Raw genomic sequence first — 80,759 nt, 5'->3', positions numbered from 1 at the left:
CACCGACCCCACACCGCCTGCGGGAACAAGCCACCCATCACCCGCTTGACCAACCTGTCGGGTCAGTACAGCTAGGCGCGGGCCGCCCACCTGAGCGGGATTTCAAGTCTTTGCCAGGCTCCAGGCGCCATCGGCCTGAACCACGAGAACGGCTGGACCGTCGCTCATAGGAACCACACCGTCATACTTGCCGATCTCGTTGACGAGCAGCCCATCCCCATTGCCGACAGCCGAGACCACGAAGTTGCTGGATCCCTTGTGGGTGATGCGCCAGTCGGCGGCCGGCATCTCGTAGAGGAGGACGGCGTCACCAGCGCCTTGGCGCTTTCCAGCCGTCAGTTTGGGCGCCTGGGCGACTGGCCGGATGTTCACAGACCATCGGCCGTCGGCCTCGATCTTCAGTTTGGCCAGCGACTCTGCGTCCCCCTTCTGCACGAAGGTGGTTCCTGAATACCGACCGATGTCGTTCACGAGGAGGTCGACATCTTGATTGGCGTTGTCGAGGCTAGTGATAACGAAGTTGCTCGAGCCTCGGTGTGTTGCGGTGAGGATGGCGCCTTTGACGCCGGGGGGAAGTTTGACGATCGCGTCGCCTCGGCCGGACTTTTTGACCGCCGGGAAGGACCCGAATGAAGCGTCGTAGTCGCCGGCGTAGGAGGGTGCCTCGGACGCCGGCTCAGAGGCGCTCGGACTCGGCGAAGCGGTTTCGCTGGATGCTGGGGCGCTTTTCTGCGGCTCGGCGGCCCCGGAGGACGTGCTCGTCTGAGAGGGCGCCGTGGCCGTCTGCTGGGTCGGTGAGTTGTTGAGCGACCCTATGACGGCGATCGCGGCCAAGGCACCAGCGGGAAGGAGAACGCGCTTGCGCTTCCACCAGGGGCGCGGGCTGCTGCTTGCAGGAGCTGGTTCAGGGGGTTCCGGGGAAGGAAGCGGGTACGCGGGGCCCGAAGGCGGGGGTGGGTTTGAGCTCATGGCAATTCCCTGTGAGTGGAGCTGAGGGGTCTGACCTTGGCTAGTGTCACGCCGGGTTCCCGCCGATACACGCCTTTCGGAGCAATCTGAAGGTGCGCGTGGGAACCTCAACCGTGGCAGAAACCTCGGATGGCGTGTTCAAGAGAATCTGGCGGGCGTGCCGAGAAGTCCTGACTGGCGCCGCGCTGTTCCTGGTCCCGGTATCTACATGGCTCGCCCTGCAGTCGATCGATACGCCCGGCAAGCCGTGGTTCTGGGTCGCCCACGTGGGGTGGGCTGCCGGATTCCTCGGCATCTGGGTCGCATGCGCCTCAGTAGCCAAGCCCGCGCGCGAGTTAGCTGCTGACGTGCTGCCCGGCGTCGCCGTCGTCGGCGTCACCCTGCTCGGCGTCTTCGCCAGCGAGGGGGAGATCGCGGGCCCGCTGCTCTCCGGGCTAGCGGTCGTCGGCGCGGGCGTTTGGCTGCTGCGGCGGGCCGTCAACCAAGCCCGCGACGCCGAGGCGAGGTCCCTGCACGCCGAACTGGCGAGTCAACAAGCCGAGCTCCTCGCGCTTGTGCGCGCCCTTGAGGCGCGGTCGCGCCCAGAGGCGTCAACGTGCGAGGGCGAGCCGTCGAGCGCCCGCGCTTTGGAGCCCACAGGCCAGACTGAGCAGTAGACGCCCCCCGTGCGTCGTGGTGCCGCACGAGCATCTCGGCCGCCTTATCGTTCGAGATCGTCGGCGGCCGCCAATAGGAGTCGCGCCAGCCGTCGCATCGCGTCGGGCGTGAGGTCCTCGCACGACCCGTCCGTCAGCAGGGCCGTTCGGCTGCCATCCGGCCAAGAGTAGAAGTCGACGGCCAGGTCGCCGTCCTCCAGAGTCTCGCCGTGATGGGCCGTAAGGACGGGCTCACGCCCTGGAGCGACGTCCCATGAGTGGCTGACGCACCAGCTGGGGCAATCCACAGTCCTTTGATAGTCGGGCTCTCTGTCCTGGCACATGCTGACCAAACGCTTCATCGCCGCGTAATAAGCGTGCGAGGATGCTGGATCGGTCCGATCCAGAAGTCGAATCCGCCGCTGCTCGACAAGCTCGGCGAAGAGAGTGCTCCCCATCGTGACCTTCCGCTACAACCTGCTTCCGGCCAGTCTGCGCCGGGCCCCGCCGCAACCGCAGCGATATCGGCGAGGTAGACCGCTATCGGCTCCCACACAAGCTGGCAGGGGCCGCTCGGCCCGTCCGCCTCCGAAAGCGCCTGATCCCACGCGCGAGACTACGTCTAAACGTTGGGCCGCCGCCCGGGGGGGGTGGAGCGACGGCCCAACTTCCGGTTGCTGCCTCAGGGGGGCGAGGCACAGCGCGCGAGCCGTCGGGGGAGGTCGCGCGCTGGTGAACGGATCGTGACACATCGGCTGATTCGCGGTGGCGGATTCGTCGCAACCGGGCAGGAACTGCCCTCCCGCCGGCGTGGCGGGGTGTAACGCTGCGCACAACCCGGTCGATTTACAGGCAGTAGGAGGCGACGACCGCTAACCCCCAAGAGCAGCCCGTCGCCTCCTACCCGCCGACTTGGATGTCAACATTGCCGTCATGCCCGAAGACCTCGAACATGACAGCCAGGTGCCCGCTCCTGGCGTAGAGCCTCGGCTTTACAACATGCCAGAGGTCGCAGCCCTGCTGTCCACGTCGGTCGCCCAGGTGCGGGCCCTCGTGCGTTCCGGCGAGCTGCCGGCGATGCGACTCGGCGGCCGCGGCCAATGGCGCGTCGAGCGCGACCGTCTCGAGGCGTGGATCGACGCGCAGCACGAGGCCACGGCGCGGTGGGTAAAGGAGAATCCGTTCTCGGGATGAGACGGCGACCTGCCCTTGTGGGACCGCCCGACCAGGGTGACGATGGTGGCGCCGCCGCTCGGGACCCGCGCTTCTGGAGTATCCGAGCGGCGGCGCCTGCCACCCATCTACCCGCCGTGTATCCACTCGATTCACACAGGCCGGGCCGGCACGGCCACGGGCCCTTGGTTGGACTTAGAGGCCCACTGGGCATCCCCGCACGCAAGCGCTGCGCCACGGACATTCAAAGGGCAGCGAGATCGCGTAGCGCTAGGGGGTCGCCGGCCTCGGTCCTGAGGTACAACAGAATCACGGGGAGTCATGCCGGGGTTGCTGTCAGGGGGCAGAAGGATGAACAACATCAGGACGTACGCAGGCATCTTAATGCTGTCGGGCTCGCTCATCGCGGCGTGCGGGCAGGGGAATCAACCCTCCTACTCGCAAGGGTCCCAGGTCGCGTCGACGACCACCTCTACCGCACCGACAGCCATGGAAACGCCGATGGACTCGGAGACGGTGCCAAGCGACGGGCCAACCGGGGACGCTACCCCGACCGACATCACGGCCTCCTTCGGCGACACGGCGACGTGGGACGACGGGCTCGCCGTGACGGTGAGCAAACCGGTGACCTTCCACCCCTCCGACACCGCGGCCGGCGGGACGAAGAACAATGTCGTCTTCACGGTCACCCTCAAGAACGGCACAGGCAAGCGCTTCGACCCAACCAGCTTCACGATGCAGATGGCCGATGAGAAGGGGGACGTCAGCGAGATCTCGGACATTAACAAGGGCGTCGGCTTCGCCCCGCAGACGTCCATGCGCGCCGGGAAGACCGTGTCGTGGAAAGTGGCCTTCGGCCTGAACACCCCGTCCCGAACCGGGCTCACGCTGGAGGTCACCCCAGTTATGGACTTCCAACACGCCAAAGCCATCTTCGAGAACTGATCTTGTGACCGCTGACCGGCCGGTCGAGCGGCCGGTCTGGCGCTCGGCTTGCCCTCACGACCCGAACAGGAGGTTGCAAGGCAATGCGGAAGGCACTGGCCCTCGCGGCCCTCGTAGGGGCCCTGACGGGCGCGTGTAGCAGCAACCCACCGTCGTGGTCGAGCGCGCCGTCACCGTCAACTACGGCGACGGCGATCACCCCGGCCGCGGCCGCGCAGCAGCTCGGATGCACCGGGTATCAGGACACGAAGGCGACCGAGCTCTATGTCAAGGCCGCCGGCACCTGCGAGCTCGACGATACCAGGATGCAGATCGACACTTTCGCCGACAAGACCGCGCAGGAGCAGTGGACGAAGGTTGCGACGTCGATGGGCGTCACCCCGGAGAAGTCCGGCACGCTCTGGGTTGCCTACCCGATCCCATAGCCCTACCGCATGGGCTGGAAAGCGTCAGTAGGCGTAGACGTCGCTGATGCCGCGAAGGTCGAGCGCGACGCGTGTCGGCAGGTAGTCGAAGGATCGCTCGACCGCATCCTCGAGTCCCCGCTCGTAGGCCTCCGTGAGCAGGTGATCCAGCAGAGCGACCAGATACCGCACGTCATTGGCGGCGTAGGCGACCTGTTCCGAGGTGAGCTCGGAGGCACGCCAGTCCGACAGTCGTTGGTCCTTGCTGATCGTCACGCCCAAGGTGCGATGGAGGACGGCCATCAAACTGTGCTGGGGTGAGTCCAGCTCTGGGTGGAGGATCTTGGACGCGATCTTGGTGCAGGCCACGTTCGCAGGCGTCACGCCCCACTTCTTGGACATGAAGCGCAGATCGAAGGGCGCGTGGTGAAAGACCTTGCGCAACTCGCGAGTCTCCAACAGGCGCATGAGACGACGCGGCTTGTAGCCGTGGTGGATCTGGATGATCGCAAGCTCACCGGCCGCCGCGATCTGGCACGTTCCAATCGCGTCTAGCGACCAGTCAAGGCCGCTCGTCTCGATGTCCCAAGCAATCGTGTGTGCCTCCAGACACAGACGCAGGAAGTTGTCATCGATGTCGCCGTCAAACATCTGGAGACCGGTCCTAGCCTCAACGTGGGTCCTCATCGATGCTCCTTACTCGACTCGATCACCTTGCCCGGGATGACTGCTCCGGAGGGCTTGGCAGCTTGATCTTCCGCCTGCTTCAAGATTGCGTCGATGTCTCGCTTCACGAAGCTGAACAGTGTCCCGCCCTGCACCACAAACATTGGCACAGAGGTCTGACGCTCCCGTGAGTGCGAGTAGAGGGTGACGACGGCGCTCGAGTCGAAGCGGTAGGCGCTGTAGACCAGGTCGCCCGGGCGGAGGTAGACCGTGAAGGACGCACCATCCTTGACGGCCATGCTCTCGAAGTCTGTTTTCGCCTCCCTCACCTTGGTCCTGAGCGAGTCAGTGTCGGTGTTGAAGCGGTGCGCGAGCGTCTGCATCGTCAGTTCGTCGTCCGGGTCCGGCAGAAACACACGGATGCGCGCGCCCTTGCTCTTGGCCGCTGTGATCAGTCGCTGTCGGTGCGTGTTGCGCCACGTGCTCGCGTAGGCCACCACGATGTCAAGCCGCTTGACGTCGCGGAAGAGTTCGGACCACATCTCGACGTCATCGAGGTACTGATCGCTGATGCGGACGATGCCGGAGTTCTTGAGGTCAGTGCTGAGGTTCGCGAGCGACAGCACCTCTCGAGTGAACTGGCGCCGGCCCCAGGTCTCCCATGCGATGGTGACGAGGCCTGTCGCGGCGAGAAGACCCCCCAGCTGCCCCAGGAACGCGCTCAGCTGGAGGTTGTCCTTGATCCCGAACCAAGATGTGCCGGACACCCACAGAGCTAACAACCCGAGAAGGACCATCGCGCCCGAAACGATCAGGACGCGGTTGTTCGTCCCCTCCCGAGCTTCCCCTGAACCACGCGCCATGCGTGCACGGTAGCCGTCGCTTGTGGCAGCTTTGGGATGACACACGATCTGACGTAGCGAGCTGCGACCTTAAGCCGCAATCTTCAGCTCGAAGACCTCCTCGCACGTGATGACGCGCTCGCGAGGCGGGATCGCTGCGGCCAGGCAGTTCAGCAGGGTGGTCTTGCCCGCCTGCGTTCCTCCGGCGACGAGGACGTTGAGCCCGCTCGCGACGGCGGCGTCGAGGAAGACGGCCGACTGCCTGGTCAGGGTGCCGAGACGGACGAGGTCGTCGAGGTGGTCGGCCTTGACGACGAACTTGCGGACGTTGACCTGCCAGTGCGTGCGGGTGATGTCGGGGATGACGACGTGCAGGCGCGAGCCGTCGGGCAGCGTCGCGTCGACGAAGGGGCTCGAGAGGTCGACGCGGCGGCCGGTGGTCTTGAGCATCCGCTCGACGAGGTCGCGGACGTCCTCGGCCGTGAGGATGGTCGGGGTCAGCTCGGCGACGCCGCCGCGCGCGACGAAGACCTTGCTCGGCTCGTTGATCCAGATCTCCTCGACGGTGGGGTCGTCGAAGTACTGCTGGAGCGGGCCGTAGCCGGCGACGACGGCGAGGATCGAGTGGACGGCGAGGCGCTGGTCGCCGAGGGCCGGCAGGCCGCCGTGGAGCGACCGCTGGTCGTAGTCCTGCACGGCGTCCTCGACGAGCCGTCGCACCGCCGCCGTGTCGCTGGCGGGGTCGAGACCGGTACGGCGGATGAGCTCGCGCACCTCGCCCTCGACATGGCGCACCGCCTCGTGTGTCGACATCGTTTCCCCTGACTCGTCGCGGACCCTGCCATCCTGCCGGGCCACCGCCGCTCCGGCTCGTCCAACCTAGGCCGAACGCAGCCGAACCGTCGCAAACGATCCACAGGGTCGCAAACGAGCGCCTGCCACCGCAACGGCACCGCGCCCCCGCCCCTCGCCGCGGGCGCACCCTACGGGCTCGTCCGAGGGCCCCGCCGCCGTCGTCCACAGCTGTGGGCGCCCACCGTTGCCGGGTGCACGGAACGGGTCGGATGTCCGGAGCAGACCCACCGCCACGAGGAGGATCCGTTGCAGCTGCGCCTCACCGTCGTCGACCGCGACCGGCCGTCGCTCGGCCCGGTCGACGTCGTCGTCGAGGCGCCGGCCGGTGCGACGCTCGCCGACCTGCGCGTGCCGCTGGCCACCGCGGGCGGCGTGCCGACCGCGTCGGTCGAGGTGGGCGGCCGGCGGGTCGCCGACTCAGCCGTCGTGGGCGAGCCGCCGCTGCTGCACGGTGCGGTCCTCGTCGTCTCGACCCGGGGTACGCAGGACGGGGCCGCGACCACGCGGACCGACGTCGCGTCGTCGTCCTCGCCGGCCGCCGTCCGGCTCACGGTCGTCGGTGGCATCGACGCGGGCCGCACCCTCGCCGTCGGCCGCGGCGATCACGTCATCGGCCGCGCCGCGTCCTCGGGCGTTCGGCTCGACGACCGCGGCATCTCCCGCGCGCACGCCGTGCTCACGGTGCGCACCGACGGCATCACCGTTCGCGACCTCGCCCCGACGAACGGGTCGACGGTCAACGGCCGACCCGTCGCTCCCGAGGGCACGCCGCTGACCCCCGGCGACCGGCTCCGCATCGGCTCGACCGTGCTCGCCCTCGCCGATCCGCCGACCCGCGCCGGGCACCACACGGTCGACGCGGGCCGGGTCCGCTTCCACCGCTCGCCCCGACTCGCGCCGCGCCGCCCGGCCCGGACGGTGTCCTTCCCGGAGCCCCCGCGACGTCCCGACCACGCTCGCGCCCCGCTCGTCGCGGCAGGGGTGCCGCTCGTGGCCTCGGTCGTGCTTGCGTGGGCGCTGTCGTCGCCGACCCTCCTGCTCTTCGCGCTCCTGTCCCCCGTGCTCCTCCTCGCCCAGTGGTGGGGCGACCGACGCTCCGGGCGGGCGTCGTACCGACGGCAGGTGCGTGACCACCGCACCGCGACGCTCGTGGCCGAACAGGTGCTGCTCGACCACGCCGCAGGCGACGAGGCCGAGCGCCGCGCCGGTCACCCCGGGCCCGCCGGCCTGGTCGACGTCGTCACCGCGCGCGCCGCAGACCTCTGGTGCAGGCGCCCCGGCGACCCGGACCACCTGAGCCTGCGCCTCGGCCTCGCCGACCAGCCCGCCGCCGTCGCGTGCACCGGCGACCACCGGGAGCCTCCGGTGCTCGACCAGGTGCCCGCCGTCGTCGACCTCGATGCCACCCGGGTCGTCGGCCTCTCCGGAACCCCGCTCGACACCCGCTCGGTGGCGGGGGCCGTCCTCGCCCAGGCGGCCACGTGGCACTCACCCCACGAGCTGGCCCTCGCCGTCGTGCCGACCCCCGACGCGACCGGGGAGTGGTCGTGGTTCCGGCTGCTCCCCCACGCCGCCGGGTACACCGGCGACGCCGCCGCGGAGACCGCAGTGAACCCCGCCACGACCGTAGCGGCGCTGCTGCGCGAGGTGGAGCGGCGTCAGGAGGGGGGCGAGGGGCCTTCCCGAGTCCCGGAGACCGCGAACGCCGGGGACCGACGCCCCCGCGTCGACACCGTCGTCGTCCTCGACGGCGCGAGCTCCCTCCGAGAGGTGCCCGGCATCGCCGAGCTCCTCCGGGACGGGCCGCAGGTCGGCATGGCCTTCCTCGCGCTCGACCGCACCACCGAGGCGCTGCCCGCCGAGGCCGACGCCGTCGTGGCGCTCGACCGCAGCGGCGGGGGCGCGACGCTCCGGCAGCGCGGCGCCATGCTCGACCACGTCATCCCGGACCGGCCCTCGGCGGGGTGGCTCGACACCTTCGCCCGCGCCCTCGCGCCCCTCACCGACGCGACGCCGCGCACCGGCGTCGCGGCCCTCCCCTCGCGCGTCTCCTTCCGCGAGCTGCACCGTGCGGGCGGCCTCGACCCCACCTCGGCGACCGACGTGGCCGCGGCGTGGCGCTCCTCCGACGGCCGGCCCGTCGCCCGTGTCGGGGCGACGGCGGAGGGTCCGTGGCTGCTCGACCTCGCCGCCGCCGGGCCGCACGCCCTCGTCGGCGGCACCACCGGCTCCGGCAAGTCCGAGCTGCTCCAGTCGCTCGTGGCCGGCCTCGCGGTGGCCTCCCGACCCGACGACGTGTCCGTCCTGCTCGTCGACTACAAGGGCGGAGCGGCCTTCGGCGAGTGCGCGCGGCTGCCGCACGTCCTCGGGGTGGTCACCGACCTCGACGAGAGCCTGACCCGGCGTGCCCTCAGGTCGCTGCGGGCCGAGCTGCGTCGCCGCGAACGGGTCCTCGCCGCGGTCGGGGCGAAGGACTGGGACGACCACCGTGCCCGGACCGTCGGCACCGGACGCACCTCCCGGGGCCACGACCGGCTCGCGCGCCTCGTCATCGTCGTCGACGAGTTCAAGGCGCTGGCCGACGACCTGCCCGAGTTCGTCGACGGCCTGGTCCGGATCGCAGCGGTCGGGCGCTCCCTCGGGGTCCATGTCGTCCTCGCGACGCAACGGCCGGGCGGCATCGTCAGCGCGGACATGCGCGCCAACGTCTCCCTGCGCCTGTGCCTGCGGGTGCGTGAGCGCTCCGACAGCGCCGACGTCATCGACGCGCCGGACGCCGCTGCGGTCCCCGACTCCCTGCCCGGGCGCGGGTTCGTGCGTGGCGCGGACCAGCAGCTCCTCGCCCTCCAGACGGCGTGGGCCGGCGGCCCGATGGCCCCCGACGAGGAGCCCGGAGGCATCGTCGTGCGCCGACTGCGCCGCGACGCGCCTGCCGCATCCGCCTCGACCGCGCACGAACCGTGGCCGGGTGCGGCCGGGTCGGTCCCGTCCGAGCTGGCAGCGGTCGTCGCCGCGGTCCGTGCCGCGGCGGAGGCGGAGGGCATCACCCCGCCGCCCTCGCCCTGGCTGCCCGAGCTGCCGACGACCCTGCCGTCGGCACGGATCGCCGCCGAGGGCCCCGACGTGGGCTCCACCGACGAGGGCCCGGGCGTGGTGCTCGGCCTTGCGGACGTCCCGGACGAGCAGGCACGACGGGCCTGGGCCTGGGACCCCGACGTCGACGGGTCGCTCGGGGTCGCGGGCGGGCCACGCTCGGGGCGCACCACGACGCTGCTGCGGCTCGTCGAGGGGCTGACGTCCTCGCGGGAGCCCCGGTCGCTGCACCTGCACGTCGTCGAGGGCGTCGCCGGCCCCCTGTCCTCGCTCGCCGCCCTGCCGCACATGGGCTCGGTCACCTGCGCCGCCGACCCCCACCTCGTCCGACGGGTGCTCGCCCGGCTGGCTGGCGAGCTCGACGCGCCGGTCTCGGGGCGCACGACGCTCCTGCTCGTCGACGGCCTCGAGGCCGTCGAGGACGCCCTCGCCGACATCGACCACGGCACCGGCCTCGACGACCTGCACCGGATCGTCCGTGACGGCTCGGCCCGGGGCATCGCGGTCGCCGTCGCCGGGGGTCGCGGTGTGCTGTCGGGCCGGGTCGCCGGGCTGCTCGCCCGCCGTCTCGTGCTCCACGTGCCCGATCCCCTCGACCTGACCCTCGCCGGTGTCGACCCCGCGCAGGCCGGGCGTCGCCGCCCGCCGGGCCGCGCCATCGACCCTTCCAGCGGGCTCGAGGTGCAGGTGGCGCTGCCCGGCGACTGCATGCCGGCCCACGCGGACACCACGACCGGCGAGTCGAGCGACACGACCGCCCTGCCCTGGACCGTGCGACCTCTTCCTGCCGTCGTGGGCCCCGCCGACCTCGGCCACGACCCCGGCGACCCGGCGCTGCTGGCCCTGGGCGTCGGCGGCGACGCCGCTCGCCCCGTACGCCTCGACCTGCGGACGATGCCCCGGCGCTTCATCGTCGCCGGTCCGGCCCGGACCGGCCGCTCCTCCGCGCTCGCCGTGGTCACCCGCGGGCTGGTGGCGGCCGGCCGAGCCGTCGTCGTGCTCGCCACCCCCCGTTCCCCGTTGCGCGGCCTGCTGGCCGACACCGGGTGCACGGTGCTCGGTCCGGCCGACCGCGACTCGTTCGTGTCGGTCCGTCGCGCCGACCCGGACCTGTGCGTCGTCCTCGACGACGTCGATCGGTTCGACAACACCCCGCTCGGGGAGGCGGTGCTCGAGGCCTGCGGGCTCCTCGACGCGACCGACGGCCTCGTCGTCGGGTCGGCCGACCTCGCCCGGGCCACCGCGGCCTTCCGTGGACTCGTCCCCGAGCTCGCCCGCGACGGCCACGGCCTCCTGCTCGGGGCCGGCTCGACGGCCGACGGCGACCTCCTCGGCGCCCGGCTCGAGGGCCCGTTCGAGCGACGGGCCGGGCGCGGGCACCTCGTCCGCGACGGACAGGCGGTCCCGGTCCAGGTGTTGCGAGCCGAGCCCGTCACCGTCGTCGGAGCGTGACGCCGCACGCTGGGCAGACACCTCACGCGCCGCCGCCCTCGTTCTGCCACGCTCGGACCCGACGCCCGCCACCCGCCGCCCGCCACCCGACGCGTCCGAACGCCGGAACCGAACACGAGGAGACGCCATGCCACGGGGTGCCCGAGAGATCACGCTGCGCTTCCTCGCCGCCCCGACCGACGCCGGCTACTCCGGCACCGTCGGGGGTGGCCGGGTCCTCGAGTGGATCGACAAGGCCGGGTACGCCGCGGCGGCCGGCTGGAGCGGGACGTACAGCGTCACCGCCTACGTCGGCAACGTCCGGTTCACCCGCCCCGTCGAGGTCGGCGACCTCGTCGAGGCCACGGCGCGCATCGTGCACACCGGCACCTCGAGCATGCACATCCACGTCACCGTCTCGGCCGGCAACCCGCGCGAGGGTGACCTGCACCCGACGACCGAGTGCCTCATGGTCTTCGTGGCCGTCGACACCGACGGGAAGCCGACGCCCGTGCCGGTGTACGAGCCGGAGACCGACGAGGAGCGCGGATGGCAGGAGGCGGCCGTCGCGCGGATCGGGCTGCGCGCCGACATCGCCGAGTCGATGAGGGCACAGACCTACAGCGACGCCGGCACCGCACCCCGCGCGGTGCTGCGCTTCCTCGCCGCGCCGACCGACGTCAACTGGGGCGGCAAGGTGCACGGCGGCATCGTCATGCGCTGGATCGACGAGGCCGCGCACGTCCTCGCGACGCAGTGGACGGGCAGCGCGGCCAACGTCGCCGTCTACGCGGGCGGCGTGCGGTTCTACCGGCCGCTGCGCATCGGCCACCTCGTCGAGGTCGAGGCGCGGCTGCTGCTCACCGGCACCTCGAGCATGCACATCAGCGTGCACGTGCGCTCCGGCGACCCGGCCACGGGCGAGCTCGCCCTGACGACGCACTCACTCATCGTGTTCGTGCCCCTCGACACCGAGGGCCGGGCTCTGCCGGCCAGGCCGTGGCACCCGGTCAGCGACGAGGACGCCGCCCTGCGCGACCACGCCCTCGAGCTCGTCGAGCTGCGCAACCGGGTAGCGGAGGAGCGCCACATCCATTGAGCCGCAAGGCCGCCCATCCCGGTCAGGCCTTACCGGCGGCGATCTGCTCGATCGAGTCGACGACGACCGACACATCCGGCAGGGCAGCGACCTCGGCGGCCAGACCGAGCGCCACCTCGCGGTAGCCGTCGTCGGCGAGCACCTGCTCGACGGCGTCCCCCAGCCCGCCGAGGTCTGCCGCGCCGCCGAACAGCCCGACACCTGCACCGACGTCGTGGACGCGTCCGGCGTTGAGCCGCTGGTCACTCGCGAAGAGCGGGACGACCACCTGCGGCACCCCTGCGGTGACCGCCGCCATCGTCGTGCCGAACCCACCGTGGCCGACGCACACCGCCGAGAGCGGCATGACCGCGTCCTGCGACCACCACTGCGCCACGTGCGAGTTCGTCGGCCAGGGCCGCAGCGACTCGGGGTCCATGCCTCGCCCGGTCGTGAGCAGCACCCGCACGGGCGCCTCGGCGAGCGCCGCGAGCGCCGCCCCGTACACGTGGCCGAGGTGCCCGAGGCTGCCGGCGACCGACCCGAACGTCACGTACACGAGCGGCAGATCGGCGTCACCCCACTCCGCGGGCAGGGTGCCGGTCGGCGCAGCCCCCGGGACGCGGTAGCGCACGACGCGCTGCCCCGCCGAGTCGTCGCCGTCGAGGGCGGGCGGCACCGACGAATATGTGGTCACGCCCACGCTCGCGGCCGCGAGCGTCCCCGCGGCGAGGCCCGCGACGGCGTCGAGCTCGAGGAGCGGCTCGGTGAGCAGGGGCTCGGCCCAGCGCAGCATGCGTGTGACACCGATCGACACCTGGGCGTGCGGCACGCCCGACGCCACGGCCGCCGCGAGAGAGCCGAGCTCGACGGGATCGCGCACGACGACATCGGGCCGCCACGAGGCGATGACGCGCCGCACCCCCGGCAGCGCGTGCTGGGCGTCGAGCCGACCGAAGACATCACGCAGGACGCGCCGGTTGGCCTCGTCCTCGGGCAGGCCGGGCAGCTCGCGGAAGACCGCTTCCATGAACGGACCCGGCACGTCGTCGAACGGCTCGTGCGCGAGGCCCGCCCGGGTCACGTCGGCGGCGAACGACGCGGGTGCCGCGACCCGCACGTCGTGCCCGGCCGCCGCGCACGCCTGCGCCACGGGAACGAGCGGGCCGAAGTGCCCGGCGCCCGCGGTCGTCGAGAAGAGGACGCGCACCCGACCAGCGTGGCACGCGAGCCGGGCGGAGACCCCGTGTTCACCCGATGGCCGCCCCGAGAGCATCCGACCCCGCCCCCGGCCGGCTTGGCGTCGCTGACGGCCCGACCCGCGCGAGGTCGAAGCGACGCCGACGCGACGCCCGCGGGCGAGGACGACTCACGCCACCCATTCGCCGAAGGAGCACCTCGAGTGACGCCTCGGCTTCTCCCCCTCGTCTCGACGCCGCGGCACGGCTTCCCGCGTCCGGCGGTCGTCGTCTCCTACCGGAAGTGAGCGCCCGCTCCCGGCGTCGCACCTCCGGGTAGCGCACGGGCCCGGCACCCGAGGGTGCCGGGCCCGTCGTCCTGCGCCGCCGCCGTGAGCCTCACGTCCGTCAGCGTCACGTCCGTCAGCGTCACGTCGTCAGCGTCACGTCGTCAGCGCCGGGTCGGCAGGTGCGTCCGCGGCGCCATCCGGGGGCCGCGACGCGGGCGGTGGTGCCCGGCGAGGCCGAGCAGGTGCTGCACCCGGTACCGATGACCGCGGTAGGGCTCGAGCAGCTCCTCCAGGCCCGCGTCGTCGACCGGGGTGCCGGTCAGTGCCCAGCCGATGTCCTTGGCCACGTGGTAGTCGCCGAACGACACGGCGTCGGCGTCACCGAGGGCGCGCTGCGCCGTCTCGGCGTACGTCCAGACGCCGACCCCGGGCAGCGCCCGCAGGCGCCGTCGGGCGTCGTCGACGCGCAGGCGCGTCGCCTCCTCGAGACGCCCCGCGTAGCCGGCAGCCCGCACCACGGTGCGCGAGCGCGCACCGTCGACCGACGCCTGGAGCCAGGCCCACGACGGGACGGCCGCCCAGCCCGCCGCCGTCGGCGGCGCCTGCAGCCGCGGGAAGGGCCCCGGAGCCGGCGATCCGAAGCGCCGCACGAGGGTCCGGTAGCCGCTGAAAGCCTCCTGGCCGGTGACCTTCTGCTCGATGACCGCCGGGGCGAGCGCGTCGAGCACGAGCCCGGAGCGGGGCACGCGCCAGTGCCCGAACCGGCGCCACGCCTCGGCCACCGGCGGGTGGACCGGCTCGAAGCCCTCCGGGTCGTCGTCGTCGCCGAGCAGCGCGGGCACCGACCCGAGCAGCCAGTCGGCGCCGGGGCCCCAGGCGCTGGCGTGCACCTCGCCGGTGCCCGGGAGGCAGGCCAGGTACAGCGTGCCGACGCCGTCGGGCGTCTGCGCGGCGCGGGCCGTCGAGCCGTCGGGACCCCACCACGACGTCGGGTCTCCTGCGCCCCGCCGGAAGACGCCGAGCTGCGCACGGAGGGCGATCTGCCGGTCCGTGCGCCACAGCCGGGTCAGCGGTTCGGGCACGCACACCATCCTCGCTTACACTCGGCACGGTCGTTGAAGGCGCCACGACCGGCGCCGGTGACCAGCAGCTCACACTGCCCTGCCGAAGCCCCCGGCGGCCGCCCGATCGGCCCCCGGCCCACAGGAAGAGGACCGATGGCCCGCGAGACGAGCCGAGACCGCCGCGAACGCGTCGCCGCCATGCAGGCGGCCCAGAAGCGGGCCGAACGCCGCCGACTCCTCGTCCTCGTCGGCGCGTGCGTCGCCGTCATCGCCATCATCGGCGCGGCCGTGACGTGGGCCGTGGTCGGTGAGCAGAGCAAGAAGAACGCCGCGCTCGACGCCATCTCCGGCGACGTCGCCTCCGCGCAGTGCGACCCCGTCACCAACGACCCGGCGACGGGCTCGAGCGAGCACATCGGCCCGGGCACCAACCAGCCGAGCGTCACCCACGTCGACTACTCGACGATCCCGCCCTCGAGCGGCAAGCACCTCGCCGCGCCGGTCGTCGACAAGCGCCGCGTGTACACGACCGCCGACGTGCCCGTCGTCGAGACGCTCGTGCACAACCTCGAGCACGGCTACACGATCCTCTGGTACGACCCCTCGGTCGAGAAGACGCAGGCGGCCGGCTTCGAGGCGCTCGCGACGAAGATCAACGCCATGAAGGAGTCGGCGAACAAGTTCCTCGTCGTGCCGTGGGACACCAAGCGCGGTGCCTTCCCGGCCGGCAAGAAGTACGCGCTGTCGCACTGGTCGGCCGATGTCGACCAGTCCAGCGGGCAGGTCAAGAGCCAGATGGGCCACCGCCAGCTGTGCGGCGGGCTCAGCACGAGCGTCGTCGAGACGTTCGTCAAGCAGCACCCCTGGAGCTCGGCCCCCGAGCCCGGCGCCGCCTGACGCGTCCGCCCCAACGTCTCACCGACCCGGCCCGACGCGTTCCGACGCGTCGGGCCGGGTTAGTGTGCGAGACATGGCGATGAGCGGCGAGTACGTCCCGAGCCCCAGCGACTGGGTGCGCAAGCAGGTCGAGGAGATCGAGCGGACCGGCACCACCGACTCCGTACACATCATGAACCTGCCCGTCGTGATGCTGACGATGCGCGGCGCGAAGAGCGGCAAGGTGCGCAAGGTCCCCCTCATGCGCGTCGAGCACGACGGCGTCTTCGCCGCGGTGGCGAGCAAGGGCGGTGCGCCGGAGCACCCCAAGTGGTACCGCAACCTGCAGAAGCACCCGGACATCGACCTGCAGGCCGGCACCGAGACGTGGCCGGTTCGGGCCCGGGAGCTGTCCGGCGACGAGCGCGAGCAGTGGTGGGCGCGCTGCGTGGCCGCCTACCCGCCGTACGCGGAGTACCAGACGAAGACCGACCGGCTCATCCCCGTCTTCGTGCTCGAGCCGCGCGCCGCCTGAGGCCTCACGCCGTGGCGGCGAGCCTGGCCGCGCGCCGGGCCGCCGCCGGCGTGCCGGGCGTCGGCCAGAACCGCGCCACGAGGCCCTGCTGGGCGAACGTCCACGCGTTCGTCAGCACCCAGTAGAGCAGCACGCCGGCCGGCACGAACGCCGCCGCTGCGAGCACCCCGACGGCACCGAGCCACGGCATGAGCCGTTGGACGCCCGCCACGGTGTCGGGCACGTCGGTGAGGTCGGCGTTCGGCAGGGTGAACCAGCGCTGCGTCGCGAGGCTGAGCGCGGCCGCGACGACCGCGAGCCCGACGAGCACGAGCCCGGGCGCGCCCGCCCCGAGCGCCGGCACGAGACGCGTCGTCAGGTGCAGCCCGTAGACGGACGCCGCCGACGCGGACGCGACGAGCCCGGCGTCGAGCGCCCCGACGGCGTGGCCGTTCGCGAGGTCGGCGACGACGCGGTAGAGGGCGTAGACGAGGGGCAGCTGCAGCAGGGCCGGGGCCAGCGACCACGACGAGACGCCGTGCTCGGCGTGGATGCTCCGCTGCTCCTCCCGCATGGCCCGGAGCCGGTCGAGGTCGCGGGTGCCCGCGTAGCGGCGGCGCAGCTCGCGCAGCGCCGGAGTGGCCCGGGCCCGCGCGTGCGCGGCGCGCACCCCGTGGACCGAGAGCGGCAGCAGGGCGGCGCGCACGGCGACGACGAGCAGGCCGACGGCCACGAGCCAGGCGCCGGCTGATCCCGGGGCCAGGACGAGCGCGGACGCGGCGGAATGGGCCGACGTGAGGACGGCGGCGACGGCGGAGACGACGGGTGAGAGCAGGTCGGGCACGGCAGGGCTCCTTCCCGGTCCGGGGCGGACCGGTGGACGGGTCGGGTCGGCTGGACCGGCGCGCGCAGGGTGCGACGCGTCGGGTCAGCGACCTCCCGGGGCCCGCGGCCGGCTCGGCCGGCGCGAGACCTCGACGGAGCACCAGAACGGTGTCGGCGCCTCGACCCGCTCGGCCGGCGTGCCCGGACGGGCCCGACGCACGGGTGACGCCCCGGAGGCCGGTCGGGTGACGGCCACGGTGAGGGCGAGCAGCGTCGCGGCCGTCGCCGTGGCGGCCACGCCGAGGGCGACCGCCTGGGCGGGGTGCAGCCCGGGACCGGCGAGGGCGACGAGCCAGGCTGCCAGTGCGACCGACAGCGCCAGCGTGGCGAGGAACGCACCGCCGGAAGACGCGCGGGAGGCGCGGGCGGGCCGGTCGTGGCCGGGCATGTCCCCTCCTCCCGTCGGGTCGTGTCCTTCCCGGAAGACGCCTGGGCCGCCCGGAGAGTTCCCGAGCAGCCTCAGCGCTCTCAGCGGTCTCGGACGGTGAGGTCCTCCTCGTCCGCCACGGCGTCGCGCCGTTCGCTGACGAGGTGGTGGGACCTGGCGTAGAGCCAGCCACCGAGGGCTACGAGCACGTCGACGATGGTGACGATGAAGCGCGACATGATGGCGACGGCGGCGGCCGCCGGCGTCGGCATGGCCGTGGCGAGGATGAGGGTCAGCAGGCCCTCACGGGCACCGAGCCCGGCCGGCAGCACGATGGTCAGCATGCCGAGCGACACCGACAGGGCATAGCCGGTGACGGCGGCCACCGTGAGGTTGTCGTGCCCGGCGCCGTCGGCGACCGCACGGGCCAGCAGGAGCGTGTGGACACCGAAGAAGAGCCAGACGCCGATGAAGGTCGCCACGGCGCGCAGCACCGCGCCTGTCGACAAATCGTGCTCGAGCGGCGGGCGGCGCAGCAGCCTCAGCCCGAACGCGATGAGGGCGTTGAGCAGCCGAGGCACGCAGAGGACGACGAGCAGGGGCAAGGCGAGCAGCAGCCACCAGTCGAAGCCCTCGGACGACCCGTTGAGCAGGAACGACGCCGCCGGCAGCCCGACGAGGAACCCGGTGAGCAGGGCGAAGCCGAGCGCGAGCAGGCCGGTGACGGCGGTGCGTCGACGCGGGACCTTGAGGTTCGCGGCGATGTCGGCCTGCACGAGCACCGACCACAGCGACCCGGGCAGGTACTTTCCGAGCTGGCCGACGAAGTAGACGCCCGAGGCCGGCGCCAGGTGCAGGTCGGAGCCGAGGTCGCGCAGGAGGGTGCGCCAGCCGAGCATGGTCAGCCAGGTGCCGATCGCGGCAGCCAGCGTGGACCACGCGAAGGTCGCGAGGGAGATCTTGTCGAGGTGCACCGAGACGTCGGCCCAGTTGCGGGCGACGGCGTAGACGACGGCGGCGAGGGTGACCACCGCGATGGTCACGCGCAGGACGGTGAGGAGCTTCTTGCGGGTCATGTCCGGGACATCATCGCAGCGGAACCTGCATGCCCGTGCACAGCGTGCTCAGGGCAGGCGTCCACCGACCTCCCACCGACGTCCCACCGGCAAGCCGACCGACCTCTCACCGGCGGCGCAGCGTGAGCCGGACGAGACCGTAGGCCGCGTCGGCGGACCGGGCCCGCGCCGCGGCCTCCCGCATCCGCGCGGTGACGTCGCCGTCCAGGTCGCCGACGAGGACGAAGCCGAGGTCGTGGGCCCGGGCGATGACGCCCCGGACGTCGGCCGGCCCGACGGTTCCCTCGACACCGGCGGGGCCGAGCGGCACCGTGATGACGAGCAGCCCGCCCGAGCGCAGCGCCCACGAGGCCTGCTCGAGGACGTGGTCGACGTCGTCGGCGTCGCACCCGCGCGGGTGGATCCGCACGATGACGTCGAGCGAGCCGGTGTCGACGTCGAGCGCGGCGACGCTGGGCTGGCTGCCGGTGAAGTCGATCTCGACGGGCGCGAAACCCACCGCCCGGGCCCACCGCGACAGCAGCGAGCGGCTGCCGGTCTCGTCGACGACGACCGCGCTGCGCCGCCCGTCGTCGCGGACCCGCAGGATGGCGGCGAGCGTGCCGAGCGCGGCCCAGGCCGACACCGCGTCGCGCGACCAGGGCAGGCCGAGGTCGCGGGCCAGCCCGCGGGCGTCGTCGGCCTCGCCGGGGTCGCCCAGGACGTCGGTCGACAGCACCCAGTCGGGCAGGTCGGTCGCCGCGAGGCGCACCGGGTCGCGGCGTCCGCCGAGCACCCGGCCGACCGAGCGACGGGCCGCGTCGGCGAGGTCCGTGGCGTGGCGCACGCCGGAGGCGCCGAGGACCGCTGCCGCCCGCGCGGCGCGCTCCCCCGGCCCGGCCGCGCTCGGCGGGGAGTCGCCCGCCGGTGTCGAGGCGTCGTCGCCAGTCGAGGCGTCGTCGCCAGTCGCGTCGTCGTCGCCCGGCTCGTCGACGCTCGCCCACGCGTCGTCGAACCTGCCTGCCGCAGAGACGGACTCGTCGACGGACAGCGCCTCGACGGTACCGAGGTAGTGCGCCCACGGCGCCGACAGGTCGGGAGTCTTGACGCCGTCGGCGAGGCGGCGGCGCACCTCCGGGTCGCCGAGCCGCCGCAGCGCTCCGGCGAGCGCCCGCTCGTCCTCGGGCGGCACGAGGAGCCCGTTGACCCCGTCGTCGACCTGCTGGGAGAAGGGCGCGATGTCCGAGGCGAGCACCGGCAGCCCGTGCGCGTGGCCGAGGACGACGTTCTGCGACGCCGTCGCCGAGCGGTACGGCAGCGCGAGCACGTCGTGGTCGGCGAGCAGGGAGGCCAGGGCGTCGGCGGGCACGTAGCCGTCGCGGATCTCGACGCGCCCGGCGAGCGCCGGGTCGGAGGCGAGCCGCCCGATCACGCCGCGGTTGGCTCCCCAGACCTCGCCGGCGATGGTCAGGGTGACGTCGGGCACCGAGCGCATCGCGCGCAGGAGGACGTCGATGCCCTTGTACTCGCGGACCAGCCCGAGGGCGAGCAACCGGGTGGGGCCGCTGCGGGCGTCGCGGCTGATCGGGTCGCCGCCCGGCAGGTGCGGGGGCAGGTCGGCCACCGAGACGCGTCGGGCCCCGAGCTCGTGGGCGACGCGCGCCTGCTCGGTGCTGTGGACGAGTGTCGAGTCGACGCGGGAGAAGAGCAGCGACATGAGGGCGGCGTCGCCGGGGTGCGACTCGTGCGGCAGGACGTTGTGGCACACGACGACCGACTGCGGGCGCGGGCGCGGCAGCCCCGGCACGGCGCCGGCCGCGCGGAGCAGGGCCAGGTGCGCCGGCACGACGGGCGGCATGACGTGGACGACGAGGACGGCATCCATGTCGCGCAGCCGGCGGCCGACGCGCACCCACGTGTCGGGCCGCGCCCAGCTGAGCGCGCGCACCGTGCGCGGGAACGGCGGCACCTCGGGGACCCCGGCCGGCACCGTGCCCTCGGCCCGCCGCAGCCGCGAGGGGTAGAGGTGCGACCACGACACGAGCGTCACGTCGTGGCCGGCGTCGGTCAGGTGGTGCGCGAGCATCGTCGTGTGCGCGGCGACGCCGCCCTTGTGCGGGTGCGTCGGCCCGACGACAGCGATCCGCAACGCGGCCGATCCCGCGCCGGGCCCGGTGGCCTCGACGCTCATGCTGGCTGAGAGGGCGTCCGTCATGGTGGTCAGACTCTCTCCCTCGGGGTGCGTGCGGCAACGCGCCGCGCGGGGGCCACCCTTGCGCGTGCGCTGGACCGCGTGGCTCGTCGCTAGGCTGGGGTCCATGCAGAACGAGGACGTGTGGCTCGTGGTGCCGCTTTACAACGAGGCCAGCGTCATCGCAGGAGTGGTCGACGAGGCCCTCTCGGTGTTCCCCAAGATCGTGTGCGTCGACGACGGCTCACGCGACGAGTCGGCCGGAGTCGCGGAGGACGCCGGGGCATGGGTCGTGCGCCACCCGGTCAACCTCGGGCAGGGGGCGGCTCTGCAGACCGGTTTCGACTTCGCCCTGAGTGATCCGGCCATGCGCTACGTCGTCACCTACGACGCTGACGGCCAGCACCAGGTGCACGACGTGGAGACCATGGTGGAGCGGGCTCGGGCGGACGGCCTCAACGTCGTCTTCGGCTCGCGGTTCCTCGACGAACGCACCAAGCCCTCCATGGTCAAGAGACTCGTCCTGCGTGCCGCCGTCGCCTACACGAACTGGACCACGGGCACCCGCCTGACCGATGCGCACAACGGCCTGCGGGTCCTGCGCCGGGACGTCGTCGAGCGGCTCGACATCACGCAGAACCGGATGGCGCACGCCTCCGAGATCGTCGCGCAGATCGGCTCCATGCGCTTCCAGGGCCGGCCCGTCACCTACGCGGAGGAACCCGTGCACATCCTCTACACCGACTACTCCCGCGCGAAGGGGCAGTCCGTCTGGAACGCCGTCAACATCTTGGCGGAGCTGATCTGGCGATGAGGCAGCTGTTGATCCAGGTCCTCCTCGTCGTCGGGGTGCTCGCCATCTCGTGGCGGCTGCTCGTCAGCTACGGGCAGAAGGCCCAGGCGGTTCGCCGACTCGGGCTCCTGCTCTTCGCGACGTTCGCGGTGTGGACCATCCTGTTCCCGGACTTCTGGACGCGGATTGCGAAGTCCCTCGGCATCGGACGTGGCGCCGACCTGATCCTGTACGGCCTCGTCATCGCGTTCCTCGGCTTCGTCGTGACGACCTTCAAGCGCTTCCGCTCGATGGAGGTGCGCTACACCCGTCTTGCACGGCGCATCGCACTCGACGAGGCGCCCTCCCCGCTGGGACCGCATCCGGTGTCGGCCGTGGGAGATCCTGTCGCGCCGGCAGGTACGGCGACGGCGAGTGAGGGCGTGGAAGATGGCGGCATGACGGCCCACGACCGCGCCCACACCACCTCCAGGGTTGCCGATGTCGACTGATCGCGGCCGTCGGCGTCCGCACGACGACGACGCCTACGTCGTCGACACGCGACGACGCGTCAAGCGACCCGACGGCGGTGCGCTCCCGAGCGCGTCAGCCGGTGCCCAGGGTGCGCCCGACCGGTACGACGACGACTACGTCGTCGACACCCGCGGGCGTCGTCCGTCCCCGTCCGCCCCCACGGCGCCGCGCGAGCGCACCCCCCGGGAGCCCGGGCGTCGGGTGCGCAAGGGCCGTGTGGTGCTGCTCGTCGTCGGCCTGCTCGTGCTGGCGTGGGTCGCCTTCCTCGTCTGGGTGCCGGTGCAGGCGTGGAACAACGTCGCCCGCGTCGACAACATCCCGTCCGGCGAGCGCCCCGTCGACACCTCGGGGTACAACTACCTCCTCGTCGGCTCCGACAGCCGCGCCGGGCTGACCAGGGCGCAGAAGAAGAAGTACGCCACCGGCAACGCCGAGGGCCAGCGCACCGACACGATCATGCTCGTGCACGTCTCCGACAGCGGCGGCAAGCCGGTCATGGTGTCGCTGCCGCGCGACTCCTACGTGCCGATCCCCGGCCACGGCTCGAACAAGATCAACGCCGCGTTCTCCATCGGCGGCCCCAAGCTGCTCACCCAGACGGTCGAGGACGTCACCGGCGTGCACGTCGACGGCTACCTCGAGATCGGCTTCGGCGGCTTCGCCAACCTCGTCGACGCCGTCGACGGCGTCACGCTGTGCGTCCCCCGCGACATGAAGGACAAGAAGGCCGGCATCGACCTCAAGAAGGGTTGCCAGAACCTCGACGGCGGCAACGCCCTCGGCTACGTCCGGTCCCGCTACGAGGACCCGATGGGCGACATCGGCCGCGCCGCCCGCCAGCGCCAGTTCCTCGGCGCCCTCATGAAGAAGGCCGCCACCCCGGCCACCGTGCTCATCCCCTGGCGGTACAAGCAGACGGCCGACGCGTCGGCCGCCGGCCTGGCCGTCGGCGAGCAGACCGGCCTCATGGACGCCTACCGCGTGCTCCAGGCGATGCGTGCCGTGAGCGCCGACCAGGGCCTCTCGCTCAGCGTCCCGACCTCCGACCTCGCCTACCGCACGCCGGGTGGGTCGCTCGCGGTCAAGTGGGACACCGAGAAGGCCAAGGCGCTCTTCAAGGCGCTCAGGGACGACGATCCCCTGACCGAGCCCCCGCCGGGCACCACGGTCCAGGGCGCCAAGAACAGCTGAGGCCGCTGCGCATGACGACCCACACCGCTGCCCCGCTGCTGCCCGCAGAGGTGCTCGCCCGGCTCTTCTCGGCGGACGCGACGCGCCCGCGCCTCACCTGGTACGACGACGAGCCCGGGCCGACCGCGGGCGAGCGCATCGAGCTGTCCGCGCGGGTGCTGACCAACTGGGTCGCCAAGGCCGCCAACCTCCTGCAGGACGACCTCTCCGCCGAACCGGGCACCACGGTGGGCCTCGACCTGCCGGCGCACTGGCGGGCCGTCTACTGGGCGCTCGCGGCGTGGTCGGTCGGGGCCGAGGTCGTCGTCGGCGGGGCCGCGACGGGGGCAGACGTGCTCGTGACGGCGGACGTGGAGGCCGCGGTCGCCCACGGCGCCGACGCCGTGCTCGTCTCGCTGCCGGCCCTGGCCCGCAGCCACCCGCAGGCCGCCGACGCACCGGCCGCCGTCGACGAGGCGCGCGAGCTGTCCACGCACGGAGACGTCTTCGTGCCGCTCGCCGACCCGGAGCCCTCCGACGTCGCGCTCGCGACGGCGTCGACCTCGCTCACCTACGGCGAGGTCGTCGTGGCCGACGAGGCGTGGGGCACGCAGCCACGGGTCGCCCTGCGCGGGTCGCTCGATGCCGTCCTGCGATGCTGCCTTTCCGCGTGGGCCGCCGACGGCTCGGTCGTGCTCGAGCGTGGGCCCGTGGGGGCCACCGCAGCGGCGCGCCACGCGTCCGAGGGCGTCACCGTCGACGCCGGTGCCGGCGCCTGAGCGTCACGCCCGCGGTCAGGCCGAGAGCCGGTCGAAGAGTGTCCACGTGCGGGAGGCGACGACGCCCGTGCTGGCCAGCCCGGCCCGCGCCTGGACGGTTTTGACCGCCTCACGAGTGGCGAGGTCGAAGACGCCGGTGGCGGGGACGCCGAGAAGCCGCTGGACGGCGGTCACCTGAGGCCCCCGGTCGCCGACGCGCAGCACCGTCGAACGGCTCCCGACGAAGGGGAAGTCGCGAGCCTCGAGGACGTCCCACAGCTCCGGGGTCACGACGCCGGTCTGCTCGAGGGCGTGGGAGCGCTGGAGCGCCGTGACGCGGTCGCGGGTCACGGCCCCGAAGACGCCGTCGACGGGCACGCCGCCGAGGGCCCGCTGGAGTACGCGGACGACGGCGCCTCGCATGCCGAGTCCGAGCGTCAGGTCCTTGTACGCCGTGTACGCGGTGTCGACCTCGACGCGGGCGACGCCCGCATGGGCGCGGGGCGCGGTGGCGTGCGTCGTCATGGTGGTCCTCCTCGGTCTCTTCAGCACCATTCATTCACTCGGGTCACACCCATCACAACCGGCTCGGGCGAATTACAGACCTGGAATTCGTCGCGCGCCGAACGCGGACGGCCGGCCGACGCACGTGCGCCGGCCCCACCTCATGGGCCCGCCGTGTGGGTCGACCCCACGGCCGCACCGGCCCGGGACGCGGATAGAGTCCGGCCATGGACAAAGTCGTCTCCACCCCCCAGGAGGCCATCGCCGGGATCAGTGACGGCATGTCGCTGTCCGTCGGCGGTTTCGGCCTCTGCGGCATCCCCTCCGTGCTCATCGCGGCCATCCACGACGCCGGCGTCACCGATCTCGAGGCCGTCTCGAACAACTGCGGCGTCGACGACTGGGGCCTGGGCATCCTGCTGCGCGACAAGCGCATCCGTCGCATGGTCAGCTCGTACGTCGGCGAGAACAAGGAGTTCGAGCGGCAGTACCTGTCCGGCGAGCTCGAGGTCGAGCTGACGCCGCAGGGAACCCTGGCCGAGCGCCTGCGCGCCGGCGGCTCCGGCATCGCCGCCTTCTTCACGATGACCGGCGTCGGCACGCAGATCGCGGAGGGTGGCCTGCCGTGGCGCTACGACGACGCCGGAGCCGTGGCCGTCGCCTCGCCGCCGAAGCAGACCCAGGAGTTCGAGTGGATGGGCGAGCGCAAGACCTTCGTGCTCGAGCAGGCCATCACGACCGACTTCGGGCTCGTCCGCGCCGCGAAGGGTGACCGGCACGGCAACCTCGTCTTCAACGAGTCGGCGCGCAACTTCAACCCGCTGTGCGCCATGGCCGGCCGCGTCACCGTGGCCGAGGTCGAGGAGCTCGTCGAGCCCGGTGAGCTCGACCCTGACCAGATCCACCTGCCCGGGATCTTCGTCCAGCGGGTCCTGCCGCTCACGGGCGAGCAGGCCGCCACCAAGCGCATCGAGCGCCGCACCGTACGTCCCCGCCCCGACCAGCAGGAGGCCTGAGATGGCACTGACGCGTGAGCAGATGGCGGCCCGCGCCGCGGCGGAGCTGTCCGACGGCGCCTACGTCAACCTCGGCATCGGCCTGCCGACGCTCGTGCCCAACTACGTGCCCGACGACGTCGAGATCGTCCTGCAGTCCGAGAACGGCATCCTCGGCGTCGGCGCCTACCCGTTCGACGGCGAGGAGGACGCCGACCTCATCAACGCCGGCAAGGAGACCGTGACCCTGCGCAAGGGTGCGGCGTTCTTCGACTCGGCGACGAGCTTCGGGATGATCCGCGGCGGCAAGGTCGACGCCGCGATCCTCGGCGCCATGCAGGTGTCCGAGGGCGGCGACATCGCCAACTGGATGATCCCCGGCAAGATGGTCAAGGGCATGGGCGGCGCGATGGACCTCGTCCACGGCGCCAAGAAGGTCATCGTCCTCATGGAGCACAACGCCAAGGACGGCTCGTACAAGATCGTCAAGGAGTGCTCACTGCCGTACACGGGTCGCGGCGTCGTGCAGCGGATCATCACCGACCTCGCCGTTCTCGACGTCACCGAGTCCGGGCTCGTGCTGCGCGAGCTCGCCCCCGGCGTCACCGAGGACGAGGTCCGCGAGAAGACCGAGCCCGAGCTCACCGTCGACCTCCAGCCGGCCCCGACGCACGGCTGAGTCCACCGACACCGCCGACGGCGCGACACCTCCACGAGGTGTCGCGCCGTCGGCGTCCCACGGCTCGCGCCGGCCGAACGGGCCTTTACCAAAACGGGACGATCCGGCGGTCACGGGACGATAACGATCACCTTCGCAGACTGTGGTGGATGGGACATCTGGGACTCAATGGGTCTGCCGCCCATCCCCAGGAGTCCAGCGATGCGCCTTGTCCCCACCACCGTCGCCGTGACCGTGCTGACCGCCACCTTCGTCGTCGCCCCGACGATGACCTCCGGGGCCAAACCCCGGCCGGTCGCGCCCACGGTCCGCGAGGTCGGCATCCCCGCCGTGGCCGGATCGGGCGCTCCCGCCCGGGCCAGGGCCGCCGCCCCCCAGGCGAGCCCGCCCAACAGCTCGGCGCCCGACAGCGTTGCGCCACAAGGCTCCACGGACAGCACCGGCGACCCCGTCGTCGCTGCCACCCGCGTCGACGGGATCGACTTCGACGTCGCCGGCGTCACCTTCGACCGCACGCCCCCCGCCGGCACCCGCGTCGAGGTGCGCACCCACGGCGTCGCGGGCTGGAGCGGCTGGGTCGGCCTCGACATGGAGGAGGACGACGCTCCGGACCCCGGCTCGGCCGACGCGCGACGCGCACGGCCCGGCACGGCGCCGCTCGCGGCCGCCGACTCCGACGCTGCGGACATCCGCGTCACCACGCCCGACGGCACGGTGCCGAGCGGGCTGCGCGCCAGCCTCGTCGACGGCGGCGACTCCCCCGCCGACGCCTCGATCGACCCGCCCGCGGGCTCGGCCGTCGCGGCGGTCTCCCGGCCGACGTTCATCACCCGCGCCCAGTGGGGCGCCGACGAGAGCATCCGCACGTGCGACGGCGAGCGCCTCGGTGGTTTCAAGGCCGTCGTCGTGCACCACACCGTCAACTCGAACACGTACTCGGCCGACCAGGTGCCGGCGCTCATCCGCTCGATGTACGCCTTCCACGTCAAGAGCCGCGGCTGGTGCGACCTCGGCTACCAGGTGCTCGTCGACCGCTTCGGCCGCGCCTACGAGGGACGCAAGGGCAGCCTGAGCGCCTTCGTCATGGGGGCGCAGGTGGGCGGCTTCAACGCAGAGACGACCGGCATCTCGGTCATCGGCGACTTCACGTCGGTGCCACTGAGCTCGGCGGCCACCTCGACCGTGACCCGCGTGGCCGCCTGGGAGGCCGACCGGTCCCACTTCGACCCGTCCGCCTCCGTCACGCTCACCTCGGCCGGCTCCTCCCGCTACAAGGCCGGCGTCAGGGTGACCGAGCCGAGACTCATGGGTCATCGTGACCTCAGCCTCACCGAGTGCCCCGGGAACCGGGCCTACGCGCAGGTGCCCGGCATCCGCAGCAACGCCGGCGCGATCTGGCGGGCCGGCCAGTGGCGCACGCTCGCCGCGCAGTCGGCCCGGCAGGTGTTCGCGGTCCCGGGCACGGGTTCTGTTGCGCTGTCCGGGCGCGGCTACGGCCACGGCGTCGGGCTCTCGCAGTGGGGCGCCTACGGAGCGGCGACCCGCGGCCTGAGCTGGCAGCAGATCGCGGCCTTCTACTACCCGGGCACGACGCCCGCAGCTCAGGGCAACCCGAGCGTGCGCGTCTGGCTCTCGGCCCTCGGGACGAGCTCGGTCCGGCTCGCACCGCAGAACGGGCTCGTCGTCAGCGACGGCGTGCGATCGGCCAGGCTCGCGAGCGCGCACTGGCGTGTTGTCGTCTCCGGCAGCACCCAGACCCTGCAGTTCCTCTCCGGCACGACGTGGGTGTCGAGCTCGACGTGGCGCAGCTCCACCCGGGTCTTCACCTTCAGCCGCGGCGCGACGCCGATCCGCACGGTCCTGCCCTCGGGCACCTTGCGTGACTACCCAGGCACCATCCGGACCCTCCCGTCCGCGGGTCGTCCGCTCGCCGTCAACGTCGTGCCCACGGAGACCTACCTGCGCAGCGTCGTCCCCGCGGAGATGCCGGCAAGCTGGCCCGCGGCCGCACTGCGCTCGCAGGCCGTCGCGGCCCGCAGCTTCGCGGCCTACCAGCGCGCCGGCGCCACGACCCGGGCCTACGACACGTGCGACGTGACCTGCCAGGTGTACAACGGCGCCGCCGACTACACCGCCGCCGGCGCCCTGAAACGCACCTGGAGCGACGCCAGGTCCACCGCGGCCGTCAGCGCGACGGCCGGCACGATCCTGACCTACGTCAAGAAGCCGGCGCTCACGCACTTCAGCGCCTCCAACGGCGGCCGGACCGTCGCCGGGTCCCAGCCCTACCTCGTCGCCAAGAACGACCCCTACGACGGCGCCGTGGCCTCGAGCTCCAACCCGAACCAGTGGACGACATCGGTCGACACCGCCAGGCTGAGGAGCGCCTACCCGAGCATCGGCACGCCCACCTACCTGACCATCGTCTCCCGCACCGGGGGTGGCGGCACCGGCACCTGGGGTGGCCGGGTCGCGTCGGTCGTCGTGTCGGGCACCCGCGGCAGTGTCACGGTCTCGGGCGACGCCTTCCGCACCGCGACCGGTCTGCGCAGCACGTGGTGGACCGTCACGACCGCGCCCGAGCGGTCTGCGTCCTTCTCCCCGCGCGACGTCACGGGTGACCGTCTCCCCGATGCCGTGATCCCCTCCAACGGTGGTCTGCTCGCGCTGCGCTACAGCGGGAAGCTGTCCTTCAGCCCCACGACGATCTCGACCACCGCGACGAAGGGGATGAAGACGGTCGCCGCGGTCGGGGCGCTCGACCAGGACTCGCTCGGCGACGTCGTGGCCGTCGGGACCGACGGGACCGCTTGGCTCTACCCCGGACTCGGATCGCGCGGCCTCGACGCCGGACGCCGTGCCATTGCCCACGGCTGGACGGCGGTCAACCTCGTCATCGGCGTCGGTGACTGGAACGGCGACGGGTACACGGACGTGCTGACGCGCCAGACGAGCGGCGAGCTGCTGCTCTGGGCCGGCAACGGGACGGGCGCCCTGCGCTCGGCCGGACGGGTCGGGACCGGTTGGCAGACCCTGGCGCAGATCACGACGGGCGACTTCGACGGCGACGGTCGCGTCGACCTGCTGGGCGTACGCGCCTCGGACGGCGCCCTCGTCCTCTGGTCCGGCACCGGGACCGGCGCGTACCGGACGGGTCGGGTCATCGACGGCTCGAACTGGTCGACGATGACGGCGGTCCGCGGCATCGGGGACGTCACCGGCGACGGCCGCGACGACATCGTCGCCCGGCGCGCGTCCGACGGGAGGATGCTCGTCTACCGCGTCGTCGAGTCGGCGAAGCTGGCTTCGCCGCTGACCGCGGGCACGCTGACCTTCGGCGGTCGCTGGGGTCAGTGAGGCAGGCTTAGCCGAGCGCCGCGATGTGCTCGATCAGGCCGGTGGTCGACACCGACGGCGTGCGCGGGAGGTAGACGACCTCGCACACGTCGCTGACCCAGTCGAACTTGCCCTGCCAGTCGTCGCCCATGACGAGGACGTCGGCCCCGTGCTCGAGGATGTAGTCCTTCTTCTGCTCGAGCGACTCCTCCACGAAGACCGCGTCGACGACCTTGAGAGCGGCGACGATCTCGAGCCGCTCCTCCTGGGTGAAGACGGGTGCCCGACCCTTCTTGGCGATGTTGAGCGCGTCGGCCGACACCCCCACGACGAGTCGGTCGCCGAGCTCCGCCGCGCGCTGCAGGACCCGGACGTGCCCGACGTGGAAGACGTCGAAAGTTCCGAACGTGATGACGGTGCGCTGGTTCACGGTGCTCCTCGGTGGCCTGGGTGGCCGGCTGGGCTCTGGCGTCGGACGGTCACGAGCGAGGGTACCGGCCGGCCACGCCGGCTCACGAACACACCGTCGCGGCCCCAGCCGGTGGTCTGCTCAGCGCGCCAGGCTGCGGCGAGCGGCCTCCGCGAGCGTGGTGCTCGCGAGACTGGCCCCATCGCTGACTGCGCCGCCCTCGACGACGGCGCGGGCGAGGTCGGACGCGGTGAGGGGCGTCAGCACGACGCCGGCCGGGCGCGGTGCGGTGTCGCTCGCGACGACCCTGGCGCCCGCCGCGAGGGCCTCTCGGACGATGACGGAGTCGCCGTCCCAGCTCGTCGGGCGCAGGAAGGTGCCGACGCGCGACAGCACCGCGCTGACGTCCGGTGGTGGGCTGTCGAAGGCGACCGTGAGCCACGGCTCCCCCGTCGCCCGGTCACGCAGCGCCTGCACCGCCTCGGTGTCGTGGCCGTAGGCGAGGACGGTGAGCGTCGCGTCGGGCCACGACCGGCGGACCAGCTCGACGGCGTCGACGCCGAGGTCGGCGTTGTAGTGCGCGAGCCCGGCGTTGGTGGCGAGCGCGAGGGCGTGCGGGTCGCGCGGGAACGGGCTCGGCACCGGCGCCGCCGATGCGTCGAACGGCGTGACGACCGTGACCCGCGAGCGCAGCCGTTCGGGCAGGATGGCGCCGATCTCGTCGTTGACGGCCCAGATCTCGTCGTAGGCGTGCAGCGCGAGGGCGAGCGCGCGGCGCCGCCACCACGGCATCCGGGCCACCTGGCTGCTCGTCGACCCCGAGTGCAGGACGAGGACGGTGCGCCCGCGCAGCAGCGCGAAGGCCGGCGCGAGGACCATGGCCCGCCAGAGGCGCGTCAGGTGCAGCAGGTGCAGAGCGCGCCGGCGCAGCCCGGGTAGGGCTCGCAGGGCGCGCTTCGCCGACCCGGTGTCGACGTACACGACCTCGATGCCCTCGCTGCGCAGCGTCGCGGTCAGCTGGTGGTGGCTCGTGCGGACGCCGCCGACCTCACCGTGCTCCTGCGCCCACTGGAAGACGGGTCGGTCGGTCGCCGGGTGCCGCGTCATGCCCGCCCTCAGTCGAGCCGCGAGCTGGACAGGACGCCGAGCAGGTGGCCGCCGGCGGTGACCACGACGAGCGGCACCATGACGACGACGAGCACCTGGGTGCCGAGCAGGTCCCCGTGCACCGCGTCGACGACGGCGGCCACGAGCGCGAGGATCGAGGCCTCGACGGCGACGAACGCCCGGAAGATCGGCAGGTAGTCGAAGGCGCGACGCAGCGCGGCCATGCCCGACGCCTTGGGCCGGGCCGTCGTCGCGACGTCCTCGAGCCACGGGCGTCCGGTCTTGGCGCGGGCCACGTGGACGAGGTCGGTGAAGGCCTTGTTGAGCATGACGCCCAGAGCGACGAGCAGTCCGAGCACGGTCCAGCCGCCGACGTCGCCGGGCGCCGAGAGGCTCCAGCCGTCGGCCCGCAGGCCGATGGCCACCGGGATCGAGGCCTCGGTGACGTAGTGGCCGATGCGGTCGAGGTAGATGCCGGCCGGCGAGAAGCGCTGGCGCCAGCGGGCGACCTCGCCGTCGGAGCAGTCGAGCAGGATCTGCAGCTGCATGGCGAGGACGGCCACGACCGGGCCCCAGACCCCGCCGAACGGGATGGCGAAGGCGCCCGCCACGCCGACGACGATCATGAGCCAGGTGACGCCGTTCGGCGTGATGTGCGTCGGCAGCAGCCACCGCGTCACGTAGATCGACAGGTGGCGGATGTAGAGCGCCCCGGCCCAGTGCTCGGCGTTGTACCGCGCGATGTGCTCGGGCGGCTGCGCGACGGCCTTGAGCTGCTCGATGCTCGGCCGGTCGTCGGCCGGGTCGTGGGCGAAGGTCATGAGGGACCATCCTGCCGTGTGCCGCCGAGCTGCCGGCGCCAGGCCCGGGCGGACTCGCCGCCGAAGAGCACCGCGAGCACGATGGCGCCGGCGACCAGGAAGGGCGCGGGGTGGTCGCTCAGGCCGCCGACGACGCCGAGGAGCACGACGCGTCCCTCGACTCCGAGCGTGGCCCGCACCAGGGCACTCGGGCTGCCCGAGCCGGTCTCGCGCAGCCGGTAGACGTTGTCGTAGAGGTGCCAGCACACGACGGCGAGCCACGCGTACGCGGCGGCCCGGGGGGCGGGGTCGCCGCCGGCCGCGAGCAGGAGCGCTGCTGTCTCGACCGCGACGAGCAGGGCGGGCACCTGCCAGGCGAGCCGGCCGCGCCCGGTGGGCCGTGGCGCCACAGCGAGGTCGGCCAGGTGGGCAAGCATGGGGTCCGGCCGGTCGGGGCGGAAGCCGTCGCGACGCGTGAGCGCCCGCAGCAGGCGCCCGGCCTGGGTCCACCCGAGCGCGATCACCGAGGCGACGCCGAGGGCCCAGAGCAGCCCCGCCGGGCTGAAGAGGAGCAGGCCGACCGACATGACGAGGTAGCGCTCGGCGATGGGCAGGTGCAGCACCTGCTTGACGTCGCGGACGACGCGGGCCCGCCCTGTCGGCGGCCCCGCGACCGTCGTGCGGGCGGTGTCCGGGCCGCCGTCGCGGCGATCCTCGAGCGGGTGCGGCTGTCGGGGCTCGGCAGCGGACGCACGCTGGCGCGTCGAGTAGGCGAAGTCCTCGACGTGGCGGACCGCCAGCACGGCGAGGACGAGCACCGCCAGCCACCAGAGGTCCTCGCCCCGGCGGACCGCGACCCAGGCGACCGCCGCGACCATGGTGAACTCCTTGACGCGGTCGCTCACGGCGTCGAGCCAGCCGCCGAGCGCGCTGTAGCGCCGGGTGAACCGGGCGATCTCGCCGTCGACGCAGTCGACGACGAGCGAGGCCTGCAGCAGCACCGCCGCGAGCAGCCACGTCCACCGGGAGTCGACCGAGGTCAGGGCACAGGCCGCGAGCCCGAGCGCGAGGCTGACGGCCGTGACGACGTTCGGGGACCAGCCGTGGCGCAGCCCCACCGCGGTGAGACGGCGCGAGAGCGGCCGGATCGCGTGCGTCGAGAAGACGCCGTCGTTGCCGCGCGAGGCCGCGCGGAGCCGCTGCTGCCAACTCGAGCCCGGCGCCCCGCGACGCAGCTCGTGGCCGCGCTCGACGGTGACGTGCGCGAGGGGCACGGCCACGACGGGCACGACGGCGGCCCGAACGACGGCGACGACGGCGAGGTCGAATGCCGATGCCCCGGGCTCCCGGGCCGCCGGGCTCGTCGCCGCGGCCACCAGGGCGTCGGCGAGGGCGGCGCGGTCGGCGGCAGCGACCCGCAGGACGCCGGCGGCGTAGGCGGTGGGTGCCGAGACGAGGTGCGCGGCCGACCCGGCCGAGACGACGAGCCGCGTGTGCCGGTCGACGCGGACCGGACGGAACCCGCCGTCGCCGGGTCCGCGCGCCTCCCCCGCCCCGCACAGGTCGGAAAGGGGCGCGTCGACGGTGGGCAGGAGGGTCGCGTCGCGAGGCGCATCGAGCACGTCGAGGAGCGCGACCGGGCTCACGCGCACGTCCGGGGCCGCCAGCACGAGCGGGCGGCTGTCCGAGGCCGCCGCCACCGCCGCGACGGCGGCGATGACGTCCTGCACGGCGTGCGTCGGGGTGTCGGGGCGGGCCGGGGACAGGCCCAGCTCACCGAGGGTCTCGAGCAGGTCGGCGGCGGGGTCGACCCCGAGGACCAGGGTGTCGGCGCCGGCCGAGCGACCCGCGACCGAGCGCGCACGAGCATCGCCGACGAGCAGAGGCTCGTCGAGCCTCACGCGCCCGCGTCCGCGTCCGCGTTGTACTGCTCCAGGACCTCCTCGACGGGACCGTCGCCGACGAGCTCGCCCTGGCGCAGGTAGAGGCCGCGCTCCGCGAACCGGTTGAGGTCGTGCTCGCTGTGGGAGACGAGGAACAGGGTCTTGCCGCCGGACAGCATGGTCTCCATCCGCTCGTAGCACTTCTCGCGGAAGGCCCGGTCGCCGACGGCGAGCACCTCGTCGACGAGGACGATCGGCTGGTCGAGCGTGGTGATGAGCGCGAACGCGAGACGCACCTGCATGCCCGAGGAGAAGTGGCGGAAGGGCATGTTCATGCCCTTGGCCACCTGGGGGCCGGCGAAGTCGACGATCTCGTCGTACCGCTCGTCGATCTGGCGCTTCGACAGGCCGTGCAGGCCGGCCGCGAGGTAGATGTTGTCGCGTGCGGTCAGCTCGCCGAGGAACCCGCCCGTCAGCTCGATGAGGGGGGCGACCCCTCCGCGGACCCGTACCGACCCTGTGTCGGGGATGAGGACGCCGGCGATCATCTTCAGCAGCGTGCTCTTGCCGCCACCGTTGCCGCCGATGACGCCGACGGCCTCTCCCGCGTGGACGCTGAAGGTGACGTCCTTGAGCGCCCAGAAGGTGTCGGCCGGAGCACCGGAGTGCCCCTTGAAGACGATCTCGCGCACCGACCTCTTGCGCCGGCGGCTGCGGTAGAACTCGATGCCCAGATCGCGGGCCTCGATAACGGTCTTCATCTCAGATCTCCTTGAGGACCGCGGGTTCGAGCCGCGTGAAGATGTAGGACCCGACGACGAGCAGCACGACGGACACGACGGCCGAGAGCAGGATCGCCTGGTGGTTCAGCTCGGCCGGGAAGAAGCCGGCCCGGTAGGCCTCGAGCACGCCGCTCATCGGGTTCCAGATGAGGATCGACTGCATCGCCTTGGGGGCGGCGTGGACGCCGTAGATGATCGGGGTGGCGTAGAAGCCCATGCGCAGCAGGATCCGCACGATGCGCGAGGTGTCGGTGAACAGCACGGTGATCGGCGCGAGGATGAGACCGAGACCCACCTGGAGCAGGAACTGCAGCACCAGGCCCACGGGGAACCAGATCAGCTTGTGGTTGATGTGCGCCTGCCCCGTCGCGGCGAAGAACAGCGCGAACCCGGCGAGCACCGGCAGGGACAGCACGAACTCGATGCCCTTGGCGAGCACGACCCGCACCACCCACAGCTCACGGGGCATGTTCGTCGAGCGGACGAGCCGGGACTCGGCGATGAGCGCGCGGGCGGTCTCGGTGACGCTGAGCTGGAACCACTGCCAGGCGAGGACACCGATGAGGATGAAGAGCACGTAGGGCTGGTAGCCCACGCTCCGCGACTTGAAGATGACCGTGAAGACGACGAAGTAGATGGCCGCCATCGCGAGCGGGTCGATGATCGTCCAGAGGTACCCGATGGGGCTGCTGGCGTAGCGGACGTGGAGGTCGCGTCGCACCAGGGTCCAGAGCAGCTGCCGGCGCCTCATGAGGCCCCGTGCCTGCCTCGTGATGTCGAGTGTCACGTACCGTCCTGACTCATCGAGCGGCCGCGTTGACCGCGGCGTGGAAGGGTGGTTGTCCGACACCGGGGACCGGCGTCGAACCGGTGTCGAGCGAGGCCAACGGTATCCTGCGCAGCCGGTGACACTCACGTCCTGCCGAGTGAGCCGGACCCGCGGGCCGACGGGGCGCGTTCACGGCGCGCCGATGGCCCGTTCGAACTCCGCGATGACCGCGGCGTTGTACTGGACGGGGTCGAAGGGCGCCACCCCGACGGCCCCCTCGAGAGCAGCCGTCATGCCGGCGGCCAGGGCGTCGACCGACCGGTCCACGACCAGCCCCGCGCCGGGCTCCAGCGCAGAGGCCACCGAGTCGAAGGCCGTCGACACGATGCTGAGACCGAGCGTCCGCGCCTCGAGCACCACCATGGGCTGTCCCTCGTAGTCGCTCGAGAGGACGAAGCACGAACAACGCGCCATGATCCCCCACGGGTTGCGCTGGAGCCCGGTGAAGACGACCGCACCGTCGAGGCCCAGCCGTCGCGCCGCTGACTCCAGCCCGACGCGCAGAGGTCCGTCTCCGATGACGACGAGCCGGGCCCGCGGGTGCTTGTCGTGCGCCAGTGCGAACGCCTCCAGCAGGCGGTACTGGTTCTTCTCCGGCGACAGCCGGCCGACGGTCACGAAGACGTAGGGCTCCTCGCCCTCCTGCACCGGGGCGAGCGCGTCGAGAGTACCGTCGGCCGCCTGCTCTGCCGCGCCCGTGACGATGCGCTGGACGTCGATGGTGTTGCGCGCCGACACGAAGCGCTCGGCGGGGGCGAACCGAGACAGGTTGCGGGCGTTGATGCTGCGCAGTGAATCGGAGACCGACACGAGGTGGTCGAAGCGCCGGTAGCTGCTGAAGACGCCGGCGAGGTTCGCCTCGTGCGGACGCTTGCCGTGCACCTCACGCATCTGGTCGGCGAGCAGGTCGTTGTGCTGCCACACCGACCGCTGGCCCGCGGGGGCGTTGGCGAGCAGGAACGTCCACGCCGGCGAGTACCCGCTGAAGTCCACGACGTGGTCGAAGGTCGCGTCGCCCACAGCCCGACGCCACTCCTGGCGCAGCTGGGCGTCGATCGCATCGACGACGGAGGGCCGCAGCTCCGCGATGCGCCCACGCATCATCTTGCGCCTGTTCGCGAGCCCTCTCTTGCTGAGGTCCGGGCTCCCCTTGCGGAAGAACTGGCGCACGCGGGGGTCGATCGCCGCGAAGTTGTGAACCCGGTCGGGGTGCTTGCTCTCCTGGACGATGACCGAGACGTCCCAGGCGTCGTGGTCGATCGTGCGCAGCAGGTTGAGGGCCGAGCTGGTGATGCCGTTCGACATCATTCCGCCGAGGTACACCATCAGCGTCCGGCGCCCGTCGGACCGGGTGCTGCGCACTCGGTGGCCCTCCCGTCGGCCGCGGACGACGACGTCGAGCACTCGTTGGGTGGCGTTGCCGTCGTCCAGCGGCGCGAACCGCGACCTGGCCGCCTCCCGAGCCTCGCCGTGGGTCCGGTGCGGGTCGTGCTCACCACCGGTGCCGACGGCCCGCACGACGTCGGCGAGACCCGCGGCGGTGTCGGTCAACGGACCCGGCAGCTCGGCGAGGTCGAGGTAGGCGCCCCGGTAACCCTCGTACTCGTCGCGGTCCGGGGCATGGAACACGATGGGCCGGCCGGTGGTGAGGAAGTCGAAGAAGATGCTGGAGTAGTCCGTCACGAGCACGTCGGTCGTCGCGAGGACCTCGTTCGTGGGCACGTGGTTCGGCACCAGCCGGCCCGTCAGGCCCGGCTCCTCGAGGGCGTGCCGGTACACCTGCTGATGCACCTTGAGCAGGACCCGATGGCTCTCCGGCAGCAGTGCGTCGAGCTCGGTGACCAGCTCGAGCAGCTGCGCGGTGTCGTCGTAGGGCGTGTGGAAGGAGCTGCCCTTCCAGGTGGGAGCCACGAGCACCACCGTGTCGTCGGGACCCACGCGGACCCCTTCCGCCGTGAGGCGACTGCGCGCCGCGGCGGCCGCCTCCGCGCCGGCGAACTGGACGTCCGTGCGCGGATAGCCCACCTCGACGAGCTCGCCGGGAGCCACGTTGGCGAGGCGGTAGGCGTCCTCGTACATGCGCTCGGACATGAACGGGCTCGTGGCGAGCAGGTAGTCGGCCATCATGAAGTTGCGCAGCACGTTCCGTGCCCCGAAGCCGCCCTGCGCCTCGTCATAGCCCATGGTCTTCAGGGGCGTGCCGTGCCAGGTGTTGAGGTACACCTGTTCCGGGCGCTTGCCCCATGACGGCGGAAAGGTCGCGTTGTTGACGAGCAGGCCGGCCGTGGCGAGGGCACGGCGGTAGGCCAGCGAGCCGCGTCGCACGAAGCGCACGCGGGGGTCATCGGCGAACTCCGCCACCGTCGAGGCGTAGGCGGACAGGTCGGCGAGCGCCCAGACGTGCGTCAGGTGCTGCTGCTGCGGGTCGGCGAGCAGCGCGCGGAAGATGGCCTCGGGGTTGCACAGCATCCCGTTGCCGCCGAACGACTCGTAGACGACGACGTCGGGGTCGACCGGAAGCTGGACGAACCAGGCCCGCAGCTCGTGAGGCACCGTCTTGGCGGTCTTGCGCGCCAGCTTGCGGATCTTCTGGACGTGCCTCAGTGGCGAAGCCATGGGGTGAGTGCGCTCCTCGCAGGTGGTGGACGGGTCCTGGCCCCCACCGGGGCGCGGCCGGGGCCGGTCAATGGTACGAGGGACGACGGGGCCTCGGCGACGGGCACGTCATTCGGCCGCCGCGGGATAGCAGACTACGGTGAAAGGCACTAGTTCCCGACCCCCGAGGAGACGCCCCGGTGACGCAACTCACGTCGACGCCGGATGTGAGCGTGGTCGTCATCGTCTACAACGACGCCAAGCGACTGCCGACCGCCGTCCGTTCCGTGCTCCGACAGACCCTGCGCCATGTCGAGGTCGTCATCGCCGATGACGCCTCCACCGACTCCACACCGCAGGTGGCTGCTCAGCTCCAGGCCGAGGACCCGCGGGTCCGCTACGTGCGGCTCCCCACCAACTCCGGCGGCTGCGGTCGCCCCCGCAACGTCGGCAGGGAGCACGCTCAGGGCCGGTACCTCATGTTCCTCGACAGCGACGACCGTCTCGAGCGGCACGCCTGCAAGAACCTGCTGGAGGCTCTCGAGGACAACGAGGCCGACTTCTCGATGGGTCTGGTCAGGCGCGAGTACATGGGCACCGGACGCCAGACCCTCTGGTACCCGCGCCTGTTCGAGGAGCGGCGCGTCGTCGGCGGACTGGCCGAGTGCCCGGAGCTGGTCGAGGACGTGCTGTCGGTCAACAAGCTGTACCGACGCTCCTTCCTCGACGAGCACGGCCTCGACTTCCCCGAGGACGTGCACTACGAGGACCAGCTCTTCTCGTTCAAGGCCTACCACCGGGCCCGACGCATCGCCGTCATCCCCGAGAACGTGTACCTCTGGCGCATCTTCCCGCCGGCCAAGACCCGCTCCATCACCCAGCAGCGCCACCAGATCGACAACTTCCGCCACCGGCTCGAGGTACACCGACGCCTCGATGACTACATCGCCGAGCACGGCACGCCGGACCTCCAGCGCATCAAGGACATCAAGTTCCTCAAGAACGACATGCGCCTCTACCTCGCCGACGTCATCGACGGCGACGGAACGGTCACGGCGCAGATTCTCGAAGAGGGTGAGCCCTACCTGCGTGCGATTCCCCGTGACCGGTACGAGTCCCTCGACACGGCGTTGCGGGCCGCCTGCGGCATGGCGATGCGTCGTGACCTCGTGGGCCTGCGACAGGTGATGCTGCTCGACCGACGCAACGTCTTCGCGGCACGGCTGAGCACGCACGATGGCACGACGTACCTCAGCAACACCGAGCTCGAGCCCGGGCCCGACCCGCGCTACCCCGAAGACGCCGTCGAGAACGCCTTCCTGGTGGCGGACACCGCGCCGTACGCCGGTGCTCCCGTGGGCACGTTCCACCTGTTGCACGAGGTCATGGCGACCTCGCGCCACGGCCGAGCGCTCACGCTCCGGGGACGCACCTTCGACGCCTTGCACAAGCTCACGGGCGCGGAGGGCGACTGGGAGCTCTCCCTCGAGGCGAAGATCCTCGGCGAGGACGCCCCTCGCTGGACCTCGGCGGTGACCATCGAGACCCAGGGTCCGGACTGCGTGCACTGGAATGCGTGCGTGCCCGCGGGCCACGAGATGTTCGAGGTCGCGGGCTCGGTGGAATGGGAGCTGGGCGTGGCACTGCGCGTGCGCGACCAGGTGATCCACTCGTCCCTGCTGTGGCACCCGGGCGTCGAGCCGGTCTCGCTCCCGCTGCCGGTGGTCGCCTCGGCCGGACTCGGTCAGACCGCGACGATCGGCCCCCGGCAGGGCGGGACGACCGTCGTGGCCGTCACGTCGGCCCCGGGCGTGCGCCGGAAGATCGCCAACCGCCTCAGCAAACGGGTCCTGCCCGTCGTGCACGAACGGGTCACGCCGCGAATCGAGGCCGCCAGGACGGCGGCTGTCAGGCGCGCCTATGCCGCGATGCGCCGACTGCCGCTCGACCCCCGACTCGTCGTCTTCGAGGCCAACATGGGGACGGTCTTCGGCGACAGCCCCAAGTACGTGTACGAGCAGATGCGACGGGTGCGCCCCGACCTCAAGGCGGTCTGGGTGCTGCCCCAGGGGCATCGGCCGCCACACCCCGACGTGACGGTCGTCGAGCGGGGCAGCGCCGCCTACCTCCGGGCCCTGGCCCGCGCGACCTACTGGGTCGACAACCAGACCTTCCCGGGATACGTGCGCAAGCGCCCGGGGCAGCGTTACCTCCAGACGTGGCACGGGATTCCGTTGAAGAAGATGGGCCACGACGAGCCGGGCAAACCGCCGCCCCCGCAGCAGCCGGACCGCGGGGTCGGCGCGTGGGACGAGCTCGTCGTGCCCAACTCGTACTTCGAGGAGACGTTCGTCGCGGCCTACCGCTACACCCGGGGGCAGGTGCGTTACGGCACACCGCGCAACGACCCACTCGTGGACGGGTCCCTGACCAGGGCCGAGGCCCGCCGGCGGCTCGACCTGCCTCAGGACGCGCGGGTCATCCTCTACGCCCCCACCTTCCGGCAGGACAACCGCAACCAGCGCGTCGCGGTCCGTCCACCGTTCGATGTCGGCGCACTGTTCGAGGCCTTCGACGACAACACCTACCTGCTGTTGAGACCGCACTACCTCAACCGGATCCACGTGCCCGCGGCCGCCCGGCACCGGACCCTCGACGCCTCCGACGTGGAGGACGTCAACGTGCTGTACGTGGCCGCCGACGTCCTCGTCACCGACTACTCCTCGGTGATGTTCGACTTCGCGCTCCTGCGCAAGCCGATCATCTTCTACGCCTACGACTACGCGCAGTACCTCGCCACGCGCGGCACCTACTTCGACCTCGTCGAGGAGGCGCCCGGACGCTTCGTGTCGACGACCGAGGACCTCGCCGCGGCCCTCGCGTCCGCCGACACCGACCTCGAGCTCTACGCCGACAAGTACGAGCACTTCCTCGAGCGCTTCTGTGGCGTCGAGGACGGAACGGCGTCGGCGCGCGCGCTGGCTCGACTTCTGGACTCCACAGGGGAAGCACCGTGAAACCACCCGTCCTCATTCTCGCCAACCACATCGACGGCCTCGGCGGCGTCGAGCGGGTGGCCCACGGGCTCGCCTCGGGCTTGGCCCAGCGTGGCTACGACGTCGCGCTGCGCGGCATCCGGCCCACGGCGGGACCGTCAGCGACGATGACGCTGTCGGGCTACTCGACCGGGTTCATGTCCGGCAGGGCGGAGCGACCGGACGGGGAGCGACCTCACCCGCCCCTCGTGCGCAGGGCCATGCGCAAGGAGGCTGTCGACAACCTCCGCACCACCGTGGCCCGGTACCACGGCGGGATCATCGTCTGCATGCAGGTGTACTCCATGGAGCACCTGGCCGAGGTCGGGCTCGACACCCTCATCACGGACGACATCCGCATCATCGGGCAGTATCACTGGTCCTACGAGGGCGCACGTTCCAACACCGACTTCGACCGGCTGAGCAAGACCTACCGCCGGATCGACAAGTTCCTGCTGCTCACCGAGACCGACGCCGAGGCCTTTCGGCGCCACAACTTCAACAACACCGGCGCCATGCCGAACCCGCTCTGGATGGAGCCGGCCGAGCCGCCGACGCAACGTCCCAAGCGCGTCGTGGCACTGTCCCGCTATGACGAGGTCAAGCAGCTGGACCACGCCCTCCGGGCCTGGGCCCAGGTCTGCGCCGACTTTCCCGGCTGGTCCTTCGAGCTCTACGGCGAGGGCCCCGAGCGCGGACGGCTGCAGACCCTCATCGACCAGCTCGGCATCGGCTCGAGCGCCCGGCTGATGGGCTCCACCGACGATGTCAGGGGCGTCCTTCTCGGCTCGCGCCTGTCGATGCTGTCGTCCCTCTTCGAAGGCTTGCCGATGGTGCTGGCCGAGTCCCTGGCGTGTGGAGTCCCTGCCGTGGCCTACGACTGCGCCCCGGGGGTCTCCGACATCGTCACCGACGGCGTCGACGGCCGGCTGGTCCTGCAGAACCATGTCGCGGGGCTCGCCGCGGCGCTGCGCGAGCTCATGGCCGACGAGGCACTCGTGGGGCGGATGGCCACCGCCGGCATCCGCTCCACGCAACGCTACGCCCGTGACCGGGTCATCGACCGGTGGGAGGACCTCATCCAGCGCACCCTGCGGTAGCAGGACCCATCGGTCGGTCCCGGTCAGCGCAGCCGGGTGGCCGCCTCCTCGGCCGCGGCGTCGATCTGGGACTCGACGCGGTCCGAGCGCGGGGGCGTGCGGGAGAAGAGATTCCTGAGCCGACGCTCCGCAGGGTGCTCGATGAGGTAGTAGCAGATCGCCGCGAGTGCGGTGGCCACCAGGCCCATCCCGATGAGGTCGAAGAGGTTCGCGTTGCTCGCCGGTCGCGGGCCGAAGGCCATCGTGGCCAGCCGCAGCGGGAAGTAGTGCACGAGGTAGAACGCGAACGACCAAGCTCCCAGCAGCACCATCGGCTTGCTGGCGAGCCACGACCGGCGCCCGCTCAGGTCGCGCTTGGCTGCCACTCCGAGCACCCACGCGAAGAGCAACGGCGCGACGACCTGGTCGAGGTAGGCGACCCCGTCGGCCCAGACGGTGGGCAGGTACGGGCGGAGGTTGAAGTACACGAGCATCCAGGCTCCGAGCAGGAGCGCGACGGTCAGTGTCGAGCCCCGCAAGACCGTCCCGCGACGCAGGAGCAGCGCCAGGACGATGCCGAGGACGAACTCCCAGATTCGGAACACCGGCGTGCGCAGCGACCACGACGACAGGTACGAGGTCATCGTGAGGTCGGCGTAGACCCGCCACCCCAGGGCGAGCAGCACGAGCCCGCCGACGACCAGCACGAGCTTGCGTCGCCGCAGTGGTGCGAGCGCAGCCACGATGAGCGGGAAGCAGAGGTAGAAGAAGGCCTCGCACGACAAGGTCCACGAGACCCCGTTGCCCGGGAACATCGGCGACAGGTGCGGGATCCAGGCCTGGACCAGGAAGATGCTCGTCAGGTACGGGCCGAGCTCGAAGGTCTGGCGCGTGATCGGCTCGTAGTAGACCCAGATCGCCACGATGCTCGTGGCCAGGTGCAGGGGCAGGATGCGCGCGACCCGCCGCCAGTAGAAGCGTCCGGCGGACTGGCCGGGCTTCCACATCCACGTGAGGACGAAGCCGGACAGGACGAAGAAGAAGGCGACGCCGTGCGCCCCGTACGTGCTCTGCGGATAGATGGCCGGAACCCGACCGTAGCCACCGGCCCCGGACCCGACGAAGTGCGTGACGAAGACCGCGAACGCGGCGAAGAAGCGCAGCCCGGTCAGCGAGTCGAGGCGGGTCGCCGAAGGCAGTGGAGGCACCTCAGTGCTGGGCGTGCGGGCCGTGGCGGGGTCAGAGCCTCCGCGGTGCGGCGCGCGGGCGCGCACTTCGGTCATGCGTGGATCTCCGATCCTTGGGGGTCGACGTGACTCGCACGCGGCGGGAGCACGATCAACCATCGTAACCAGATCGCGACCGGCACGCCTTCCGGCCCAGGTCAGGGGCGGCGAGCGATCCATGTCACTCTTGCACCCATGTCGAACGAGTCCCGCGACGACCTGCCGCGTCGCGCCGAGGCCGTCACAGGGCGGGCGATCCTCGTCCTGCTCGGCGTCGTGCTGGTTCTCACGGTCGTGCTCGTGCTGGTCCGCCCGCACGATGCGAACGTGGACTACCTCCAGTGGTGGGTCGTCGCGAGCCTCGTGGCCAGCGTGGCCGGCGCGCTCGGGGTCACCCTCCTCGCGCGACGCCCTTCGGGTCCGACACGGCGGACGTCCGGGACGGCGACGCGGCGTGGACGCATGGTCTGGGTCGCTGCCGTGGCGACGAGCGTGCTCGGCGGCGCGGTGGCGGTGCTGGGGGCGCTCCCGCTGCGATACACCTACGGCTGGGATGCGGGGGTGGTCACGGGCTTCTCGCGGCAGCTCTCGTCCGACGGGACGCTGACCGCATACGCCCAGGACTATCTGTCTCGCTACCCGAACAACGTCCCGCTCGTCGCCATGATGAACGTGGCCCGGGTGCTGGGCGGACCCGCTGACGCCGGCATGTACGTGACGTACATGGTGGCGAACGGGGTCTGCCTCGCGGTCGTGCTGCTCACCGTGTTCGCGCTCGTGCGCTCCCTGCGCGGCACGGCCGCGGCCTTCGTCGCCCAAGCCGTCACCTTCCTCCTCGTGGGCGGCTCGCCGTGGATGGCGGTGCCGTACACCGACTTCCCGGCCATGCCCTTCGTCACCGGTTCCGTGGCCCTGGCCGTCGCCGGGACCCGGGCCGGGAGTCCACGCTCACGCGTCGGCGCGTTCGGGGCGGCCTTCGCGTTGGCCGGGATCGCCTACGTCATCAAGAGCACGCCCGCCACGCTCGCGGTCGCGTTCGTGCTGGTTCTCCTGGTCATGGCCCTCGGACGCTCGTGGCAGGGACTGGCGCGTGCCGCGGCGGGATGCCTGGCCGGGATGGCGGTCTTCGCCGTGACCGTCGTCGGTGGACAAGCGACTGCCGACGCGACGGCGCACGTGTCGCGCACCGCTCTCACCGAAGGTCGCACGGCTCCGGTCGCGTGGTGGCTGGCCAACGGGCTGACGACGACGAAGAGCATCTCGGGCCGGCCGTACTACGGCGCCTACAACCCGCAGATGGTCAGGGACTCCATGCACCTGGACGGCGCTCCTCTGCAGGCCTGGTCCCAGCGACGCCTCACGCAGCAGCTCGACGCCATGGGGCCGGCAGGGGTCATCGCCTTCGAGGTGCGCAAACAGGCCTTCAACTGGGGCGACAGCATGTTCTTCGCCTGGGGCGAGGGGTACGACTTCCAGGCACGTCGCCTGCTCGAGCACGGCACCGTCGCGGCGGCGATCCAGTCGTTCCAGCACCCGTCCGGGCAGTGGTACCGCCTTCGCGCGTCGTTGACCAACGGCCTGTGGCTCGGCCTGTTGCTGTGGGCAGGGGCGGGCCTGGTGAGGGCGCGATACCGGCGTGAGGTCCTGGTGCTCGCCCTGACGGTGCTCGGCATCGCCGCCTTCATGCTGCTCTTCCAGGGACGCTCTCGCTACGTGTTCGCCTACGTCCCGGTGTTCATCGCTCTGGCCGCCGTGATGGATCCCACGAGGCCGTGGACCGCCCCGCGGCTGCGACGCTCGAGCGTCACCGAGGCCCGTCCCGGAGCCTGACTACACTGACTGCCGCGACACGCGGCGGAAGGCTGCGGTCCTGACCGGGCCCTCCGGTCCTGCCCCCGAGAAAGCTGGAGAGCCTTGCTGATCCCAGGCACGACGTCGTGGTTGGAAGCCGTGCCGGCATTCCTCGTCGCCACCCTGCTGCTCTTCCTCCCGGGCGTGGTGGCTGCCCTGCTGCTCGGCCTGCGCACCGTCGCGTCGCTCGCGGTGGGCCCCCTGCTGTCGACCTCCTGCCTCGGGGTCACGGGAATCGTGGCGCCCTGGGTGGGGCTGCGGTGGGGCGCGCTGCCCCTCACCCTCGGCGTCGTGCTCATGTGGCTGGTGGCCGCCGGTGTGGGCGCCTGGCACCGACGGCGCAGCACGCCGGCGCCCAGGGACGTGGCGAGCCCTCCCGGTGTCTGGGCGTGGCTCGGCCGGAGACCCGCCAGGGCCACGGCGCCGCGGCCTCGCGCGCTGTGGGCCACGCACGGCGTCACGCTCAGCGTGCTGGCCGGAACGGCGGTGGCCTTCGTCGTCTTCCTCTGGTCCATGCTGCCCGAGGTGCGTTCACCCGAGCTGTTCCCCCAGCACCCGGACACGATCTTCCACCTGGCGGCTCCGCAGTGGATGATCGAGCACGGCACCATCTCGTCGCTGTCGGCCGGCAAGTTCAACGTCGACACCTGGACCGGGTTCTACCCGGCGGCCATGTACGGGTTCACCGCGACGATCTCGATGTTCACCGGTGTCTCGGTCACGGTCGCGACGTCCGTCTGGGTCGTCGTCGTGGCGGCTCTGGTGTGGCCGCTCGGTGTCGCGGGTCTGGCCCTGAGCCTCTTCGGCCGACGCGTCCCCGTCGCGCTGGTCGCTCCGGTGGCCAGCGTCTCCTTCACGGGTTTCCCCTACTTCCTCATGGGCTTCGGTGTGCTCTGGCCCAACCTGTTCGGCGGTGCGTTGCTTCCGGGCGCCACCCTGGCCCTCGTGTCCGTCCTCGGCAGCCGCGGGCGTCCGCCCTACGTCGTCGCGGCGCGTCCGGTGGCCGCGGTCATCCTCGTCGCCGCCCTCCCGGGCCTGGTCATGGCTCACCCCAACGCCTTCGTCAGCTTCTGCCTCTTCGCGCTCCTGTGCGTGGCCGGACGGGCCGTCGCGACGGCCTGGGCCCTTCGGACGAGCCGGCCGCGCCGCGCACTGGGGATCGCCCTGGGGACGGGCCTCGGACTGGCACTGGCCGTCGCGGCCACCATCGTCGTGCGGCGCCCGTCGATGTTCGCGACCGGAGCCGCCGGACCGGAGGCCAGCGCGGGGAAGGCCTGGTACGCCGTCCTCGCCTTCGCGCCCCGCTCGACGAAGCCACTCATCCTGCTCGCCCTCGTCGTCCTGGTCGGCATCGTCGTCGTCCTCCGGCGTCACCGCGGGGCCCGCTGGGTGGTCGCTGCGTTCGCCGTCCTCACGGCGCTGTTCTGGCTCAACGTCGCCGTCGACGCGACCTGGACCCGGTACCTCACGTGGCCCTGGTACAACAACGCCGTCCGGCTGCAGGCCGTGGCCGTCCTGCCCGCCGCCCTGCTCGCCACCGCGGGCTTCGTCGCGGTGTCGGACGTGCTCGTCCGGACGTTCCGGGCCCCTGTCGCGCGGGTCGCTGCTCCGGTCGCCGTGGCGGGCCTGTTCCTGGCCGCGACGGGTGGTGGCTACGTGGCTGCCCACCAGAACATCCTGCACCGCTACTTCCACCCGAAGACGGCCGACTCGTGGGCCAGCCAGAAGGAGCTGCGCGCCCTGCGCGCGCTCTCCGCGCAGATCCCGGCCGACGCCGTGGTGGCCGCCAACCCGTGGAACGGCCCCACGTACCTCTACGTCGTGTCCGGACGCCAGCTCCTCGTGCCGACCGAGAAGACGAACTTCGCGGGAGACCGCCGGCTGCTGTCCAAGCACCTCGACAGCGTCGGGACCGACCGTGCAGTGTGCGCGGCCGCGCAACGGCAGCACGTCGAGTGGGCCATCACCGGTGGTCAGCCCTTCTCCTGGGGGCGACCGTCCGTCCTGGCGCAGTTCACCGGTGTCGACCACGTCGCCAGCTCGCCGGCATGGCAGAAGGTCGCCGCGGTCGACCCGTACACCCTGTACAAGCGCGTCGCCTGCGCCGGTTGACGACCGGCGGGCCTCACCGGGTGAGGCGCCGCGGGCTCGTCAGGAACCCGATGCCCCACGCCCAGTGCATCGTCGCGAGCACGACGGGCAGGGCTGCACGGGTGCGGGGGGACTCGCCGCGGGAGATGGCCAGGCCGCCCGCCGTGACGCCGGCGGCGTAGGCGGCCGGCACGACCCAGGCCGGGGTCCAGAAGAAGCCCACGACGACCGCCGCTGTCGTGACGCCGACCATCGTCGGCGGGGCGAGGTAGCGGTGGTTGATCGTGCCCTCGTGGTGGCGGGCGACGACGCGCCGCCAGCGTCCGTAGTGGAAGTACTGCTTCGCGAGGGCGGAGACCGAGGCGCGTGGCCGGTAGGTGACCTTCAGCTCGGGGGTGAACCACACGCGTCCGCCCGTCTCGCGGATCCGGTGGTTCATCTCCCAGTCCTGGGCTCGGGAGAAGTGGGGGTCGTAGCCGCCGACCCGCTCGAGGGCCGTTCGCCGGAAGACGCCGAGGTAGACGGTGTCGGCCTCGCCGGCCTCGCCGCCGGTGTGGAAGCGGGAGGCCCCGACGCCGAGGGGGCTGCGCATCGCGCAGGCGACGGCGCGCTCGAAGTCGGTCGTGCCGCGGGCGTCCATGATGCCGCCGACGTTGTCGGCACCGACCCGCTGGAGCTCGGACACGGCGCGCGAGACGTAGTCGTCGGGGATCTCGGCGTGCCCGTCGACGCGGACGATGACCTCGCCGCTCGACGCGCCGATCGCGGCGTTGAGGCCCTCGGGGGTGCGCCCGCTCGGGTTGCGCACGAGCCGTACCCGGGGGTCCTCGGCGGCGAGCGCGTCGGCGACCTCGTCGGTGCGGTCGGTCGAGGGGCCGAGGGCGAGGACGACCTCGATGGGGCCGCGGTAGTCCTGCGTGAGGATCATGGCCACCGCGTCGCGCAGGTGCCGCTCCTCGTTGAGCAGCGGCATGATGACGCTGACCGGCGGGGTCAGCTGCGTCGACGCGTCCACGCTGGCGGGTCCTTGTCCTCTGGTCGTCGTGCCGGAGGGTGGTCCCGGCGCTCGGGCGGCGCCCGCGTCCCCCGTCACGAGCGGCGCCCAGACTACTTGAGGACCGCCGGGTCCTCGACCGCGGTGAGGGCGAGGGGCGCACGGTGATGCCCGAGGCGGGGCGCCGCCCTCGCGAGGTGAGGCGGCGCCCGCCACCTCGGGCCCCCGGTGACGTGCCGCAGCGCCGCGGACACGAAGCACGCTGCTCGACCTCGCGTCCAGGGGTGACGCGGACCGCGGCCACGGCCCAGGTGCCCCCGGCGCTGCACGACCCACGATAGGACGAATTCACGCGATCATCAAGCAGTTCGACCATCGCGTCACTTGTCGGTCCACCTGATCGATCATCGAGCCGTCTCTGGCTAGGTTGTCCCCATGACGCCGACCCGTTCGCAGGACCGCGCCTCGGCCACCGCCGCGCTGCGCGAGCTGATCCTCGCGGGCGAGCACTACCGTCTCGCCGCGGCCGCGCACCTCGACCTCACCGTCAACGAGAGCCGGGCCGTCAGCTACCTGCTGGCGCGCGGCTCCCTCGGCCAGACCGAGCTGGCCCAGGCTCTGGGTCTGACGACGAGCTCGACGACAACCCTCGTCGACCGGCTCGAGCGACGCGGGCTCATCGAGCGGGTGCCCGACCAGGTCGACCGGCGTCGCAGCACCGTGCGGATCCCCGAGGCCGGGATGGAGCAGGTCGGGCAGGTGCGCGACTGGATGCCACACACCTTCGACGCCCTCGACCCGGCGACGCTCCCGCAGGTGACCGAGGTGCTCACGACGATCGCGGATGCCCTGCGCAGCGTCGCCGCCGAGATCCACGCCGCCGAACCGAGCGCGCGCGGGACGCGCCGACGGCACTGACGCCCCGCCGACGCGTCGGGCTCACCGGACGCGTCGGGCCCACCGGACGCGTCGGGCCCACCGGACGCGTCGGGCTCAGCGGACGCGTCCGGCGACCCAGCCGGTCGTCCAGATGCGGACCAGCTCGACGCGCTTGCCCGGCTTCGGGGCGTGCCACACCCTGCCCGAGCCGGCGTAGATGCCGACGTGGTAGGCCCTCCCGGAACGCATGAAGAAGATGAGGTCGCCCGGGCGCACCCCCGAGCGGGAGACGCGCGTCGTGTCGAGACGCTGGGCGTTCGCGGTCCGCGGCAGGTCCTGGGCGAGGCGGGCGTCGTAGACGTAGTGCACGAGCCCGGAGCAGTCGAACGCCGACGGGCCGGCGGCACCCCACCGGTAGGGCTTGCCCTTCTGCGCGGCCGCGACACGCACGGCCCGCGTCCCGAGCGGGACCGCGACCGCCGAGGCGAGCGACAGACGCACGTCGACGCGGTCCCGGTCCTGTGCGGCGTCGGCGGCACTCGCCCACGTCGCGGTGTCACCGGCCCGGGCCACGATGCCGACGTGGGTCGGCGGCACCGTCGACAGTCCGGCGACGGCACCGACGGTACCGACGGCCAGCAGCGGGGCGAGCAGCAGACCGGCACCCGGGCGGAACCGGCGCGACCGGCGCAACCAGCAGGACCGGCGTGCACGGGTGTGTGCGAAAGCGGGCATGGCGAATTCCCTTCCCACGCCTGCGAGGTGAGCTGTCGGGTTCGGGCGGAAGATGCCCGGCCGCGCATGGCGGCTTCACCCCAAGCCCGGCGCATGGCCGGACGCGAGTGGGTCCCCCGTTCCTGTCCGGTGAGGTATGAAGGCGCGCCCCCGGCGGACAGGACTCGGCGGACCGGAGCGCCGCCCCGGCGTCGTACCGGGGCGTCATGTCACCCGGTCCGGGATCGTGGCCCGCGCAACGTGGCGGGCCCGCCGGCCGGGTTCCGAACCAGAGTAGGTCGGGGTGCCCGCCCTGTCCGCGTTTTGGAGAACGCGGACAGATCGCCCATCCGGCCAACCAGGAAATGCCAGGGTCCGCTGGTACGTTCGCCCCCATGACGTGGCGAGACGCCGTGAACGGCGGCCTGTCCCGGTTCACCGGGTACGAACTGCGAAAGGCGCGCGACGGCCGCGCGGTCGGGCGTACGTCCGTGGGGCCGACGAAGCCGGCAGGCCCGGCCGCGACGCCGCCTGCGGAGCCCGCGGCCCCCAGGCTCCAGCTACCGCGCGACTTCGACGACGCCGCGCAGGAGACCATCCGCGCCGTGAAGCCGTGGACGATGACCTCTCCCGAGAAGCTCAACGCCCTGATCCTGTCGGTCCGCCACATCGTCAAGCACGACATCCCCGGCGACATCGTGGAATGCGGCGTGTGGCGGGGCGGCAGCATGCAGGCGGCGGCCCGGACCCTCATCGAAGCGGGCGACACGAGCCGGCACCTCTACCTGTTCGACACGTTCGAGGGGATGTCCGAGCCCACCGAGAAGGACCGCCGACGCCATGACGGTGCGTCGGCAGCCGACCTGCTCAACACCGCGCCCCGGCAGTCGGGCGTGTGGGCCGTCGCGACCCTGGATGACGTGCAGACCGGGATGGCGACGGTCGGCTACCCCGAGGAGCGCGTGCACTACGTGCAGGGCATGGTCGAGCAGACCGTGCCGGACTCGGCCCCCGAGCAGATCTCGATCCTGCGCCTCGACACCGACTGGTACGAGTCGACCAAGCACGAGCTGGAACACCTCTACTCGCGACTCTCGCCCGGCGGTGTCCTGCTGCTCGACGACTACGGCTGGTGGGAGGGTGCCCGGACCGCGGTCGACGAGTGGCTGGAGGAGACCCACGAACGCCTCCTCCTGCTGCGCATGGCGGAGGGACGCGTCGCCGTCAAGCCGTAGCAGCTCGGCACGCCGGCGCGCCCGGTGACCGGCCGCTCATCACCCGGTCCGGAAGGCGGTGAGGGCCGCCATCCACTGCCCGCCGCCGGTACCGCTCGCCGTGTACGGGCCCGTCGTCGTCGCGGCCCGGTAGGCGGTCGCGAGGTGGTCGGTCGAGACGCTCAGTGTCGGCAACCCGGTCCAGCCGGACCCCCAGGCCGGCACCGCGCTGCTCGACTCGAGCCCGGCCACGGCGAACAGCTCGTCACCGGCGGCCGTCGTCGTCACCGACCCCGAGCTGAACGCCGTCCCGGACCCGGTCGCCCCGGCGCTGACGTCGACCCCCGTGACACCCGCCAGCTCGTCCACGGCCAGGTGCGTCTCCGCGGACGACCCGTAGGTCAGCGTCACCGTCGCGCCCGCCGGCAGGGCGCGCACCCCCACCGCGACCGCCGTCACGACCCGGTCCCCGGCCGACCCGTCGTTGACGTCACGCACCACCGCGTACGTGTTGCCGACCGAGTCCTTCACCGACACCGCCGCGGTCACGCTCGTCGTGGACAGGAGCGCCGCGACCACGACCGTGTGCCCGGCCGCCACCCCGGCGGCCCCGACCGTCACCGTGCTCGTGGTGCGAGCGGTCGATGCCGTCAGCGACCCGACCCGGCCGACGTAGCCGGCCGCCACGGGCAACCGCGGCGTCGCGGACGCCTCGTTCGAGGACGGCGAGGTGCCGATGCCGTTGACCGCCGCCACGCGGTAGAAGTAGGTGGTGCCGTTCGCGACGCCGGAGTCGGTGAAGCCCGTGCCGGCGACGTTGGAGGCCACCGGCATCGATGCCTCGGCGCCTGCAGCCGTGCCGCGGTAGACGTTGTACCCGGTGACGACCGACCCGCCGTTGGAGGCGGGCGCCACCCACGTCAACGACACCGATGCGTTTCCGGCCGTGGCCGTGAGCCCGGTCGGCGCACCGGCCACGGACGCCTGCGGCGTCGCCGAGGCCTCGTTCGACGACGGCGAGGTGCCGACGGCGTTGACCGCAGCGACGCGGTAGTAGTACGTCGTCCCGTTCGCGAGGCCCGTGTCGGTGAAGCCGATGCCGGCGACGTTCGTGGCCACCGGCGTCGATGCCTCGGCGCCTGGGGCCGTGCCGCGGTAGACGTTGTACCCGGTGACGACCGACCCGCCGTCGGAGGCCGGCGCCGACCACGTCAGGGTCACGGTGGTGCTGCTACCCACCGCCACGAGGGACTGCGGCACCGACGGTGCGGTCGACGTCGCGCGCGGCGTCGCCGACGCCTCGTTCGACGACGGCGAGGAGCCGACCGCGTTGACCGCGGCCACCCGGTAGAAGTACGCCGTCCCGTTCGTCACCGTCGTGTCCGTGAAGCTCGTCAGGGCGACGTTGGTCGCGATGGGCGTGCTGCTCTCGGCTCCTGCCGCGGTGCCGCGGTACACGGTGTAGCCCGTGACGCCGGAGCCGCCGTCGGAGGCCGGCAGCTGCCACGACAGCGCCACCGTCCGGTCGCCCGCGGAGGCGATGAGCCCGACGGGCGCGGACGGCACCGTCGCCCGCGGCGTCGCGGACGCCTCGTTCGACTGCGGGGAGGTCCCGACCGCGTTGATGGCGGCGACCTTGTAGTAGTAGGCGGTGCCGTTGACCTCACCGGTGTCGGTGAAGCCGGTGCCGGTGACGTTCGTCGCGATGGGCGTCGGCCCCTCGCCGCCCGGCGTCGAGCCGCGGTACACGGCGTACCCGGTCACGGCCGACCCGCCGTTGGACGTCGGGGCGGTCCACGTGAGGGCCACGGACGCGTTGCCGGCCGTGGCGCTCAGCCCCGTCGGCGCGCCCGGCGCGGTCGGCTGGGTGGGCTGTGGCGTCGCCGACGCCTCGTTCGACCGCGTCGACACGCCGACGGCGTTCACGGCCGAGACGGTGTAGTAGTACGTGGTCCCGTTGACGCGTCCGGGATCGGTGAAGGACGTCGTCGGGACGTTGGTGGCGACCGGGGTCGCTCCCTCACCGGCGGGGCTCGTGCCGCGGTACACGTTGTACCCGGAGACGGCCGAACCGCCGTCGCTCGCGGGCGCCTTCCACGAGAGGTTCACCGACGCGTCGCCGGCCACCGCGGCCAGGCCCTGCGGGGCCGACGGCGTGGTCGAGGCGGCGACGCCGATCTGGGCCCAGGGGTGCGACTCGTCGATGCGACCCGACACGAAGGAGCCGTTGACGCAGTGCCCGCTGTCGACGCCTCCCCCGTTGAGCACCTGGCCCGAGTCGAGGTAGCTCGTCGTCGTGGTCCCGATCGTGATCCTCACGTCGGGGACCGCGCCGGAGTTGACGCACGAGGCGGTGTTGCCGCCGTTGTAGGAGTTCGGGGAGAAGTCCGAGCCGTCGAAGTTCGCCGAGTTCTGGGCGCCGGTCTCGGTGAGCACCAGTCTGCCCCCGGCCTTGACGGTGAGGGACGTGCCCCACAGTGCGTAGGTCTTCGACCCGATGGCGACCACGACCCGCACGCCGGTGATGTCGACGCCGCCCGGGTTGTCCAGGCGGATGGCGGCTGCGTCCCAGCACGTCGTGCTCTTCGGGTAGGTGGGGCACGGCGAGCCGACGTAGCTCGAGGGGTCGGTGTAGGGCCACGGGTTCGGCTGCTTGGCGCTCGACGCCGCCGAGTGCGTGTCCATGTACCCGACGAAGACGTTGAGCGGGGTCGCCGCCGAGGCCGGCGCGAGCACCGCCAGGGCACCCTGCAGCACGAGAGCCGCTGCGGCGAGCACCGCACCAACCCCGCCCCGGACCCGCCAGCGACGTCGGGACGCGTCGGTCGGGCGATCGAGCCCTGAGGTCTCGACGGAGCGACGCCGGAAGCGCGGAACACGCATCGCGATCACCTTCTTGCGGGTACCCCCCATGCACCTGCTCGGAGGATCCCACGCCGGCGGGACGGTGTCGTCATGCAGATGACGTACGCCGAGACGCCGGACGGCCCCGAGGCCATCCGGCGTCGGCGACGCGGGGGCTCAGCCCTTGAGGAGCTGGCGCGCCATGACGATGCGCTGGACCTGGTTGGTGCCCTCGTAGATCTGGGTGGTCTTGGGGTCGCCTGACACACAACGCGGGTGACGTGGGCAAACACCGCGTCCAGGTCACACAGGCGTCACACAAGCCATGCCGCTGTGTGCCACGTCACACCGATCTGTGCTGTGGTCGATTGCGCCGACCGGTCCCCCGCGGACCGGTCCTCGCCATGACAAACGACCACGGCTTCGCGCCGACCCAGAAGATGCTCAGCCCCACCACCCTCGCCGAGATGCTCGACATCAGCGAGCGGCACCTCACCGATCTCCGGCGCGAGGACCCGACATTCCCGCCCCCGGTGATGCTCGGCACCCTTCCCCGCTGGAGCCCGGCCGCCATCGCCCGCTGGATGGACCGGACTGCGACTGCGCACTGCGAGAACTGCGTCCGTGGCGGCACGGCCGTCGAGACGGCGTCGTCCGCCGTCGCCCCCCGCAAGGGCGCCAAGAAGGTCAAGGGGGCGCAGCGTGTCCACTGAGACCAAGACAAAGCGGCGTGACGGCGACCCCGTGCGCGTCTACAAGGACGGACGGCTCTGGTACTGGACCGGCGGCCGTCCCGGCGTGGGGGAACGAGTGCCCGAGCGGTGCGGGACGCTCGCGAAGGCGGAGGCTCGCGCTGAGGAACTGCGCAGCCGCCTCGGACGCGTCAACGGGCTCGGTCCTCAGGCAGCCTCGGTCCTGGACCAGGCCATGCAGGACATGCTTGCGGCGATGCGCGCCGCAGGCGACGAGGAGGGCAGCGTCCGCCAGTACAAGTCGAACTGGAACACCTGGGTACCCGCCGAGATCGGGAGCAAGGTCCGGTGTCTGGACGTCGACATCCTTCACTGGTCGGCCATCTTCGACCACGCCAACGCCGAGGGTGCCAGCGAGCCGACCGTCAAGAACATCGCCCGGACGCTGGGCGTGTTGATGGAGTGGGCGGTGGACCGGGGCTACTTCGCCTCGTCCGAGCCGTTCGGCGACCCCCGGCGACGCAGGAAGATCGTCAAGAAGGCACGGAGCGTGCCCGGATCGTTCGTGCTGAGAGCACGAACCGCTACCTCTTCAAGGTGTGCCCCAAGATCGGAGACATCGAGAAGTACGCGACCGCGTTCGAGGACGTGTACCCGGGCTACGGTCGCCGGCTCGTCCTGCTCGCGTTCGCCACCGGCCTGCGCATCAACGAGCTGCTTGCACTGCGGCACGACTCGATCGACCTCACCACTGGCGAAGTCCGCGTCGACTGGCAGCTGGACCGCTACCAGGCCTGGCCGGCGCGCCGTCTGCCGAAGGGTGGAAAGACCCGCGTCGCCTTCTTGTGGAACTGCTACACGGATGTCGCCGCGAGCCTGATCGAAGACGCGCTCGCCATGCCCGAGGACGACCCCCACCACGGGTGGCTGTTCCCCCGTCACAGGTCGACGACCGGATGGGCTGACCAGGCGGGCAAGCTCGCCACTGAGGCGAAGAAGGCCTGCGACTGGGACTGGACGTTCCATTGGACGCGGCACGCGTTCGCCACGTACTCGATGGCCTCCAAGAAGTCCGGTGGCTTCAGGCTGGACCCCGTTTCTGTCCAGCACTGGCTAGGTCACGCCCGTCTCAGCACCACACAGGACATGTACGTCGAGCGCCGATCCGGTGACGTCGCGGCCGCCAAGAAGCGCACCCGCCGACGACCCGGTTAGGCGTCACCGAGCCCAACAAGATCCTCAGTCGAAATCGCAGCCCCAACTCACGCACCGCAATAAGCGTTCAATGGGCACGTGTTCAGAAGGGCTGATTTTCCGTGGACTCAAGCTCGTCGGGCGGACTTGGCAGCAACGACAGAGCGTCGAGGAGCGTGGTCCCCGAGAGAGACAGATGAGCCAGGGCACAAAGGGCCCCTTCCCACACCCAGATGCTCCGTTCGCCCGCGTAGCGCCGAGGCAGGTTGGGCGTCTGCCCTCTGGCACCCGCAGCGTGAATGCGTCTCCACGCAGGGTCGTGCGCTACCAGCTTCGCCGGATTCAAGCCCTCCCGCTCCAGGTAGGCGCAAGCAAGGGGGTCAGCGAAACCGGCCTCGCGCCACGGGTCGAGAACGGTGATCGGCATCCCCAACGTGAAATGCCTTCGGACAAGCGAGGCGGCATCCCATCGGGCCATTGACGGATTTGGGGTGCCGTCGGCGGATCTGGCGGCCAGCTGTCCCGATCCGATCGAAGCAATGATGTCACCTTGGAACAGGTGCGCATACTGCTGGCGGTCACGCCCGTACATGGCGTTGGTGAGCCATGCAGGAAAGTGCACCATCCCGTTCCTGTCGAACCCGTTCACGCCCCAGATGCCTTCGAGCACGTTCCGCCACGGCTGTATCTGGTAAGGGTGGAAACCCACTGGAGGGGGAAAGGCGCCCTGCCATTCCTTCAAGCACCACATGCCGACGATTGGGCTTCCGTCGTCGATGATTTCCAAGATGGGGTGCGCCTTCAACATCTCGTCCGCGTGCCGTTGCAACGCAGCTTCGTCGATCTGCCTCCACCGGTTCAGCGCTCCGCGCAGGGCCCGATGGTCGGCCCGGTCAAAGTGCTGGAAACCCTCGTCGTTCTCAAGGCCTGTCGCTGTGCTGAGGTCGTAGCCCAGTTCGAACCGCGGCTCGGGCTCGTAGCGGATGGCTACACGGCCCCAGACGCGCTCATCGCCGTCGCCCCACGAGACCTCCTTGTACGACATCGCTGGCCACGGCGTCCATCCACGGTTGTCGTCTCCCGGCATCGCCACGCTGACCACCGCGACGTCCGCATCGAGATGGTCGTTGGAGTCGGTGATCACGAGATGGAGGACCAGCTCCATCCCCGGGACAAGCACGGGCCCGAAGGTGTGTCGGACCCGGTCTTCGAGCGGCACAGTGATGCATGCATCGCACCCGTCCAGCGTCAGATGCAGTGTTTCGCCCGGGACCTCAGAGACGACGCCGAGAACGCGCAGGATGCCTGGCGGCAGGGGTCCAAAGGGATACCCATTCCCGCGAGAGATTGCCTGCGCCCATGCCACGGTCGGTGACCGGTTCTCGGGACGGGGCCAGTTCAAAGCACTATTCAGCCTGATCGACACGCGGGCAGCGTACGAAAGTACAGCCCAGCTGTCTGCAGAATGGAGACGGTCGCGAGGGCTGAGCGCAAGGTCGACAGTCCCGGCGTGATCAGAACGAGAACTCGAGTTCCGAGCTTGTGCCCTAGGTCACCAGCCGTCTTGTCGAACCCTCGGATCCATCAGAATCGCCCAACCGTAGGACGATCCCTGCCGACTCAGCGCGCCCAGACCTTCGGCCGGCATGAGAACCAACGCGCGGTCGAAGTTGCCACGTGACAGGGCGGTTGATCTCCTCACCCTGGCGCGTGACACGAAGTTGCTGACCGGGACCTCTTAGGTGAAGGGAAGCCCATTATGGTCAGAAACTCGGCGCGTACCTGGTGTTGGATTCGTTCCCAGATCGTCTCGATGCTGGACACCGGCTCAGAGCTTTACAGCCGCCCGAGCGTCCTTCCACTTCAGGGCAAAGTCCTCCGCGACCGACCATTCCCAAGCGCCACCAGTGTTGGTGAAGATCACCGGGGTGTTCGCGCGCCCATACCCACTGCGGACCTTCACTGTTAGCGCTCCGAGAGCGGCGAAGGCCCACTTGGTCAGGCCTGCGTCGACGAAGTCGGCGTTGCGCCAAGCCTTGCCGGCCTGCTCAGACAGGGTGTCGAGCACGATGAGGAGAGTGTGGCCGGCTTCGCCGGCGAGGCGTGCTACGTCCTCGTGAGACCACGGAACGTCCGGAAGATCAGCGGCTGCCGGGGTTGTAGCAGCCTCCATCGCTGCATCCTGCAGCTCGACCGACGGTCCCGGCCAGATAAGGCACAGCGTGTCGACCATGGTTCTGGAGCGCTGCTCGATGTCGACGTCCGTCCACTCGTCGACATGTTCCGAGAGCAGTTCTTTGTTCAACACTAGCAAGGAGAATCGGTCCAGCAGCGATCGCTTCCCGACACCCGGTTGCCCACCCTCAGACAGCCCGCTCGCCTCGGAGTCGGTCCAGGGCCGGTTCGAGAGCGAACCATTGAGCGATTGCGTGACCAAGGTCAGATTACCGAGCGTGTTCACGCGCCGATCCCTTTCAATGGCCGCATCGTGGTCGAGCTTGGGATCGGTGTCCCAGTAGGTGCGCCAGCCACGAGGCATGATGTGCTCGATCTGCAGCCCGGTCGGCAGCTGCACTGCCTCGTACTTCGGATCGAGTTCGCGCTTGCGCTGCTCAATGGCGCCGAGCACAGTCCACAGCCGGTCCCGACGCAGGTTGTTGTACAGCCATCGACCAGGGAGCTCCTTACGGATCCGTGCATCTGAGGGCCACACCCGCGTCTCGGCGGTCTGTTCCGACAGGTAGGCGTGCAGAGAATCGCCGACCGAAGCACTGAACGACGAGTCGAGCACCTTGAGAATCGCCACGACGAAGCGGTTGACGTCCTTCGTGGTGAGGCCGAGCAGTGTCCGTCGTATAGCCCAGCTTTCGAGCGCGTTGAGAGCGATCTTGGCCTGCTCCTCCGGCACCGCGTGATTGTCCGATACCAGCCAGAGGAAGGCGGGGGTCGTCGCCGCGAGTTCCAGCCCCTCGATCACTCGGCGGTAGAAACTCCCCTGCGGGGTGGAGACGTCGAGCTGAGCAAAGCTGCGATAGGTGTCAGCATCCTTGCGCAGTTGGTCGAGAATCTGTTCGGCACTGACGGCCGATGTCAGCAGTGGTTCAGCATACTTCACGAAGACCCGGAAGGTGTCCTCTGCCTTCACTTCGTCCTGCCGCCGCATGGTGAGCCAGTACTGCAGGAAGATGTCGATACGCGAGCGCGTCAATCTCCCTTGACGGATCTCTTCGCGCCACCAGCCGGTATCGAACTCAGCCCACTTCGTGTCTGCCCAGCTGTCCACATTGGCTTTGAGCTGCTCTCCACGCCGGAACAACCAGTTCTTGATCAGGTCGGCCTTGAGCAAAGGCGTGCCGCGGTTGTTGAGAGTCTCGAAGATCAGTTGGGAGTCGTCATGGCCAGTGAGGTCAATGGCGACCAGTATCAGCCGATCTTGCAGGGTCGAGCTAAGCGCTTCGACCCGCAATACCTCGGTCCCCGGCGGCGCGGTGCCGTCGTCGTCTGGCTTGCCGACGATCCACCGCTCGGATTCCTCTCGAAAGAACCGGTGCCCCCTGCTGATCTGATGGTCTCCCGTAGAGGGACCTTGCGGGTCCATCGCCTCTTCGAAGGCCTTGCGGTCGGCCTGTGACGGCCACAGCTTGAAGCGTTCACGCTTGCCCTTGAAGCGGGGAGACAGGTTGAGGATCAGTTCTTCGAGGGATTCGGCCTGATCCTCGTGGCCTCGGCCGACCACCACTTCTTGGACCGCGTCCAGAAGAAGCTGGATGGTTGTCATCCGTTGCTGGCCATCGATGACGTGATGCCGGGTCACGTCTCCCGCGTTCGGTCGCATGGACTCGTAGACCACGGCACCGAGAAAATGGTGCGCCTCCACGTCGCTGTCCGGGTCTGTCTCCCGAGCACGCACGTAGGTCTCCGCAACCCGGGTGACATCACTCCAGAGCGGGGCCCACTGGTCCTCTTCGTTCCAGACGTAGGGCCGCTGAAACGCTGGGATCTCATAGTGCTCCTTACCCTCGAACAGCTCGCGAGGGCTCCGTGCGTGAGCTTCCATCAGGCTCCTCTTGCTTCGCTAGTGGCCGTTTCGCGCTGCATCGAGTAGGGCCGCCAACTCCCCTGCGGTCCCCGGTCGCCGCGACTTGATCCCGATGGCTGCCTTGATGGCGTCACGGAGTGGACCACGTTCCACCAGTTGGTTGATCTCCGGCTTGCGCACACCACCGTAGACCTCCTCGCCCGCGAGCAATGAGGCCATGAGGAGGCCAACTTGGTAGACGTCGTCGGCGGGACTCCACCAGGTACCGAGGTCTCTAGGCGTGAAATCCGGATTCAGCACATCGGCGTGAACGCCAGACAGATGCAGTCGGGCCTTGGTGATGCCGAAATCTCCCAGTTTCAGGACTTTGCGGTTGCCGACGAATACGTTGGGAGGAGTGACGTCCCGATGGGACACACCCATGTCGTGCAACAGCGCAAGAGGTTTCAAGAGCTGCCGAACGCGGAAGCCCACTTGCTCCCCGGTCCAGCTCTCGCCTTGGTTGAGCAGGTCGCGGACGGAGCCTGCCACGACGTACTCCATGTTGATGACGAAGACCATGCGCGACGACCTACCTCGCCGAAGTCGGGCAGGGAACGCGGACTTCATCTGAACGACATGACCTACGTTCTTGAGCAGGTTCGAGAAGTAGACCTCGCCGTGCCACTCATCCGAGTGGCCCGTGAACTTTAAGCACGTCTCACCGTTGCGCTTCTCGCCCCCATTGTCGTTGAGCTCATTCGCGAGGTAGGCCACGCCAAAACCGCCAGCGCCCAGCTTGCGCTTGACGCGGTACGAGACGCCGTGGACCTCGTCGTCGACGATCGAGCCATCCGGGATCGATTTCACTCAGAAGCCCCGCTTTGGTCCCCCTTGACCGCAAGCCCCGGAAGGTCGTCGACGATCGCCATGGTTTCGAGGCTGACAGTCACGATCCGGGCCAGTAGGTCGAGAATGTAGCGAGGGTTCTCGACCTCGCGGCTCCAGTCGTTGGGGTCGTTCACGATCCCAGAGGCCTTATCGGTCTTGACCTGGTAGCGGTCGAGGATCCACTCGACCGCTGAGCGAGATCCGAGTTGGTAGCGGTGCGCCGCCTCCGGGATGCCAGAGAGCGAGAACCGCGAGCTGTAGACGACGCTCGTCTTGTCGGCGACGAGCTTCTTGGTCTCGGGGTCACGGACCTTTGCGAAGGCCATCTTCTGCACTCGGTAGAAGTCGTAAGGGTCCTCCCCCACCGGCGGCTTCGTGTCGAGGCCATCGAGGGGGTATGGCGTCACCGACTCGTAGCCCAAGTGAAGGGCGGATAGCTTCCGACCCGCTTCGACGAACGGCCACGGGTCCTCAACCAACGGGATCCGGGGCAGCATCTTCTTAAGGTCGGCCGCGTATGTCTCTCGGTACTCCGGGCTGTGCAGTAGCCCGTAGACGTAGAAGAAGATGTCGTCCTTCGTGACCTGCTCGCCATAGGCTGTTGCGAACCGCATGAGCGCATCGTCGGTGACGTTGTCGATGCGTCGCCAGCCGTCAACCACCTGGCCTGTCTCCTCGAACTCAAGCATTTCTCCCTGTGCTACCGGTGCATAGCTCCAACGCGCGAAAAACTGCCCAACGCTGGATCCCCAAAATGCTATGTCGACCTTGGCATCAGTCATCAGCACCGAAAATGGCTTATCGTTACCCGCGCTGACGACGTAGAAACCCATGTTCTTCAGTGAACCCGGGAACAATCGGCCCAACTTCGCAGGCACCTCGATGACTTGGGAGTCATAGAACAGGTGCTGCTTGAAGAAGGGCCGGTATGACGCGACTGTCATCGCATCCTGCGCGAGCGAAAGCTCGCGCCCCTTTGCCAGTCGTCGGCGGAGCGCGCGACTCCAGCTGATCTCATCTCCTCCGGTGCCGCCGATCCTCTTGCGCTCGTAGCTGTCGGCGAAGCGCTCCATTGCTGAGCCGAGCGCTTCAGCGTTCGAGGCATAGACCCACGCATCGCGGCTGGATGTCAGACCATTCGACATCACGGCGAACACGCCGGAAAGACCCCCACCCTCGATTGGCATGAACGAGCCAAAGTCGGCGCTGCGCGTCGATATCCAATCTCCGTGCTCGTTGGCATGAATGATCCGAGGCTCGAGCCCGCTCACATCACGCCATGATGCGACGCGAGCGAGTTTCTCTTCCCGCGATAGGTAGTCTCCGACATCCACGTAGGAGATCGTCGCTGGACCGCTCTTCGTTGGGTCGCGGACAAGGAGCACGACTGCGACCGTGGCCCGACTGCTACCTCCGAAGATCTTCCCTCCTTCGCGGCGCGATTGCTCCCCGGCTGTGCGCTGATTACCGCGGAGGTTCAGCACATAGATCGAAGAGAACTCCTCCGTGAGACTCTTGCGCATGCCGTCGGCCGTGTTGGAGTCGAGCCAGCCACCATTGGTTACGTAGGCGATTAAGCCACGGTCCTGAATACGCAATGTGGCCCACTTGATCGCACGGATATAGGAGTCGTAGAGCGAGATCAGATTGGTGGCTGCCGATCGTTCAGCGAACGTGTTGCGAATGTGGGCGTCCAGGTTCGGATACTTCTCATTTTGATTGTTGTCGTTCGCACTGTCCTGGCCAGAGGAGTAAGGCGGGTTGCCAACTATGACGGTGATGGGTAGCTGCTTGAGCTTCTCCAGTCGCTCGTTGTTCTCGGGGAACACGTCTAGGTCCGGGGTGTCGTCGTCCTCCCAAGACTGGAATGTGTCGGTGAGGACGAGACCCGGGAACTCGATGTACTCATGGCCGGCGCTGCCGGTGCCATCAAGGCCACCTGTGGCGGCGATGGATCTCATCGCCTCGTAGTACGTGGTCTCGATGTTGACCGCAGCGATGTAGTAAGCGAGCAGCAGAATCTCGTTAGCGTGCAGCTCCTGGGCGTACTTCCGGGCGAGGTCGTGAGGTTCGATGAGCCCGAGCTGGAGAAGGCGGACCATGAACGTGCCAGTGCCCGTGAACGGATCGAGGACATGCACGCCCTCATCTGTGAGACCTTGGCCGAACTCCTGACGGAGCACGACGTCGGCGGAACGCAGGATGAAGTCGACGATCTCGACAGGGGTGTAGACAATGCCGAGCTTGTCGACAGTCTTTTTGAAGGCGGTGGAGAAGAACGTGTCGTAGAGCTCCGTAATGATCCGTTGGCGACCCTCCGCGGAGTCGATACCTTCGACTCGCATCCGAACGGAGTCGTAGAACTTCTCCAACGTGCGATTTTCGTCGTCGACGTTGTGGGCGTCGAGAGCGGCCAGCATCCGCTCCATCTGGCGCGCCACGGGGTTGTGCTCGAGGAACCGGGAGCCGGAGAAGAGTGCATCGAAGACGGGCCGGGTGATCAGATGCTGCGCGAGCATGTCGATGGCGTCGCCCTCCGTGATGCCATCGTTGAGGTTGCCGCGCAGGCCAGCAAGGAAGCGGTCGAACTCGTTTCGGACGTCGGTGTTCGGATCGCCGAGTAGAGCATGGATGCGCGTGGTCTGTCTGGTGGCGATGTCGGCGACGGACTTGGCCCAGTCGGTCCAGTAGCGGCGCGAGCCCACCTTGGCGACGATCTTGGCGTACATCGTGTCGCGGAGCAGGTCGAGGTCTTGAAAAGCCAAGGGGATCTCGAGCTGCTCGCTGCCGCCGTCGCGGCCGGCAGTGATCCCGATGACGTTGACCTTTGAGTCCCGCCTGGAGGTGAGCTCGATGCGGTTGACCATGGCGTCGAAGCGCTCGTCGTGGGCGCGCAGGGCCTGAAGCACCTCCCATACGGCGGCGTACCGCTTGTTGTCGGCAAGGGCCTGCTCGGCGCTCATCCCTGCGGGGATCCCGACCGGCAGGATGATGTAGCCGTACTGCTTGCCGGGCGCGAGCCGCATGACGCGGCCGACGGACTGGACGATGTCGACGATGGACTTGCGCGGGGATAGGAACATGACCGCGTCGAGGCCCGGGACGTCGACGCCTTCGGAGAGGCAGCGTGCGTTGGTGAGGATCCGGGCGGAGTTCTCGGCGGGCTCCTGCTTGAGCCAGTCGAGGCGCTGGTTCCGCTCGAGCGCGTTGAACGTGCCGTCGACGTGCCTGACTTGGCAGCGCAGCGGAAGGTCGCCGTTCTCCTCGAGGCCGGCGGAGCGGGCGTAGTGCTCGGTGATCTCGGTGAAGAGCTGCTCAACTCGCTTGGAGTCCTTGATGTTTCCCGCGAACGCCACGGCGCGCTTCATGGGTGCGGTGTCGGGCTCGAAGCTGTGCTCGGCTCGGCCGATCTTGGCCAGGCCGTTCCAACAACCGACGAGCTTGGCGGCATCGTCGAGACCAAGCTCGTTGTTCGCGTCCGAGAGCTGCTGCTGGAAGGTACGAGCGACGGACTCCTCGTCGACCGCGAGGACGAGGACCTTGTAGTCGGTGAGCAGATGGCGCTCGACCGCCTCGCCGAAGCCGAGCCGGTGGAACTCGGGGCCGTAGGTCTCGATGTCGTCCATGGTTGTGACGAGGGCGTTGAGCTCACCGGCCTTGGTACGGGACGCGTCGGTGTAGATGCGTGGGGTGGCAGTCATATACAGCCGCTTGGTGGCCCGCAGGTAGGCGTCGTCGTGCACGCGGACGAACGCGGACTCCTCAACCCCGGCGAGCGTTACGCCGGTGGTCCGGTGTGCCTCGTCGCAGACGATCAGGTCGAACGCGGGGCGACCTTCCTGAGCCTTCGCGACGACGTCGATGGACTGGTAGGTCGAGAAGATCACCGTCATGGCGTCGCGGTCAGCTTGGGCGGCATCCAAGCGAGCGCGAATGGCATCCACGTTGGTGGTCGCGGGCAGGGCGAGGTCGACGGCGGAAATGTCCTCGTCGTTGCTCGATCTCTTGGTGGACTTGGCATCGGAGCAGACCGCGAGGGGCCGAATCGGCACCTCGGCCTCCGAGACCCATTCTCTGACGGTCTGGGAGAGCAACGAGATCGAGGGCACGAGGAAGAGCACAGTGCCGCCGGCGCCGACATTCCGCTCGGCAAGGCGAAGGGAGGTGAAGGTCTTGCCGGTGCCACACGCCATGATGAGGCGACCGCGGTCAGTTTCGCCGAAGCCGGCCGTGACTTTCTCGATGGCGGTGCTCTGGTGCGGTCGCGGCTGCTTCTTGTGGTGGAGTGCGAGCTCGATGGTGACCTTGGCCGGATCGAGATACTGCCAATCGACGCGGGAGTGTTCCAGGTCGGAGAGGCCGATGCGGCGCACCGGCTTGGTCTGGTCCTTGAGGGCCTGCTCGGCGTTGCTGTTCCACTTCTCGGTGGTGGAGACGATGACCCGGTCCGCGAAGGCATTCGTTCCTGAGGCGGCGAGGAAGCTGTCGATCATCGGCTTCGTGACGTAGACGTGCGGTGCGAAGAACTTGCATTGGATCGCGCTGAGGTTGCCCGTGGTGGCGTCCCGGGCCACGAGGTCGATCCCGGTGTCGTGCTTTCCTTGGTTACCCGGCCAGTCCCCCCACAGCCAGACATCGGAGAACTGGTCAGCGAAGACCGGGTCGACCCGCAGGTATGACTGCACGAGCCGCTCGAACTTCGCGCCTTTGTCTGCTTCCGAGATCGCGCTCGCGCGCAGGTGGTCGAGGACCTGGTAGATCGATGTCACGCCCCGTTTTACCCCACTCGTGTTGCCAATGGGGTGACCAGCCTTGTTTGTCGCGTTTTTCCCCGCAGAGTCAGTGACTGCCCTAGCCTCGTCGGGCAGTCAAGACGGGGGGCGACATGGGCAGCCTGATCACGGGCGGCGGCAGCGGTGCCGTTGCATCCTCGGCGCACGCTGGCTGCCCTCGGTTCCGCGCAACCGACCGCTGCTCACCGGTCGTACCAGCCGCGCGCTCGCCACGACCTTGGGCTCGTCCGATACCACCGCTGGGATCCCAGCTGCCCGCTGGGTGCGGGCGATGGCCTTCGAGAAGCTGGTGCACGACGACGTGTTCGTGTCTGAAATCCAGACCTGCGCTGCCGGACTGCTGCAAATGGGCCGACCGAACGCTGTCCGGGTTCGCTGGGCGCGCGATGCTGTCGACGAGACCGCCGACGAGTTGTCAGGTGTGCACCTGAAGGCTCGTCACGCCGGCCAGGCGACCATGCTCTTCGGACACCGCGTGCCCTTCGTCGGCCTCGAAGGAGCCCGTGCGACGGACGTGCGCTCAGACTTTGCGATCGTTGCCCCTCAGCGGATCCTCGACGCCTTCACCCGTGGACGAATCGACGCTGCCACAACCCCGATTGGGGGATGGCGTCACCACTGTCTCGGGGAGCCTTTAGGGTGCCGACCGTGACCAACGACCTGATCACCTGGATCGAAAAGCAAATCGACGACGACGCGACTCTCGACGACGAAGTCGGCCTTCTCGTTCTTGCCGCCTTGGAGGGCGACGACGAGCTTGATGAATACCTCCAGGGTGGGACGCCGGCGCGTCGAACCGATGCCGCCGACGCCGCGACTGCTGCTCGCCCAGCGACGGGCGCGTTTCTTCGATCCATCGAGGTGACCGGTTTCCGGGGAATCGGGCCGTCAGTGACCCTCGCACTGGAACCGGTTCCCGGGCTCACTGTCGTCGCCGGACGCAACGGATCCGGCAAGTCAAGCATCGCCGAAGGGCTCGAGATGGTCCTCACCGGAGACACGTACCGGTGGAAGAACAAGAAGTCGACCCAGTGGGCGGACCGCTGGCGCAACCTTCACCACCAAAGTGAGACCGAACTGCTCGTTGAGCTAGTCGAGGAAGGCGCAGGGCCGGTTGTCCTGCGCACACGGTGGCCCGCGGGCGCAACCGAGGTCAACGAGCACACCACTGTTGCCCAACGGACCGTCAACGGGACCAGAGGGCCGTCAGAGGCCGCAAAGACACTGGGCTGGGGCCCTGCCCTCGAGACCTTTCGTCCGTTGCTGTCCTACGACGAACTCGGTGGGCTCTTGGAGGCCCGCCCCAGTGACCTCTACGAGGCGATCGCCAAGGTGCTGGGCACCGAGCAGCTCGGTGAGGCGCTACTCCGGATCCAATCCCGGTTGAGGCAGCTTGCCGCGCCGCAGAAGGCGGCGACCGCCGACCGGCGATCGTTGCAGGCCCAAGCCGAAGCACTCGCCGACGAGCGGGCCCAAACGGTAGCGCCCCTGCTCAAGAAGACGGCACCGGACACGGCGGCGATCCGCGCAGTCGCGACGGGAGTGGTTATGCCTGATCGCGGTCTTCTCGGGTCTCTCCGCGTGTTGGCCCAGTTGGAGTCGCCCCAGCGGGCCCAAATCGCCGCCGCAGCGACGCGTCTACGTGCCGCGGTCAGCGCGATGGCGGCGGCCGGAGAGGCAGAGAGTGCGCGACAAGTCGCCCGCCTCGACGTGCGTCGTCAGGCCCTCCGCTTGCATGCAGAGCACGGCGAGCAATCCTGCCCCGTCTGCGACATAGGCACGCTAGACGACACGTGGGCCCACACGATTAGCACGCTGATTTCACACGAGGAGGCCGAGTTGCGGGCGCTCTCGGACGCACAGGCAGAGCTGACCGCGGCTCGTCGAGCACTCCGCGCACTGGTCCGGAACCGCCCGTCGGCGACTGACCGCGCGCCGATCGACGAGCTCGAAACCGTTGTGAGTGAGGCTCGGAAAGCTTGGGATGCCTACGAGACTGTGCCCGACGGCGACCTCGCGCTCGCCGACCACCTGGCACAGCACGCAGATGAGTTGGAGTCGACCGTCGCGACCGTGCGTGCCGCGGCCACGGCCGCGCTCACCGAGCGGGACGATGCCTGGGCTCCGATGGCGGCCAGGATCGCCGCCTGGTGCGAGACTTGGGACCAGGTCGCTGAGAGCAGGCCAGCGGTCGACCGACTCGCGGCTGCCGAGAAGTGGCTCAAGGTGAACGACACCCGCCTCAAGAACGAGCGGATCGCCCCGATTTCGGAAAAGGCGAAGCACGCCTGGGGACTGCTCCGGCAAGAGAGCAACGTTGATCTCGGCGATCTCCGCCTTGAGGGACAGGCGACTCGGCGACGCGTCGCCCTCACCGCCACCATCGACGGGACGGACGCTGGAGGTGCCCTGACAGTGATGAGCCAAGGTGAGCTCCACGCGTTGGCACTCGCGCTCTTCCTACCACGGGCCACCCTTGACGAGTCACCCTTCCGATTCGTCGTGCTCGACGACCCGGTTCAGGCAATGGATCCGGCGAAGGTTGACGGACTCGTCGCCCTTCTGTCCGAGATCGCTGAGACTCGCCAGGTCATCGTCTTCTCGCACGACGACCGCCTCCCGGCGGCTTTGCGTCGCAAGGTCACCGCAGCCCGGATCTACGAGGTCGTGCGGGGCCCGGACTCCTCAGTGAGCATCAGTGCGACGGAGGACCCCGCGGCTCGATACCTCAACGATGCTGCCGCTCTCTGCCGGGACACCAAAGTCCCCGACGAGACGCTCCGTCGTACGCTTCCCGGCTTGCTCCGCATGGCGATCGAGTCCGCCGCGCGCGACCGTTTCTTCTCCACCAGGATCTCGCGCGGCGAGCCGCTCCACGACGTCGAGTCGACATGGAACGACGTGCACGGCACCAGCCAGAGAGTGAGCCTCGCGATCCATGCCGAGGTCAAGCCGCTCGATGGCTGGCTCCGCACGGAGTGGCGCAGGAAGGGCATGGGTGTGGCCACCAGCGGCTTTCACAAGGGGCTGTACGCCGGTACTGACCCACTCGATGCGGTCCAGCACACGCGAAAGATGGTGCACGACATCAAGTCAGGAACCAAGTGAGCGAGTCCGCAACTCTCCTGGAGCACGCGTCGGCAGTTTTCGCGGAATCCAGCACGTATGGCAACCGCGCCGCGTGCTGGATCGCCAGATCCGCTCTCGAGAGTGCGGTCGACGAGCTCCTCGCGGCTCGAACGCGTGAGGCGCCGGAGGCAACCATGCGAAGCAAGCTCTCTGTGCTGCAAGTGGCCTACGAGCATGAGGGGCATGTAGCCGCGAGTGCCGAGTACGCGTGGAATGGCCTTTCGCAGACGTGCCACCATCACGCCTTCGAACTCACTCCTCCGAGCAGCGAAGTTCGCCACCTGATCGACTTGGTGACGGCTCTCGTCCGGCGGGCCTCTCAGGCAAGCGGATCCGTCGGTTAGAACGTAACCGGCGGCTCGGTCGGAGATCGGCGCTGCAGGCGGGATGATTGCGCGACCCGCCCGAGCTCACACGGTCGAGGCCATGACCCGCGATCAACTCATGGAAACCTGCCGCCACTGCGGCCATGCCCTTGACCCCCACGTGATGGCGCTTGTCATCACGAAGCCTCTTCCGGCAGGGGTCATCCAATGTCCTGAGCACGACTGCCGATGCGTCGCGACCTGAGGACTCAACCCCACACGGAACCCGGAGATAGCAGCTCAACTGGAGCGAGCCGTCATCGACGAGCTCAAGAGAACCGGCCGCCACGTGGACTGACAACGTCGTGATGGGAGAAGACAACCGAGGTGGGGAGGCGCAGCGCGCCTCCCCACCTCTCATGCGTGCAGCATTGTGATGCCGTGGGTGAGGTTGTCCCTCACCTTCTGCCGGGCCTTCCCTCCGATGTCCATGAGGCGTTCCAGCGTCTTGTGCGCTTGGCCTGCCAGACGGCCCACCTCGTCAAACTCGGTGAGCCCCTCGAGGGCCACTTTGAGCCGGGCCTCAATGGCGCCGAGGTCGACCTCGGCACTGTCGTCCCTGCGCACGGTGAGCAGGGCGATCTGTTCGCGCAGCAGCAGGTAAATCAACGACACGGCCTCGGGGTCTTCGGCGCAGACGACGAACGAACTCGTGCCGAGCCGGAGGAAGCTGCCACCGCCGGGGACCTCGGCCCTGGTCGGGACGACGACGATCCCGCCCGCGGCCTCGCGAACGCGGCACCCGGAGCTGATCTCGTCGCGGAGGTTCTTGACGGTCATGGCACGGGAGCGGTGCTTGGCCTCGAACACGATCCGAATCTGACGACCGGGGCCGGTGATGGCTTCGGACAGGGTCGCGACCCCGTCGCCGGTGCGCCGGGTGGTTCCCCCCACGCCCGCTTGTCCGCCGGTGGCTTCGAAAAGGTCTCCCGCGCCGACGACGATGCCATGGAGCAGGGCGAGCGTGTCCTCCTCGTTGGCGGCGCCGACCGCGCGGCTGCTCTTAGCGCCGGCGGCTTTGGCCGCCTGCGTTGCCTCCACGAGGGTCCGGACAAGCACGAGCTGCTCGCCGAGCTCCTTGCGGGTGCTGCTCAGCTCTTGCAGGAGATCCTGACGCAGCATCCGTACGGGCCCCTCGGTGTCGAGGGACAGCGCGTCCCGTACGGATTCGGAGTGCCTTGCCAGGGCGGCGGTGAGCTCCTGCAGGCCAGCACTCTGGACCGCACGGGCGGCCTCGGCCACGTTGGCCCGCACGCTGCCCGCCTGTCCGGCCAAAGCGGCCTCGACTCGTGCGGGCAGGCTGTCGAGGATGGACGTCGCGGTACGCGCGACCGCGTCCTCCCCCTCGCGGAGTCTGACCAGCGTCTGGTCCAAGCCGCTGAGGGCGGCTTCCGACTTGGCGTCGACGCGTTCGGCGAACGTGTCGAGGGTTCGCGTGAGCGAACCGGTGTCAATGGCGGCGGTGCCCATCGAGAGAGCGACGAGGCCAACCGGCAGGGCGCGTCGCACCAGCTCCGTGGCTGCGTCAGTGCCGTGCTCGTTCTCGTGCGATCGCACGAGCGAGGCGGCCTCGGCATGGGTCACGGAGAGCTCGTAGAGGGTGACGACGTCGCCGTCAACGCTGACACGAGCCGAGCTCCGAGGGATGTGCGCGAGTGTCACCGAGCACCTCCACGAAGAGACGGGATCGGCAGGTCGGCGGGGAGGCCGAGACGCGCCCGGCGACAGGTGAGACAGGTCTCCGGCGGCGTCTGCGCGACGTGGACAAGGCTCGCTTCCCACGCGATGAGCTCGTCGATGAGCTCCGGGTGGTCGGGCGCTCGCTGGGCGAGCGCCTCCTCGACGTGCATCTGCATCTCGCGCAGGCTGGCCTCGTCGGCGTTGTCGTGCGCGGCAGCGGACGTGGCGCGCTGAGCGAGGTCCACCCAAAGTGCCAGTAGTCGTGAGAGGTGCTCGTCCCGGGGTGGGATAGGGCTGGCTGCCCGCAACGTGGCGAGCAGCGGCTGGGGTGTTGCTGTCATGAAGACTCCAGCGGGATGACCGCAGCACGGGGGCTGCTGCCCCCGTCGTCAGCGGGGGCTCTGGTTTGTGGCCCGCATCGACCTGTTGCAGCGGTGTCCCCCATGAGTAGTAGCCCGATCGGACTTTCTTGAAGTTGTCGCATCTGCCTGATTGCGCCGAGAGCAGGACCGCGGACGTTGCGATCTGGCCGCGCTATCGGCCACGTCCTGTCAGCCCATCAGAAGGATCCATCGAGATGATCGACCCCACGCCCACCACGCCCGATGTCGCCGACGTCGCCGTCATCGTCCGCCTCCCTCGGGAACTGCGCGACGCGCTCAAGCAGCGCGCCGCCATGGAGGACCGCTCAGTGGCGTCGCTCATGCGCCGCGCAGCGCGCGCATACCTCGACAGGGGCCTCGACCGATGACCACTGCACTCCGCGCCGCCACGGCCGCCGCGCCACCGCATCAGGAGTCCGGGCGCGACGAGTCCTTCGAGATGTTCGGTCGGCTGCGCTTCGCCCAGGTCCTCGCTGAAGCCGGACAGGCACCGGCCCTGTCCCCCGCCGCATTGCCGGGTCTCGCAGGAGACATCGTCAACGGACTCGCTCCGATCACCGAGGCGAGCCCGGCCGCCATGCTGGCGACCCTGCTCACCGGCATCGGCACGATGTGCGGTCCCAACGCGCACGTCTTGGTCGGGTCAAAGCCGCACTACCCCAACATCTTCTCGCTCGTCGTCGGCGCGAGCGCCAGGGCACGCAAGGGCACCTCGGCCGCCGCGGTGCAGCCCATCCTCGATGCGGCCGACGACCCGGCCCGGCCCTTCTTCCCTGGCCACGTGCTGCTCGGCGTGAAGTCCGGCGAGGCCCTCATCCAAGGTGCCGTCGACGCCGGCGACGCGTCGCCCCCACAGCCGTGCACAACAGATACTGGCCTACCGGTCAGCGATCAGCGGCTGCTCGTCGTCGAGGAGGAGTACGCGCGCTTCCTTGCCGCAGCCGCGAGCAAGGAGTCCATCCTGTCCAGCATCCTGCGCGAAGCCTGGGACGGCGGAACGCTCACCAACAGGACCCGCCGGGAGACGCTGGAGGCAAAGCACGCCCATGTGGGCATCATCGCCCATGTCACGACGCCCGAACTGCGCAGCAGGCTGACGGCGACCGACGTCTACAACGGATACGCCAATCGCTTCCTGCACGTCTGGAGCGCACGGTCTGGGCTCCACCCCGAGCCCGGCAGGCTGCCCGCGAACGTAGTGCTTCAGCTCGGCAGCCGCGTCCGTGACGCCGTGGGCTTCGGACAGTCCGCCGGCGAGATCGTGCGCAGCCCCGAGTTCACGTCAGCGTGGGACCGGCTCTACCGGATCATCGAGTCCCAGCCGAGCGGTGGAAGCACCTACGACAGTCTCACCGCGCGGGGAACGGCTCACATCCTCCGGTTGTCCCTGCTCTACGCGCTGCTCGACCAGTCCGCCGCCCTGCGCGCGTGCCACCTGGAGGCAGCCAAGGCCTTCTGGGAGTACTGCGAGGCCACCGTCGCTCACATCTGGGGCGTCAGCCTCGGCGACTCGCGCCTCGACAAGTTGGCCAGCGCCGTGCACCGCGCGGGCAGGGTCGACCGTACTCAGGTCAACCACCTCTTCTCGAACAACCTCGACAGGCCGAAGATCGACGAGCTCATCGGCAAGCTGAGCGAGATGGGTCTCATCCGCGTCGACAAGATCCCAACCCGTGGCCGGCCGCGGGAGGTCCTTGTGAGCCTCGCGGCGTGACGACGAAACGAAGTAACGAAGGAAGTCCTGCACGGACTTCCTTCGTTGTTTCGTTTCGTCGTCTGATCCGTCCTCCGAACGACCACCCCGCGACGCGCGGTGGCGGTCGACCGCGCCTCGTCCCGCTACCCCTCCTCGGGGCAACAAAGGTCACCCGTTGCCCGCCATCACCGGGCCCCGACGGTCCCGGGCATGACGTCGCCCTTGGAGACCCCCGTCGCAAACCCCGCCCTCGTGCGCTACGACGCCGAAGTCCGGCGCCTGCGCTCGATGGAGCCGGAGCAGTTCGCCGTCGAGCCTGACCGCGCACCGATCCTTGCGCCCTTGAAGGTTCTCCCCGCGTTGTAGAAGTGGGCGTCCATCTCGGTGGGCGTGAGGTTCTACATCGGTCCGATTGCGCCAGAGGTGGTCGCCGGCACGGTACCGGGCACCCAACCCGAGGAGCCCTGTTGAACCTGTACACCGACCGCAAGGTCTACCACCGCCTCGCCGCCAAGTTGCCCGACTGCACGCCCACCCACTCCGACTGGATCCGGTTCTCCGTCCAGGGCGACCTCGTCGGCGTGGCCGGGCAGCGTGCAGCCCACTGCAGCACCTACGCACCTAACCCCCACATCGCCACCATCAGCCAGTTCCCGGAGAGCGCATGGGATCCCCAGCAGCCAGACGTGGGCGCCCGGTTCGGCATCGTCTGGCTCACGTTGGCTGACCTGCACCACAACGCCACCGGAGACACCCCTGTCGCCGCCGTGGTTGCGGTGGGCGACACCATCTTCTTCAACATCACGCTGTCCACCACCCAGAAGCACATCCCTCGAGAGGACGGCGAGGACGAGAACGGCGTCACCCGCCTCATGCTCGGGGTGCTCAACCACTACCCCTCCCTGCGCGCGTCGCGGTTTGCCGAAGACGTCACCCGAGCCGGACGAGACGAGGTGGACTGGGCCGCCATCACCGGCAAGCACAAGACGCGAGCCATCGCCATGCACTTCGGCGGCCAGCGCTTCGACCCCACACAGTCCGGAGACTGGCTCGCGCTCAGCGCGCTCGGGATGGTCAGCGGCAACGACGACCCGATGAGGCGACGCAAGCTCACCGGCAAGCGCCTCATGAAGTACAAGCTCGGCGGCGCCGCAATCTCCGAGACGCAGATGCCCCACGGCTGGCACCACAAGAAGGACCACCACGGCCGACCGGTCACGGAGGGCGAGCGCGGTCTCATCCCGGAATCGGACCCGGCGATGATCCCGGTCCTACGGGCCCTCTACGACGCCCACGCCGCCGGTGAGACGTACAAGAGCTTGGCCACGCGCCTGATCGCCTTCGAGGAGGAAGGCCCGATGCGCCGGCGGGACCACACGGACCTGGACAACACCTACGCCGACCTTGCGGGAGACGACCAAGGCAGCTACGACGCGGTCAAGAGCGTCTTCGTCCGCAGCAGCTACCGCCCACGGGTTGCCCCGTCAGAGCAGGCAGTTGCACGGTACCTGGCGGGCGAGGACCCGAGAGAGGTGTTCGACGCCGACACCAGGCTCTACCTGGCCAAGGTCGAGCTCGTCCGCACCGGCCGCTACTTCCGACGCCTGAAGAACGACATTCGCGGACGCAACATCGTCCTCGACGGCATCCCTGCTCAGTACAAGGACGACCGCGACGAGAAGGGGTGGTTCGACGTGCTGTCCGAACCGTGGGCGTGGCCGGTCAACCCCGACGGGGTGGAAGTCGCAAGCTTCGGCATCGCAGACACAACCTGCCGCGAGGTGGGGGCACGACTGCTGCGCGAGCTGCGGAAGCCCAAGGAGCCGACGGGCGGCCGGGCGCACCAGCACGTGGCGCGCCGCGCCCTGCAGAGGTTCGAGAACTGGAGCGTCGACCCAGGCCAGGCCGGGAGCATGTATGCGGACGAGGCGACCCAGTGGGGCGTGGAAGCCCGCTGCAACAACTCCGGGAAGGCCAACTTCATCGTCCTCTTCCGCCGCGCCTCAATCAGCGAGCGTCCCCGCAAGGGATGGAGCTTCTTCGGCCACGGGGAGAACAAGAGGGACCACATCGCGGCGACCGGCAGCCTCAGCGAGCTGTCCGGTTCAGTAGCCCACCACCTGGACGCCGCGGTGCGCACCCTGCTCGACCCGTCCACGGTGGCATCGGTCCGGGAGGTGGCCGCCACTGCGTCGCCGGTCGACGAGTTCGCGGCCCACACGAGCAAGCTCACCCGGCTGCGGCATGAGGCAGACGAGCTCCGCAAGGAGGCCCAAGGACACCGATCCCTTGCCGCCCGTGCCAGCATCGCGGGCAACGACCGCGAGGCAGATGCGTACGCCGATCAGGCGAGCGAGGTCGCCGCGCGGGCCGACGCCCTCGCCGCGGACGCGGACCGGCTCGCGCGCCAGCTCAAGGAGCAACGCGATAGCCATGAACGGGCCAGCCGACAGGACGCCGGCGACGTGAGCCTCGCCGCTTACCTCGTCGTCGGGCTCGAACGAGCCTCACGGGACAACGGCTCCGGCAGCGCGCGCCTCGGACTGCTCTGCGACGAGCACCTCGTCGACTGGCAGTTCCAGGCGAGCGGCGACGACATCGCGTGGTCCTGCAACGCACTCCTCCCCCTCGCCACCGGCGGACGGTCGCGCTACCGCTCACCGGCACGGTGAGCAACGTCCGCACGCGGACGGGCAAGGCGCTCGCGAACACCAGCACCGTCGTGCGCTACCTCTTCGAAGAGGGCCGTGACCTCACCGCGGTCTCCGAACTGCTCGGCGTCAGCCGCGCCGGCCTCCTCAAGCGCAGGGTCATGCCGTGGCTCGTCAGCCAGGCTGTCACGGCCCGGGGCGCCAAGTGCGCCCTCGTTGACCACCCCCTGAATGAGGTGCGCCGCAGCATCTACGCCCACCTGGCTGCCGTCGACGGCGCCCAGCCGGACAGCGCCTACACGCAGCTGCTCCGCCGCACCTACCTCGACCCCCAGCTGTCATGGGGCGACGCAGCGGTACCCGACGACACGACATGGATCCAGCACGCCCTAGACATGCTTACCGCAGACACCGAGACCCGTCGTCACGGCCTTCCCGTCCTCGATGTCGCCCTCGCACTCGGCCACACCGAGGCCGAGATCCGCGAGCTCGCCAGGCCGCAACGGCGCTCCGGCGGCTTCACACGCCCGCGCTACTTGGTCTACGCGGACACGTCCAAGACCAGGGTCAAGGCCATCCCGTGCCCGCACGACCGTTGCCGTGGTCGGCGCCACGCCGACCACGTCGCCCTCCTACCCGAGGTAGCCGCCAGCGGGTTCGGCGTCATGTGCCGACGCTGCCGGCGCGCACCGGCGCAGCATGATGAGTGGCCGGTCACCCAGTTTCCGCAGTCTTACCTGTCGTCATGGACCAACCGCGGACCGGGCGGCAGCCTGCGGCTCGAGGGACAGACCGTCCCCGTCGGTGTGCGCACCAACAAGCGCCGGTGACGTGTGCCGCAAGGGAGATGCTCGACATTCCAGACGCACGGCGTTCTCGAGCCCTTCGGCGACAGCCAGCGCGTGGCGATTGCACCAACGGGCGCCGTGTGACCGTCAGTGAGTGGGCGCAAGCTGCCCTCGGTGCCCTCGGGTGCCCTGCCGGGCGAGCCGGCAGGGCACCCGAGGGCGTAAGCCATGTCACGCAGGCAAGGCGGCGGGCGCCAGTGTCCGGGCGAACACGCCCGAGACGTCGTCGACCGTCAGCGAGCCCCGGAGCCGCAGCAGCTCAGCCTGCGCCCGGCCCAAGGCCGCGACGAGGGTGTCCACCACCGACTCGGCCACCTTCTGTGCACCCGTCCCCGCCGACGCGGACGCGGACTGGCGCTTGCCCATCAGGAACGCGACAGCACGGTCCACCAGCCCGGACACGAAGTCCAGCGCCTTGGCCAGCAGCGCCGTGCCGACCTCCCCCAGCACCGCGCGAACGATGTCGACCGCCACGTCCACTACTACCCGGGCCATCGTCGAAAGACTCATCTCGCAACTCCTTCACGCCGTGACGCTCCCCTGCTGGTCGCGTCAACTGCCCCGACCGTACGGCCCATCACCAGCCGTTCTGTACGCCTCATTGCGGGGGACTGACACACTGGCCTCGTGCCCCGCTCCGCACTGTCACAGGCCGACCAGGATCTCCTCAACCACCTTGCCGAGGAGGGCTTTCCCTGCTCTCGGAACCAGCTCGAACGGTGGCGCCAGCACGGCCTCCTCCCGCGCGCACTCGTCCTGCACCTCGGGGCGCGCGGGAACGTAGCCACCCACCCGGATGAGACCCGCGAGATCGCGGCAACGCTAGCCGCCAACTCCGCCCGCGGTCGTCCGTGGCAAGTGCTCGGGCTCGTTCTCATCGCCGACGGCCTCATCGAACACATGACGATCGACGTCATCCGCGCCTGCCTGCGGTGGTGCATCGAAACCGCCGCCGCGAACGAACAAAAGCGCATCGAACTCGTCATCGCACAACTCCACGGGCGGCACATCACCCAACCAGACCCCGTCGACATCGCCGAGGCCGTCGCCTGCCTCACCGGATCCCGCATCGACCGAGCCACCCTACACGTACTGATGCCCCTCATCACCCAGCGGTACCCACACTGGCCCGCCCGGCGCCGGCGCGCCCTCATCCGCAGCGGAACCGTGTGGACGGTCGCCGAGTACCTCGGTGAAGAACTCACCGACGACCTCAAAGCCATCGCGCAGGGATGGGACACCTGGGAGGAAATGCGCGACGCGCAGGGCGACCGCCTTGGCAGACCCACGCTGGACGACCAGCGAGTTGCCGTAAGTACCCTGACTCCGCGCGAGTTCGCCCTCCTGTGGTGGCACCTCGCCCTCACCAGCATTCGCGAACCCCTCCACGTCGGGGGAAGCCTCGCCCGCGCCGCGGCCCAACTGCGGTACGTCTACTCCAACGGCTACGACCACCCGCTGCCTGAGGAAACGTTGGACGGCCTGTTCGACGACCTGGACGACCTCCTGGCCGGCAGCGACGTCGATCACGACTAGCGGCCGCCCGTATGCGATCGCCAAGTCGCCTCACCCGGCGAATGCTGCGGCCGCCGGTCTGTCACATAGCTGTCACACAGCGCGTTCTGATGAGTGCCGAACGATGCCCCGATCAACCTCGCCCCGGGACGCAAGCGGGATCCTTTTCCGTCCTCAGCGGCCGGTACGATGCCGCTGACCTGCGCTAACGCCGGTCCGTCCACTTCAGGAGCTGCCTTGCCATCACGATGCGCTGGACCTGGTTGGTGCCCTCGTAGATCTGGGTGATCTTGGCGTCGCGCATCATCCGCTCGAGCGGGAAGTCGCGCGTGTAGCCGGCGCCGCCGAGCAGCTGGACGGCGTCGGTCGTCACCTTCATCGCGACGTCGGAGGCGAAGCACTTGGCAGCCGCGCCGAAGAAGGAGAGGTCCTTGTCGCCGCGCTCGCTCTTCGCGGCGGCGACGTAGACCATCTGGCGCGCGGCCTCGAGCTCCATCGCCATGTCGGCGAGCATGAACTGGATGCCCTGGAAGTCGGCGATGTGCTTGCCGAACTGCTTGCGCTCCTTGACGTACGCGAGGGCCTGGTCGAGCGCACCCTGGGCGATGCCGACGGCCTGCGCGCCGATCGTGACGCGGGTGTGGTCGAGCGTGCGCAGCGCGATCTTGAGGCCGTCGCCGACCTGCCCGACGACCCGGTCGCCCGGGATGCGGACGTTGTCGAAGTGCAGCTCGCGCGTCGGGCTGCCCTTGATGCCGAGCTTGCGCTCCTTCTCACCGAACGTGAAGCCCTCGTCGGACTTCTCGACGACGAACGCCGTGACGTTGCCGCCGCGCGGGCCGTCAGGGTCGGTGACGGCGAGCACCGTGTAGTACTCGGAGACACCGGCGTTCGTGATCCACGACTTCTGGCCGTTCAGCACCCAGCCGTCGCCCTCTTGGCGCGCACGGCACTTCATCGACGCGGTGTCCGACCCGGCCTCGCGCTCGGACAGGCCGTAGGAGAACGTCGTCCTGCCCTGCGCGAGCGGCGGCAGGTACCGCTGCTTGAGGTCGTCACTGCCGTCGAGGATCAGCGGCAGCGAGCCGAGCTTGTTGACGGCCGGGATGAGCGAGGCCGACGCGTCGACGCGAGCGACCTCCTCGATGACGATGCACGTGGCGAGCGCGTCGGCGCCGACGCCGTCGTACTCCTCGGGCACGTGGGGGGCGAAGAAGTCGGACGCGACGAGGGCGTCGTGCGCCTCCTGCGGGTAGCGCGCCTCCTCGTCGACCGCGGCGGCGTACGGGGCGATCTTGTCCTCGGCGATCGCCCGGATCGCCTCTCGCAGGGCCTCGTGGTCCTCGCTGGTCCGGAACAGGTCGAACTCGGCATTCGTGCTCACGGCGGCGATCCTACTCGCCGGTTCGGATTAGTAGGACGTCCTAGTGATCGACACCACGGTCGCCGCGCCGGCTCCGCCGTGGCGCACTTCCAGCGGCAGGCCACGCCGACGCGTCCACGATGAGGACATGCGCTCCCACGTCGCGGACAGGCGTCCGTACACTCGCCGTTAGGTCATGAGTGTCAGCGTCAAGCCCCGGCTCGCTGGCCGGCAACCCTCCCACCGCGGCGGGGTGCCCCGGGTGAGGACCTGGCCCGTCGTCGCCAGCCGGCGCGCGGGCAAGCGCGGAGACTCCCTCTCCCGCACCGACCCGTCGGTGCGCCGGACCCGTCCACGGGGCACCCGGTCACCGACCGAACGAGGAGAACGACCGATGACCGAGCCGAAGTGGTCCTTCGAGACCCAGCAGATCCACGCCGGGCAGTCCGCCGACAGCGCTACCGGGGCGCGAGCCCTGCCGATCTACCAGACGACGAGCTACGTCTTCAACGACACGGACCACGCCGCAAATCTGTTCGGGCTCAAGGAGTTCGGCAACATCTACACGCGGATCATGAACCCGACGACCGACGTCGTCGAACAGCGCATCGCCGCGCTCGAGGGCGGCGTCGGCGCGCTCCTCGTCGCGTCGGGCCAGTCCGCCACGACCCTCGCACTGCTCAACGTCGCCGAGGCCGGCGACCACATCGTCGCGTCACCCAGCCTCTACGGCGGAACCGTCAACCTGCTGAAGTTCACCTTCCCCAAGCTCGGGATCGAGGTGAGCTTCGTCGAGGACCCCACCTCGATCGACGCGTGGCGCGCCGCCGTGCGCCCCAACACCAAGGCCTTCTTCGGCGAGACCATCGCCAACCCCAAGGCCGAGGTTCTCGACATCGAGGCGGTCGCGGCGCTGGCCCACGAGAACGGCGTGCCGCTCGTCGTCGACAACACCATCGCGACGCCGTACGTCATCCGGCCCATCGAGTGGGGCGCCGACGTCGTCGTGCACTCCGCGACGAAGTACCTCGGCGGGCACGGCACGTCGATCGCCGGCGTCATCGTCGACGCGGGCCGGTTCGACTACGCCTCGGACCCCGAGAAGTTCCCGAACTACAACACCCCGGAGGAGAGCTACCACGGTCTCGTCTTCGCGCGGGACCTCGGCGTCGGCAGCCCCCTCGGCGCCAACCTCGCCTACATCCTCAAGGCCCGGGTCCAGCTGTTGCGCGATCTCGGTCCTTCTGCCGCACCGTTCAACGCGTTCCTCATCGCGCAGGGCCTCGAGACGCTGTCCCTGCGGATCGAACGCCACCTCGAGAACGCCGCCAAGGTGGCCGCGTACCTGCAGGGCCACGAGCAGGTGGAGCGGGTCGTCTGGGCATCGCTGCCCGACAGCCCCTCCTACGCGACGGCCCGGAAGTACGCCCCTCGCGGAGCCGGCGCCGTCCTGTCGTTCGAGATCGCGGGCGGCCTCGAGGCGGGCAGGAAGTTCGTCGAGGCACTGACGCTGCACAGCCACGTCGCCAACATCGGCGACGTCCGCTCGCTCGTCATCCACCCGGCGTCGACGACGCACTCCCAGGGGCCCGACGCGGACCGGCTCGCCGCGGGCGTCACGCCCGGACTCGTGCGCCTCTCGGTCGGCATCGAGCACATCGACGACATCGTCGCCGACCTCGAGCAGGGCTTCGCCGCCGCGAAGGCCTGACACGACCGAAACCCGGGTGTGGCGGGTCGGCACGGCTGGCACCATGTCGGCCATGCCGATCCGCTACCCCGCTCCCCTGTGCCCCGGCGACCGGATCGGCGTGACGTCGCCGAGCTCCGGCGTGTCCGACGCCCTCCGGGGTCGGTTCGACCACGCCGTCCATTGCCTGCGCGACCGCGGTTTCGACGTCGTCGTCGGTGAGCTCAACCACGCCCCGAGCCACGTGAGCGGCCCCCGCG

At 70.2% G+C, this 80,759-nt stretch carries 62 protein-coding genes, 1 pseudogene and 2 riboswitches (1 of these 65 cut by a window edge); of the genes and pseudogenes, 33 read left to right on the top strand and 30 right to left on the bottom strand.

Annotation, left to right across the window (positions count from 1 at the left end; translation table 11 throughout):
• Positions 1-102: 102 nt before the first annotated feature.
• Positions 103-834, bottom strand: coding sequence for a hypothetical protein (locus AC3A5R_RS19630; protein WP_487622456.1), 732 nt, complete (start codon positions 832-834; stop codon positions 103-105).
• Positions 835-1,067: 233 nt separating this feature from the next.
• On the opposite strand from AC3A5R_RS19630, the gene AC3A5R_RS19625 reads away from it, so the two are divergent.
• From AC3A5R_RS19625 to AC3A5R_RS19610, 4 genes are all read left to right on the top strand, one after another.
• Positions 1,068-1,625: a hypothetical protein gene (locus tag AC3A5R_RS19625; protein ID WP_487622455.1), complete on the top strand. Its 558-nt coding sequence runs from the start codon at positions 1,068-1,070 to the stop codon at positions 1,623-1,625.
• Between the two features lie 912 nt (positions 1,626-2,537).
• On the top strand, positions 2,538-2,798 hold the full coding sequence (locus AC3A5R_RS19620) for a helix-turn-helix domain-containing protein (protein WP_487622454.1): 261 nt from the start codon (positions 2,538-2,540) through the stop codon (positions 2,796-2,798).
• A gap of 330 nt (positions 2,799-3,128) precedes the next feature.
• Positions 3,129-3,722 carry a hypothetical protein gene (locus tag AC3A5R_RS19615; protein ID WP_487622453.1) on the top strand — a complete coding sequence of 198 codons (594 nt, stop codon included), beginning with the start codon at positions 3,129-3,131 and terminating at the stop codon, positions 3,720-3,722.
• Between the two features lie 83 nt (positions 3,723-3,805).
• The gene (locus AC3A5R_RS19610) at positions 3,806-4,147 is read left to right on the top strand and encodes a hypothetical protein (protein WP_487622452.1); all 342 of its coding nucleotides are present in this window, start codon (positions 3,806-3,808) and stop codon (positions 4,145-4,147) included.
• A 24-nt stretch (positions 4,148-4,171) separates the two neighbouring features.
• On the opposite strand, the gene AC3A5R_RS19605 is transcribed toward AC3A5R_RS19610, so the two are convergent.
• The 3 genes and pseudogenes from AC3A5R_RS19605 to AC3A5R_RS19595 all read right to left on the bottom strand — a co-directional run.
• Positions 4,172-4,777, bottom strand: a complete 606-nt coding sequence (locus AC3A5R_RS19605) for a ribonuclease D (protein ID WP_487622451.1) — start codon at positions 4,775-4,777, stop codon at positions 4,172-4,174.
• 32 nt (positions 4,778-4,809) lie between these two features.
• On the bottom strand, positions 4,810-5,655 hold the full coding sequence (locus AC3A5R_RS19600; RefSeq protein ID WP_487622450.1) for a hypothetical protein: 846 nt from the start codon (positions 5,653-5,655) through the stop codon (positions 4,810-4,812).
• A 78-nt stretch (positions 5,656-5,733) separates the two neighbouring features.
• Positions 5,734-6,447, bottom strand: a pseudogene (locus AC3A5R_RS19595) (TadA family conjugal transfer-associated ATPase); the annotation flags it as partial.
• A gap of 288 nt (positions 6,448-6,735) precedes the next feature.
• Here AC3A5R_RS19595 and AC3A5R_RS19590 point away from each other — a divergent pair.
• Positions 6,736-11,034, top strand: coding sequence for a type VII secretion EssC family protein (locus tag AC3A5R_RS19590; RefSeq protein WP_487622449.1), 4,299 nt, complete (start codon positions 6,736-6,738; stop codon positions 11,032-11,034).
• A 127-nt stretch (positions 11,035-11,161) separates the two neighbouring features.
• The gene (locus tag AC3A5R_RS19585) at positions 11,162-12,112 is read left to right on the top strand and encodes an acyl-CoA thioesterase (protein ID WP_487622448.1); all 951 of its coding nucleotides are present in this window, start codon (positions 11,162-11,164) and stop codon (positions 12,110-12,112) included.
• A 22-nt stretch (positions 12,113-12,134) separates the two neighbouring features.
• On the opposite strand, the gene AC3A5R_RS19580 is transcribed toward AC3A5R_RS19585, so the two are convergent.
• Positions 12,135-13,301, bottom strand: coding sequence for a glycosyltransferase (locus AC3A5R_RS19580; RefSeq protein WP_487622447.1), 1,167 nt, complete (start codon positions 13,299-13,301; stop codon positions 12,135-12,137).
• A gap of 419 nt (positions 13,302-13,720) precedes the next feature.
• The gene (locus AC3A5R_RS19575) at positions 13,721-14,641 is read right to left on the bottom strand and encodes a DNA-3-methyladenine glycosylase family protein (protein WP_487622446.1); all 921 of its coding nucleotides are present in this window, start codon (positions 14,639-14,641) and stop codon (positions 13,721-13,723) included.
• A gap of 135 nt (positions 14,642-14,776) precedes the next feature.
• Between AC3A5R_RS19575 and AC3A5R_RS19570 the strand changes: the two genes are divergently transcribed.
• Together AC3A5R_RS19570 and AC3A5R_RS19565 are read left to right on the top strand one after the other, a co-directional pair.
• Positions 14,777-15,520: a DUF3105 domain-containing protein gene (locus tag AC3A5R_RS19570; protein WP_487622445.1), complete on the top strand. Its 744-nt coding sequence runs from the start codon at positions 14,777-14,779 to the stop codon at positions 15,518-15,520.
• Positions 15,521-15,593: 73 nt separating this feature from the next.
• A complete protein-coding gene (locus AC3A5R_RS19565; protein ID WP_487622444.1) occupies positions 15,594-16,034 on the top strand; it encodes a nitroreductase family deazaflavin-dependent oxidoreductase in 441 nt (146 codons plus the stop codon).
• 4 nt (positions 16,035-16,038) lie between these two features.
• On the opposite strand, the gene yidC is transcribed toward AC3A5R_RS19565, so the two are convergent.
• The 4 genes from yidC to AC3A5R_RS19545 all read right to left on the bottom strand — a co-directional run bounded on the left by yidC (position 16,039) and on the right by AC3A5R_RS19545 (position 20,535).
• Positions 16,039-16,857: a membrane protein insertase YidC gene (yidC, locus tag AC3A5R_RS19560; RefSeq protein WP_487622443.1), complete on the bottom strand. Its 819-nt coding sequence runs from the start codon at positions 16,855-16,857 to the stop codon at positions 16,039-16,041.
• 84 nt (positions 16,858-16,941) lie between these two features.
• Positions 16,942-17,286 (bottom strand): hypothetical protein, encoded by a 345-nt coding sequence (locus AC3A5R_RS19555; RefSeq protein WP_487622442.1) that lies wholly within the window; start codon positions 17,284-17,286, stop codon positions 16,942-16,944.
• Between the two features lie 80 nt (positions 17,287-17,366).
• Positions 17,367-18,341: a lysylphosphatidylglycerol synthase domain-containing protein gene (locus AC3A5R_RS19550; RefSeq protein ID WP_487622441.1), complete on the bottom strand. Its 975-nt coding sequence runs from the start codon at positions 18,339-18,341 to the stop codon at positions 17,367-17,369.
• Between the two features lie 106 nt (positions 18,342-18,447).
• Positions 18,448-20,535: a glycosyltransferase gene (locus AC3A5R_RS19545; RefSeq protein WP_487622440.1), complete on the bottom strand. Its 2,088-nt coding sequence runs from the start codon at positions 20,533-20,535 to the stop codon at positions 18,448-18,450.
• Between the two features lie 103 nt (positions 20,536-20,638).
• Here AC3A5R_RS19545 and AC3A5R_RS19540 point away from each other — a divergent pair, with 103 nt between their 5' ends.
• Genes AC3A5R_RS19540 through AC3A5R_RS19525 form a run of 4 tightly spaced genes read left to right on the top strand, consistent with a single transcriptional unit; the run spans position 20,639 to position 23,766 of the window.
• A complete protein-coding gene (locus AC3A5R_RS19540; protein WP_487622439.1) occupies positions 20,639-21,325 on the top strand; it encodes a glycosyltransferase family 2 protein in 687 nt (228 codons plus the stop codon).
• On the top strand, positions 21,322-21,795 hold the full coding sequence (locus tag AC3A5R_RS19535; RefSeq protein ID WP_487622438.1) for a DUF2304 family protein: 474 nt from the start codon (positions 21,322-21,324) through the stop codon (positions 21,793-21,795). Before AC3A5R_RS19540 ends, AC3A5R_RS19535 begins: the two co-directional genes overlap by 4 nt.
• Positions 21,785-23,008: an LCP family protein gene (locus AC3A5R_RS19530; RefSeq protein ID WP_487622437.1), complete on the top strand. Its 1,224-nt coding sequence runs from the start codon at positions 21,785-21,787 to the stop codon at positions 23,006-23,008. Before AC3A5R_RS19535 ends, AC3A5R_RS19530 begins: the two co-directional genes overlap by 11 nt.
• A gap of 11 nt (positions 23,009-23,019) precedes the next feature.
• On the top strand, positions 23,020-23,766 hold the full coding sequence (locus AC3A5R_RS19525) for a TIGR03089 family protein (RefSeq protein ID WP_487622436.1): 747 nt from the start codon (positions 23,020-23,022) through the stop codon (positions 23,764-23,766).
• A gap of 15 nt (positions 23,767-23,781) precedes the next feature.
• On the opposite strand, the gene AC3A5R_RS19520 is transcribed toward AC3A5R_RS19525, so the two are convergent.
• Positions 23,782-24,270 carry a peptidoglycan-binding domain-containing protein gene (locus tag AC3A5R_RS19520; RefSeq protein ID WP_487622435.1) on the bottom strand — a complete coding sequence of 163 codons (489 nt, stop codon included), beginning with the start codon at positions 24,268-24,270 and terminating at the stop codon, positions 23,782-23,784.
• A gap of 206 nt (positions 24,271-24,476) precedes the next feature.
• Here AC3A5R_RS19520 and AC3A5R_RS19515 point away from each other — a divergent pair, with 206 nt between their 5' ends.
• From AC3A5R_RS19515 to AC3A5R_RS19505, 3 genes are all read left to right on the top strand, one after another.
• A complete protein-coding gene (locus AC3A5R_RS19515) occupies positions 24,477-25,265 on the top strand; it encodes a CoA transferase subunit A (RefSeq protein ID WP_487622434.1) in 789 nt (262 codons plus the stop codon).
• A gap of 1 nt (position 25,266) precedes the next feature.
• Positions 25,267-25,923 (top strand): CoA transferase subunit B, encoded by a 657-nt coding sequence (locus AC3A5R_RS19510; RefSeq protein WP_487622433.1) that lies wholly within the window; start codon positions 25,267-25,269, stop codon positions 25,921-25,923.
• Positions 25,924-26,124: 201 nt separating this feature from the next.
• Positions 26,125-29,280 (top strand): SpoIID/LytB domain-containing protein, encoded by a 3,156-nt coding sequence (locus AC3A5R_RS19505; RefSeq protein ID WP_487622432.1) that lies wholly within the window; start codon positions 26,125-26,127, stop codon positions 29,278-29,280.
• A 7-nt stretch (positions 29,281-29,287) separates the two neighbouring features.
• On the opposite strand, the gene AC3A5R_RS19500 is transcribed toward AC3A5R_RS19505, so the two are convergent.
• From AC3A5R_RS19500 to AC3A5R_RS19470, 7 genes are all read right to left on the bottom strand, one after another.
• Positions 29,288-29,689, bottom strand: a complete 402-nt coding sequence (locus tag AC3A5R_RS19500; protein WP_487622431.1) for an FAD synthase family protein — start codon at positions 29,687-29,689, stop codon at positions 29,288-29,290.
• 120 nt (positions 29,690-29,809) lie between these two features.
• Entirely contained in the window at positions 29,810-30,775 is a 966-nt protein-coding gene (locus AC3A5R_RS19495; protein ID WP_487622430.1) for a glycosyltransferase family protein, read from the bottom strand.
• 8 nt (positions 30,776-30,783) lie between these two features.
• A complete protein-coding gene (locus AC3A5R_RS19490) occupies positions 30,784-31,596 on the bottom strand; it encodes a CDP-alcohol phosphatidyltransferase family protein (protein ID WP_487622429.1) in 813 nt (270 codons plus the stop codon).
• On the bottom strand, positions 31,593-33,476 hold the full coding sequence (locus AC3A5R_RS19485; protein ID WP_487622428.1) for a DUF5941 domain-containing protein: 1,884 nt from the start codon (positions 33,474-33,476) through the stop codon (positions 31,593-31,595). The genes AC3A5R_RS19490 and AC3A5R_RS19485 overlap by 4 nt, the downstream gene beginning before the upstream one ends.
• The gene (locus AC3A5R_RS19480) at positions 33,473-34,219 is read right to left on the bottom strand and encodes an ABC transporter ATP-binding protein (RefSeq protein ID WP_487622427.1); all 747 of its coding nucleotides are present in this window, start codon (positions 34,217-34,219) and stop codon (positions 33,473-33,475) included. Before AC3A5R_RS19480 ends, AC3A5R_RS19485 begins: the two co-directional genes overlap by 4 nt.
• Before the next feature lies 1 nt (position 34,220).
• Entirely contained in the window at positions 34,221-35,027 is an 807-nt protein-coding gene (locus tag AC3A5R_RS19475) for an ABC transporter permease (protein WP_487622426.1), read from the bottom strand.
• Positions 35,028-35,198: 171 nt separating this feature from the next.
• Complete coding sequence (locus tag AC3A5R_RS19470) at positions 35,199-37,685, bottom strand: CDP-glycerol glycerophosphotransferase family protein (protein WP_487622425.1); 2,487 nt, start codon at positions 37,683-37,685, stop codon at positions 35,199-35,201.
• A 179-nt stretch (positions 37,686-37,864) separates the two neighbouring features.
• Here AC3A5R_RS19470 and AC3A5R_RS19465 point away from each other — a divergent pair, with 179 nt between their 5' ends.
• Both AC3A5R_RS19465 and AC3A5R_RS19460 read left to right on the top strand, forming a co-directional pair.
• Positions 37,865-40,681, top strand: a complete 2,817-nt coding sequence (locus tag AC3A5R_RS19465; protein ID WP_487622424.1) for a bifunctional glycosyltransferase/CDP-glycerol:glycerophosphate glycerophosphotransferase — start codon at positions 37,865-37,867, stop codon at positions 40,679-40,681.
• Entirely contained in the window at positions 40,678-41,799 is a 1,122-nt protein-coding gene (locus AC3A5R_RS19460) for a glycosyltransferase (protein WP_487622423.1), read from the top strand. The genes AC3A5R_RS19465 and AC3A5R_RS19460 overlap by 4 nt, the downstream gene beginning before the upstream one ends.
• Before the next feature lie 23 nt (positions 41,800-41,822).
• On the opposite strand, the gene AC3A5R_RS19455 is transcribed toward AC3A5R_RS19460, so the two are convergent.
• Positions 41,823-43,061: an acyltransferase family protein gene (locus AC3A5R_RS19455; protein ID WP_487622422.1), complete on the bottom strand. Its 1,239-nt coding sequence runs from the start codon at positions 43,059-43,061 to the stop codon at positions 41,823-41,825.
• 138 nt (positions 43,062-43,199) lie between these two features.
• Between AC3A5R_RS19455 and AC3A5R_RS19450 the strand changes: the two genes are divergently transcribed.
• A complete protein-coding gene (locus tag AC3A5R_RS19450; protein WP_487622421.1) occupies positions 43,200-44,834 on the top strand; it encodes a hypothetical protein in 1,635 nt (544 codons plus the stop codon).
• Between the two features lie 120 nt (positions 44,835-44,954).
• A complete protein-coding gene (locus tag AC3A5R_RS19445; protein ID WP_487622420.1) occupies positions 44,955-46,967 on the top strand; it encodes a DUF6541 family protein in 2,013 nt (670 codons plus the stop codon).
• 13 nt (positions 46,968-46,980) lie between these two features.
• Here the strand turns inward: AC3A5R_RS19445 and AC3A5R_RS19440 are convergent, their stop codons facing one another.
• Positions 46,981-47,961, bottom strand: a complete 981-nt coding sequence (locus AC3A5R_RS19440; protein WP_487622419.1) for a glycosyltransferase family 2 protein — start codon at positions 47,959-47,961, stop codon at positions 46,981-46,983.
• Between the two features lie 414 nt (positions 47,962-48,375).
• Here AC3A5R_RS19440 and AC3A5R_RS19435 point away from each other — a divergent pair, with 414 nt between their 5' ends.
• The gene (locus AC3A5R_RS19435) at positions 48,376-48,858 is read left to right on the top strand and encodes a MarR family winged helix-turn-helix transcriptional regulator (RefSeq protein WP_487622418.1); all 483 of its coding nucleotides are present in this window, start codon (positions 48,376-48,378) and stop codon (positions 48,856-48,858) included.
• Positions 48,859-48,933: 75 nt separating this feature from the next.
• Here the strand turns inward: AC3A5R_RS19435 and AC3A5R_RS19430 are convergent, their stop codons facing one another.
• Positions 48,934-49,554, bottom strand: coding sequence for a C40 family peptidase (locus AC3A5R_RS19430; RefSeq protein ID WP_487622417.1), 621 nt, complete (start codon positions 49,552-49,554; stop codon positions 48,934-48,936).
• Positions 49,555-49,557: 3 nt separating this feature from the next.
• A riboswitch (cyclic di-AMP (ydaO/yuaA leader) is annotated at positions 49,558-49,696 on the bottom strand.
• A gap of 232 nt (positions 49,697-49,928) precedes the next feature.
• Here AC3A5R_RS19430 and AC3A5R_RS19425 point away from each other — a divergent pair.
• The gene (locus tag AC3A5R_RS19425; RefSeq protein WP_487622416.1) at positions 49,929-50,768 is read left to right on the top strand and encodes a TylF/MycF/NovP-related O-methyltransferase; all 840 of its coding nucleotides are present in this window, start codon (positions 49,929-49,931) and stop codon (positions 50,766-50,768) included.
• Positions 50,769-50,807: 39 nt separating this feature from the next.
• Here the strand turns inward: AC3A5R_RS19425 and AC3A5R_RS19420 are convergent, their stop codons facing one another.
• Positions 50,808-53,630, bottom strand: a complete 2,823-nt coding sequence (locus tag AC3A5R_RS19420) for a fibronectin type III domain-containing protein (RefSeq protein WP_487622415.1) — start codon at positions 53,628-53,630, stop codon at positions 50,808-50,810.
• Positions 53,631-53,995: 365 nt separating this feature from the next.
• Here AC3A5R_RS19420 and AC3A5R_RS19415 point away from each other — a divergent pair, with 365 nt between their 5' ends.
• Together AC3A5R_RS19415 and AC3A5R_RS19410 are read left to right on the top strand one after the other, a co-directional pair.
• Entirely contained in the window at positions 53,996-54,304 is a 309-nt protein-coding gene (locus AC3A5R_RS19415) for a helix-turn-helix transcriptional regulator (protein ID WP_487622414.1), read from the top strand.
• Positions 54,305-54,745: 441 nt separating this feature from the next.
• A complete protein-coding gene (locus AC3A5R_RS19410; protein ID WP_487622413.1) occupies positions 54,746-55,498 on the top strand; it encodes a tyrosine-type recombinase/integrase in 753 nt (250 codons plus the stop codon).
• An 82-nt stretch (positions 55,499-55,580) separates the two neighbouring features.
• Here AC3A5R_RS19410 and AC3A5R_RS19405 read toward each other — a convergent pair whose 3' ends face one another.
• The 4 genes from AC3A5R_RS19405 to AC3A5R_RS19390 form a co-directional block, all read right to left on the bottom strand.
• Positions 55,581-56,903, bottom strand: a complete 1,323-nt coding sequence (locus tag AC3A5R_RS19405) for a hypothetical protein (protein WP_487622412.1) — start codon at positions 56,901-56,903, stop codon at positions 55,581-55,583.
• A gap of 402 nt (positions 56,904-57,305) precedes the next feature.
• On the bottom strand, positions 57,306-59,534 hold the full coding sequence (locus AC3A5R_RS19400; protein ID WP_487622411.1) for a DUF262 domain-containing protein: 2,229 nt from the start codon (positions 59,532-59,534) through the stop codon (positions 57,306-57,308).
• Between the two features lie 18 nt (positions 59,535-59,552).
• Entirely contained in the window at positions 59,553-60,365 is an 813-nt protein-coding gene (locus tag AC3A5R_RS19395) for a protein kinase domain-containing protein (RefSeq protein WP_487622410.1), read from the bottom strand.
• Entirely contained in the window at positions 60,362-65,155 is a 4,794-nt protein-coding gene (locus AC3A5R_RS19390; protein ID WP_487622409.1) for a DEAD/DEAH box helicase, read from the bottom strand. The genes AC3A5R_RS19395 and AC3A5R_RS19390 overlap by 4 nt, the downstream gene beginning before the upstream one ends.
• Before the next feature lie 295 nt (positions 65,156-65,450).
• On the opposite strand from AC3A5R_RS19390, the gene AC3A5R_RS19385 reads away from it, so the two are divergent.
• Both AC3A5R_RS19385 and AC3A5R_RS19380 read left to right on the top strand, forming a co-directional pair.
• A complete protein-coding gene (locus AC3A5R_RS19385; RefSeq protein WP_487622408.1) occupies positions 65,451-65,831 on the top strand; it encodes a hypothetical protein in 381 nt (126 codons plus the stop codon).
• Positions 65,828-68,287: an AAA family ATPase gene (locus AC3A5R_RS19380; protein WP_487622407.1), complete on the top strand. Its 2,460-nt coding sequence runs from the start codon at positions 65,828-65,830 to the stop codon at positions 68,285-68,287. The genes AC3A5R_RS19385 and AC3A5R_RS19380 overlap by 4 nt, the downstream gene beginning before the upstream one ends.
• A 743-nt stretch (positions 68,288-69,030) precedes the next feature.
• Here the strand turns inward: AC3A5R_RS19380 and AC3A5R_RS19375 are convergent.
• On the bottom strand, positions 69,031-70,257 hold the full coding sequence (locus AC3A5R_RS19375) for a hypothetical protein (protein ID WP_487622406.1): 1,227 nt from the start codon (positions 70,255-70,257) through the stop codon (positions 69,031-69,033).
• 74 nt (positions 70,258-70,331) lie between these two features.
• Positions 70,332-70,598: a hypothetical protein gene (locus AC3A5R_RS19370; protein ID WP_487622405.1), complete on the bottom strand. Its 267-nt coding sequence runs from the start codon at positions 70,596-70,598 to the stop codon at positions 70,332-70,334.
• A gap of 332 nt (positions 70,599-70,930) precedes the next feature.
• Here AC3A5R_RS19370 and AC3A5R_RS19365 point away from each other — a divergent pair, with 332 nt between their 5' ends.
• The 5 genes from AC3A5R_RS19365 (at position 70,931) to AC3A5R_RS19345 (ending at position 75,913) form a co-directional block, all read left to right on the top strand.
• Positions 70,931-71,104: a ribbon-helix-helix protein, CopG family gene (locus tag AC3A5R_RS19365; protein WP_487622404.1), complete on the top strand. Its 174-nt coding sequence runs from the start codon at positions 70,931-70,933 to the stop codon at positions 71,102-71,104.
• A gap of 71 nt (positions 71,105-71,175) precedes the next feature.
• The gene (locus AC3A5R_RS19360; RefSeq protein WP_487622403.1) at positions 71,176-72,450 is read left to right on the top strand and encodes a DUF3987 domain-containing protein; all 1,275 of its coding nucleotides are present in this window, start codon (positions 71,176-71,178) and stop codon (positions 72,448-72,450) included.
• A 192-nt stretch (positions 72,451-72,642) separates the two neighbouring features.
• Entirely contained in the window at positions 72,643-72,798 is a 156-nt protein-coding gene (locus AC3A5R_RS19355) for a hypothetical protein (RefSeq protein WP_487622402.1), read from the top strand.
• A 101-nt stretch (positions 72,799-72,899) separates the two neighbouring features.
• On the top strand, positions 72,900-75,104 hold the full coding sequence (locus AC3A5R_RS19350; protein WP_487622401.1) for a hypothetical protein: 2,205 nt from the start codon (positions 72,900-72,902) through the stop codon (positions 75,102-75,104).
• Positions 75,101-75,913 carry a hypothetical protein gene (locus AC3A5R_RS19345; RefSeq protein WP_487622400.1) on the top strand — a complete coding sequence of 271 codons (813 nt, stop codon included), beginning with the start codon at positions 75,101-75,103 and terminating at the stop codon, positions 75,911-75,913. The genes AC3A5R_RS19350 and AC3A5R_RS19345 overlap by 4 nt, the downstream gene beginning before the upstream one ends.
• Positions 75,914-76,102: 189 nt before the next feature.
• On the opposite strand, the gene AC3A5R_RS19340 is transcribed toward AC3A5R_RS19345, so the two are convergent.
• Positions 76,103-76,441: a hypothetical protein gene (locus tag AC3A5R_RS19340; protein ID WP_487622399.1), complete on the bottom strand. Its 339-nt coding sequence runs from the start codon at positions 76,439-76,441 to the stop codon at positions 76,103-76,105.
• A gap of 117 nt (positions 76,442-76,558) precedes the next feature.
• Between AC3A5R_RS19340 and AC3A5R_RS19335 the strand changes: the two genes are divergently transcribed.
• Positions 76,559-77,467, top strand: coding sequence for a hypothetical protein (locus AC3A5R_RS19335; RefSeq protein WP_487622398.1), 909 nt, complete (start codon positions 76,559-76,561; stop codon positions 77,465-77,467).
• Between the two features lie 184 nt (positions 77,468-77,651).
• On the opposite strand, the gene AC3A5R_RS19330 is transcribed toward AC3A5R_RS19335, so the two are convergent.
• Positions 77,652-78,830, bottom strand: a complete 1,179-nt coding sequence (locus AC3A5R_RS19330) for an acyl-CoA dehydrogenase family protein (RefSeq protein ID WP_487622397.1) — start codon at positions 78,828-78,830, stop codon at positions 77,652-77,654.
• A 171-nt stretch (positions 78,831-79,001) separates the two neighbouring features.
• Positions 79,002-79,121: riboswitch (SAM riboswitch) on the top strand.
• An 82-nt stretch (positions 79,122-79,203) separates the two neighbouring features.
• Here AC3A5R_RS19330 and AC3A5R_RS19325 point away from each other — a divergent pair.
• Together AC3A5R_RS19325 and AC3A5R_RS19320 are read left to right on the top strand one after the other, a co-directional pair.
• Positions 79,204-80,520, top strand: coding sequence for a bifunctional o-acetylhomoserine/o-acetylserine sulfhydrylase (locus AC3A5R_RS19325; protein ID WP_487622396.1), 1,317 nt, complete (start codon positions 79,204-79,206; stop codon positions 80,518-80,520).
• A 52-nt stretch (positions 80,521-80,572) separates the two neighbouring features.
• A protein-coding gene (locus AC3A5R_RS19320) for an LD-carboxypeptidase (protein ID WP_487622395.1) crosses the window boundary here: on the top strand, positions 80,573-80,759 show its 5' end (the start). Its footprint extends 857 nt past the window's final position; the window shows 187 of its 1,044 coding nt (coding positions 1-187); it begins with the start codon at positions 80,573-80,575; the stop codon falls past the right edge of the window.

It is taken from the genome of Intrasporangium sp. Soil_C_50 (assembly GCF_057656595.1).
Note: the sequence above shows the minus strand (reverse complement) of the source record. Positions and strands in the feature narration are given on the sequence as shown.

What these genes read in the sequence shown, in the direction of transcription:
- AC3A5R_RS19620 (WP_487622454.1), top strand. Translation starts at nt 2,538, where the DNA reads ATGCCCGAAGACCTCGAACATGACAGCCAGGTGCCCGCTCCTGGCGTA.
- AC3A5R_RS19615 (WP_487622453.1), top strand. Translation starts at nt 3,129, where the DNA reads ATGAACAACATCAGGACGTACGCAGGCATCTTAATGCTGTCGGGCTCG.
- AC3A5R_RS19610 (WP_487622452.1), top strand. Translation starts at nt 3,806, where the DNA reads ATGCGGAAGGCACTGGCCCTCGCGGCCCTCGTAGGGGCCCTGACGGGC.
- AC3A5R_RS19605 (WP_487622451.1), bottom strand. Translation starts at nt 4,777, where the DNA reads ATGTTTGACGGCGACATCGATGACAACTTCCTGCGTCTGTGTCTGGAG.
- AC3A5R_RS19600 (WP_487622450.1), bottom strand. Translation starts at nt 5,655, where the DNA reads ATGGCGCGTGGTTCAGGGGAAGCTCGGGAGGGGACGAACAACCGCGTC.
- AC3A5R_RS19585 (WP_487622448.1), top strand. Translation starts at nt 11,162, where the DNA reads ATGCCACGGGGTGCCCGAGAGATCACGCTGCGCTTCCTCGCCGCCCCG.
- AC3A5R_RS19570 (WP_487622445.1), top strand. Translation starts at nt 14,777, where the DNA reads ATGGCCCGCGAGACGAGCCGAGACCGCCGCGAACGCGTCGCCGCCATG.
- AC3A5R_RS19565 (WP_487622444.1), top strand. Translation starts at nt 15,594, where the DNA reads ATGGCGATGAGCGGCGAGTACGTCCCGAGCCCCAGCGACTGGGTGCGC.
- AC3A5R_RS19555 (WP_487622442.1), bottom strand. Translation starts at nt 17,286, where the DNA reads ATGCCCGGCCACGACCGGCCCGCCCGCGCCTCCCGCGCGTCTTCCGGC.
- AC3A5R_RS19550 (WP_487622441.1), bottom strand. Translation starts at nt 18,341, where the DNA reads ATGACCCGCAAGAAGCTCCTCACCGTCCTGCGCGTGACCATCGCGGTG.
- AC3A5R_RS19545 (WP_487622440.1), bottom strand. Translation starts at nt 20,535, where the DNA reads ATGACGGACGCCCTCTCAGCCAGCATGAGCGTCGAGGCCACCGGGCCC.
- AC3A5R_RS19540 (WP_487622439.1), top strand. Translation starts at nt 20,639, where the DNA reads ATGCAGAACGAGGACGTGTGGCTCGTGGTGCCGCTTTACAACGAGGCC.
- AC3A5R_RS19535 (WP_487622438.1), top strand. Translation starts at nt 21,322, where the DNA reads ATGAGGCAGCTGTTGATCCAGGTCCTCCTCGTCGTCGGGGTGCTCGCC.
- AC3A5R_RS19530 (WP_487622437.1), top strand. Translation starts at nt 21,785, where the DNA reads ATGTCGACTGATCGCGGCCGTCGGCGTCCGCACGACGACGACGCCTAC.
- AC3A5R_RS19525 (WP_487622436.1), top strand. Translation starts at nt 23,020, where the DNA reads ATGACGACCCACACCGCTGCCCCGCTGCTGCCCGCAGAGGTGCTCGCC.
- AC3A5R_RS19520 (WP_487622435.1), bottom strand. Translation starts at nt 24,270, where the DNA reads ATGACGACGCACGCCACCGCGCCCCGCGCCCATGCGGGCGTCGCCCGC.
- AC3A5R_RS19515 (WP_487622434.1), top strand. Translation starts at nt 24,477, where the DNA reads ATGGACAAAGTCGTCTCCACCCCCCAGGAGGCCATCGCCGGGATCAGT.
- AC3A5R_RS19510 (WP_487622433.1), top strand. Translation starts at nt 25,267, where the DNA reads ATGGCACTGACGCGTGAGCAGATGGCGGCCCGCGCCGCGGCGGAGCTG.
- AC3A5R_RS19505 (WP_487622432.1), top strand. Translation starts at nt 26,125, where the DNA reads ATGCGCCTTGTCCCCACCACCGTCGCCGTGACCGTGCTGACCGCCACC.
- AC3A5R_RS19495 (WP_487622430.1), bottom strand. Translation starts at nt 30,775, where the DNA reads ATGACGCGGCACCCGGCGACCGACCGACCCGTCTTCCAGTGGGCGCAG.
- AC3A5R_RS19490 (WP_487622429.1), bottom strand. Translation starts at nt 31,596, where the DNA reads ATGACCTTCGCCCACGACCCGGCCGACGACCGGCCGAGCATCGAGCAG.
- AC3A5R_RS19480 (WP_487622427.1), bottom strand. Translation starts at nt 34,219, where the DNA reads ATGAAGACCGTTATCGAGGCCCGCGATCTGGGCATCGAGTTCTACCGC.
- AC3A5R_RS19470 (WP_487622425.1), bottom strand. Translation starts at nt 37,685, where the DNA reads ATGGCTTCGCCACTGAGGCACGTCCAGAAGATCCGCAAGCTGGCGCGC.
- AC3A5R_RS19455 (WP_487622422.1), bottom strand. Translation starts at nt 43,061, where the DNA reads ATGACCGAAGTGCGCGCCCGCGCGCCGCACCGCGGAGGCTCTGACCCC.
- AC3A5R_RS19450 (WP_487622421.1), top strand. Translation starts at nt 43,200, where the DNA reads ATGTCGAACGAGTCCCGCGACGACCTGCCGCGTCGCGCCGAGGCCGTC.
- AC3A5R_RS19435 (WP_487622418.1), top strand. Translation starts at nt 48,376, where the DNA reads ATGACGCCGACCCGTTCGCAGGACCGCGCCTCGGCCACCGCCGCGCTG.
- AC3A5R_RS19430 (WP_487622417.1), bottom strand. Translation starts at nt 49,554, where the DNA reads ATGCCCGCTTTCGCACACACCCGTGCACGCCGGTCCTGCTGGTTGCGC.
- AC3A5R_RS19425 (WP_487622416.1), top strand. Translation starts at nt 49,929, where the DNA reads ATGACGTGGCGAGACGCCGTGAACGGCGGCCTGTCCCGGTTCACCGGG.
- AC3A5R_RS19420 (WP_487622415.1), bottom strand. Translation starts at nt 53,630, where the DNA reads ATGCGTGTTCCGCGCTTCCGGCGTCGCTCCGTCGAGACCTCAGGGCTC.
- AC3A5R_RS19415 (WP_487622414.1), top strand. Translation starts at nt 53,996, where the DNA reads ATGACAAACGACCACGGCTTCGCGCCGACCCAGAAGATGCTCAGCCCC.
- AC3A5R_RS19400 (WP_487622411.1), bottom strand. Translation starts at nt 59,534, where the DNA reads ATGGAAGCTCACGCACGGAGCCCTCGCGAGCTGTTCGAGGGTAAGGAG.
- AC3A5R_RS19385 (WP_487622408.1), top strand. Translation starts at nt 65,451, where the DNA reads ATGGCCTTCGAGAAGCTGGTGCACGACGACGTGTTCGTGTCTGAAATC.
- AC3A5R_RS19365 (WP_487622404.1), top strand. Translation starts at nt 70,931, where the DNA reads ATGATCGACCCCACGCCCACCACGCCCGATGTCGCCGACGTCGCCGTC.
- AC3A5R_RS19360 (WP_487622403.1), top strand. Translation starts at nt 71,176, where the DNA reads ATGTTCGGTCGGCTGCGCTTCGCCCAGGTCCTCGCTGAAGCCGGACAG.
- AC3A5R_RS19355 (WP_487622402.1), top strand. Translation starts at nt 72,643, where the DNA reads ATGACGTCGCCCTTGGAGACCCCCGTCGCAAACCCCGCCCTCGTGCGC.
- AC3A5R_RS19340 (WP_487622399.1), bottom strand. Translation starts at nt 76,441, where the DNA reads ATGAGTCTTTCGACGATGGCCCGGGTAGTAGTGGACGTGGCGGTCGAC.
- AC3A5R_RS19325 (WP_487622396.1), top strand. Translation starts at nt 79,204, where the DNA reads ATGACCGAGCCGAAGTGGTCCTTCGAGACCCAGCAGATCCACGCCGGG.